This is a genomic window from Sandaracinaceae bacterium, from assembly GCA_016706685.1.
In the GTDB taxonomy this organism is placed as follows: domain Bacteria; phylum Myxococcota_A; class Polyangia; order Polyangiales; family Houyiibacteriaceae; genus JADJJE01.
On sequence record JADJJE010000051.1, the window covers coordinates 56,243 to 171,585 of the forward strand.

The 115,343-nt window shown below is 70.0% G+C and carries 88 protein-coding genes (2 of these 88 running past the window's edge); 57 read left to right on the plus strand and 31 right to left on the minus strand.

Features of this window, described 5'->3' with window-relative positions; translation table 11 throughout:
* A protein-coding gene (locus tag IPI43_30905) for an ABC transporter permease (protein MBK7778472.1) crosses the window boundary here: on the minus strand, window positions 1-60 show its 5' end (the start). 870 nt of this gene lie to the left of the window's left edge; only the first 60 of its 930 coding nucleotides appear in the window; the start codon lies at window positions 58-60; its stop codon lies off the left edge, out of view.
* Between the two features lie 114 nt (window positions 61-174).
* Between IPI43_30905 and IPI43_30910 the strand changes: the two genes are divergently transcribed.
* From IPI43_30910 to IPI43_30935, 6 genes are all read left to right on the plus strand, one after another.
* Entirely contained in the window at window positions 175-660 is a 486-nt protein-coding gene (locus IPI43_30910) for a hypothetical protein (protein ID MBK7778473.1), read from the plus strand.
* 53 nt (window positions 661-713) lie between these two features.
* Window positions 714-1,346, plus strand: a complete 633-nt coding sequence (locus tag IPI43_30915) for a hypothetical protein (GenBank protein MBK7778474.1) — start codon at window positions 714-716, stop codon at window positions 1,344-1,346.
* Window positions 1,339-1,935 carry a hypothetical protein gene (locus tag IPI43_30920; GenBank protein ID MBK7778475.1) on the plus strand — a complete coding sequence of 199 codons (597 nt, stop codon included), beginning with the start codon at window positions 1,339-1,341 and terminating at the stop codon, window positions 1,933-1,935. The genes IPI43_30915 and IPI43_30920 overlap by 8 nt, the downstream gene beginning before the upstream one ends.
* Before the next feature lie 41 nt (window positions 1,936-1,976).
* Window positions 1,977-2,345: a hypothetical protein gene (locus IPI43_30925; GenBank protein MBK7778476.1), complete on the plus strand. Its 369-nt coding sequence runs from the start codon at window positions 1,977-1,979 to the stop codon at window positions 2,343-2,345.
* A 37-nt stretch (window positions 2,346-2,382) separates the two neighbouring features.
* Complete coding sequence (locus IPI43_30930) at window positions 2,383-3,894, plus strand: AAA family ATPase (GenBank protein ID MBK7778477.1); 1,512 nt, start codon at window positions 2,383-2,385, stop codon at window positions 3,892-3,894.
* 252 nt (window positions 3,895-4,146) lie between these two features.
* Window positions 4,147-5,379 (plus strand): aminotransferase class I/II-fold pyridoxal phosphate-dependent enzyme, encoded by a 1,233-nt coding sequence (locus tag IPI43_30935; protein ID MBK7778478.1) that lies wholly within the window; start codon window positions 4,147-4,149, stop codon window positions 5,377-5,379.
* A 61-nt stretch (window positions 5,380-5,440) separates the two neighbouring features.
* Here IPI43_30935 and IPI43_30940 read toward each other — a convergent pair whose 3' ends face one another.
* The 3 genes from IPI43_30940 to IPI43_30950 form a co-directional block, all read right to left on the minus strand.
* Window positions 5,441-6,130, minus strand: a complete 690-nt coding sequence (locus tag IPI43_30940; protein MBK7778479.1) for a DUF4334 domain-containing protein — start codon at window positions 6,128-6,130, stop codon at window positions 5,441-5,443.
* A gap of 108 nt (window positions 6,131-6,238) precedes the next feature.
* Window positions 6,239-9,298: a BamA/TamA family outer membrane protein gene (locus IPI43_30945; protein ID MBK7778480.1), complete on the minus strand. Its 3,060-nt coding sequence runs from the start codon at window positions 9,296-9,298 to the stop codon at window positions 6,239-6,241.
* Complete coding sequence (locus IPI43_30950) at window positions 9,295-13,431, minus strand: translocation/assembly module TamB domain-containing protein (GenBank protein MBK7778481.1); 4,137 nt, start codon at window positions 13,429-13,431, stop codon at window positions 9,295-9,297. The genes IPI43_30945 and IPI43_30950 overlap by 4 nt, the downstream gene beginning before the upstream one ends.
* Before the next feature lie 585 nt (window positions 13,432-14,016).
* Between IPI43_30950 and IPI43_30955 the strand changes: the two genes are divergently transcribed.
* The 3 genes from IPI43_30955 to IPI43_30965 are packed head-to-tail and all read left to right on the plus strand — an operon-like array spanning window position 14,017 to window position 16,498.
* A complete protein-coding gene (locus tag IPI43_30955; GenBank protein ID MBK7778482.1) occupies window positions 14,017-15,324 on the plus strand; it encodes a hypothetical protein in 1,308 nt (435 codons plus the stop codon).
* Between the two features lie 49 nt (window positions 15,325-15,373).
* Complete coding sequence (locus IPI43_30960; GenBank protein MBK7778483.1) at window positions 15,374-15,874, plus strand: hypothetical protein; 501 nt, start codon at window positions 15,374-15,376, stop codon at window positions 15,872-15,874.
* Window positions 15,875-15,889: 15 nt separating this feature from the next.
* Complete coding sequence (locus IPI43_30965; GenBank protein ID MBK7778484.1) at window positions 15,890-16,498, plus strand: redoxin domain-containing protein; 609 nt, start codon at window positions 15,890-15,892, stop codon at window positions 16,496-16,498.
* A 23-nt stretch (window positions 16,499-16,521) separates the two neighbouring features.
* Here the strand turns inward: IPI43_30965 and IPI43_30970 are convergent, their stop codons facing one another.
* Window positions 16,522-17,631 (minus strand): hypothetical protein, encoded by a 1,110-nt coding sequence (locus IPI43_30970; GenBank protein MBK7778485.1) that lies wholly within the window; start codon window positions 17,629-17,631, stop codon window positions 16,522-16,524.
* Window positions 17,632-17,686: 55 nt separating this feature from the next.
* Between IPI43_30970 and IPI43_30975 the strand changes: the two genes are divergently transcribed.
* Window positions 17,687-18,616 (plus strand): alpha/beta hydrolase, encoded by a 930-nt coding sequence (locus tag IPI43_30975; GenBank protein MBK7778486.1) that lies wholly within the window; start codon window positions 17,687-17,689, stop codon window positions 18,614-18,616.
* On the opposite strand, the gene IPI43_30980 is transcribed toward IPI43_30975, so the two are convergent.
* From IPI43_30980 to IPI43_30995, 4 genes are read right to left on the minus strand one after another with little or no spacing between them, the layout of a single operon-like run.
* Window positions 18,595-19,239, minus strand: a complete 645-nt coding sequence (locus tag IPI43_30980) for a TetR/AcrR family transcriptional regulator (GenBank protein ID MBK7778487.1) — start codon at window positions 19,237-19,239, stop codon at window positions 18,595-18,597. The genes IPI43_30975 and IPI43_30980 overlap by 22 nt on opposite strands.
* Window positions 19,236-21,074, minus strand: coding sequence for an amidohydrolase family protein (locus IPI43_30985; GenBank protein MBK7778488.1), 1,839 nt, complete (start codon window positions 21,072-21,074; stop codon window positions 19,236-19,238). Before IPI43_30985 ends, IPI43_30980 begins: the two co-directional genes overlap by 4 nt.
* 56 nt (window positions 21,075-21,130) lie before the next feature.
* Window positions 21,131-21,433, minus strand: a complete 303-nt coding sequence (locus IPI43_30990; protein MBK7778489.1) for a type II toxin-antitoxin system RelE/ParE family toxin — start codon at window positions 21,431-21,433, stop codon at window positions 21,131-21,133.
* The gene (locus IPI43_30995; GenBank protein MBK7778490.1) at window positions 21,430-21,657 is read right to left on the minus strand and encodes an addiction module protein; all 228 of its coding nucleotides are present in this window, start codon (window positions 21,655-21,657) and stop codon (window positions 21,430-21,432) included. The genes IPI43_30990 and IPI43_30995 overlap by 4 nt, the downstream gene beginning before the upstream one ends.
* 153 nt (window positions 21,658-21,810) lie before the next feature.
* Here IPI43_30995 and IPI43_31000 point away from each other — a divergent pair, with 153 nt between their 5' ends.
* Window positions 21,811-22,263 carry a hypothetical protein gene (locus tag IPI43_31000; GenBank protein ID MBK7778491.1) on the plus strand — a complete coding sequence of 151 codons (453 nt, stop codon included), beginning with the start codon at window positions 21,811-21,813 and terminating at the stop codon, window positions 22,261-22,263.
* 9 nt (window positions 22,264-22,272) lie between these two features.
* On the opposite strand, the gene IPI43_31005 is transcribed toward IPI43_31000, so the two are convergent.
* Genes IPI43_31005 through IPI43_31015 form a run of 3 tightly spaced genes read right to left on the minus strand, consistent with a single transcriptional unit; the run spans window position 22,273 to window position 25,513 of the window.
* Window positions 22,273-23,028, minus strand: coding sequence for an ABC transporter ATP-binding protein (locus tag IPI43_31005; protein MBK7778492.1), 756 nt, complete (start codon window positions 23,026-23,028; stop codon window positions 22,273-22,275).
* On the minus strand, window positions 23,021-24,247 hold the full coding sequence (locus tag IPI43_31010; GenBank protein MBK7778493.1) for an ABC transporter permease: 1,227 nt from the start codon (window positions 24,245-24,247) through the stop codon (window positions 23,021-23,023). The genes IPI43_31005 and IPI43_31010 overlap by 8 nt, the downstream gene beginning before the upstream one ends.
* Window positions 24,248-25,513: an efflux RND transporter periplasmic adaptor subunit gene (locus IPI43_31015; GenBank protein ID MBK7778494.1), complete on the minus strand. Its 1,266-nt coding sequence runs from the start codon at window positions 25,511-25,513 to the stop codon at window positions 24,248-24,250.
* Window positions 25,514-25,624: 111 nt separating this feature from the next.
* On the opposite strand from IPI43_31015, the gene IPI43_31020 reads away from it, so the two are divergent.
* The 7 genes from IPI43_31020 (at window position 25,625) to IPI43_31050 (ending at window position 39,971) form a co-directional block, all read left to right on the plus strand.
* A complete protein-coding gene (locus IPI43_31020) occupies window positions 25,625-26,197 on the plus strand; it encodes a hypothetical protein (GenBank protein ID MBK7778495.1) in 573 nt (190 codons plus the stop codon).
* An 861-nt stretch (window positions 26,198-27,058) separates the two neighbouring features.
* Window positions 27,059-28,357 (plus strand): FAD-binding oxidoreductase, encoded by a 1,299-nt coding sequence (locus tag IPI43_31025; protein ID MBK7778496.1) that lies wholly within the window; start codon window positions 27,059-27,061, stop codon window positions 28,355-28,357.
* Entirely contained in the window at window positions 28,357-29,259 is a 903-nt protein-coding gene (locus IPI43_31030; protein ID MBK7778497.1) for an FAD-binding oxidoreductase, read from the plus strand. Before IPI43_31025 ends, IPI43_31030 begins: the two co-directional genes overlap by 1 nt.
* A 2-nt stretch (window positions 29,260-29,261) precedes the next feature.
* On the plus strand, window positions 29,262-33,590 hold the full coding sequence (locus IPI43_31035) for a hypothetical protein (GenBank protein ID MBK7778498.1): 4,329 nt from the start codon (window positions 29,262-29,264) through the stop codon (window positions 33,588-33,590).
* Between the two features lie 33 nt (window positions 33,591-33,623).
* Window positions 33,624-38,216, plus strand: coding sequence for a zinc-dependent metalloprotease (locus IPI43_31040; GenBank protein ID MBK7778499.1), 4,593 nt, complete (start codon window positions 33,624-33,626; stop codon window positions 38,214-38,216).
* The gene (locus IPI43_31045) at window positions 38,191-39,339 is read left to right on the plus strand and encodes a hypothetical protein (GenBank protein MBK7778500.1); all 1,149 of its coding nucleotides are present in this window, start codon (window positions 38,191-38,193) and stop codon (window positions 39,337-39,339) included. Before IPI43_31040 ends, IPI43_31045 begins: the two co-directional genes overlap by 26 nt.
* Window positions 39,336-39,971 (plus strand): hypothetical protein, encoded by a 636-nt coding sequence (locus IPI43_31050; GenBank protein ID MBK7778501.1) that lies wholly within the window; start codon window positions 39,336-39,338, stop codon window positions 39,969-39,971. Before IPI43_31045 ends, IPI43_31050 begins: the two co-directional genes overlap by 4 nt.
* 30 nt (window positions 39,972-40,001) lie before the next feature.
* On the opposite strand, the gene IPI43_31055 is transcribed toward IPI43_31050, so the two are convergent.
* Window positions 40,002-41,471 carry a hypothetical protein gene (locus IPI43_31055; protein ID MBK7778502.1) on the minus strand — a complete coding sequence of 490 codons (1,470 nt, stop codon included), beginning with the start codon at window positions 41,469-41,471 and terminating at the stop codon, window positions 40,002-40,004.
* A 31-nt stretch (window positions 41,472-41,502) separates the two neighbouring features.
* Window positions 41,503-41,853 (minus strand): hypothetical protein, encoded by a 351-nt coding sequence (locus IPI43_31060; GenBank protein ID MBK7778503.1) that lies wholly within the window; start codon window positions 41,851-41,853, stop codon window positions 41,503-41,505.
* A 54-nt stretch (window positions 41,854-41,907) separates the two neighbouring features.
* Here IPI43_31060 and IPI43_31065 point away from each other — a divergent pair, with 54 nt between their 5' ends.
* The 3 genes from IPI43_31065 to IPI43_31075 all read left to right on the plus strand — a co-directional run bounded on the left by IPI43_31065 (window position 41,908) and on the right by IPI43_31075 (window position 44,706).
* On the plus strand, window positions 41,908-42,876 hold the full coding sequence (locus IPI43_31065; protein MBK7778504.1) for a hypothetical protein: 969 nt from the start codon (window positions 41,908-41,910) through the stop codon (window positions 42,874-42,876).
* Between the two features lie 51 nt (window positions 42,877-42,927).
* The gene (locus IPI43_31070; GenBank protein MBK7778505.1) at window positions 42,928-43,887 is read left to right on the plus strand and encodes a hypothetical protein; all 960 of its coding nucleotides are present in this window, start codon (window positions 42,928-42,930) and stop codon (window positions 43,885-43,887) included.
* Window positions 43,888-43,965: 78 nt separating this feature from the next.
* Complete coding sequence (locus tag IPI43_31075) at window positions 43,966-44,706, plus strand: hypothetical protein (GenBank protein MBK7778506.1); 741 nt, start codon at window positions 43,966-43,968, stop codon at window positions 44,704-44,706.
* Here IPI43_31075 and IPI43_31080 read toward each other — a convergent pair.
* Window positions 44,681-45,844 (minus strand): saccharopine dehydrogenase NADP-binding domain-containing protein, encoded by a 1,164-nt coding sequence (locus IPI43_31080; GenBank protein MBK7778507.1) that lies wholly within the window; start codon window positions 45,842-45,844, stop codon window positions 44,681-44,683. The genes IPI43_31075 and IPI43_31080 overlap by 26 nt on opposite strands.
* A gap of 46 nt (window positions 45,845-45,890) precedes the next feature.
* Window positions 45,891-46,868, minus strand: coding sequence for an Rpn family recombination-promoting nuclease/putative transposase (locus IPI43_31085; GenBank protein MBK7778508.1), 978 nt, complete (start codon window positions 46,866-46,868; stop codon window positions 45,891-45,893).
* A 118-nt stretch (window positions 46,869-46,986) separates the two neighbouring features.
* Between IPI43_31085 and IPI43_31090 the strand changes: the two genes are divergently transcribed.
* The 9 genes from IPI43_31090 to IPI43_31130 all read left to right on the plus strand — a co-directional run bounded on the left by IPI43_31090 (window position 46,987) and on the right by IPI43_31130 (window position 63,193).
* Window positions 46,987-50,430 (plus strand): PD-(D/E)XK nuclease family protein, encoded by a 3,444-nt coding sequence (locus IPI43_31090; protein ID MBK7778509.1) that lies wholly within the window; start codon window positions 46,987-46,989, stop codon window positions 50,428-50,430.
* Window positions 50,427-53,909: a UvrD-helicase domain-containing protein gene (locus IPI43_31095; GenBank protein ID MBK7778510.1), complete on the plus strand. Its 3,483-nt coding sequence runs from the start codon at window positions 50,427-50,429 to the stop codon at window positions 53,907-53,909. The genes IPI43_31090 and IPI43_31095 overlap by 4 nt, the downstream gene beginning before the upstream one ends.
* 33 nt (window positions 53,910-53,942) lie before the next feature.
* Window positions 53,943-54,956: a TIGR03617 family F420-dependent LLM class oxidoreductase gene (locus IPI43_31100; protein ID MBK7778511.1), complete on the plus strand. Its 1,014-nt coding sequence runs from the start codon at window positions 53,943-53,945 to the stop codon at window positions 54,954-54,956.
* An 8-nt stretch (window positions 54,957-54,964) separates the two neighbouring features.
* Entirely contained in the window at window positions 54,965-55,546 is a 582-nt protein-coding gene (locus IPI43_31105; protein ID MBK7778512.1) for a DUF2470 domain-containing protein, read from the plus strand.
* A gap of 52 nt (window positions 55,547-55,598) precedes the next feature.
* Window positions 55,599-58,730, plus strand: a complete 3,132-nt coding sequence (locus tag IPI43_31110) for a hypothetical protein (GenBank protein ID MBK7778513.1) — start codon at window positions 55,599-55,601, stop codon at window positions 58,728-58,730.
* Between the two features lie 49 nt (window positions 58,731-58,779).
* Window positions 58,780-59,997 (plus strand): threonine ammonia-lyase, encoded by a 1,218-nt coding sequence (locus tag IPI43_31115; GenBank protein ID MBK7778514.1) that lies wholly within the window; start codon window positions 58,780-58,782, stop codon window positions 59,995-59,997.
* Window positions 59,998-60,029: 32 nt separating this feature from the next.
* Window positions 60,030-60,944, plus strand: a complete 915-nt coding sequence (locus IPI43_31120; GenBank protein ID MBK7778515.1) for a DUF1295 domain-containing protein — start codon at window positions 60,030-60,032, stop codon at window positions 60,942-60,944.
* 5 nt (window positions 60,945-60,949) lie between these two features.
* Window positions 60,950-61,303: a glutaredoxin gene (locus tag IPI43_31125; protein MBK7778516.1), complete on the plus strand. Its 354-nt coding sequence runs from the start codon at window positions 60,950-60,952 to the stop codon at window positions 61,301-61,303.
* 75 nt (window positions 61,304-61,378) lie between these two features.
* Complete coding sequence (locus IPI43_31130) at window positions 61,379-63,193, plus strand: acetate/propionate family kinase (protein MBK7778517.1); 1,815 nt, start codon at window positions 61,379-61,381, stop codon at window positions 63,191-63,193.
* Between the two features lie 146 nt (window positions 63,194-63,339).
* Here IPI43_31130 and IPI43_31135 read toward each other — a convergent pair whose 3' ends face one another.
* Both IPI43_31135 and IPI43_31140 read right to left on the minus strand, forming a co-directional pair.
* Window positions 63,340-64,152, minus strand: a complete 813-nt coding sequence (locus IPI43_31135) for an FHA domain-containing protein (GenBank protein MBK7778518.1) — start codon at window positions 64,150-64,152, stop codon at window positions 63,340-63,342.
* A gap of 52 nt (window positions 64,153-64,204) precedes the next feature.
* Window positions 64,205-65,848, minus strand: coding sequence for a hypothetical protein (locus IPI43_31140; protein ID MBK7778519.1), 1,644 nt, complete (start codon window positions 65,846-65,848; stop codon window positions 64,205-64,207).
* A gap of 484 nt (window positions 65,849-66,332) precedes the next feature.
* On the opposite strand from IPI43_31140, the gene IPI43_31145 reads away from it, so the two are divergent.
* Both IPI43_31145 and ychF read left to right on the plus strand, forming a co-directional pair.
* Window positions 66,333-68,894: a DNA translocase FtsK 4TM domain-containing protein gene (locus IPI43_31145; protein MBK7778520.1), complete on the plus strand. Its 2,562-nt coding sequence runs from the start codon at window positions 66,333-66,335 to the stop codon at window positions 68,892-68,894.
* A 671-nt stretch (window positions 68,895-69,565) separates the two neighbouring features.
* Window positions 69,566-70,672, plus strand: a complete 1,107-nt coding sequence (ychF, locus tag IPI43_31150) for a redox-regulated ATPase YchF (protein ID MBK7778521.1) — start codon at window positions 69,566-69,568, stop codon at window positions 70,670-70,672.
* A gap of 5 nt (window positions 70,673-70,677) precedes the next feature.
* Here ychF and IPI43_31155 read toward each other — a convergent pair whose 3' ends face one another.
* Window positions 70,678-71,844: an acyl-CoA dehydrogenase family protein gene (locus tag IPI43_31155; protein MBK7778522.1), complete on the minus strand. Its 1,167-nt coding sequence runs from the start codon at window positions 71,842-71,844 to the stop codon at window positions 70,678-70,680.
* An 810-nt stretch (window positions 71,845-72,654) separates the two neighbouring features.
* Between IPI43_31155 and IPI43_31160 the strand changes: the two genes are divergently transcribed.
* Window positions 72,655-73,152: a hypothetical protein gene (locus IPI43_31160; protein ID MBK7778523.1), complete on the plus strand. Its 498-nt coding sequence runs from the start codon at window positions 72,655-72,657 to the stop codon at window positions 73,150-73,152.
* On the opposite strand, the gene IPI43_31165 is transcribed toward IPI43_31160, so the two are convergent.
* Both IPI43_31165 and IPI43_31170 read right to left on the minus strand, forming a co-directional pair.
* On the minus strand, window positions 73,153-74,712 hold the full coding sequence (locus IPI43_31165; protein MBK7778524.1) for a SpoVR family protein: 1,560 nt from the start codon (window positions 74,710-74,712) through the stop codon (window positions 73,153-73,155). It lies immediately after the preceding gene.
* Between the two features lie 4 nt (window positions 74,713-74,716).
* A complete protein-coding gene (locus IPI43_31170) occupies window positions 74,717-75,826 on the minus strand; it encodes a DUF444 family protein (GenBank protein ID MBK7778525.1) in 1,110 nt (369 codons plus the stop codon).
* A 123-nt stretch (window positions 75,827-75,949) separates the two neighbouring features.
* Between IPI43_31170 and IPI43_31175 the strand changes: the two genes are divergently transcribed.
* The 11 genes from IPI43_31175 to IPI43_31225 all read left to right on the plus strand — a co-directional run bounded on the left by IPI43_31175 (window position 75,950) and on the right by IPI43_31225 (window position 88,541).
* Window positions 75,950-77,035, plus strand: a complete 1,086-nt coding sequence (locus IPI43_31175; GenBank protein ID MBK7778526.1) for a DUF2279 domain-containing protein — start codon at window positions 75,950-75,952, stop codon at window positions 77,033-77,035.
* A 378-nt stretch (window positions 77,036-77,413) separates the two neighbouring features.
* Window positions 77,414-78,415 (plus strand): KpsF/GutQ family sugar-phosphate isomerase, encoded by a 1,002-nt coding sequence (locus IPI43_31180; GenBank protein ID MBK7778527.1) that lies wholly within the window; start codon window positions 77,414-77,416, stop codon window positions 78,413-78,415.
* Between the two features lie 5 nt (window positions 78,416-78,420).
* Entirely contained in the window at window positions 78,421-78,765 is a 345-nt protein-coding gene (locus tag IPI43_31185; GenBank protein ID MBK7778528.1) for a hypothetical protein, read from the plus strand.
* On the plus strand, window positions 78,762-79,547 hold the full coding sequence (locus IPI43_31190) for an ABC transporter permease (GenBank protein MBK7778529.1): 786 nt from the start codon (window positions 78,762-78,764) through the stop codon (window positions 79,545-79,547). Before IPI43_31185 ends, IPI43_31190 begins: the two co-directional genes overlap by 4 nt.
* Window positions 79,544-80,191, plus strand: a complete 648-nt coding sequence (locus tag IPI43_31195) for an ABC transporter ATP-binding protein (protein MBK7778530.1) — start codon at window positions 79,544-79,546, stop codon at window positions 80,189-80,191. The genes IPI43_31190 and IPI43_31195 overlap by 4 nt, the downstream gene beginning before the upstream one ends.
* On the plus strand, window positions 80,191-81,330 hold the full coding sequence (locus IPI43_31200; GenBank protein MBK7778531.1) for a hypothetical protein: 1,140 nt from the start codon (window positions 80,191-80,193) through the stop codon (window positions 81,328-81,330). Before IPI43_31195 ends, IPI43_31200 begins: the two co-directional genes overlap by 1 nt.
* An 11-nt stretch (window positions 81,331-81,341) precedes the next feature.
* Window positions 81,342-82,994, plus strand: coding sequence for a polysaccharide biosynthesis/export family protein (locus IPI43_31205; GenBank protein ID MBK7778532.1), 1,653 nt, complete (start codon window positions 81,342-81,344; stop codon window positions 82,992-82,994).
* Window positions 82,995-82,997: 3 nt separating this feature from the next.
* Window positions 82,998-83,825, plus strand: a complete 828-nt coding sequence (gene kdsA / locus IPI43_31210; protein ID MBK7778533.1) for a 3-deoxy-8-phosphooctulonate synthase — start codon at window positions 82,998-83,000, stop codon at window positions 83,823-83,825.
* Window positions 83,826-83,827: 2 nt separating this feature from the next.
* Complete coding sequence (locus IPI43_31215; GenBank protein ID MBK7778534.1) at window positions 83,828-84,397, plus strand: phenylphosphate carboxylase subunit delta; 570 nt, start codon at window positions 83,828-83,830, stop codon at window positions 84,395-84,397.
* Window positions 84,394-85,164 carry a 3-deoxy-manno-octulosonate cytidylyltransferase gene (kdsB, locus tag IPI43_31220; protein MBK7778535.1) on the plus strand — a complete coding sequence of 257 codons (771 nt, stop codon included), beginning with the start codon at window positions 84,394-84,396 and terminating at the stop codon, window positions 85,162-85,164. The genes IPI43_31215 and kdsB overlap by 4 nt, the downstream gene beginning before the upstream one ends.
* Window positions 85,161-88,541, plus strand: coding sequence for a hypothetical protein (locus IPI43_31225; GenBank protein MBK7778536.1), 3,381 nt, complete (start codon window positions 85,161-85,163; stop codon window positions 88,539-88,541). The genes kdsB and IPI43_31225 overlap by 4 nt, the downstream gene beginning before the upstream one ends.
* Before the next feature lie 76 nt (window positions 88,542-88,617).
* On the opposite strand, the gene rfbC is transcribed toward IPI43_31225, so the two are convergent.
* The 8 genes from rfbC to IPI43_31265 all read right to left on the minus strand — a co-directional run bounded on the left by rfbC (window position 88,618) and on the right by IPI43_31265 (window position 96,681).
* Entirely contained in the window at window positions 88,618-89,208 is a 591-nt protein-coding gene (gene rfbC / locus IPI43_31230) for a dTDP-4-dehydrorhamnose 3,5-epimerase (GenBank protein ID MBK7778537.1), read from the minus strand.
* A complete protein-coding gene (gene rfbA / locus IPI43_31235) occupies window positions 89,208-90,089 on the minus strand; it encodes a glucose-1-phosphate thymidylyltransferase RfbA (GenBank protein MBK7778538.1) in 882 nt (293 codons plus the stop codon). Before rfbA ends, rfbC begins: the two co-directional genes overlap by 1 nt.
* A complete protein-coding gene (locus IPI43_31240; protein MBK7778539.1) occupies window positions 90,090-90,302 on the minus strand; it encodes a sugar nucleotide-binding protein in 213 nt (70 codons plus the stop codon).
* Window positions 90,299-91,354, minus strand: a complete 1,056-nt coding sequence (rfbB, locus tag IPI43_31245) for a dTDP-glucose 4,6-dehydratase (protein ID MBK7778540.1) — start codon at window positions 91,352-91,354, stop codon at window positions 90,299-90,301. Before rfbB ends, IPI43_31240 begins: the two co-directional genes overlap by 4 nt.
* A gap of 417 nt (window positions 91,355-91,771) precedes the next feature.
* Window positions 91,772-93,019, minus strand: coding sequence for a sulfatase (locus IPI43_31250; GenBank protein ID MBK7778541.1), 1,248 nt, complete (start codon window positions 93,017-93,019; stop codon window positions 91,772-91,774).
* A 199-nt stretch (window positions 93,020-93,218) separates the two neighbouring features.
* A complete protein-coding gene (locus IPI43_31255) occupies window positions 93,219-94,073 on the minus strand; it encodes a sulfotransferase (GenBank protein ID MBK7778542.1) in 855 nt (284 codons plus the stop codon).
* Window positions 94,074-94,147: 74 nt separating this feature from the next.
* Window positions 94,148-95,362: a glycosyltransferase family 4 protein gene (locus IPI43_31260; protein ID MBK7778543.1), complete on the minus strand. Its 1,215-nt coding sequence runs from the start codon at window positions 95,360-95,362 to the stop codon at window positions 94,148-94,150.
* On the minus strand, window positions 95,359-96,681 hold the full coding sequence (locus tag IPI43_31265) for a glycosyltransferase (protein MBK7778544.1): 1,323 nt from the start codon (window positions 96,679-96,681) through the stop codon (window positions 95,359-95,361). Before IPI43_31265 ends, IPI43_31260 begins: the two co-directional genes overlap by 4 nt.
* 306 nt (window positions 96,682-96,987) lie before the next feature.
* On the opposite strand from IPI43_31265, the gene IPI43_31270 reads away from it, so the two are divergent.
* The 3 genes from IPI43_31270 to IPI43_31280 all read left to right on the plus strand — a co-directional run bounded on the left by IPI43_31270 (window position 96,988) and on the right by IPI43_31280 (window position 101,840).
* The gene (locus IPI43_31270; GenBank protein ID MBK7778545.1) at window positions 96,988-99,339 is read left to right on the plus strand and encodes a glycosyltransferase family 2 protein; all 2,352 of its coding nucleotides are present in this window, start codon (window positions 96,988-96,990) and stop codon (window positions 99,337-99,339) included.
* Window positions 99,308-100,468, plus strand: coding sequence for a glycosyltransferase (locus tag IPI43_31275; GenBank protein ID MBK7778546.1), 1,161 nt, complete (start codon window positions 99,308-99,310; stop codon window positions 100,466-100,468). Before IPI43_31270 ends, IPI43_31275 begins: the two co-directional genes overlap by 32 nt.
* 133 nt (window positions 100,469-100,601) lie before the next feature.
* On the plus strand, window positions 100,602-101,840 hold the full coding sequence (locus IPI43_31280) for a trypsin-like peptidase domain-containing protein (GenBank protein ID MBK7778547.1): 1,239 nt from the start codon (window positions 100,602-100,604) through the stop codon (window positions 101,838-101,840).
* On the opposite strand, the gene IPI43_31285 is transcribed toward IPI43_31280, so the two are convergent.
* Window positions 101,798-103,849, minus strand: coding sequence for a serine protein kinase (locus tag IPI43_31285; protein MBK7778548.1), 2,052 nt, complete (start codon window positions 103,847-103,849; stop codon window positions 101,798-101,800). The genes IPI43_31280 and IPI43_31285 overlap by 43 nt on opposite strands.
* 319 nt (window positions 103,850-104,168) lie before the next feature.
* Between IPI43_31285 and IPI43_31290 the strand changes: the two genes are divergently transcribed.
* The 4 genes from IPI43_31290 (at window position 104,169) to IPI43_31305 (ending at window position 107,010) form a co-directional block, all read left to right on the plus strand.
* Window positions 104,169-104,831, plus strand: coding sequence for a hypothetical protein (locus IPI43_31290; protein MBK7778549.1), 663 nt, complete (start codon window positions 104,169-104,171; stop codon window positions 104,829-104,831).
* A 144-nt stretch (window positions 104,832-104,975) separates the two neighbouring features.
* Entirely contained in the window at window positions 104,976-105,185 is a 210-nt protein-coding gene (locus IPI43_31295; protein MBK7778550.1) for a hypothetical protein, read from the plus strand.
* Between the two features lie 34 nt (window positions 105,186-105,219).
* Window positions 105,220-106,137, plus strand: coding sequence for a hypothetical protein (locus tag IPI43_31300; GenBank protein MBK7778551.1), 918 nt, complete (start codon window positions 105,220-105,222; stop codon window positions 106,135-106,137).
* 27 nt (window positions 106,138-106,164) lie between these two features.
* Window positions 106,165-107,010 carry a hypothetical protein gene (locus IPI43_31305; protein ID MBK7778552.1) on the plus strand — a complete coding sequence of 282 codons (846 nt, stop codon included), beginning with the start codon at window positions 106,165-106,167 and terminating at the stop codon, window positions 107,008-107,010.
* Window positions 107,011-107,037: 27 nt separating this feature from the next.
* Here the strand turns inward: IPI43_31305 and IPI43_31310 are convergent, their stop codons facing one another.
* Window positions 107,038-107,328: a hypothetical protein gene (locus IPI43_31310; protein ID MBK7778553.1), complete on the minus strand. Its 291-nt coding sequence runs from the start codon at window positions 107,326-107,328 to the stop codon at window positions 107,038-107,040.
* Between the two features lie 104 nt (window positions 107,329-107,432).
* Between IPI43_31310 and IPI43_31315 the strand changes: the two genes are divergently transcribed.
* The 6 genes from IPI43_31315 to IPI43_31340 all read left to right on the plus strand — a co-directional run.
* Complete coding sequence (locus tag IPI43_31315; GenBank protein MBK7778554.1) at window positions 107,433-108,440, plus strand: metallophosphoesterase; 1,008 nt, start codon at window positions 107,433-107,435, stop codon at window positions 108,438-108,440.
* A gap of 50 nt (window positions 108,441-108,490) precedes the next feature.
* Complete coding sequence (locus IPI43_31320; GenBank protein MBK7778555.1) at window positions 108,491-109,747, plus strand: sulfotransferase; 1,257 nt, start codon at window positions 108,491-108,493, stop codon at window positions 109,745-109,747.
* 18 nt (window positions 109,748-109,765) lie between these two features.
* The gene (locus IPI43_31325; GenBank protein ID MBK7778556.1) at window positions 109,766-110,680 is read left to right on the plus strand and encodes a hypothetical protein; all 915 of its coding nucleotides are present in this window, start codon (window positions 109,766-109,768) and stop codon (window positions 110,678-110,680) included.
* 102 nt (window positions 110,681-110,782) lie between these two features.
* Window positions 110,783-112,642 (plus strand): hypothetical protein, encoded by a 1,860-nt coding sequence (locus tag IPI43_31330; protein ID MBK7778557.1) that lies wholly within the window; start codon window positions 110,783-110,785, stop codon window positions 112,640-112,642.
* Between the two features lie 83 nt (window positions 112,643-112,725).
* Window positions 112,726-113,748: a VWA domain-containing protein gene (locus IPI43_31335; protein MBK7778558.1), complete on the plus strand. Its 1,023-nt coding sequence runs from the start codon at window positions 112,726-112,728 to the stop codon at window positions 113,746-113,748.
* Window positions 113,749-113,757: 9 nt separating this feature from the next.
* Window positions 113,758-115,343 carry the 5' portion of a sigma 54-interacting transcriptional regulator gene (locus IPI43_31340; protein ID MBK7778559.1) on the plus strand. It continues 208 nt past the right edge of the window, so the window shows 1,586 of its 1,794 coding nt (coding positions 1-1,586); its start codon is at window positions 113,758-113,760; its stop codon lies off the right edge, out of view.

The following is a 115,343-nucleotide window of genomic DNA, read 5'->3' on the forward strand; positions in this document are numbered from 1 at the left end:
CACCACGCCCACGACCGTCGCCGCCGCGCGCAGGGACCTCTGTGCCAGATAGCGCCACACGCGCGCACGCTACGCGGCACGGGCGGATGTGTCGATCCCCCGGTGGCACACCGCAAGTGTCGATGCACGCGCACGCGACGCAACTCGCGCGGGGTCGGGCCGAGAAGCCGGGCCATGAGCAAGCATCACCCGAGGTTCCAGATCCCGAGCATCCACCGACTACCCACGCGCCACGCGTCTCTCGAAGAGCTGCGTCGGCGCGCGGCGCCCTTACGCACGGCCATCGCGCACGAACGGGACCTGGCGCGCGTGGTGCACCGCTTCTTCGACGCCTTCTCAGAAGAAGAGCGCCTCTTCGAGACCTCCGTGCGCAGTGACGAGCCGAGGCTGCACGCCGTCCTCGGGAGTGTCCGCGCGCGCTTCCCGGGCGAGGCGTTCGAGACGAACCTCTTCTTCTCGGAGGCGCTGGGGCTCTACCACGGCGGCCTCTGCTCGGCGCGGCGCGTGGGCTGCGTGTTCCAGTTCGCAGAGGACAATCAGGGGGTGATCGCCCTCTCACCGATCTTCCCTGGCCCCAACTCGGACTTCTTCCGCTACACGATGGTGCTCGCCGAGCGCCCGCTCGCCACCACGGTGCGCTGCCGCGGCGGGAGCGCGTGATGCGCCGGAGGCACACGAGCACATGCGCGCCGGGGATGTGATACGCCTATGGGGTGCCGGACAGGGACACGGAAATCGATGGGGAGTCTGAATCGGGTCCCACGGGCGCGGCGACCCGACTCAAAGCGGCCGGCAGCTCTGTGCTGGTCGCGGCTGGATGCCTGCTCGCGTTGTCGGGGTGTCGGCTGCGCTACGAGGTGGTGGCTCCACCCCATCCCCCGGTCTTTCGATGGGTCTTCGAGAGCGACGAGGCCGAAGTCATCGCCTGCCTAGACCGCGTCCACCGGGTAGGGCCATGGAATGAAGTGATCGCTCGCACGTCGCCGCTGCCTGGTCAGGGAGTGCCTCAGGGCGACTACCTCTTCGAAGCCCAGTGGAGGTATCACTCGCCGATCTATAGGTCCGGAAGTTGCCCCTTGAAGCTCTACGGAAAGTGGATCGTCCACGCCGAGCGGGTCGATGGCGGAGTGGAAGTCGGAGTCTGGCCGTTCGGCGAAACGTCCCTCCACAACTATCGCTGCGGACGATTCCGCGCCCACCCGTGGGGCTGCGCCACGCCCGTGGACTCGACGAACCTGGAGGCCCACATGCTGCTCGCCTCCGTGGGTGACTGTCTCGGCGAGACCGTGCCGCCGCCCCCGATTCCAGACACCACGGGTCTCGACCCCCAGACGTGCCGTGAGTGACCGTGAACCCAACAGCGGAGACACTCCGAGCCGCCGTGCCGTGGCCTTCCACGTCGGGTGGATCGTGAGCACCGGTCTGCTGCTGGTCTCGACGGCGTGCGTGCCGGTCGAGTCACGAGTGGCGCCGCCAGCATCCATCTCGACTTGGACGTTTGATGCACCGTTCGCCGAGGTCTTTGCCTGCGTTGGTGCGGGGCGCTTTCTTGCGCTGCCCTGGAACGGCCGCATTCGCGTCGCGGAGATGCCACGGTCCATGGGTCAGACCGCGCACTTCGAGCTGGAGACGTCTCGCTACTGGACCCCCTTCTACTACCGGAACGTGTGTCCGAAGCTCCTCTTCGCCACCTGGACCGTGGACATGGAGCAGACCCCCGCAGGGACTCGGGTCTCCGTGCTCCCCGTCCGCTACGAGGTTCAGGGGCCGCCCACGCGTCCCCGTCATCAGTGGGGCGCGGCCATCGCGGTCCACCCGAACTTCTTCGAGTCACACCTGGTGCTCCTCGGGATTGGCGAGTGCCTTGGCGAAGAGAGCGTGCCTCCGGTGGACATGCCCGACACTCACGCCGCGCCAGCGTCGTGCTTCGAGTAGGCTCGACGTAGCCCGGGTACGTACGACAAGCTGAACGACCCATGACCACAGAGTTGAGAATCTTGAATGTGTCATCACCGGATGTTGAATGCGGTATCCGTCACATTGAGCATGCCCCTGAAGTGTGTTTCCTGCTCGACCTGGCGATTGGGATGAGGGGCGACGAGCGATCGGATCTGTTTGGCGTGGTCGTTTGCACGCCGCTGGGAGTCAGGCTGCTCCCATCCTCGGAGAACGGGACCGTTTCTCTGCGTGGTCTGTTCGTCTTCGCGAATTTCAGTTGGAACCTCCTGTGGAAGACGCTCGATGGGGTGCTCTTGGAATGTAGCGCTGAAAATTGGGTGACATCTGTCGAGCTGCTTCAGCGGTACTTTCGATGGGAGTATGAGGCGATGGCTCAGCAGCGTTGACGCGCCACCGCGCCGTGCCTGATCCTGCCAGGCACACATGAGCGACTGGGTAGCCCCGACGGTTGGACAGCTGCGCGATCTCGAGGTGCTCGTGAACGCGCACCACCCGCTGTGGGTGGTGGAGACCGTGGAGGAAGACCGCGTGCGCGTGATGCTGGCGCACCTGGCGGACCGCGTGGGGCTGCCGTTGTTCGTGTGGCACCCGGTCACGGGGCTGGCGCGGGTGGATGCTGCGCCGGGGCCCGGGGCCAGCGGCACGGACACCGCAAAGGGCTGCCTCGCGTTCATCGAGCAGGCCAACATGGAGGCGCTGTTCTTCCTGCCCAGCTTCCCGCTCGACGCCGAGGACGCGGCGCAGGGCGCGCGCATCAAGGAGATCTACCGGCGCTACTTCAAGCACCGCGGCGCGCTGGTGCTCACCACGCCGCAGCTGGAGCTGCCGAAGGGGCTCGACCCGCTGTTCACGCACGTGGAGCTGCACACGCCCACGGCCGAGACGTACCACCGCTTCATCACACAGGTGATCCGCGACATCAGCGCGCGCCGCGCCGTGAAGGTGGACATGACCCCCGAGGACGTGAGCGAGCTGCTGGGCGCGCTGCACGGGCTCACGTTCTTCGAGGTGCAAAAGATCATCACGCAGGCCGTGGTGGAGGACGGCATGCTCACGCGCGAGGACCTCGGCCGCGTGATGGACGCGAAGCGCCGCATCGTGGAGCGCTCGGGCGTGCTCGAGTACTTCCCGCACGACCACAACCTGAGCGAGGTGGCGGGCCTCGGAAACCTCAAGCGCTGGCTGCGCAAGCGGCGCGCCGCGTTCACCGAGCCGGCGCGCGCGAAGGAGTTCGGCCTGACGGCGCCGCGCGGGCTGCTGCTGCTGGGCGTGCAGGGCTGCGGCAAGAGCCTGTGCGCCAAGGCGGTGGCCAGCGAGTGGGGCCTGCCGCTGCTGCGCCTCGACCCTTCGAACCTCTACACCAAGTACTTCGGTGAGTCCGAGCGCAACCTGAAGCGCGCCATCCAGACGGCCGAGTCCATGGCGCCGGTGGTGCTGTGGCTCGACGAGATCGAGAAGGCCCTCGGCCAGGGCGACCAAGACGGCGGCACCAGCCAGCGCGTGTTCGGGACGTTCCTCGCGTGGATGCAGGAGAAGAAGGAGAGCGTCTTCGTCATCGCCACTGCGAACGACATCTCGAAGCTGCCCCCCGAGCTGCTGCGCAAGGGTCGCTTCGACGAGATCTTCTTCGTGGACCTGCCCGACGCGGCCACGCGCGCCGAGATCCTGGCGGTGCACCTGAAGAAGCGCGGCCGCGATCCGGAGCGCTTCGACCTCGTGGCGCTCGGCGAGCAGGCGGAGGGCTTCAGCGGCGCGGAGCTCGAGCAGGTGGTGGTGTCCGGGCTGTTCACCGCGTTCGCCGAGGGCGTGGACGTGAGCGACGACGTGCTGGAGGCCGAGATCGACGGGACGCGGCCGCTGTCGGTGACCATGTCGGAGAAGATCACGGCGCTGCGCGAGTGGGCGCGCGAGCGGGCGGTGCGGGCGGACGACTGAGGGACGGGCGGGCAGGTGCAGGTCTCTTGGTGACCGTTCGGACCTCAAAAACAAGGACAATTGGCACCCCGGGTTGAAACCCGGGGTGCCAATGTGTCTTGAATCAAGAGCAAGCGTGGCTCTCCGAGAGTCGACCAAGCACCGACCGAGAGTCGACCGAGCATCGGCGAGAAGGCGACTTGCCCACCGTCCCAGGCGACCCGCAGCTCACTTGACGGCCCCGCCCCGGCCTCCAATGATCCGCCTCCCGCCATGAACGCCCCCGAGCTCAAAGCCTCCCGCCACCTGGCCGACGTCAAGTACGAGATCCGCGGAGCGCTGGCCCGGCGAGCTGACGAGCTCGAGCGCGACGGCTACGACATCGTGAAGCTGAACATCGGTAACCCGGGGGCCTTTGGCTTCCGCATGCCGGACACCATGCGCGTGGCCATGGTGCAGAACCTGCACCAGGCGGACCCGTACTCGCACCAGAAGGGCATCTTTCCGGCGCGCGAGGCGGTGGTGATGCAGCAGCAGGACCGCGGGGTGCCCGACGCGTCGGCCGACGACGTGTTCATCGGCAACGGCGTGTCCGAGCTGATCATGATGACCATGCGGGCGCTGCTCAACCCCGAGGACGAGGTGCTGGTCCCGAGCCCGGACTATCCGCTCTGGACCGCGTCCATCGTGATCCACGGCGCGAAGGCGGTGCACTACCCCTGCCGCCCCGAGAACGGCTTCGTGCCGGACCCGGCCGAGCTGGCGAAGTTGGTCACGCCGCGCACACGCGCCATCGTGGTGATCAACCCCAACAACCCCACCGGCGCGGTGTATCCCCGCAAGGTGCTCGAGGGCATCGCGGCCATCGCCGAGAAGCACCACCTGGTGCTCTTCGCGGACGAGATCTACGACACCATGCTCTACGACGGGGCGGAGTACGTGCCCGTCGCCACGCTCACGGACAAGACGCTGGTGGCCACCTTCGGGGGCCTCAGCAAGATCTACCGCGCGTGCGGTCTGCGGGTGGGCTGGGTGTCGTTCTCGGGCGAGAAGGGGCGCGCGCGCGAGTACCTGCGCGGCCTCGAGCTGCTGGCCAGCCTGCGCCTGTGCGCCAACGTGCCCGGGCAGTTCGCGGTGCAGACGGCGCTCGGCGGGCGGCAGTCCATCGAAGACCTGGTGCGTCCTGGCGGGCGCCTCTACGAGACGCGCCGCGCCATCATCGAGTCCGTGGCGAAGAGCCGCTTCATGGAGGTGGTGGCCCCCTCTGGCGCGCTCTACGCCTTCATCCGCGTGAAGAGCGAGGCGTTCGCTTCGGGCTTCGACGACGAGGCGTTCGCGCTCACACTGCTCGAGGAGAAGCACATCCTCATCGCGCCGGGCACGAGCTTCAACGTGCCCTACAAGAACCACTTCCGCGTCACGCTGCTGCCGCAGCCGGACCAGATGCGCGCGGTGATGGGGCAGATCGACGAGCTGCTCGGGGACCTGGCCGAGGCCAGCGCGTAGCCTGCGCGGCCCCGCAGCGCCAGCCCATGCGGGGCCGTGGCTCCTCCCGCGCCTCGACGCTCTAGGCGCCCGGCTCCGTGGGCACATCGGGTGCGAGCGTCAGGGTGAACCAGCCACCCGCGATGTGCTTGTGCGTCCAGACGCCGAGCAGCACGCGCTCGCCATCCGCGTCGGAGAGGAGCTTGAAGTAGTCCTTCCAGGGCTGGTGGTCGTAGTTCATCGTTGCGGTCGGGACGCCGCGCCAGCGGATGTCGGTCATGCCGACGTTCCCCCAAATGGGAACGGGCGCGTAGACGCTGTCGCGAAACCGGAACAGCAGCGGGTCTCCCTTGTGGATGTTCCTGTAGCGCTTGCCCCACTTGACCCCGAGGAGCTCGAGGGGTCGGATGATGAACCACTCCGCCAGGTCGAGGACCGAGGCGTTCGTCCGCAGGATGCGACCGTTCCAGGAGTGCCCCACCAGGTCTTCGGTGGCACTCACGGGGGGCAGGGAGTCGTAGAGACGCACGAGGTCACCTTCGTCGTAGGCGACGTCACGTCCGGCCAGGATGTCGCTCGCGATGGACTCGAGCGCTCTGCCCGTTCCAGGCACTGGCTTCGAGGCGAAGTCCGCCTCCCCCCACACGGACTTCTTGGGCTGCAGGTGGCAGGCCGCCCCAATCGCGTAATTCAGCGGGAACATCACAGATTGCATGAAATCATAGACGAAAGACGGGTAGTAGAGGACCGTCGGACGGTTCTTGGCGGGCATGGGTGGCCTCCTGTCGAGATGGGAATGATACGTCATTCCGCGACACACCCTGCCTGTTGACCCCCATCGCGTCAAGCCAGATGGCGCCGGTGGCGCGGCCTGCGCGGGTTAGAACAGCCCGATGCTGAAGTGGAACGACCCGATGCGCTCGCCGAGCTCGCGGCGGCGCGCGAGCAAGAAGCCGTAGTCGAAGGCCACCGGGCCCACGGGTGTGGCGAAGCGCAGACCGAGGCCGGCGGTGGGGCGCAGCTCGAGGGGGTTCAGGTTGCCGGCGCGGGCCCACAGGTTGCCGAAGTCGGTGAAGGCGCCGCCGTAGACCATGCCGCGGATGGGGAAGCGCAGCTCGGCGCGGGCCACCATGAACACGTCGCCGCCCTGGCTGATCTGCGAAGACGAGAGGCCCTCGTCGGCGAGGTCTTGTGGCACCAGCGAGTCCTGCAGGTAGCCGCGCACGGTGTCCACGCCGCCCAGGAAGAACTGCCGGTTGGGGTAGGTCTTCGAGCGGTCCTCGAGGTGGAACACGCGCCCCACGCGGCCCTGCAGCGCGAGCGTGAAGGGGCCGAGCGGCACATAGCCGCTGACCGTGAGCTCGGCGCGTACGTGGTGGCTGAAGAAGCGCTCGGCCATGCCGGCCACCTCCACCAACTCGGCCGCCAGGGTGCGCGCCCACTCGGCTTTGACCGAGGCGTAGAAGCCCTGCGTCGGCGTGAAGGGGTTGTCGCGCAGGTCGAGCGTGGCGCCCACCTCACCGCTCACCAGCGTGGAGCGCCCTTGGGGAACGCGCAGCAGCGCGCGCAGCCCGGGGGGCGCGTCCATCAGCAGCTGTTGGTAGGTCCGATCGTCCACCAGCAGGTCGACATCGTTGTTCTCGAGGCCACCCGAGATGGTCAGGAAGAACTGGCGCGCCGGCCGCACCGTGAACGTGAGGTCGATGTTGTTGGAGTCCAGGCCGAACGCGCGCTGGTTGTCGCGCAGGTGCGAGACGCTCAGCGACACGCGCGTGTTGGGCAGGCGCGGCAGGTAGGGCAGGAGCACGCCCAGCGTGATGCGCCGCTCCAAGCGGTCCGCCAGCGACAGCGCGCTGATGCGATCGGCCAGCACGTTGTCGAAGAACAAGAACTGGTTGGCCAGCTGTACGCGCAGGGTGAGCCCGATGCCCTTGCCGAACAGGTTGCGGTAGCCGTACTCGAAGCCACCGCGGATGCCCTCGGCGGTGGACACGCCGGCACGGAAGTCCAGCATCTGCGAGCGCCGCTCGCTCACCGAGATGAGCACCGGCTTCACGCGCGCCGGCAGGTCGGGCTCGGCCGGCCCCGCGGTCACGCTCGAGAAGATGCCCAGCTCCATCAGGCGGTCTTGGGTGCGCCGCACCTGGCTCGGACGGAAGCGCTCGCCGGAACGCAGCGCCACCAAGCCGCGGATCACGGCGTGCTCGGTGCGGTCGGCGCCCATGATGATGACCTCGCCCACGCTCACCGGGTAGACCTCGGTGATGGTCAGCGAGACCACCGCGCGCGTGCGGTCGCCGCTGAAGCGCACGCTCGGCTCCACCCGCGCGTAGAGGTAGCCCTCCTCCTGGTAGAGCAGCTCCACGCGCTGGCGCGCCTCGTCCAAGAGCGCGTGGCTGAAGGGCTGCCCGCGCTCGAAGGCCAGGGCGTCCAGCACCTCGCGGTCCGACAGGTCGTGGTTGCCCGTCAGCGTGAGCTCGTAGAGGTACGAGCGTGGCCCCTCCTCGATGGGGATGCGCACCTCCACGTGGTCGTCCGGGCCCTGGGCGAAGGTCTGGTGCGTGATCGGACCCACCACCACGCTCAGGAAGCCCTCGCGTTCGTAGAGGTGCTGGATGTGCTCGATGGCCTCGTCGTACGCCGGCTCGTAGAAGATCTCGGCGGGCATCATGGGGCGCGGCACGCTGCGCCGCTCACCCGCTCGCGACGTCCGGTCGCTGCTCACCAAGAGCTCCGCCGTGCGCGTGTCCACCGGGTCGGCCAGGCCGCCGAGGTCCACCGCGTCGATCACGAAACCGCTCAGCTGCTCCCGCAGATGGTCCTGGGTGAAGTGCTGCGCGCCCGGGAAGCGCACTTGCGTGACGCGCTGCGGGCGACCAGCGGTCACGTGCACCACCAGCCGGGCCTCACCCGCAAAGCGGCCCGGGACGCGCCGCACCTCCACCTCGGTGGCCGGGTAGCCGCGCCGCGCATAGAGGTCCTCCACGCGCTGCTCGAGCGCCTCGGCGGCCCCGCGCGAGAGCCGCTCGCTGGTGAGCTCGAGCGCGTCCGCCACGGTCTCGCGGCTGAGCGGATGCGGGTCGCGGATGAGCAGCTCGTAGCGCGGCCCGATCACGCTCTCGATCACCAGCACCACGTCCTGGTCTTCCCGCGTGACACGCGCGAGGCCGAGCTGTGCGCCGTACCAGCGCCGCTCGCGCAGCGTCTGCGTGGCTTCGCGCAGGGCCTCGTCCACCTCGCGCCGGTCGAAGATGTCGCCTTCGTCGAGGCCCAGCGCGCGCGCTATGCCGGCCTCCTCCGGCGGCTGCTCGCCCTCGAACACGATGCGCGCGATGCGCGTGGGCGTGCCCTCGTAGATGCGCACCACCAGCGCCTTGCGCGACGGGTCGTCGGTGTCGCGCAGCTCGAACCCGGCGCTCACGCGCTCGTAGCCTCGCTCGCGGTAGATGCGCCCGAGGCGCCCCCGCAAGAGCGCGAGGCCCGCGTCGGTCTGCGTGAGCGCGCGGTCCATCTCTTCGCCCTCGTGCAGGTCGAGCGCGCGCAGGATCTCGGTGTCGTCCAGCACGTCGTTGCCGGTCACGGTGACGCGCGCCAACAGGAAGCGGGCCGCCAGCTCCACGTAGAGCACCACGCCGCCCTGCTCGACGGCCACGTCCAGCTGCACGTCGGCCCACCGTCCGGTGGCCAAGAGCCGCTCCACCGTGGCTCTCAGGTAGGCGCGCTCCAGCGTGGCTCCCGGCTCGAGCCCCAGCTCGGCCGGCAGCACCAGCCCGGCGGCCTCGCCACGCACCTCGATGCGCACGATGCGCCGCCCCAGCAGCTCTTGCGGCACCCACGCGCTGACCGGCGACGCGAGCCCCAGCCCGAGCCCGGCCGCGAGCGCGAAGCCCAGCAGCCCACGCCAAAGCGAGACCGCCCGTGCTGGGTGCGCGCGCGTCACTCGAACTCGATGCGCCAGTGGAAGTCGACGCCCACGTTGCCGAACGACTGGGTCTCGCGGTTCACGTTGTCGTAGCCGGCCTGGATGCTGGTCTGGTCACCGAGCTGCCACTCCACGCCGGCGCGGATCTCGCGGGTGTCGCCCGTGAGGCTCGTCGACGCGGTGAGCCGTACTCGCTCGGCGATGCGCTTTCCGATGGTCACTTGCGGCTCCGGCCGGTTGGTGCGCGTACTGTACATGGTGGTGATCGCGAAGTCGTCAATCACCTGCAGGGCCTCGCTGACCTCGTCGTTCACGCCCGACAGGCTGGACACGGCCTCGAGCGCCGCGCCCCCGAGATCGGCCGCCTGGAGCGACTGCGCCTGCGCCGTGGTCAGCCCGATGGTGAGCAGCAGCAGGATGTCCTGCTCGCTGGCCGACGGGTCCGAGCGCGCCTCGAGCCGGAAGGCGTCCATGTTGCCGTAGGCGTGCAGCGAGATGCGCCAGTCGTTGCGGTCGAGGTCGCGCGTGCGGATGTCGGTCTCGGCCGTCACGTCGAAGGACGGGTTGATGCGCGTGGCGTCGTCGAAGCGGATGTCGCCGTTGCGCATCTCCAGCACGGCGTTGCGGAAGCGCACGCTGCCCCGCTGCACGGCCAGCTGTCCCAGCACGCCGAGGCGCTGGTCGGTGCCCACGATCTGGAAGGGGCGGTCGTGGTCGGCGATGGCGATGTCCACCGTGAGGAGGTTGTTGCGCACGCGGATGGGGCGGCCCGTGATGGTCAGCTCCACGTCCAGGTTGTCGTTGGCCGGGTCGTACTCGCCCAGGCCCTCGAGCTCGGGGCGGTTGAGCTCGCCCAGCGTGGGCGAGAGGCTGGTGGTGCGCGAGTAGACCAGGCGCTCCAGCTGGACCTGCCCGCGGAGCATGGGCAGCCGCATGCTGGGCTCCCAGTACAGGCGGGCCTGTGCGTCGAAGCCGAGGTCCACGCCGGCCATGGGTCGCAGCGCCGCGTCGCGCACGCCCACGTCGAAGGTGTAGTCGCGCAGGCCGCCGTCGGCGATGGTGGCGACGCCGGCCACGTCCACCCAGCCGCTGCCGAGGCGCGCGTGGATGTCCTCGAAGATGAGCCGGTGCGAGCTGAAGGTGACGTGCCCGTTGAGCTCCTCGAGGGGCACCGGGAAGCCCGCGAAGCGGAACGCGCCGTCGACCACGCGCGCCTCACCGAAGACCGACGGGTCGGAGGCGTCGCCCGAGATGCGCACGCCCAGCTCGAGGCGCCCGCGCGCGTCGGTCACGGTGGGGCTGGTGGTGGCCAAGAGCCCGAGGTCCACCACGCCGTCCACGCGCGTGCGGAGGCCCGTGCGCAGCGAGGCTCGCCCGCTGACGCTGAGCTGCGTGCCGGGGCCCACCAGGGCCATGCGCTGCACGCGCCCTTCGCCGCGCACGAAGCGCACGTCGATGGGGCCGTCGTTGCGGATGGGGATGCCCGCCACCTCCACCTCGAGCGTGTCCAGGTGCAGGTCGCCGCCGTAGGTGTCGTTGCTGAGCGCGCCGTCGTCGAAGCGCATCTCGCCGTTCAGCACGCCGGTCGCCTCGGCGCCGGGCAGCGCGCCGGCCAGCAGCGGCGCGAGGTCCATGCGGTTGAAGCGCACGCGGCCACGCATGGGCAGGTCCGACGTCCAGCCGAGCGCCATGTCCACCAGCACCTGTCCCTCGAGCGCCTCGCCACACAGCAAGAACGCCATGGGACGGTCGAGGCTCTGCACCGGGCCGCTGGGTGTCTGCAGCGGTGGGTCGGCTGGCCAGCGCCCGTGCGCCAGGCCCGCGCGCGCGTTGTAGCAGGGCTCGTCCTCGGGCAGCGCGGCCGGGTCCCAGCTGGCGGCCTCGGCCACCCACGGGTCCGTGCGGTCGGTCAGGCGCACGTAGAGGCGGCCGTCGCCCAGCGGCTCACCCGCCCACGCCAGCTGGTGCATGCCCAGGTCCGCGTGCAGGTGCGGCACGCTGCTGGTGCCGTCGATCTGCCCCAGCAGCGACCACGTGCCGCCCAGCTCCGGCATCTCCTCGAAGCCCTCGGTGGCGGAGAAGGGAATGTTGTCGGCCGAGACGCTGAGCTGCAGCACGCCGCCGAGGCCCATGGTGCCCGCGATGGCCACCGTGCCGCCGGCCTTGTGCAGCGCCAGGTGGGTGACGTCCAGCTCGGCGCCATCCACGCCGCGCGCGTAGTCGATCCAGCGCCACTCGGCCTCGAGCGCCCCCGCGTCGAAGGCGAAGCCCGCAAAGTGCGCGCTGGAAAAGCCGATGTCCACCGTGGCGCGCAGCGTGCCGGCCGGCAGGTCGTCCGGGAAGCCCGTGCTGTAGCGCACGCGCGTGGTGCCGTGGGCCACGCCCTGGAACGGCGTGAAGCGCTCATCCGTCTCGAGCCGGAACACGTGATAGAGGTCGGCCAGCACCATGCGCTGCGCGTGCACCAGCGCGGTGACCTCGAAGCGGTTGTCGCGGAAGTCCACCAGCAGGTCTTCCACCGTGTAGCGGCTCTCGTTCTTCACGGCCGTGATCAGCGGGAAGCGCACCGACATGCTCTCGTTCTCGAGCACGAAGTCCGACTCGATGTTGCCCGCGCGGAACGTGTCGAACTCGAACCCGTTCATCTGCACGTGGCCTTCCACGGCGGGCGACCCATAGGGGCCGCGCACGCTCGCGCGCCAGCTGCCGCGCCCACCCAAGTGCAGCGTGGTGAGCGGCGTCACGTCGGCCAGGTCCATCTGCGTGCTGTGGCCCGTGACCTCGATGTAATCCTCGAAGCCCAGCAGCAGGTCCACGTGCGCGGTGGAGTTGGGCATGGTCACGTCCAGATCGCGAAACCCGAGGCCCTCGGGCGTGACCGTCACGCGCCCCTCCACGCGCCCGCGCGGGATGCCCATGATGCGGGTGGCCGGGCGCTGATGCCACGCGTCGGCGGTGACCAGGAAGTCTTGCGTGCGCAGCCGCACGGGACCGCCCAGGTCGAGCGGACTCAGCGTGCCGGCGAGGTCGATGCGGCCGGCCAGCGTCCACTGCGCGATGGCGTCGGGCGTGACGTCCAGCTGCTTCAAGAGCTTGGCCAGCTGGAGCGCGTCGATGTCGAGCGTGGCGGTGAGCGGCAGGTCGGCCGTGAAGCCCACCTCGGCGTGGCCCGTCACCACGCCGCCGCCCTCGATGACCTGGAAGCGCATCTCGGTGACACGTGCGCGCGTGGCGTCGAAGTCGAAGTCCAGCTCCACGGTCTCGCCCAGGCCGTAGATGTCGATGGCGCCGTCACGCAGGCGCACTTGTCCGTGGCCCTCGGGGCTGCCGTCACGCATGCCGATGGTGGCGTCCACCTCGGCCATGCCGCGCAAGGGTGGCAGCTCGAGCCCCAGCGGGAGGTCCGCGAGGTGCGCGAGGTCGGCGCGCACCTGCACGTTGCCTTGGAAGCGCGACTCGAAGGGCAGCGGGATGTGCGCGTCGCTGGCCCCCACCGAGAAGTGCTCGCTTCCGATGGCCAGCTCCGAGATGTCCACGCCGGTGTCCGGGTCGAGGCTGACCGCGGCGCGCAGCGACTGGATGTCCAGGCGCTGGTCGCCGTGACGCACGTGGCCCTCACCCCCCGTGACGCGCAGGTGCAGGATGGTGCCGCCTTCGACGCGCAGGTCCACCTCGAGGCCAGCCAGCTGCAGCGCGCCGTCGGGGCTGGCGTCCACGTGCACCGTGGCGTCGGTCAGCGTCAGGCGCGAGAACGGCAGGCGCGTGGGGCTGTTGGGGTCCGGCTCCGCGCGCGGCCGCGGCAGGTTGCGCACCTCGCCCTCGCGCACGATCAGGTTGACCACGGCGCCGTCGATCAGGATCTCGTCGAGGTCCAGCTCACCCCGCAGCAGCGCGCCCACGCTGGGCGAGATGACCAGCCGGCGGGCCTTCACCAGCCGGCCATAGACGGGGTCCACCAGGGCGATCTCGCTGGCCACCACCTCGATACGCGGCGGCAGGAGGCCGAGATCCACACGCAGCTCACCGAAGCTGGCGTCGAGGCCCAGCTCGTCGCGGATGACGGTGACGGTCAGCTCGCGGATGCGCGCGCGCCCCCAGCTGGTCTGCGTGAGCCCGATGGCCAGCGAAAGCGTGGCCAGGATCGCGAGCACGACGTTTCGTGCCCAGCGCAACCAGCCGGCTTTGCGTGGGGGTTCATCGGACACGGCAGCTCTCGGGATCCATAGCACGCGACCCCTTCGGACCGCCTGCTTTCAGCGGGCCGTGTGGGGCCTGGTAGGTGTACGCGCAGGGCTCGGGAATCTGCTCTCCGTCGGTCCGCCTGTTCGAACGCGGGCGTGGTGGCGAGGAGGGCGACGGGCACCCTGCTCTGCGGGGGCGGGCGCGCTGGCGCGCCCTCTGGTTGACCTCCCCCATTTCGGCGCGTCCGGAGGACGCTTGAAATAGGGCCCCCCCAAGCCCCGCTGCCGCAGGGCGCCCGTCGCCCTCCATGGTGGCGTCTCGGGTGCGCGGGGTGGTCCCGCCGGAGAGCCGATGAACGGGGGTGCGCGTGAGCTTGCGGGGCGCGACTGGGCTCGTGGGGTCGCGGGGCGGTCCTCATGCGCGTGTGGGGGGCGCGCCGAGTCGGACGTGGGCTCGGATGAGCGCGGATGGGTCGGGAGTGACGCGCGCACGCTCTCGGCCGGCGTTCTGCGGGTGACGGAGGGGGCGTGTTACGTTCTGTGGATGGAGGTCCGATGCTGACTCGCCGGATGCTGGGTGCGCTGTGCTGGGCCGTTGCCGTTGGAGGATGCGGGACTCCCGAGCTGCCTCCCGTGGTGGCTTCGGCGCCGGGGATCACCATTCGGTCCAGCGTCCCGATGGATGAGTGCACGGCCTCGCTCTCGATTGGCTACTACCGCACGTTGAGCGATCTGTTGGGGGTCGATCAGGCGATCGAGGTCGTGAGGGTGGACGACCTCGATGCGTGGTGCCGGGACGGCGTCGATGGCTGCGAGTATGGGAGCAGGGCCTACACGGTGCTCGACTTTCATCCGCACGAGATCACCCATGCCGTGTTCGCGAGCGCGGGGCGCTCCCTGCCGTTCCTCGAGGAGGGGGTCGCGGAGCTCGGCGAGTGCGCGCTGGGGATGCCGGCGTACGTGACGCCGACGAGCCTGCCGCTGACCGAGTCACTCGTGTTCCGGGACTCGTTCTCCGGGGTGGTGGGGGACGAGCGGACGACCGCGACGCAGTTCGTGTCCTACGCTGTTTCGGAGCTCGGCTGGCGGGGCTTCTTGGCGCTGTACGACAGCGTGTCTCTCCAGCAGGGCGACGATCAGAACGCCCAGCGGATCGCGGCGGCGATGGGGAGACCTTGGAGTCAGGTGCTCTCGGACTTCGAAGCAGTGGGGCGGCTGAGTATGAGCGAGGTGTGCGCGGCACACGCGCAGAGTCTCGGCGTCGGCATGCTCGCTGACGGGGAAGTTCGATGCCTGCCGCTGTTCACGGGCGACATCGTCTTCGGGGTACGTGGGGCGAGTGAGAGCGCGTCGCCACGCTTGGTTCGTGCCGAGATGTCGAGCCCCGCCCGGCTGTACACGCGGTTCGTCCAGATGGCAGCGCCCTTTGATCAGACCATCTGGGACTTGGGAGTGGGGGGGCGAACGCTGGCCTTGGCCACGCTCGGCGCGGGTGCGATCGAGAGCGAGATCTGGACCGAGACCGAAGCGTCGGGTGAGGGCGTGTGGGTGTCGGTGGAGGCGGTGCCCACTTGCCCGAGCGCAGCAGAAGACCTCGCGGACTTCGATCGCATCGGGCTGGCGGTCATCGGCGACGTAGATGCCGCGTCCGTCGTGGTGCACAGCGCGGCGGGTGCCCGCTTGGTGCCGTCGGGTGGGGAGAACGCCGAACTCGCGATCTGCACCGATTGCGACTTCTCAGAGGGCTGCCTCTCAGCGGTGGGTGGCTACCAGCTCGTGGCGGGGGTGACGTACCACGTGGAGCTGCGCCGCGCGGAGCCCATGCTCCCGTCTGCGACCACGACCTTGGGCGTGCTTCGCTAGGTTTCGCCCCGCGGCGGCGTTCGTGGCGTGGGCGCGCTAGGGTTTGGGGATGGACCTCGACAATCTGCTCACGGGTGATGCTCCTCAAGGTAGGACGCGGGAGACGGACATTCGCAGGGATGCGGGGCGGCGGTGGTGGAAGGGGGAGGAGCGGATCGATCATCCGAACTTGGTGCGGAGCTTCGATGGGTGGATCGACCGGGCGGAGGATGGTCGGTTTTGTCTGCGCAACGACATCAACTGGGCGTACATCGGGCTCGAGGGGCCGGCGTATTTCGTGGAGAGTGTGCGGGTGCATGCGGCGGGGGTGACGCTGATGTTGAGTGGGGCGCGGGAGGAGGAGCTGGTGGCGGGGACGCTGCGGCAGGACGAGCACGGGGCGCTTTGGTGTGACGTGCGGGAGGGGCGCTGTCCGGCGCGGTTCGAGAACCACGCGTCGAGCGCGCTGGCGGCGCTGTTGGACGAGGACGAGGCGGGCGTGCTGCTGCGGGTGGGGGGGCGGGTGTGCCGGCCGCCGCTGGTCGCGGATGGCGCCGCGCCGCTTCCGTGATAGTGGACTGCCGCTATGAAGAGGCGTGAGCAGCTCGCAGCGTTGATGGCGTTCTTGGTCGGTGCGCCGCTGGTGGCGGTGTTCGCCAGCGCGTTCATGGATGGCGAGACCCGGCGTGGCGAGACGGTGTTCCGCTCCGTGCTGGGCAACGACCGCTTCGAGGCGCTGATGGCCGGCGAGGGTGGCTTCCCCCACTACCTGGGCAGCAACCGCCTCGCGCCGGACTTCGAGCTCACCGACCGGCACGGGCAGCCGTGGCGGCTCGCGGACCACCGCGGCAAGGTGGTGGTGCTGAACTTCTGGAGCATCACCTGCCCGCCGTGCCTCGAAGAGCTGCCCAGCCTCGAGCACCTGGGGCACCTGGCGCAGCAGTGGGGTGATGTGGAGGTCGTGGCGGTCAGCGCCGATGAAGGCTGGTCGGCCGTCACCAGCGTGGTGCCCGAGGACACGCGCCTCACGCACGTCTTCGACCCCACGCGCGAGGTCATCTCCGGGCAGTTCGGCACGCGCCTGTTCCCGGAGACGTGGATCATCGACCGCGAGGGCCGCGTGCGCTTCCGCTACGACGGGGCGCTCGACTGGGGCAACCCCATCGTGGTGGAGCTGGTCGAAGCGTACCGCTGAGCGGGCTCGGGCCCGGAGGGCCCTCAGGGAGCGGGCGCGACCGCCGGGCCCACCGCGGGCTGGGGGTGGTAGGTCGAGCCGTCGTCCAGCGCCGTGTAGCTGTCGCGGCGCGCGGCGTGCTGCTCGAAGATGGTGCTGCACGCCTCGATGAAGCGGCGGGACTCCTCGTCGGCGGGGGACCAACGCAGCACCGCGTCCGTGCTCTCGACCGTGAACGCCAGCGCCTGGGCGGCTTCGCCGATGGCGGCGGCCTCGCGCATCAGCTCGGGGACGAGCTGCACTCGCGTGCTCTCGGACAGGTCACGAACCTCGGCCGCGGCGGCTTCCGTGATGGTGTGCACGCGGCCCACAATTTCGAGCCCCGCGCTGCCCTGCGTGACGCTCAGCGCGGCCCAGCGAAGGTCGCCGTGGATGGCGCGCATCTCGCGCTCGCGCTGCAGCTCGCGGCGGAGCTCACCCTGCGGCACGCCCAGCATGGCGAAGTACGAGTGGTAGGCGCCCACGGAGTGGACCGCGTTCAGCAGCGGCTGCGTCTGCGGCGCGGGGTCTTCGAGTCCGTCGATGCGATCCAGCACCGCCTCCACGGAGTCGCGCTCGGCGAGGATCAGGTAGCGACCGCTTGCCACCACGCCCACGTTCTCGCCACGCCGATGGATGACGTGCTGGCGACGCGTCCCCTGAATTTCGGCGCGCACCACCCCGAGGTCGCGGTCCGTGAAGCTCCCTTGGGCCACCATCACGAAGCCGCCGCTGCCGCTGACACCGATGGCCACCACCTGCGTGCGGGCCACGGCCTCGAGCACCTCCTCGACATGCTCACGCGGGAACTCGGCGCGCATGAAGAAGCCGAACGCGCGCTCCACCAAGGGGCCAAACGTGCTCTGACGAATGGCGGCCAGGTCGGCGCGCATCAGGAACACGACGTCTCCACCGACGAGGGTCAGCGGGTCGCCGGCCAACCCTGCCGGGCCGCTCTCGCCGCTACCGCGACAGCCCGTGCTGGGCGTGACGCTCACCGCGTCGGCGGGGGTGGGACACGTGCCGGCGCAGGCAGGCGTCACGAGGGCGACGGCGAGCGCGAGCACGAGGCTCGGGGCGAGGCGGCCGAGAGGGCGTGGGGTGAGCGCTGGCATCCCTCCGGTATACCGCAAGCGCGCCTCCGGGTGTTCGGCGTGGTACAGAGGCGCCATGGCCCTCTCGCTCCAACACCGCATCTTGCTGGCCGGGCTCCGGACCGTGTTCTTGCCTCTCGCCGACCGCCTGCACTCGGTGGCCTCCCAGAGGAAGATGGTCGACCGCATCGCGCGTGTCGTCCGCATGCCCAGGGGCTTTGCGCTCAGCGAAGCCACCTTGGGTGGCCGCCCGGCGCGGCACATCAAGCCCGAGGTGGGCCACGCCGACGGACACGTGCTGTACCTGCACGGCGGCGCCTATGTGGCGGGAGGGCTCACCAGCCACACACCCATCGCCGCGCTGGTGGCGCAGGCCGCAGGCACCGAGGCGTGGCTGCTGGATTACCGCTTGGCGCCCGAGCACCCCTACCCGGCCGCGCGCGAAGACGCTCTCACGGCCTACAAGGAAATGCTGGACTGGGGCATCGAGCCCTCGCAGATCATCATTGCGGGGGACTCGGCGGGCGGCGGGCTCACGCTGTCCACGGCGCTCGGCATCCGCGACGCGGGCTGGCCCATGCCGGCCGCGCTGGTGCTGCTGTCGCCCTGGACGGACATGTCGCTGTCGTCGCCCAGCTTTCAGCACAACAAGAAGCGCGAGGCCATGCTGACCAAGGGCTTCCTGTCGCGCGCGGCGGGGCACTACTGCAACGAGACCAACCGCGGGCGGCCCGTGCGGCGGCAGGACTCGGGGGTCTCGCCCATCTTCGCGGACCTGGCGGGCCTGCCACCCATCCTGGCGCACGTGGGCGGCGACGAGATCCTGCTGGACGACGCTCGCCTCGTGGTGGAGCGCGCCGACGCGGCCGGCGGTGAGGCCACGCTGCACGTGTTCGACGAGCTGTGGCACGTCTTTCAAGCCAGCTCCGGAATGATCCCCGAGGCCGACGAGTCGCTGCGCGAGATTGGCGCCTTCTGCCGCGCTCAGCTGGCGCGGCGGTCGTAGAGCTCGCGCAGCACGCGTGTGGCCCACGTGATGCGGGCCGCCTCGATCTCGGGGTTGGGCTTCACCGTGACGGTGAGCGCCTCGGAGTCGAACATGTGCATGATGGACAGCACGATGGTGACGGTCTCGAGCGTCTGCTCGCGCGTGCCCGGGAGCCCCAGCTCCACCATGCGGATGATGGCGGCCTCGAAGCGCCCCACGGCGGCACCCACGGCCTCGGCCAAGTCGGGGTGGATGCGCGCGGCGGCCACCACCTCGCGCCATGCGGCGTGCGTGGCGGAGCGGCTCACGTCGCGCAGCACGCGCACGAAGTCGTCCAGGCGGTCCAGGGTCCACGCGGCCTCGGTGATGCCGGCGGCGCGGATGAAGGACTCGATGTTGCGCGTGCCGATGGCGTCCACCACGTGCACCAAGAGCTCGAGGCGCGTCTCGAAGTGGCGGAAGAGCGCGCCCTGCGACACGCCCGCGCGGTCGCAGATGGCCTTCACCGAAGCGCCCGCGTACCCGGACTCGGCCAGCACCGCGATGCTGGCGTCCACCAGGCGCTCGATGGTGGCGGCGCGGCGCTCGGCCTGGGTGCGCCGGCTCTGGGCGGGCTCTTCTTGCGGGGTGGCGCCGCTCATGACGCGGCGCGCGCCTCGGCCGGCGTGGTGACCAGCTCGCCGCTCTCGCGCGCGTTCATGCCCTCGGTGCCGTGCTCGCGCGCGCTCACCCGCTCGCCGCGGCGCAGGAAGCGGCCGAAGCCGCGCGCCGTGCCGAAGCCCTCGGTGAAGCCCGCCGCCGTGTAAGCCAGTTGGCCGCCGATGACGGTGGCGCTGACCGCCTCGTCGTTGCGGCGCACCATGCGCTGCACGCCCCCGAACACCTCGATGGGCGCCTCGTGGTATGCCGCCACGTCGTCATTGAGGCCGGCCGGGTTCACCACCACCACGTCGGCGCGGTCACCCACGCGCAGGTGTCCGGCGTCCACGCCCAGCCAGTCGGCGATCTCGCCGGTCACGCGATGCACCGCGCGCTCGAGGCTCATGATGGGCTTCCCCGCCTCGGCCGCGCGCTTCACGCTGCGCAGGAAGTAGAGCGGGAAGTTGTAGAACGCCATGTTGCGGATGTGCGCGCCCGAGTCGGCGAAGCCCACTTGCACGGTGGGGTGCGCCACGATCTGGTCGAGCGTCTCGTCGCGGTGGTTGGCGATGGTGGTGCGCCAGCGCAGCGCCGTGCCGTGCGCCATGACGAGGTCCAAGAACGTGTCCACCGGGTGCTCGCCGCGCTCGTCGGCCACCTCGCCGAAGCTGCGGCCCGCCAGGCTCGCGTCCGGCGCCGACACGATGTGCGCGTCGTGCAGGTCGCGGTGCCACACGCGCGGACCGAAGCGCTTGTCGTACTCCTTGCGGAAGCGGCGCCGGTAGGCCGGGTCGGCGAAGAGCTGGTTGCGCTGCACCTGCTCGGTGAGGTGCAGGGCCTCTTCGCCCGCGCCGAATTCCTCGAACACCACCAGGTCGATGCCGTCGGCGTAGACCTCGAAGGGCATGGGCACGCTCTGCCAGCGCACGTCGGCGTTCAGGAAGCGGTTGAACGCGCTGGTGCCCGCCATGACGGCCGACGCCAGCATGGGGTTCGACTTGGTGTCGGCCACGGTGATGAGCGTGGTCTTGAGCGGCGCGCGCGCCCCGAAGCCAGCGCTGTCCCAGAGATAGAGCAGCGCGTTGTACTTGGTGGTGATGTTGGGCGCGGACTGCAAGATGGCGCCACGCTCACGCAGGATGCGGTGGAAGCGGCGGTACTCGGCCCACGACGCGAAGGTGGACGGCAGCGGACGCGAGCGCACCCGGTCGCCGCCGATCTTGTCCCACGGGTTGGTCATGCACGAGAGCCCCAGGAAGCCCCGGTCGATGGCGTCGTTGAGCGCGGCCTCCATGCGCGCCTGCTCGTCCTTGGTGGGCTTGCGCTTGCTGTCCGTGGCGGCCTCGAGCCCCATCACGGACACGCGCAGGTCCGAGTGCCCGATGAACGACATGACGTTGGGACCGAGCGGCAGCGCGTCCACATGCTGCTGGTAGCCCTTCGCGTCGCTCCAGGTCTTGTGCGTCTCGAGTGCATCCAGCACGTACTCGCGTGGCAGCGCCTCCACGCGCGAGAAGATGTCCGCGCAGTCTTCGGGGGTGGCGTAGATGGTGCTCAGCGAGCACGAGCCGATGCACACCGTGGTCACGCCGTGGCGCACCGACTCGGGCAGGCCCGGCGCCAGCAGCAGCTCGGCGTCGTAGTGCGTGTGCGCGTCCAGGAAGCCGGGCATCACCCACTGGCCTGTGGCGTCCACGACGTGGTCGGCGAGCGCCGGGTCGATGGTGGCCTCGATGGCGGCGATCTGACCATTGCGGATGCCCACGTCGGCGATCTTCCCGGGGGCGCCCGTGCCGTCGAAGACCGTGCCGGACTGGATGAGGATGTCGTAGCGCATGGAAGATAGATAGCGTTCACTCTCTATCTTTGTCAAGCACGTCTCCGCAAGGCCCACTACGACGGCCGACGGGCCATCCAATAACCAGGACGCCGCTTGGCGTGAGCGACCGCCCAGACGACCACCCGATCGACCTCGATCTCGAAGAAAACCACGTAGGGGAAGCGCTGGAGCAGCGCCCGTCGCCAAGGCTGTTTCCACACGGAGTACAGCTCTGGGTTGTCTCCGATATCGAGGAGCACACGACCGACGGCGGCGACGTACTCCAGGCCGAGTCCAGGACGTTGCTCCTCGTACCAGAGCGCCGCTTCCTCGACCTCGATGTCCGCGTCGTCGTGGATGACGACGGGCAGACTCACGTCTTGCTCAGCCTCAACAAGATGCGCGTCCGCACTTCGCTCCACGGCTTGGTGTTCTCGGCGCCACCAGTCCGGCGACGGTCGAGTTCCTCCAGCCAAGCCCGCTCCCACTCGGGGTCGCTGTGTCCTTCCACGCTGTTGATCAACTCGGTAGCGAGCGCGAGCCGGTCCTCCTCGGGAAGGTCGAGGGCACGGGCGACGAGGTCACGGGCGGTCCGGCTCATGCCTTCATCCTAACTGGTAGACGGCTTCGAGTCAGCAGTAGCTCCCCTTCGAACACGCGGGTTGAACCGTGACCTCCCCTCGGTCGAGTCATGGAACCGCACGACCGCAGGGTTGAGTGCGCGTTGCCTCCGCCGTTCGTCTACCCTGCTCCCATGCGCACCGGCTTTCGGATCCTGCTGTGTTCCACGTTGCTCGGGTGCGGTGCCGGGGCGTCGCCCTCTGCCGAGGCCGCGCCAGCTGCCGAAGGTGCGGAGCAGGCCGTTCCCCCGGAGGCCGACGAGACGCTCGCTGCTACGGAGGCGCCGCCCGAGCCTGAGCCTGCGCAGGGAACCAGCACGCCAACCCCGGCGCCTCGGCGGCTGGTGGCCATCCGCGGCCGAGCGCGCGTGGAGCTCGAAGAAGGCGGCGGCATCCTGGTCGACTCGAACGCGCCGCCGCCTCCGCCGGGTTCGACCCCGCCGCGTCACCCCACGCTGCACGGCAGCTGTGGTGGCGACCCGCTGGCCTGCTCGGAGGCGGGCACCGTGGTGCGCCGTGCGACGACGCTCGACGAGGTGCGCGCGGGGCTCGAGCCCCTGGGCTTCACGGTGACCATCGCTCCCTGAGCGCCGCGGCTACGTCGCCCGCAGCTGCTCGCTCGCGTACGCGAGGAACGCGTCACCCGCCGCGCCGTCGTAGCTCACGCGGCCGTCCACCAGCTGCACCACGCGGTCGCAGCGCGCGGCCAGCGCCAGGTCGTGGGTGACGATGATGAACGCCGTCTTCGCCTCGGCGTGGTGCTGGCGCATGACCTCGAACACGCGCGCCGCGTTCACCGTGTCGAGGTTGCCAGTGGGCTCGTCGGCCAGCACCACGGCGGGCTTCTGCGCGAGCGCGCGCGCCAGGGCCACGCGCTGCTGCTGGCCGCCGCTCAGCTCACCGGCGGGCGCGTCGATCTTGTCGCCGAGGTCCACCTGGCGCAGCAACACCTCGGCGCGCGCGCGCATGCTGGCCTTCATGCGTCCCTGCACGGCAGCCATGGGCAGCGCCACGTTCTCCCAGGCGCGCAGCGTGGGCAGCAGGTGGTGGAACTGGAACACGAAGCCCAGCGCCGAGCCGCGCAGCGCCGTGCGGCGGCCGTCGTCGAGGGCGGTGGTGGGCACGCCCTGCACCCACAGCTCACCGGCGGTGGGCACGTCCAGCAGCCCGAGGATGTTGAGCAGCGTGCTCTTCCCCGAGCCACTCGGGCCCACCAGCGCCACGAACTCACCGGCCGCTACGCTCAAGTCGATGCCGTGCAGCACGCGCACGCTGGGATCGGTGCCGAACTCCTTGATGAGCCCCGTGCAGCGCAGCACGGGCGGCGTGTCTGTCGGCACGGGCTCAGCCATGGCGAATGGCCACCGCGGGGTCGAGGCGCGCGGCGCGCAAGGCGGGCATGGCCGCGGCCAGCACGCCGGTCAGGATGGCCAGCCCGGCGGCGCCGCCGAACACCCACAGCTCATAGCGGATACGGAACGTGGGGCCGGCCGGAACGCGGCTCATGGCCTCTTGGAACGCGGCCAACAGCAGCACTCCCAGGCCCGAGCCGAGCAGCGCGCCCAGCACGCCGAGCAGCGCGCCCTGCAGCAGGAAGATGCGCAGAATGGCGGAGCGCGAGGTGCCGATGGCCCGCAGGATGCCGATCTGCCCCTGCTTCTGCACCACCGACACCACCAGCACCGACGCGATGCCCATGGCCACGGCGATGAGCACGAACACGCGAATGAGCGTGGTGCTCATGGACTGCGAGCGCAGCGCCGACAGCAGCTGCGCGTTCTTGGCCATCCAGCTCTCGGCGGTGAGCCCCGTGCGGCGGTGCAGGCGCGTGGCCACCTCCTCGGCCGCGAACACGTCGTCCACCTTCACGTCCAGGTGCGTGACGCCACCGGGGATCAGGAAGAGCGTCTGTGCGCTGCGCAGGGCCACCAAGATCCACTGCGAGTCCGAGGCGGGCCCGCCCAGGCTGAACATGCCGCGCACGATGAAGCGCGCCTCGCTGCCGTCGCCCGCCGTCACGCGCACGGTGTCGCCCAGGCTCACGCCCAGCTCGGCCGCCAGGTCGTCTCCCAAGATGGCGTCCTGCCCGCCCACGCGGTACTCGCCCGCCACCATGTTCTCGGCGATGGGCACCACGCGCGCGTACTCCTCGGGGCGCACGCCCTGCACCAGCACCGTGGCTGTCACGCTGCCGCGCCGCGCCAGCGCAGGGCCCGCCGCGCGCGGTGACACCACGGTCACGCCGCGCAGCTCACGGGCCCGCTCGGCCGTGGCCGGCCACTCGTCGATGGAGCGCAGCCGCTGGCTGGGCCGCTGGATGTCACGCCCCAGGAACACCCCTGCCGCAGGGTCACCGTGCTGCAGGGGGCGGGCCACCTCTTCGGGCGGCTCGAGCGTCACGTGGGCCAGGCTGCCCAGCGTCTTGTCGATCAGGTCTTCCTGCAGGCCGGCGATGAGCGCCGTGATGAACACCTGCACGGCCACGCCCACCGCTACGCCCACCACGATGAGCGCGGTCTGCGAACGCCCGTCGCGAAAGAAGCGCAGCGCCAGGAACCAGGTAAACGGCACTCAGCGCGCTCCCGACGCGGCGGCGTCTTCGGCGTCGGTCACCTTCACGCGGGTGCCGTCTTCGAGGGCAGGCAGGGCCACGCCCGTGGCCGCCAGCACCACGCGGTCACCGGGCTCGAGGCCGCGGGTCACCTCGTAGAGCTCACCGGCGCGCAGCCCCACGGTGATGGCCCTGCGGGTCACGCGCCCGTCGGCCACCACCAGCACGCTGGGGGCCGCGCCGCTCGCGTCCTCGATGGCCTCGGCGGGGCAGATGACCACGTCGGGCAGGCGCGCGAGCTCGATCTCCACCGAGGCGGTCATGCCCGGCAGCAAGAACTCGGGCACTGGCGCGCTGATGCTCAGCTCCACCTTCACGGTGCCGCGCGCGGCGTCCACCGCGGGCGCGATGCGCAGCACGGTGGCGGGGAAGGTCAGCTCGGGCCGCGCCTCCACCGAAGCGAGGGCCGGCTGCCCCACGCGGATGAACGCCAGGTGGCTCTCGTCGGGGTGCACCTCGAGGCGCGGCGCGCCGTCGGCCACGAACTCGAAGAGCGACTGTCCGGCCTGCACCACCTCGCCCTGCTCCACGGTGCGGCGCAGCACGCTGCCGGCCGCGGGCGCGCGCAGCGTGGTCTGCTCGAGGCGCCGCTCGGCGCTGCGCAGGGCGGCCTGGGTGCGCCGCAGGGCTGCCACCGTGAGGCGCACGTCCCCGCCACCCGCGCTGGCGCTCTCGGCCTCGGCCTCGGCCAGCCGCAGCTGCGCGGCCGACGTGTCGCGCGCGCGCCGGGCGTCATCCAGCTGCTCCGACGGAAGCACGCCGCGGGTCACCAGCCCCTCGGTGCGCGCGAAGCGCAGCTCGGCCTGCTCGGCGTCAGCCTGGGCGCGCGCCTCCGTGGCCAGCGCCACGCGCACGCCGGTGTTGCGCAACCGCGAGAGGCGCACTTGGGCCTCCGCCACGGCCGCCTGCGCCTCGTCCATGGCGGCGCGTGCGTTCGCGTCGTCCAGCTGCAGCAGCACCTCGCCTTCCGCCACGTGCTGCCCTTCCTCCACGCTCACGCTCACCACGCGCCCGCCCACCTCGGGCCCCAGCGTGGTGCGCCGCGGCGCCTCCACCTGACCCGACGTGACCACGGTGCGCACCAGCGTGCCGCGCTGCACCTCGGCGGTCTCCACGGGCGTGGCGCGCCCGAACTTCCACCACGCGAAGACGCCGCCACCGGACAAGAGCACGACCAAGGTGATCACCAGCGCGGGCGAGAGCCGGCGCGCAGAAGGGGGAGGCATGCCTGCACCGTACCCCCGCTGGCGCGCGAGACAACGCGCGAGGTCTCGACAGCGTACGGCGATCATGATCTACGCTCTGTGTGGAGCCGTTCATCGATGTACTCTTCTGAAGTGACCACCCATGCCTCCCGCAGCCATCTCGCCGCGGCCCTCGCGCTCACCTGCCTGAGCGCCCTCACGGCGCAGCCCGCGCGGGCCGACCGCGTCATCGGGCCCGGACAAGAGGACCATGTCCTCTCTCTGTTCGCGCCTGCGGGCCTCGGGGACGAAGTGGTGACGGGCTATCGCCTGATGGACGTCTCGATTCGCTCGCGCGAGATCCTCCTGCGCCTCGATCCCACGAGCGTGCCCGGTGCCGCCCCGCGTCCGCTGCAGGTGCGGCTCGTAGCCCTCGATGAACCCCTCGACGGGGCCGTCGCCTTCGCCGACTCGGAGAGCTTCGCCCTGGTGACCGACGCGCAGCCCAGCGATTCGGAGCGCGCCGCGCTCGAGCAGCTGGTCACGCGCGTGCGCGAGAACGACGATGGGAGCTTCTGGGTCGAGGTCGCCACGGAGAACGGTGCGTCCGAGGGCATGGGCAGCGCAGCCCTGCCGTACCTCGCGGCGCTCGCGGCCGTCGTGGCCGTGGTGGTGGTCACGGTCGTCGTGCGCCGCAAGCGCAAGCGCTCCAGCGCCGTCGAGTGAGACCATGGCGGACGCGCAGGCCGCGGCGTGACGCTGCGACCCACGTGCTAGGCCTGCGCGCAAAGGAGAGCTGCATGCGCGGATTTGCACTGGGTCCGGATGGCCGGATTGCTCGTGCGTTCGTCGCGTCGTCTGTTCTGGCAGCCCAACCCGTTCTCCAAGCGACCCAGAACGCCAGTCTGATGAATGCGTTCGAGTTCCCCCTCTGCGAGTACGTCCAGTAGAGCGGCCCACGTTAGCGCCACGTCGCCTGACTTCCTGTGCCATCCGCGTCCCAGGAGCAGGAGCACTCTGGCGAGCCCAGCTGAGCCCATCAGGGGCCCCCTTCAGATCCCAGGCGCGTTCCCCCGCCGCGTCCCCCGCGTGCTCTCTCGAGACGCCACCGTGGAGGGGGACGGGCGCCCTGGGCAGCGGGGCTTGGGGGGGCCCTATTTCAAGCGTCCGCAGGACGCGCCGAAATGGGGGAGGTCAACCAGAGGGAGCGCCTGCGCGACCGCCCCCGCAGACCAGGGTGCCCGTCGCACTCCCATCGATCACGCCCCCAGAGACGCCCGCCACCCGCGTGTGGTAAGCAACTCCTGTGATCCCCGCCCCGCCCGGTACCGACTCGATTCGGAACGACCTCGCCCGCCTCGTCGCCGGCGGCAAAGCGTCTAGCTCGGACCCCGACCGCGTGGCCTACGCCCGCGACCTCTGGCCGCGCCACCAGATCGCCACCCGCGCCGGCAACCCTGCCGTGGCGCCCCCGCGGTCATTGTCTGGCCCAGCAACACCGAAGAGCTCTCGTCCGTCATCGCCTACGCAGCGGCCCGCAGCATCCCGGTGGTCCCCTATGGCGCCGGCAGCGGTGTATGCGGCGGCGTGCTGCCCACCACCGACACCGTGCTCATCGACATGAAGATGATGCGCTCCCTAAAGACCATCGACCGCGCGCGCCTCACCTGCGACGCGGACGCGGGCATGATCGGCCAGCACCTCGAGGACGACCTCGGCGCGGCCGGCTTCACACTCGGGCACTTCCCCAGCAGCATCTACTGCTCCACGCTGGGCGGCTGGGTGGCGGGACGCTCCGCCGGGCAGTGCTCGGGGCGCTACGGCAAGATCGAGGACATGGTGCTGGGCCTCACCGTGGTGGACGGCACCGGCCGCGTGCTGCGCGCCGAGCGCGGCGGCGACAACAGCGCGCTCCTGCCGCTGTTCATCGGCAGCGAGGGCATCCTGGGCGTGGTCACCGAGGCGCGTCTGCGCATCGCCCCGGCGCCTCCCTGCCGGCGCTTCGCGAGCTACCTCTTCCCCAGCACCGAGACCGGCCTCGATGCCATCCGGCGCATCTACCAGGCGGGCCTGCGACCGGCCGTGGCGCGCTTGTACGACCCGTTCGACTCCATGATTGCCCGGCGCGGTGGCCTGCGCACCGAGCACGAAGCCGAGCCCAAGCCCAAGCGCACGGAGGCCAAGCCGGGCCTCGGCCTGCGCGCGCTGGTGCAGGCGCTGCGGGCGCCCGGCATGCTGAACGAGCTCATCGACCGCGTGCCCGACAAGACCATGGGCGGCGCCAAGCTCATCTTGGTGTGGGAGGCCGACCCGCTCATCGCCGACGCGGAGCTGCGCGAGGCGCGCGCCATCTGCAGCCGGTACGACGCGCAGGACACGGGCGAGGGGCCCGCCAAGCACTGGCTCGGGCACCGCCACAGCGTGAGCTACCGCCAGTCGCCCCTGTTCACGGCCGGCGCCTTCATTGACACCATGGAGGTGGCCGCCACCTGGTCGCGCTTGCTGCCCATGTACCACGCGGTGCGCTCCGCCCTCTCACCGCACGTGTTCGTCATGGCGCACTTCAGCCACGCGTACCCGGATGGCGCCTCCATCTACTTCACCTTCGCTGGCGCGGCGCGTGACGACCACGCCTGCGAGCTGGCCTACGACCGCGCTTGGAAGGCTGCGCTGAAGGCGGTGGTCGCGGCGGGCGGCACGCTCAGCCACCACCACGGCGTGGGCCGCAGCAAGGCGCCCGCCATGCGCAGCGAGCAGGGCAACGCCATCGACGTGGTGCGCGAGCTCAAGCGCGTGATGGACCCGAAGGGCATCTTCAACCGCGGGGCGTTGATCCCCGACCTGGACGAGCACACCCCGCTCGGTCCCGTGGCGGAGGCCGAGTGATGAGCACCGACCTGCGAGCCGACTTCCTGCGCGCCGTGCGGCGTGACCTCCCGGGCGCGCTGCAAGAAGCCGATGGCGGCGCCGTGATCCTGCCGGGCAGCCGCGACCAAGTGGCCCTCGCTCTCCAGCTGGCGCACCAGTACCGCCAGCCGCTGCGCACGCCCGGGCAGCCGGCGCGCGCGGGGGCCATCGTGGTGGACCTGCTGCGCATGATGGACGTCATCAAGTTCGACGAGCCCAGCCGCATCGCGCACGTGCAGGCCGGCATGCGCGTGCACGCGCTCGAAGACGAGCTGCGGCGGCGCGGGCTCTCGCTGGGCGCGCACTCGTCGGCGCGCGACTACGGCGTGGGCGAGTGGCTGGCCATCGGTGCCCCGGGCGCGCGCGACAACGCGGACGACCCGGTGGACCAGATCGTGGCGGGCCTCGAGGTGGTGCTGCCCGACGGCCGCGAGGTACAGATTCGCCCGGCGCCGCGGCGCGCGGTGGGTCCCGACCTGGTGGCGGCCTTCATCGGTGCGCGCGGGCGGTTGGGCGTCATCGTGGGCGCCCACGTGGTGGCGCGGCTGCGCGTGGAGAGCACCGCGGTGGGCTACCTGTTCCCCACGCGGCAGGGCGCCGAGCAGGCGCTGGCGTGGATCCGCGGCAAGGGCGTGCGGCCCATCCGGGCCTACGTGCAAGACGTGGCCGAGGGCTCGGCGCTGCGCCTCAAGCTGGCCACCGGTGATGGCGTGGCGGCCGCCTGCCGCGAGGTGGCGCGCGTCACGGCCCAAGAGCTGGGCGGCGTGCTGATCGACGAGAAGATGGAGCTGCCCAAGGCGCGTGCTCCGCTGGGCGTGCCCCCGTCGGCCATCGTCGCCGAGCTGGCGGCGCGCCTCGACCCGCGCGGGGTCCTGGGCTGACCATGCGGAGGTCCTCTGCGCTGCCCCGGCTGCTGCTCGTGTTGCTGAGCGCGCTGGGCACGGCGAACCTGCAGGCGTGCGCCGAGACGCCGCCCATCAACCGCGTGGGCACCAACGTGGTGGACAAGGGCGTGTTCGAGGGCAGCTGGTACTTCTCCCGCACCGTGGTGGGCGTGGACTACGAGGGCGGCGGGCTCGGCACGTTCCCGGGCGACAGCGCCATCGACTACGCGGGCAGCGACCTGGCGGCCATGCCGCGCATCCGCTGGGTGATCGACGAGAGTCTGCTGGTGGCCTACCGCGACTACGAGCTGCTCGAGGGCGGCAACCCCGTGGGCGGCCCCAGCGCGGAGGCCGACTTCGGGCAGCCCGTGGCGGCGTATCGGATCGAGAAGCACTTCGACATCCGGCGGGCCTACAACCCGTCCACGGGCGAAGAGCAGAACGTCATCGAAGAGAACGACACCGACCGTCCGTGGTCCGAGCGCCAGTACATGCGCGTGGACTGGTCCAAGAACCTGCTCACGGGGTACTACGCGCAGAGCGCCAGCCTGGCCGAGCTGCTGGGCCTCTTCGAGCGGCAGTCGGCCGACCTCTTCGTGCAGGCGGGGAGCCGCTTCCCGGACGCGTTCCTGCCGCGTTTCTCGGTCATGGCGTGTGACGGCCGCGACGACGACGACCCGGCCTGCACCGCCGAGCACCGCCCGCACGCGGACGACTACCCGCGCGACCAGCTCTACCACTTCTCGTTCGTCACGCAGGACTTGATGTCGCCGGGGGACGTGGAGGACCTGTTCACCGATGCGACGGTCAACTGGTGTACCTCGGCCTACGTGGACGCGCCCACATGCACCACCACCGCGGTCTACGTGCGCAACGCCTTCCTGCGCGTGAGCGACACGCGCCAGTACGAGCCGCAGCAGTGGTCGGACCGGCGCTTCGAGCGGGCCGGCTTCTTTCGGCTCGAGCGCCCCACGCTGGACCGCAGCACCGCGCCCGACGACCCCGCGCTGGGTGAGTCGGACTTCCGCAACCACAACATCAACCGCCTGAACCTGTGGCGTCGGACACGCGACGCCGACGGCCGGCTGCTGCCCTATGCGCAGCGCGAGGTCCGCCCGGTGGTCTATCACACCAGCCCCGAGCTGCCGGCGCACCTGGTGGAGCCCAGCTTCGAGCTGGTGGGCCGCTGGAACGAGAGCTTCATGGGCATGGTGCGGCACCTGCGCGAGGAGCCCGAGGCGCTGTACCCCGAGGTGTCTTGCCAGCGGCTGGACCCCGACGTGTACTGCTACTGCGTGACCGACCCGGAGGACGCCACGCTGCTCAACCCCACCTGCCCGGGGCGCTACGACCCGTTCGAGACGCCGGCCCAGGCACGCGCGCGCGGCGCGGTGAACCCCTACGACTGCCACGTGGAGCTCCCGCCGCGGGTGCAGCCCAACCTGGACGACCCGTCGCTCGGCAACGCCGACTTCTTCGGCTGGTTCGGCGCGCGCCAGGTGGGCAGCGAGTGCGTGCTGCAGCTCGAGGTCAACACCTGCAACGAGCGCAGCATCGCGGAGAACGGCGGCACCACCGAGGGCCTCGCCTGCCAGGAGCGCGGCGACATGCGCTACCGCTTCCTGAGCTACGTGGACCAGCCCGGCACGCCCTTCCTGGGCATCGCCACGCTGCGCGGCGACCCGGTCACGGGCGAGCTCTTGGTGGGCGACGCCAACGTGGGCGGCCCGGCGCTGGACCTCTACCGCACCACGGCGCTCCAGACGGTGGACCTGGTCACGGGCAACATCACCGACGCGCGCTTCACACAGGGCGAGGACGTGCGCCAGTACCTCGAGAACCTGGGCAACGTGGAGCTTCCGGCGCGCCCGCGCGTCGACTTCAGCGTGGCGGCGGCCGCGGGGACTGCGGCGCCGGCCGACCTCGCCGCAGTGGACAACGTGATGGCACGCTTCGCCGACCGCGCCGCGCAGCTGGCCGGGCCCGGAGGGCGCAGCCAGACGTTCGTGGACCGCCGGGCGGACCTCGTGGGCGGCGAGTCCGAGGCCCTGCTCACGCGCAACCTCGAGGTGCTCATGATGAGCGGCGCGGACGTGCTGCCGCCGGGCGTCACCCCCGAAGACCTGAGCGAGGCGCAGCTGGACCGCGTGTCGCCGCTGCGCTCGACCGCGCACGAGCAGCTCCGGCGGCACCGCGAACTCGAGAACGCGGCGTCGAGCCACAACGTGATGCTGCCCAACAGCTACGTGGACACGTCGGTCACGGAGTTTGCGTTGCGCCACCGCAACTGGCCGCGCGCGCGCCTCGAGATCGCGGTGAACCGGCTGCTTTACTACCAGACCATGTTGCACGAGCTGGGGCACTGCCTGGGGCTGCGGCACGACTTCGGGGCCAGCGCCGACACGGGCAACTACGACGACGCCTACTACCAGATCGCGGCGCGCACCCCGCTGCCCTCGCCCGAGGCGTTCGACCTCGACGGCACGCTGGGCCTCGCGCCGAACGAGCAGCTGGCGTTCGAGAACGCGCTCGACCTGGTGATGTCGCGGCGCGAGCTGGCCGGCATCGACCGCTTCATGGACTCGTCGGTCATGGAGTACACGGCGCAGTGGTACGAGCGCACCGACACCACCATCGGTCGCTACGACCACGCGGCGCTGCACCTGGGCTACGGCGACCTGGTGGAGATCTACGCCAACGACGCCGGGCGCCCGGTGACCAGCCTGACCCCCGTGAACACCGCGCGGGTGTGGGCGCAGTGGTACGAGGGCGGCGAGCCCTGCGAGAGCGACGCGGACTGCCCCTACTCCACCACGGGGGAGTCGGCGGCGCTGCTGCGCGACGTGAACCGCGCGAGCGGCGCCACCCAGCGCTGCGTGGCGCACCCCAACGGCGAGGCCGCCTTCGGGCGCATCTGCAGCGCGTTCGAGGACGACCTGCTGGACGCCACCCTCGCGGCGGGGCCCACGGCGCCCTTCGCCCCCGTGGACTACCGCTTCTGCTCCGACGAGCGCGTGGGCACGCTGGGCTGGTGTCACCGCTTCGACGAAGGCGACAGCTACCGCGCCGTGGTGCGCAACGTGGCCGAGCAGTACGAGCGCGAGTACCTCTTCACCAACTTCCGCCGCTACCGCGCCGACTTCCGCGTGGGCAGCTACGTCTTCGATCGCCTGGTGGGCCGGCACTTCACCATCCTCCAGGACGTCTTCCAGAACCTGCTGTACCGCTACACCAGCGAGCCCGAGTTCCGCAGCGAGCAGGGCGCCTTCGGCTTCTACGACCAGTTCATGGCCACGGCCGACTCGCTCAACTTCTATGCGCGCGTGCTGTCCCAGCCCGACATCGGCAGCTACGAGTTCGAGGACACCACGTTGAGCTACCGGCGCGTGAGCGCGAACCCCAACGTTGCGGGCGCCGACCTGCGGGTGGACCTGGGCCTCGGCCGCCACCTGAGCTCCAGCTACCAGCGGGGCCTCACGGGCATCACGCGGCTCGAGCGCATCGGGAGCTTCTACGACAAGTGGTACGCGATGCAGATGCTCACGCAGCGCGGCTGGACCGCGGGCTACGGCACCGACGTGCCCTTCTGGACCAACTGGTACGACTTGTTCCCGCTGGAGATGCAGCAGATCCTGCAAGGGCTCATCCAGGACCAGCCGGGCACGCTGGCCCCGCGCCTGGCCTGCACCAGCCAGAACGGGCGCCAGTGCAACGGCCCACGCATGCTGTACATGGACCTCTACCGCGGGGACTGCAGCAGCGCCGCCACCTGCCGGCCCGACCCGGTGAGCGAGACCTACGACGGCTTCGCCTACGTGAACGGCGGCAGCTCGATCACGCTGCAATTCCTGGCGGCGGTCTTCGCGCTCACCGACCTGCCGGTGTTCTTCGACACCAGCTTCCTCAGCCAGATGTTCCTGTGCGTGGAGGGCCAGGGCGACTGCACCACGCCGAGCCCCGCGGCCGTCGAGGGCACCGACTACGCGCGCTACACCTCGCTACGGCTCAACAAGTCGTTCCTCGCGTTCCAGGTGTCGCCCGGCAGCACGGTCATCAACCAGACCAGCATCGCGTTCTCCATGGTGTCCGAGGCGCGCGACGCCAGCATCGTGCTCGAGCTGCTGAACAAGCTCGCGGACGGGGACACACTCACCATCGCCGAGCTGCAGCTGCTGGCCGACCTCGAGTACCTGCCGCCCACCACGGTGGCGGCGCTCAACACCGAGATCGCGCGCTTCGAGGGGCGCCTGGCCGACCTCGAGTCCTTCTTCTTCCAGCTGATCCAGCTCGAGCGCGAGCTGGGCGTCAGCAGCTACCCGGGGTTCTGAGTGGACCGTCGCCGCTTCGCACACACCGCGCTCGTGTTGGCCGCTCTGCTGAGTGCGCTGGCCCTCGTGGGCTGCGGCCGCCCTGACACGGTGAACCGCGTGCAGCCCAACTTCGTGGACAAGGGCCTGTTCGAGGGCGAGTGGTGGATGACCCAGACCGCCATCGACGTGGGCGCCGACGTGGGTGGCGTGACGTGGTCGGGGGACTCGGGCTTCGCGGACCTGGGGCTCGACGCGGGTGAGTCTCCGTCGCTCGCGCGCATCCGCTGGGTCATCGACGAGGACACGCTCTTCGCGTTCCGCGCCTACGAGCTGGTGCGCGGCAGCAACACGGGCGGCGACGCCGACGACTACCGCGGGCAGCCCATCGCGGCCTACCGCATCGAGTCGCACTTCGACATCCGGCGCGAGTACAACTCCGTCACGGGGGAGCCGCTCAACGTGATCGTGGAGAACACGGACGACCAGCGCTGGTTCGACCAGCCGTACATGCGCGTGGACTGGTCGCGGAACCTGATCCGCTCGTTCTACTTCGCGAGCGAGCAGCCCGCCTTCGGCACGCACACGCTCGAGAGCGCCGGCATCGACGTGCAGGACGGCAGCGAGGGCTTCCCGCGCAGCTATGCACCGCAGTTCGTGACGGTGGGCAGCGACCCGGGCTACCGCTTCGCGCACGAGTGGCCCGCCGGGAGCGAGGACGTCACGCACTACTTCAGCTTCGTGACGGTCATGAACCTGACGCCCGGGAGCGCCTGCCTCGACAGCAACAACGTGCCCTGCAGCGTGCTGCGCGTGCCCTACCGCACCGCGTTCCTGCGCGTGCCGCCGCAACACGAGTACGCCGTGGCGGCGCAGGCCCACCCCGAGTTCGACCGCTTCGGGACCTTCCGCTCCATGCAGCGCACGTATGCGCGCGGCAGCCTCCCGCGCGAGACGCTGGGTGACTTCTGCGCCAGCAACGCGGACTGCGGCGCCGGGGGCTTCTGCGACACGGAGGCGCAGGTGTGCACCGGCGGCATCACCCCGGCCTACGGCGAGACCGACTTCCTCACGTTCTACCGCCCACGCCACAACTTCTACCGCGACCCGCTGGGCGACCAGGAGTGCGTGGCCGACTGGCAGTGCGACGGCCGCTACCCGAGCGCCCCCGGCGTGCCCGGCAGCGTGTGTGACCGCGCCGCGCGGCGCTGCTCGCGGCCCGTGGTGGAGCGCGAGACCCAGCAGGTGACCTACCACCTGAACGCGGGCTTCCCGAAGCACCTGGTGGGCGCGGCCTTCGAGGTGGTGGGCAACTGGAACGAAGCGCTGATGCGCGGGCAGCGCACTGCCGTGAGCGCGGCCTTGCCCGACTACGCCGCCGTGGACGAGGCCTGTCAGGAGAGCGACCCCACGCGCTACTGCTTCTGCGGGTCGGCCGAGGAGCGCGACGGAACGTGCCCGGGGCGCTACGACCCGTTCGTGAGCCCCGACGCCTACGCGGCGCGCGGCGTGAGCGACCCGTACCGCTGCCACGTGGAGAACGCGGAGTGGACCGAGCCGAGCGCGCCCACGAGCTACGACGCGTACCCGCTGCCCGAGGCCTACCGCTTCCGCTTCGTGGGCGACGAGTGCCTCTTGGTGCTGGCCACCAACGGCTGCGACTGGGAGCGCACCGACGCGCGCGTGGCTTGTGAAGACGTGCTGGACGCGGAGGGCGAGCCCGTGCCGTGGCAGCCCCTCGGCGACCTGCGCTACCAGTTCTTCAACTACGTGGACCAGGTGAACACGCCATTTGGCGGCGTGGCGGCGCCGCTCGCAGACCCCACCACGGGCGAGCTGATCAGCGCCAACGCGAGCTTCTCGGCCGCGGGGGTGGAGGCGGCCGCCACCACCGCCATCGAGCTGTTCCCGGCGCTGCGCTGCGCCGCGCCCGCGGGCTGCGAGCCGGGCGAAGAGGGCGCCGAGGAGCGCTACCTCACCGGCGAGAACCTGCGCGGCTACTTCGCGCGCCTGGGCCGCATCCGTCATCCCGTGAGCGTGGCCTCGTCGGCGGGCGACGGCTTCACGGTGGACGACCCGTCACGCCCCGCGCTGCCGTGGGCGGGCCTCCCGGTGGACGCGCTGGCCGCCGTGCAGGGCGCCGTCGCGCGCGTGGAGCAGCGCGTGGACCGCCTGCGCGGCACCGATGGACGCACGCAGGTGCGCAGCGACCGCCTGCGCTCGCTGGCCGGCACGCGCTTCGAGAGCGGCATCCTCGGGGCTCTCGGCAGCAGCGGCGTGGACGCGCTCCAGCGCGCCTTCGACCTGGGCACGCTGTCGCCCACGGGCACCACGGGCCCCACCGACGCCACGCCAGCCGACGTGCTGGACCCCGCCGTGCTGAACGCGCTGAGCCCGTTCCGGGGCCACGGGCCCGATGTCTTCGCGCCCGAAGAGGCCTATCTGCGGCAGCTGGAGCGGCACCACATGTGCCCCGTGAACGCCGCGCTCTTGCGCTCGCGCTACTGGGAGTACTGGGCCGAGGCCTTCCGGGGGCGCAGCACCGCCGAGGCGTCCATCCGCATGCAGCAGCTCTACGCGCGCATGGTGCAGCACCACGAGCTGGGCCACAGCCTGGGCCTGCGGCACAACTTCGCGGCCAGCCTCGACCGCGACCACTACGGCGACGGCTGGTTCCGGGTGGCCTTCGGCGACGACGCCACCAGCGGCGACGAGCTCTTGCTGCCGCGCTACGCGGACTTCGACGCCACCGGCAACGGCGGCGACGGAGACGGCTTCGTAGGCCCGGGCGAAGTGGAGCGCTACCTCGCCGAGCTGCGCCGCGTGCGCAACGAGCGAGCGGCACGCGGGGCCCACAACCACAGCAGCAGCTCCACCATGGACTACAGCGGCGACACGGGTGACGCGCAGGGCCTCGGGCGCTACGACGTGGCGGCCGTGGTGTGGAACTACTTCGACATGGTGGAGGGCTTCGTGGGCGACGCCGAGGTGTCGGCGAACGACTCGTCCGACCGCTTGCGGCGCAGCGACGTGACCCCGCGCGTGTGGTTCCGCAGCTACGCCGGCGGCGACGCCTGCCGCGTGGACGGAGACTGCCCCGCGTCGGCCGAGAGCAGCGCGCTGGGCGACCAGCCCATCACGCAGCGCTGCGTGCGCAACACCCGCGAGGTGCCGCTGCAGCTGCCGTGCGCCGGCGCCACGGCCTGCGTGTGCTCGAGCTTCGACGCCGACTTCCAGGACTACGTGGACGGTGCAGCGTACGACTCGGACGAAGACGGAGACGGCGAGCCCGACTTCACGCCGGTGCGCTACCTGTTCTGCGCCGACGAGCGCACCGACGACATCAGCTGGTGCACGCGCTACGACGCGGGCGAGTCGTTCCAGGAGAGCATCGACCACGCGCGGCGCAGCTGGCTCGAGAGCTACGGGCCCACCTACTACCGTCGCTTCCGGCGCGGGGGAGCGCGCTCCGGAGGCGCCACCGGCGCCATCATCGACGCCGCCAAGATCTACCAGCACCTCTTCTTCCGCCTCAACTTCGAGCCGGGCTTCCGCAGCAACAGCGGACCGCTGGGCCTCGAGGACCAGTTCTACGCGTCGGTGGACGCCATGAACTGGTTCACCGAGCTGGTGAACTTGCCGGACGTGGGCAGCTACGCGCTCGACCCGGACACACAGACCTACGCGCGCATCGCGAGCGAGCCGGACGCGCCGGGCGCCGACTTCAGCCTGCTGCCCGGCCAGGGCTTCGGCGTCTACACCGAGTTCCAAGAAGGCTACTTCGGCTTCTTCCGGCCGGAGCGCGCCGGGGTGCTGGTGGACAAGTTCGTGGCGCTCGAGGCGCTGGCGCAGCGCGACTGGGGCCTGAGCTTCGACCCCGACGAGCGCTACTTCATCAACTTCTTCGACCTGTTCCCGGTGGAGATGACCGAGCTCTTCGGCGGCCTGGTCATCGACGACCCGCGCTGGTTCGCGCCGCGCGTGAGCTTCGACGCCGGCGAGCCCGTGATCGAGAACCTGAGCTGGTACCGCGGGACGGTGCTGGGGGACTGCAGCCCGTCCACGGGCACCGCGTTGCTGTGCCGAGCCAGCCAAGAGGTCACCTACCCCACGCCGCCGCTCGAGGGCACCAGCAACCTCTTGCTGCGCAGCTGGGCGGCCATCCTCGCGCTCTCGCAGTTCCCGGTGTTCTTCGACACCACCTTCGAGCAGCGCCTGCAGATCTTCCGCGTGGGCAGCGGCGTGGGCTTCACCATCCCGAACGTGCAGCAGGACAGCAGCACCACCTGCGCGCTGGGTGCCGCCGTGCCGGGCTCCGCCCACGTGGTGGTGGACGCCGTGCCCATGGACGGCTGCGACACGCCCGAGGACGCCGACTACGTCATCTTCGACTCGCGCCGGCTGCGTGTGCGCTACGTGGCGGTCAAGGTCCGTCCGCTCACGTCCTACAACCTCGAGGAGGAGCAGCTGGGCTTCCAGTTGCTGCTGCGCGCCATCGAAGCCCAGGAGCGGGTCATCGCGCTCGAGGCCATGGGTCCCAGCACGGAGCTCACGCGGGCGCGCCAGGCGCTCGAGGCCGAGGAGAGCTTCCTCCAGTATCTGATCGACCTGCAGGGGCGCTATGGCATCAGCAACACCTTCTTCTGACGCGCGCTACGACGTGTGGCTGCTGCGGGTCGACGACCCGGCCGGCGCGATGGACGCGCTCAGCGTGGCGCTGGCAGACCGGGTGCGCGCGCGCGAGGCGGTGATGTCCACACCCGCCATGCTGGTGCATGGCGCCACCGCCTCCGAGGTGGAGGCGCTGCGCGCGCAGCTCGCGCCGCACGGGGTCATGCTGGACGGGCGGCCTTCGCGGCGGGCGGCGGTGGCGGCCAACGTTCCCAGCAGCTCCGCGTCGCTAGCCTCCGGGGCTACCGCCTTGCCGTTCGCCACCGCCGGTGCAGCCCTCGCGAGCGACGCCGAGCTCGGCGTGGCCAAGGTGTCCTACCACGCGGCGCTCGTGGCCGCGCCCGCCTACGTGCTGCAGCCCACGGCGCTCTTGGCCATCGCGGTGCTCACGGTGCTCACGGTGGCGTCGTCGTTCGGCGCGCTGACCGGGTCCATCATGGTGGCGCTCGGCGCGCCGCTCGCGGTCTCCGGCCTGCGCTTCAGCGTGTTCGCGCTGATCGTGCGGCGCAGCCGAGCCGGGCAGACCGACCTGCGCCTCGGGGACGACGAGCAAGACCCCTTCGGGCTGCTGTTCGCGGGCGTGCGCTTCGTCTTCGTGACGCTCGCGGCGTTCGCGCCCTTCCTGCTGGTCAGCTGGTCGGCCATGCCCCAGGTGGTGGGCTACCTGCTGCCCTACGAGACGGGCGTGACCACCGCCGACTTCGTGCTGTCGGCGCTGCTGCTGTCGCTCACGTTCCTCTTCCCGCTGGTGGCGCTGCCCGGCGCCTACGCCGCCACGGCGCTCGGCACGGGTTGCTCGGGCGTGAACCCCATCGTCGGCTTGATCGTGGCGCGGCGCATCCCCGGGCCCTACTTCCTGACGCTGGGCTACCTGACGGCCTTCTGGTTCGCGAGCGCCGCGCTCATGAGCGGCGGCATGCTGGCCGTCTTCTCGAGCGCCGCCGCCTCGGCCGCGGGCAAGGACGGGGTCGCCGGCGCGCTCGTGTCGCTGGTGCTGGTCACGGGGGTCATGACGGTGATGGACGTGACCTCCACGCTCATCTCGGCGCGCGTGCTGGGCCTCTTGACGTTCCACTACCGCGAGGAGCTCGGGCTGTGAGCGATCCCTTCGACTACCGGGACCCAGCCGGGCTCGAGCTGGAGCTGGATCTCCCGGCCACACCCAGCCCGCGAGCCGCCGCCCGCCCTGCGCCACGGCCAGATGAGCTCCCCGGGTTGCCCGACGAATTCATGGAGCTGCCGGACGAGCTCACCGCGCCCTTTCCGGAGCCTGCCCCGGGACCGGTGGCCACCGAGGCGTGGTCGCTCGAGCTCGAGGACATCGCCCCGCCCCCCGCGACGCCCTCCATCGCCACTTCGCCCCGCGCTGCACCCGCGGCTCGCGCGGCGGCCACGCTGGCCCTGCCGCAGCCCCCGCGGCCACTCGAACCGCCGCCCGCGCGCACGCTCGAGCTGCGCATCGCCCAGTCGGTGGACCGCATGTCTCCCTTCGCGCGCGGGGGCCTGCTGGCGTTCACCATCGCCGCGATGCTGCTGCTCGCCACCACGGTGCTGATGGCCGGGGTGCGCAGCGCGCTCAGCACCATGGAGGAGCTGCGCCAGGCGGGCGCGGCCGCGGCCCCGGTCCCCGCTCCGGCTGCTGCGGGCGAGCGCCGCGACCCCTACGAGGCCTACCGCGTGGACGACGTGCTGGAGGTGGACGACGACGGGCGACACGTGCCGCCGCGCTGATCGAGCCGAGCGGCAGGCCCAGCCCGCGGCTCAGTACCACATGCCCGCGCCGATGCTGTAGCTCACGTAGTTGCGGGCGCCGTCGAACGTGAACGACAAGCGGAAGTCGAACGGGTCCATCAGCCCGAAGGCGTCCCAGCGAAAGAGCCGCACGTCGCACCCGAACGTGGCGTGCAGGCGCGGCGCGAGCTCGTCGCTGCGGGCGGGCTCGAGATACAAGCCGCCGCGCACCTTGAGGCGGTTGGGCCACGGCTCGAGCTCGGTGCCCAGGCGGAACATGAACGACGCCGACTGCCGGCGGGTGCGGTGCTCTTGGTCGAAGAACGCGTCGAGCCCGATGGAGTCCGGCTTCGCTCTGCCGAGGAAGATGACGCTGGCCGTGAGCAGGTAGCGCTCGCGCGGCTCGTGGTCGGCCAGCCCGTGCAGGTGCCGCTCGAACGCGTCCTCGAGCTCGTCGATGCGGTCTTCGGCGGCGTCCAGCTCGGCCTCGCGGCGCTCGCGCTCGGCGGCACGGAATTCGGGGTCGCGCGCGCGCACGCGGAGACGCGGGCAGGAGAGGCCGCGCTCGGGCTCGGGCTGTTCGGCCGCGGCCAGCTCGCGGCGCACCTGCTCGAGCTCTCGCTCGCACTGCATCATCCGCAGCTCGCGCAGGATGGGGCCCTCCACGTCCTTCACTTCGAAGTTGCGCGCGTTCAGCCGGCGGGGCCCGAACTGATAGGCCGCCCCCAGGCGCAGCTCGAAGGGGTTGTGGAACCCACTCGGGCGAGGCACCTGCGGCTGCGTGCCGCCCATGGACGATGCGTCGGCGTCCACCCGCGAGTGCACCGGGGTGGCGATGGCCGCGCCCACGCGATACGGCCGGTCGGCGGGCATGTAGATGGCGCCCACCTCCACGCCGAAGCCCACGAACGAGAAGAGGTCCAGCGTCAGCGTGTCGCCCATCTCCGTGGACGCGGAGAGCGTGGCCTGCAGCGTTCGGAGGCCTGCGCCCACCACCAGCTCTCCGTTCCTGAGCGACCACCCGCCGCCCACGTGCGAGCGCGTGGCCAACACCGAGACCGAACGCCCGTCGATCTGGGCGTTGTACGTCTCGAGGTGGATGTAGCCGCCGATGCCCACCGGGCCGAACTGCAAGCGCAGGCCCACGTCGAGCGACAGCTGGCTGCTGACGGCCAGGCCCCCCTGGCCGCTGTTGAAGACGTCGTTGTCGCTGGTGCCGAACGAGATGCTGGGCGACAGCTCCCACTCGAAGAAGTGGTGCTCGCGCGCGTTGCGCACCGCGTACGCCGCGGGGTTGAAGGGCACGCCGTCGATGCCCTCGGCGAGAGCCACGAAGGCGCCGCCCATGCTGACCACGCGGCCCGAGCCGAGCACCGGGATCTCCACGAGGTCCAGCGAGTAGCCCTCGTCCACCAGCTGCGCGCGCGCCGCGGGCGGTGCCACGAGCGCGCCGAAGAGGCACAGGCCGGCGATCAGTCGCGTCGTCTTCTGCAACGGCATGGAACGGGGGCCAGGCTACCCGAAGTTGCGCTCAGTGCAGCTCACATTGGTGACCCGGCACCACCTCACGCGCGGGCGAGCCGATGCGCGTGACCACGCTTCCGGTCTCCCCGGCAGGCACCACCAGGCGATGCCGCGGCGTGGGGTCGGCCGTGGTCCACACCTCGCAGCGCGCCTCGCGCCGGCAGCCGTTCACGACGATCACCGCGTGGGCATAGCCATAGGCCTGCATGCGCGCCTCGCCGCGGACCGTCAGGCAGTCGGCACCCTCGGGGGCCTCGGCCACGGCGCGCTGGCTGCCGCCTAGGGAGGCCCCCGCGATGAGCCCCGCGACCGCCAGGATGCCAGCGCCGATGGTGCGGCCGTGCCTCGAGTTGTGCATGGGGACAGCATGTCCTGAATGGACACCCGCAGCCAGCCTGGTAGCGTAGCCGCCATGTCACGCCCGCTGCGCATCCTCTCGGTCCTCTCCCTGTCGCTCCTGCTCACCGGACTCGCCTCGTGCGGTGGCGGTGGCGGTGGAAGCACCGTGGGGGCCGAGGGCTCGGTGCCGGTCCTGCAGCTGGTGCATCCCAACACGCCCATGGCGTTGCACGTGAACATGGATGGGCTGCGGCGCTCGCCCTACTACCAGGAGCTGCGGGACATGGACAGCGCGCTGTCCGAGCGCGAGCGACAGAACGTGGGCAAGCTGTTCCAGCTGCTGGACCGCTCGGACCACTTCGTGGTGGGCTTCGATCCCTTCGGCTCCGGTCCGGATGACACGCTCATCGCGCTGCGGGGGGCTTTCGAGTCGAGCCACCTCGATGTGCTCGACGAGTTCGACGAGCTGGCAACGCACCGCGAGCACGCGCTCCGCGGCCGCGGCAGCGAATGGACCGTGATCCCCAACGCGGACACGCTCCTGTTCGGGCAGCTGGAGCAGGTGCACGACGGGCTCGACCGGCTGGACGGCATCTATCCCGCGTCGGGCCCCACCCGCCCCGGCTTTGCCGAAGCGGCCGCGCTCTGCGAGCTGGGCCAGCACGACGTCGGTGCCGTGTGGGTCTTTACCGACGAGATGCGGGCAGGTCTCGGCGAGGGTCACGTGGAGCACGTGCTGCATGAGAACGGCGTGAGCGCGGGCATGTCGGTCGACCTGCGAGACGGCGTGCACTTCCGGGGCTTCGTGACCACCAACGACACAGCCGCCGTCCCCGTGCTCGCGCACGCCCTGCAAGAGGCCCTGGGCGAGCTGCCGAGCGAGCCGGTGATGGTGGCGCTGGGCCTGACCGCCATCCTGGAACAGGTGCAGATCACCGAGGAAGGCACCACTCTCCGCGTGGAGCTGCGCGCCACGGACGACCAGGTGCGAGGGGTGATCTCCAATTTCCAGCAGTTCCTGCAGTCCAGCCCCCAGAACTGAAGGGCCAACTCCCCCATGCAGGGGCCGGGTGGGGCTGATATCTTCCCGGCCATGTCACCTCGCCTTCGAACGCTCGCGCTGCTCTCGCTCTCCCTCCTGGTCGCCTCGGTCGCCTCTTGCGGCGGCGGCGGAGGGGGTGGCCAAGCCGAGGCCGGCCCCGTCTCCCTGGTCCACCTGCTGGACGCCGACACGCCCATCGTGGCGCACGTGGACATGGACGGGCTGCGCCAGTCGCCCTACTACGCGCTGGTTCGCGACGCGATCATGGCCACGCTGGGTGAGAGCGACCGGGCCGAGCTCACCAACGTGCTCCAGCTGCTGGACCGCACGGACCACATCGTGGTGGGCGCCAACCCCACCCAGGAGCAGGGCGTCATCCTGCTCCGCGGCGCGTTCGAGCCCAGCCACATCGAGCTGGTGCAGCCGCCCGATGGTCACTTCACGCACCGTCAGCACGCGCTGCGCGGCAACGCGGACTCGCGCGGCGTGGTCACGGCGGACACCATGATCCTGGGGGCCACCGAGCCCGTTCTCCGCGCCCTCGACCGCTTGGACGGTCTGCTCCCCGCGACCGGCCCCACGCTCGCGGGGTTCCCGGAAGCGGCGGGGCGTGCCCACCTGGGCGAGCGCGACGTGAGCGTGGTGGTGCTGCTGACCGAGGAAATCCGCCGCGGCTTCGGCCAGGGCGACGTGGAGCAGCAGCTCCAGCAGAGCGGCCTCAGCGCGGGTGCCTCGCTGGACGCGCGCAACGGCATCCGCCTGAGCGGCTTCTTCACGGCCAGCACCGAGGGCGCCGTGCAGGTGCTCGCGGGCCAGCTGCGCGAGGCGCTCAGCGAGGCGCAGGGCGACATGACGCTGGCCATGCTGGGCCTGAGCGTCCTGCTCCAGCAGATCGAGATCACCGAGCGCGGGACCGACCTGCTGGTGGAGTTCCGCCTGGACGACCAGCAGGTGCGCGACGTGCTCGAGCGTTTCGGGCCGCTGCTGCAGGCGTTCCTGACCGCGCTCTGAGCTCGGCCGAGGCGAGGCCAGCGGCGTGATCGTCACGAGCGCTGGCCCGCGCCGCTCGCGCGCGCCATATACCCGCCGATGGCCACCCGAAAGTCCCCCCCCAGCAAGGCCGCGCCCGTCGTTCGACGGTCGAGAGACGACCGCAAGCGGCTGCCCGCCGACCTCGAGGCGTTCGCGCGTGGCGATGAGGGGCGCTACCGGCCGGAGCGGCCCGACCGCCCTCGCCTGCAGGACCCTCGCCCCAGCGCCACCATCGCGGGCGTGCGCAACCTGGACGCACGCGACTTCCACGACCGGCGCGTGGAGACCATGGAGGCGCTGCTGCCCTCGCTCTCGGACGAGAGCGCCTCGGCGGCCGACGACCGTGACCACCTCGGCCGCTTGTTGGCCGAGGCCATCCTGACCGGGCAACACCGGGGGCGCAGCTTCGTGAGCTTCGATGCCTTCGTGGACGTGGCGCTCGGCATCGCGCCCGCCCGTGCCCGTGAGCTGGCCAAGCGCGGGGTGGTGCAGCTGGGTCTCGGCGTGGATCAGCTCCGCCAGCTCTCCGACGAGACCGTGGCGGTGTTCGTGCGCTGCGAGACGGCGCTCACCGACAAGGAGCTGCCTGGCAAGGTCAGCATCGTCATCGACGGCAACGGCACCGAGCGCATCCGCGTGGAGGTGGACAGTAACCGCGCGGCGCAGGTGCTCTACGCCGTGGGCGGGCGCCTCAGCCAGCTGGCCGCCGACCAGGACAACAAGGGCGGCGGCCCGCCCAAGGACTACAAGGACAAGGGCGGCGCGCCCAGCCCTAGCCCTCGATCACGTCGAACGTGATGCCCTGCGCCCGAAGGCGCTCGATCAGCGCGTTGCCCATGGCCATGGCTGGGGTGACCACGCCCACGTGCGGCGGCAGGCGATCGCGGTCGAGCGCCAGGCACAGGGCCGACTCGGCCACCATCTTGCTGGTCTCGTCGTAGCCCGGGTCGCCGCCCGCTACCTCCGTGACCACACGCTTGCCGCCACCTTCGGCGATGAAGCGCACGTTGAACCAGCTCTGCGCGCGGGCTTGCTCGCTGGGGCCGTCGCCACGCGAGCGTGCCTTCAGCAAGAGCGCCTTGGCGGGCGGCAGCTGGGCCAGCAGCGCGAGGGCGCCCACACCGGCCACGCCGGCCAGCGCCAGGGGCAGCTCGTTCACGCGCACGTAGTGCCCATAGGTGAAGTCCGGACCGAACGCCGGCATGGCGGCGGCGCTGCGGCGCACCATGACCGGATCGATGGTGGGCAGCGGGATGGCCCACGCGCCGATGGAGGCCTCGTGGAAGATGTGCAGCTTCTCGGCCCGTACGCGGCGCCCCGTGGGCCGCGAGGGACGCGCGCGTTTGGCCCGGCGAGCGGCGTCGCGACGTGCGTTCGAGAACGCCTCGATCGCGCTGTGCCAGGTGCCGCCGGAGGCCTGCCCCGCCGCGCGCACGAAGCCGCGGCAGAGGATGGGCACGGGCTCGGTGAAGCGCTGCACCGTGAAGAACGCGCCGAGGTCGTGCGGGATGCTGTCGAAGCCGCAGCACGACACGATGCGCAGGCCCTTCGCGGCGGCGGCGGCGTGGTGCTTCTCCTGGATCTGCTCCACGAACTCGGGCTCGCCGGTGATGTCCACGTAGTCGGTGCCGGCCTCCACACACGCGTTCACCAGGGGCTCGCCGTACTCGGCGTAGGGGCCCACCGTGGTGAGCACCACACGCGTGGATTGCGCCATGCTCAGGAGCGAAGCCGGGTCGCTCACGTCCACGCGCAGCATGGGCACGTCCACGCCGGCGTCCTTGGCCACCTGCGCCAGCTTGTCGAGGCTGCGCCCCGCGATGGCCCAGCGGACCCCGGCCGGAGCGGCATGGGCCAGGTGACGCACCACCAGCTGACCAGTGAAGCCAGTGGCTCCGAAGACGACGATGTCGTGAGGGCGAACTGCGGAAGACATGGGCCGCGAACGTAGCACGCGGCGGGGCAACGCCGCAGTGTCAGCGTCAGTGTGTGGCGAAGACGTCGGCGAGTTCGGTGGCGAGCATCACGCGCTGCGCCAGCCGCTGCAGCTCCCGCACCTCGGCGGCCTCGATGCGCGCGTGGTACGAGGCATCGAGCTCCCCGAAGCGCTGCGCGAGCAAGACGCGCAGCGTGTCGCGCAGCGCGCCGAGGCCTTCTTGACGGCCTTGCTGTAGACCTTGCTGTAGGCCTTCTTGCCGGAGTTGATCTGCGATGGTTGCCAAAGGAGCCTCCGCGGCGGGGATGTGTTCGAGGATGGCCTGGCGGACCGCTTCGTATGAGTGTGGGCCCACCGTGAGGAGAATGTAGCGCACAAAGACGCGTGCTTCATCGGGGAAGTCCACGAGCACGCGCGCGAAGACGGCGCGCCACGCAACGATGCGGGCCAGCAGGGCAGTGAGGTCTCGGCCGTCCCGCAGCAGCCACAACGCCACCTGCGGTACCGGGGCGAGCGGCCGCGCGAACAGGTCCTGGTCCGACACGAAGACCAGGTCCTCGATGCGAAGCTCGAGGTTGGGAACGAACGGGCGCAGCTCGGGGAACTGGTCGAGGCCCTCGACCATCTCGTGGAGGCTGCGGGGTGCGGTCCAGCCGGACGGCCCGTGGTGCACGACCAGGGTCATCACGGGTGGAAGGGTCTTTCGGTCGGGCTGCTCGCGGAGGATCGAGGCCCACACGAGCTGTGTGTACTCGAGCACGCGCAGGGGCATGAGCGGGTGCGGCCAGCTCTGGTGCTCGATGATGATGTGCAGGTAGATCAGCTTGTCGCCGAGCGGTACCCGGAAGAGCAGGTCGCTGTGGCGGTGCGCCATGCTGGGGCTGACGAAGCTGCCAGGAATGAGCTCGAGCCGGGTCAGGTCGAGCGCCGCCACCAGGGCCGCCGGCAGGACGCTGCGGAGCATGTCGGCGGCGTGTGTGGGCACCCCGAAGATGCGCTTGAAGAGGCCGTCGTGGTCACCCATGGGGACGCTCGCGGGGGTCGGTGGTGTGGAGGGGGTGGTGTGGCATCGGGGCTCCGTTCGGCAGCCGTTGTCGGACGGGTGCACCACGGGTTGCTTCGATGTGCGATAGTCGCCGCGCATGGTGTGGCACCACCCGTCGGCCTCGGCGCGTCGCAGTGAGGCGATCCGCTGGGTGCAGCAGCTCCCCCCCGGGTCGGAGGGCATCGTCGTGACCAGCTCGCTGCACGCGGCCAACGCGCTGCTGCGCGACGCGCTGGGTGACCGTGAGGCGGCCTTCGGCTGGCATCGGCTCACGCTGGGGCAGCTGGCCGCGCAGCTGGGGCTGCCGCAGTTGGCGCTTCTGGGCCGCACGCCGGCGTCGCCGTTGGCCATGGAGGCGCTGGCGGCGCGCGTGGTGTTCGAGCTGGGGCAGGCGGGGCAGTTGGGGCGCTTCCAGCCGGTGGCCCATCGGCCGGGGCTGCCACGTGCGCTGGTGCGCACGCTGCGCGAGCTCTCGCTCGCCGAGGTGTCTCTGGACTCGTTGCCCGACACCGACGCGGCGCGTGACCTGCGGCGGGTGGGCCACGCGCTCGCGAGCGCCTGTGCGGCGTACGGTGTCGCGACACGCGCAGAGCTGCTGGTGGCTGCTGCGAGTGCCGCTACACAGGCCACACACCCGCTGATCGGGCTCCCGCTGCTGAGTCTGGACGTGCCGCTGCGCTCGCCGCTCGAGGCGCGCTTGCTCGCCGTGCTGCTGCGGGGGCACACCGCGTCCGCTGTGCTGGTGCCCAGCGGTGACGAGAGTGCGCGGCGCTGGCTGCAGCACGCGGGGTTGCCGGAGGCGCGTGAGCTTGCTGCTGCGAAGGCATCCCCTGCCAAGCCGCCTACCGCGCTGACTCGGCTGCAGGCACAGCTCTTTGCGCCCGACTCGGCGTCCGTGGATGAGGCGGTGTCCGCTCCCCGCGGCGACACCAGCGTGCAGCTCATGAGCGCCCCCGGTGAGAGCCGCGAGTGCGTGGAGCTCGCGCGGCGCGTGCTGGCCCATGCCCAGGAAGGCGTGCCCTTCGAGCGCATGGCGGTGCTCTTGCGCAGCCCCGAGGCGTACCATGCGCACCTGCGCGAGGCGCTCGGGCGGGCCAGCATCCCGGCGCACTTCACGCACGGCGCCAAGCGCCCCGAGCCGGGCGGGCGCGCGCTGCTGGCGCTGCTCGACTGCGTCATCGAGGGGCTGTCGGCGCGAGCGCTGGGCGAGTACCTCTCGCTGGGCGTGCTGCCGCGCAGCGAGGACGGCGCGCCACCGCCGGCCGTGTCGAGCGCCGACGCGTTCGTGCCACCCGACGAGGAATACCTGCCTGGTGCCGTGTCCCGCGCGCTCGATGAAGGCGCGGATGTGGCTGCTGGGGGGATGGACGACCCCGACGAACTCGACGAGCTCGCCGCGAGCGACACCGCGACGGCCAGCGCCGGCGGGAGCGGCGGGACGGGTGAGGTGCACCTCGCGACGCGCCGGCTGCGCGCCCCCCGCACCTGGGAGGCGCTGCTCATCGAGAGCCGCGCTGTGGGAGGGCGGGAGCGCTGGACCGCGCGCTTGGCTGGACTGCGCGCCGAGCTCGAGCTGCGCGCCAGCGAGGTGGCCGCCGAGGCGCCAGACTCCCCGCGCGCCCGCGCGCTCGCCCACCGGCTGGCCAGCCTGGACGAGCTGCAGGCGTTTCTCCTCCCGTTGCTGGACGAGCTCACCGCCCTGCCCAGCAGCACCAGCTGGGGTCGCTGGGTGCAGGCCCTCACGCGCGTGGCCACGCGCGCGCTGCGCGAGCCTGCGCCGGTGCTGCGCGCGCTGGCCGAGCTGGCCCCCATGGGCGAGGTGGGCCCGGTTTCGCTGACCGAGGTGCGCCTGGTGCTGGCCGAGCGCCTGGGGGAGCTGCGCGACCCGCCCAGCACGCAGCTGGCCGGCAAGCTCTTCGTGGGCTCCCCGGACGAGGCTCGGGGCCACAGCTTCGCGGTGGTCTTCGTTCCCGGCTTGGCGGAGAAGCTCTTCCCGAAGAAGGTGCTGGAAGACCCCATCCTGCTGGATGCCGCGCGCACCGCCATCTCGCCGGCGCTCGCCACCCTGACCGAGCGCGTGGCGGAAGAGCGCCTCTTGCTGCGCCTCGCGGTCGGCGCGGCCGAGCGCGCGGTGGTGCTGAGCTGGCCGCGCGTGGACACCGAGCGCGGGCGCCCGCGTGTGCCTTCGTTCTACGGCCTCGAGGTGGTGCGCGCCGCGGAGGGCACGCTGCCCGACTTCCACGCGCTCGAAGCGCGGGCGCTGCACGGCGCCGCGAGCCGGCTGGGCTGGCCGGCCCCCGAGGTGCCCACGGACGCCATCGACGAGGCCGAGTACGACCTCGCGACCCTGGCGCAGGCGCTCGGCAACGGCGCGGGGAGCGCTGCGGTCACGGGAGCCGCGCGCTACCTCTTGGACGCCAACCCCCACCTCGGCCGAGCGCTACGGGCGCGCGCGCGTCGCCACGGGGTGGCCCGCTTCCTGCCGGAAGATGGGCTGGTGCTGCCCAGCCAGCGCGCCGCCGAAGCCCTCGCGAAGCACCGTCTCTCGGCTCGGCCCTACAGCGCCACCGCGCTCGAGCGCTATGCCCGCTGCCCGTATCAGTTCTACCTGCACTCCATTGCCCGCCTCGCCCCGCGCGAGGTGCCCGAGCGCGTGGAGGGCCTCGACCCGCTCACGCGTGGCAGCTTCATCCACGAGGCGCAGTTCCGAATCCTGCGGGCGCTGCGCGACCAAGGTGCGCTTCCGCTCTCGGGCGACGCGAGCCTCACGCTGGCCCGGGCCGAGGTGAACCGGGCCTTCGCCGACGTGGAGCGCGAGTACCGCGAGCGGCTGGCGCCGGCCATCGAGGACGTCTTCCGCAGCCACGTCGAAGCCATCCATGCCGACTTGCTCGAGTGGGTGGCGCGCCTCGCCGAGCCCGAGGCCCCGGGGGCCGCGTTCGTGCCCACGCACTTCGAGCTGGCGTTCGGGCTGCCCACGCGCGAGGGACACGACGAGGCCTCGCGGCGGGAACCCCTGCCGCTCGCGGCCGGTGTCACCCTGCGCGGCTCCATCGACCTGGTGGAGCGCCGTGGCCGAGGCCTGCGGGCCACCGACTACAAGACGGGCCGCAACGTGACGCCTCCGCGCCTGCGCCTGGGCGGAGGCCAGACCCTGCAGCCGGCGCTCTACGCCATGGCGCTCGAGGCGCTGTTCCCGGACGCCGAGGTGAGCGGCGGGCGGCTCTACTTCTGCACTACCCGCGGTGACTGGAGCGCGCGCGAGGTGCCGCTCGACGACATCACGCGGGGCGGCGTGGCGGACGTGCTGTCCGCCATCGACGGCGCGTTGACCGATGGCTTCCTCCCGCCCGTGCCGCTCGAGGATCGCACGCGCAGCGAGTGCACGCGCTGTGACTACGTGGGGGTCTGCGGGCACGGAGAGGGACGCCGCGTGTCCAGCAAGGTCTCGCGCGCCACGACCAAGTCGCGCGGCACCGGCGACGAGGCCGACCACGGAAAGCGCTTGATCCAACTCGACTTGCTGCGGAGGCGCGAGTGACCGCACCCCTCGGTGACTCTGCGGCGCGCGATGCCATCCGCTCCGACCTCGACACCACCCTGGTGGTGGAGGCCGCGGCCGGCACCGGCAAGACCACCGAGCTGGTGCACCGCATCGTCGCGCTGGTGGCGCGCGGCGAGCGCCTGGGCCGCATGGCGGCCGTGACGTTCACGGACAAAGCCGCAGGCGAGATGAAGCTGCGGCTGCGGCGCGCGCTCGAGGAAGCACGGCAACACGCGCTCGCGGCTCGCATGGCGGGTGAGGCTGGAGCCCAACCGCGCGCGCTGCACCTGGAACAAGCGCTGGCCGAGCTCGAGGTGGCGCGCATCGGGACCATCCACGCGTTCTGCGCGGATCTCCTGCGCGAGCGCCCCATCGAGGCCAACGTGGACCCGTCGTTCGAGATGGCCAGCGAAGACCAAGTGGCCGCGCTGCTCGAGCGCGCCTTCGACGACTGGTTCACGCGTATCCTCGTTGCTCCGCCGGCCGCGCTCACGCGGCTCCTGCGGCGCGGCGGCTTCGACAGCGACCAGGGTGCGAGTGGCCTGCTGCGCTCGGCAGCGATGGCGCTCGTGGACGACCGCGACTTCGACGCGCCCTGGCCGCCGCCGCCCAGCTTCGACCGCGAGCGCGCCATCGACGAGCTGGTGGACGCGCTGCTCACGCTCGACGCGCTGGCCAGCGCAGGCAGCCCGAGCAGCAAGCTGGTCGGGTCGTTGCACCTTCTCGCCACCCCTGCCGTCGAGGCTGCGGCACGCGAGCGTCGCGTGGGCCTCGGTCGCGACTACGACGGCCTCGAGGCGCAGCTCTGCGCGCTGCCCACCAAGTGGGACGCGTGGCGGTACGACGGCTACCCACGCGAATTCCCCGCGGGGATGCGAGACGAAGTGCTGCAGCGCCGCGCCCGCTTCAAGGAGGACCTCACGCGCTTCGCCGAGCACGTGGAGGCCGAGCTGGCCTCGGCGCTGCGCGAGCTGCTGCGCGACGTGGTGCACGACTACGAGGCGCTCAAGGCGCGCGCCGGCTGGCTGGACTTCACGGACCTGCTCGTGCGCACGCGCGAGCTGCTGGTGCGCGACGCGACCGTGCGCACGGCCTGGCAGCGCAGCTTCAGCCACCTCTTCGTGGACGAGTTCCAGGACACCGACCCGCTCCAGGCGGACATCCTGCTGCTGCTGGCCAGCGACCCCGACGCCTCGCTGCCCGGGCTCGCCCAGCAACGCGAGGCCTGGCGCCTTTCGCGCGTGGTCCCCGGCAAGCTCTTCGTGGTGGGCGACCCGAAGCAGAGCATCTACCGCTTCCGGCGCGCCGACGTGCGCATCTACGAAGGCGTGAAGCGGCACCTCGCGGCGGGCGGTGCCGCGGTGCTCTACCTGAGCACCAGCTTTCGCTCGCTGCCGGGCATCCAGGCGCTGGTGAACGCAGCCTTCGCGCCCACCATGCTGCCCACCGAAGACGGCACGCAGGCGCGCTACGTCCCGCTCGAGCCCTTCCGCGCGGCGGGCAGCACACAGCCAGCCGTGATCGCGCTGCCGGCCCCGCGCGCGCGCCTGTGGCGCGAGGGTCCCGTGAAGGGCTCCGTGGAAGAGTCGCTGCCCGACGCGGTGGGCGCCTTCATCGCCTGGCTGGTGAGCGCCTCCGGTTGGACCGTGGAAGAAGCGGGCAAGCGCGTCCCCGTGGCCCCACGCCACGTGTGCCTGCTCTTCAAGAGCCTGCACTCCACCTTCAAAGAAGACCCGGTGCGCGGCTACGTGGACGCGCTCGAGCGCCGGCAGGTGCCGCATGTGCTCATGGGCGGGCGCACCTTCCACGACCGTGAGGAGGTGGGTGCGCTGCGCCAGGCGCTGGCCGCGCTCGAGTGGCCCGACGACGAGCTGGCGGTCTACGCCACGCTGCACGGGCCGTTCTTCGCGCTCAACGACGACGCGCTGCTGGCCTACAAGGACACGCTCGGGCACCTCTCGCCGGTGCGCCGGGTGGAGCCCGAGGCGCTGCTGGGAGACGAGCAGCTCGAGGCCGTGCAGGCGGCGCTCGACGTGCTGCGGCGCCTGCACGCACGCCGCAATCGGCGGGCCATCGCCGAGACGCTGGGTGACCTGCTCGCGGAGACGCGCGCGCACGCCTCGCTCGCGTTCTGGCCCTCGGGCGAGCAGGCCCTCGCCAACATCTTGCGCGTGGTGGACCACGGCCGGCGCTTCGACGCGCGCGGCACCACCTCGTTTCGCGCCTTCGTGACGTGGCTCGAGGGCGCGGCGGACACCGAACGCGGCGGCGGCAACGCGCCCATCGTGGAAGAGGGCGCCGAGGGCGTGCGCGTCATGACGGTGCACAAGGCCAAGGGCCTCGAGTTCCCCGTGGTCGTCCTGTGCTCGCCCACCGAGAACGCTGCGTGGAGCCGGCCCTCGCGATTCGTGGATCCAGAGCAGGGCCTCGCGGTGCGTTCGCTGGCGGGCTGCCTCCCCATCACCTTGCGCGAGCGCGCCGAAGAAGTGCTGGCGGCCGACCGCGCCGAGGCGCTGCGCCTGCTCTACGTGGCCAGCACGCGCGCGCAGGACCTCTTGGTGGTGCCCACCACGGGCTTTGGCGAAGGCGCGAGCTGGTGGCTGACGCCGCTGTCTGCCGCGCTCCACCCGCCCGCCACGCTGAAGCGCGCGAGCACGGCTGCGCCCCTCTGCCCGCCCTTCGGCGAGAGCAGCGTGCTCGACGCCGAGCGCCCCGACGAGACCGTTCGTCCTGGCCTGCACGAGGAGCTTGCTGGAGGTGTGAGCGTGGTCTGGTGGGACCCTGAGCGCCTCTCGCCCGTGGATGACCCCGGTGGCAGCCGCAACGCCGCGCTGCTGGTGGAAGACGCAGCCGGCCAGGCCGTGGCTGGCGCCGCGGTGTATCGCGCCTGGCGTGACGCGCGCGCTGCGCTGCGCGAGACCGCGGCGGAGCGACAGCACCGCGCGCAGCCCGTCACGGCGGCCTCGAAGGACCCGGAGACGCCGCGCTGGGTGCGCGGTGGCCAGCACGTGGAGTTCGAGCGCACCAGCGCTTCGGGCAGTGAGCGGCCGCGCGGTCCGCGCTTCGGCACGCTGGTTCACGCGCTGCTGGCCGAGCTGCCGCTCGACACCGACACACGCGCCTGTGAAGACCTGGCCCACGCGCACGGCCGCCTGCTGGGCGCTACGGAAGACGAGGTGCAGGCCGCTCAGGTGGCCGCGCTGGCCGCCTTCGCCCACCCGCTCATGCAGCGCGCCCGCGCCGCCGATGCCCTGCGCCGCGAGACGCCCATGCTGTTGCGCACGCCGGACGGCGGCCTGATCGAGGGCATCGTGGACCTCGCCTTCCGCGAGGGCGAGCGCTGGACCGTGGTCGACTTCAAGACCGACCTCGGCGACGCTCCGCTGCCGCACTACCTCGTGCAGGTGCGCCTCTACGCCGACGCCATCACGCGCGCCACGGGCCAGCCCGCCCAGGCGCTTCTCTTCGGCGTGTGACACCGGCATCCTCTCGGCCCAGGAACCCATCCCATGACCACCTTCAAGCTCGACGCTCCGCTGCTGGCCCCGAACCTCGCCTCCGTGCCACAGCGCGCGCGTGACATCGCCGAGCGCGGCTTCGACGGAACCTTCACCTTCGAGGGGCCGCACGAGCCCTTCATGCCGCTGTTGCTGGCGGCCGAACACACCTCGCTCGAGATCGCCACGGGCGTGGCCATCGCCTTCGCGCGCACCCCCATGACCGCGGCCAACCTGGCGTGGGACCTCCAGCACTTCAGCCAGGGGCGCTTCACGCTGGGCCTCGGCTCGCAGATCCGCCCGCACGTGGAGGCGCGCTACAGCATGCCCTGGGGCAAGCCCGTGTCGCGCATGCGGGAGTTCGTGCAGGCCTACCACGCCATCTTCGACTGCTGGATGAACGGCACCAAGCTCGCGTTCCGCGGCGAGTACTACACGCACACGCTCATGCCCCCCATGTTCCACCCGGGCAAGCTCGGGGCCGTGCGCCCCAAGATCACGCTCGGCGGCGTGGGCAACAACATGGTGGAGTGCGCGGGCGAGGTGGCGGACGGACACCTGGTGCACCCCTTCCACACGCTCACCACGCTGCGCGACACCACGCTCCCGGCCCTCGAGCGCGGCCTCGCGCGCAGCGGGCGCACGCGCAGCCAGCTCGAGCTGTCGGCGCAGGTGCTGGTGGTCAGTGGCCGCGACGACAAGGAGCTGAAGGGCGTGCGCGAGGCCGCCCGCGCACAGATCGCCTTCTATGGCTCCACGCCAGCCTACCGCCACGTGCTCGAGGCCGAGGGCTACCCCGAGCTCCATGGCGAGCTCCACGCGCTCTCGAAGCAAGGCAAGTGGATGGACATGGCGGCGCGCATCGACGACGGCCTGCTGGCCAAGGTGGCCTGCGTGGGCACCCCCGACGAGGTCGCCCGGGAGCTGACGGCCCGCTACGAGGGCGTCGCCCAGCGCGTGGCCATCGCTACGCCGGTGGCCCTGAGCGCCGAGTGCGAGACGGCCCTGGTGCGAGCGCTGCGGTAGGCTGCGGCATGTCCGAGCCCGAGCACGTCGAGTCCCTGCTGACGACCCCGGCCTTTCGCCTCGAGCGCATCGTCTCGCGCGGGCACGCGTCTCCGCCGGGCTTCTGGTACGACCAGGACGAGCACGAGTGGGTGTGCCTCGTGTCGGGGGCGGCCACGCTCGAGATCGAGGGCAGCGACACCGTGGCGCTACGTGCGGGGAGCACGCACCTGCTCCCTGCGCGGACGCGCCACCGCGTGGCCTGGACGAGCCCCACCGAGACCACCGTCTGGCTCGCGCTCTTCTTCCGCGACGCTCCGCTCCCCATGCTGGCCGCGGAGCACATCGCCCGCATCGTGGGCCACATGAACGACGACCACGGCGACTCGCTGCTGGACTACGCACGCCACCTGGCAGGCGTCCCTGGCGCCACGTCCGCGCGCATGACGCAGGTGGACGCCGCAGGGTTCGGGCTCGCCGCCGAGACTCCGGAAGGACCCCGTCAGCTGCGGCTGCCGTTCGACGCCCCGATCCGCGACACGGGCGAGGCGCGCAGCGCCCTCGTGGCCATGGCCAAGCGCGCCCGGCAGGCCGATCACCCCCAGGAGTGATCTCCGCACGCGACCTGTGTTAGCCTCATCGCTCACAGTCACGACGGGGGTCATGATGGTGGGCGCAGTGTGGAACAGGGTGGTGGTCATCGGCGGGCTCGCGCTCGCGCTCGCTAGCGTGGGCTGTGGCTCGGGGACCGTCGTGGACGACGACGACCTCTTGCCAGACCAATGCACGTCGAGCGCCATGTGCGACGACGGCAACTTCTGCAATGGCGAGGAGACGTGCGATCCGGCGAGCTCCTTCGCCAGCACGCGTGGCTGCGTGCCGGGCCTGGCCCCCTGCGGCGCGGACACGTTTTGCGACAACGATGCGGGGGTGTGCACCGTGCTCTGCGGCGACGGCGATGGCGACGGACACGACGGGGTGCCGTGTGGGGGCGACGACTGCGACGACACCAACCCCGGCCGCTTCCCCGGTAACCCGGAGGTCTGCGATACGTTCGACGTGGACGAGGACTGCAACCCGCTGACCTTCGGCACGCTCGACGAAGACGACGACGGCCACGTGGACCTGGCTTGCTGCAACGAGGACACGGCCGGCATGCGCTACTGCGGTGACGACTGCGCCGACCAGCGGCGCGACACGCGTCCGGGCATGCCCGAGGTGTGCGACGGCATCGACAACGACTGCGACACGATGCTGGACGAGGGCGTCACGGTGACGGGGCGGCCCGACATGGACTTCGACCTGCACGGCGACGAGGGCGCGCAGGCGATCATGCGCTGCGCCGACACCCAGGGCTTCTCGGTGTTGAGCGACGACTGCGACGACGGTCGCGTGACGGCGCACAGCGCGCAGCTCGAGATCTGCGACGGCCTCGACAACGACTGCGACGACCTGCTGGACGAGAACGCGGTGGCCGTGGCCTGGTACCCCGACGACGACGTGGACGGGTTCGGCGATGCGGATGCGACGCCCGTGATCTCTTGTGCCGTGGTCAGCGGCCACGCCGTGCGCACCGGCGACTGCGATGACAGCGACCAGAGCCTGAGCCCGTCCGCCGCCGAGCGCTGTGACGGGCGCGACAACAACTGCGACGGCGTCGCCAACTTCCTCATCAACTTCGGCGACACCGAGGACGACGACGAAGACGGCTTCCCCGACATGCGCTGCGGTGGTAACGACTGCAACGACGGCAACCCCAGCGTCTATCCGGGCGCCATGGAGCTGTGCGACGGCGTGGACAACGACTGCGACGGCGTGGTGGACGCCGACTCCGCCGACGCCCTCTGGTACCTGGACCTCGACGGCGACGGCTTCGGCGACGCCACGGGCGGCACCATGCTGTCTTGCACCCCCATCGCCAACCGCATCGCGCGCGGCGGCGACTGCGACGACGGGGACGCGGGCATTCGCCCGGCCGCCAACGACGCCTGCAACGGCATCGACGACGACTGCGACGGCACCACGGACGAGAGCGGCCTGCGCTTCCCGTTCTATCCGGATGACGACGACGACGGCGTGGGCGACGCGAGCGGTGGCGTGATCTTCGCCTGTCCCGGTCGCGAGCCCACGGGTGTGTCCCAGGCCCAGGGCGACTGCGACGACGACGACGACACGGTCTACGCGGGGGCCCCCGAGCTGTGCGACGGAGACGACAACGACTGCGACGGAGTGACCGACGAGGATGCCCCGCAAGCGTGGTTCCCCGACGGCGACTCGGACGGACGCGGCGTCCCGGCGGGCGGCATGACCACCTGCAACCCGCCCGCGGGCTACGTGCTGTTCAGCGACGACTGCAACGACCTCGACGCCAACAACTTCCCCACCAACGCGGAGAGCTGTGATGGCGTCGACAACGACTGCGACTCACAGGCCGACGATGGCGCAGACGCCGCCTGCATGCTCTCCACTGGGATGGGGGTGTGTTCCATGGGTGCCTGCCTCATCGCCGATTGCGCGGCGGGCCGCGACGACTGCGACACCACCTTCGGCACAGGTTGCGAGGTCGACACGAACCGGAATCCGTCGCACTGCGGAGCGTGTCTCGCGCGCTGCAGCCTGGGTGACTCGTGCGGTGCCACGGGTCCGCTCGGCATCTGCGACGACGCCCCCTTCGTGCAGCTCGCATCGAGCTGGGACCAGATGTACATGCTGCGGAGCACGGGCGGCACCGTGGTGTGGGGCGCCAACACGGTGGGTGAGCTGGGCGACGGAGGCAGCGTGGTCCGGACCGCCCCGGTCGAGGGCTCACGCGGCTGGGTCGAGATCGATGGTGGCGAGGGCTTCGGGTGCGCGCGCAACGCCGCCGGGCGTGTCTTCTGCTTCGGGACGACGACCAGCGGCAAGCTCGGCAACGGCATCTCGGACGGGAGCATTCGCGCCACACCCGTGCCCGTGGTGGGCTTGGTGGACGCCACCGTCATCTCGGCCGGCTTCGACCACGCCTGCGCCATCCGACAGGGCGGCCAGGTGGTCTGCTGGGGCAACAACTTGCGCGGTCAGCTGGGCACGGGCGCAACCGGCGGCATCTTCGCCACGCCCACCCCGTCGCTGGTGACCGACGCCATCGACATCTACGCGGGCTTCGAATTCACCTGCGCGCTGCGACCGAGCACCAGCGGAGGGAACCGCGTGACCTGCTGGGGCGAGAACGACGAGGGCGAGCTCGGCCGAGGCTTCACGTCGACCTCAGAGGTCTCGACCGAAGTGGACGTCGTGGGAGTGCCGAGCGACGTCATCCAGCTGGGCCAGAGCGCGGCCGGCGCCTTCACGTGCGTACGCAGCTCGGGGGGCGCGGTCTACTGCTGGGGCTTCTCGTCGCTCAACGCGGTGGGCCAGGGCTCGAACTCCACGGTCGCCATCCGCATCTCTGACGGGAGCGGTCCCATCGCGGACGCCGTCAAGGTCATTCCCGGCGTCGACAGCGCTTGCGTCTTGCGCCCCGGGGATGGTCCGGGCCGCTTCGCGGTGTGGTGCTGGGGAGGCGGACGCATCCAAGGACAGGTCGCGTTCGGCACGGACTCGCCGGTGGCGGAGCACGTCCGTGACGCCACGGGGCCCATCACGGACGCGCTCGACGTCGCGGTGGGTCAGCAGTGGGCTTGCGTCACACGCAGCGACGGCGGGGTGTGGTGCTGGGGACGCGACACCAATGGGGTGCAGGGCAACGGCTCGTCCGTCACGGCGGATCAGCCCCTCGCGCAGCGGGTGATGACGCTCTTCCCCGCCGACCCGTGAACACGGAGCCGCGCGCTAGCCGCACCGCTCCTGCTACGCTCGGCTCACCATGACGACTCCCGCGCCAACGCCACCCACCCTCGCCGACGTGGTGGCCGCGCGCGAGCGCATCCGCGACGCGCTCACCCTCACGCCGCTCACGTTCTCGCAGACGCTCTCCGAGATCACCGGCGCACGCGTGTTCCTCAAGTTCGAGAACCTGCAGTTCACCGGCTCGTTCAAGGGGCGCGGCGCGCGCAACCGGCTGCTGAACGTGCAGAAGGGGCGCGGCGTCATCGCCATGTCCGCTGGCAACCACGCGCAGGGTGTGGCGCACCACGCGGCGCTGCTGGGGCTCTCCAGCACCATCGTCATGCCCGAGAACACGCCCTTCACCAAGGTGGCCCGCACGCGCGCGCTGGGTGCCACGGTGGAGCTGGCGGGCCGCGATGTCATGGAGTCCGCCGTGCGTGCCCGCGAGCTGGCCATCGAGCGCGACCTCGAGTTCATCCACCCCTTCGACGACCCGGCCGTGGTCGCAGGGCAGGGCACCATCGGGCTCGAGATGCTGGAGCAGCGCCCGTCGCTCGACATGATCGTGGCGTCGGTGGGCGGCGGCGGCATGCTCTCGGGCATCGCGCTGGCGGCTAGCGGCCACGACCGCCCCGTGCAGCTGGTGGGCGTGCAGAGCGAGCGCTACCCGTTCATGGCGGACTTCCTGCACGGCTGCGCGTCCAGCGTGGTGGCAGGCTCCACCGTGGCCGACGGCATCGCGGTGTCGCAGCCCGGGACCATCGGGCGGGCCGTGCTCACCCAGCAGCACGCCGAGGTGCTCATCGTGCGCGAGGCCACCATCGAGCGCGCCATCGCCATGCTGCTCGAGATCGAGAAGACGGTGGTGGAGGGCGCTGGCGCCGCGCCGCTGGCTGCCTGCCTCGAGCACCCGGAGTTCTTCGCCGGCCGCGAGGTGGGGCTGGTGCTCTCCGGCGGCAACATCGACCCGCGCACGCTCGCGGTGGTCACGCTACGTGGCCTCGCCAACCAGGGGCGCCTCAACCGCGTGCGTGTGGAGCTGGACGACCTGCCCGGGCGCCTGGCGCTGGTCTCCAAGGTCATCGCGGAGGCGGCGGCCAACGTGGTGCAAGTGGACCACGACGGCCTCGGCTCCACCGGCGCGCGCAGCACCGTGCTCGACCTGCGCATCGACACGCTGGACGCGGCCCACGCCCAAGAGGTCATCGACCGACTGCACCAGGCGGGCATCCGCGCCGAGCTTCTGCCCTGGTAGCGGTTCTGTGTACACGGTATACTAGCCGCCGCATGAGTGCCCACCCCCCCAAGCACAGTCGTGCGGCGTCGTTTGGCTACATCGTCCTCGCCTACGTCGTCGCCATTGCCGCTGCCTATGGCACGGTCCTCTACTTCCCCCTCGAGTCGCCGCTCTACACGGCCTTCCTCGCGGACTTCGTCGCCACCTGCGCCGTCTTCGCGTTCAGCGTGGCGTTCAGCAACTCGAGCTTCTACGACGCCTACTGGAGCGTCATCCCGCCGCTGATTGGCGTGTACTTCTGGACGCACGCGGCCCCCGACGCCGAGCTCACCCGGCAGGCGCTGTGCCTGGGCCTCTGCACCCTCTGGGCGGTGCGCCTGACCTACAACTGGGCGGTCGGCTGGACCGGCCTGCACCACGAGGACTGGCGCTACGTGGACATCAAGGCGAAGACCGGCGCGCTCTACTGGCCGGCCAGCTTCGCGGGCATCCACATGTTCCCCACGGTGGAGGTCTTCTTCGCGTGCCTGCCCATGTGGCCGGCCCTCACCTCGAACGCACCCCTCTCCTGGATCGACGGCGTGGCCACCGTGGTCACGCTCGGGGCCATCGTGATCGAGACCGTGGCCGACGAGCAGCTGCGCGCGTTCGGCAAGACCAAAAAGCCGGGCGAGCTCATCCAGACGGGCCTCTGGCGCTACTCACGGCACCCCAACTACTTCGGCGAGCTCACCTTCTGGTGGGGCCTCTTCCTCTTCGGCTTCGCCGCCTCGCCCGCCGACTGGTCCTGGACCATCATCGGAACGGCGTGCATCACCGTGATGTTCTTCTTCATCAGCGTGCCCATGATGGAAAAGCGCCAGCTCGAGAAGAAGCCCCACTTCGCCAAGGTCGTCGCGAGCACGTCGATGATCATCCCCTGGTTTCATCGCGGCAGCGCCGCGTCCACCTCTCCCTCGGAGTAATGCCCATGGCTCGCAAAGTCCTCTCGGAAGACAAGATCCACCCCGCCGCCCGCGAGAAGATCGCCAGCAACCACGCCGACATCGTGGCCGAGGTGGAGGCCGCCATCGCCAAGCACGACGTGGTGGTGGTGGGCATGGCCCAGAACCCGCACCCGAAGCGCGTGCGCAAGGCCCTCAAGGCGAAGGGCGTGGCGCACGAGTACCTCGAGTACGGCAGCTACACCAGCGAGTGGCGGCGGCGCACGGCGCTCAAGATGTGGACCGGCTGGCCCACGTTCCCCATGTGCTTCCACAAGGGGGTGCTGGTGGGTGGTGCCAACGAGCTGATCGCGCTCTTGGACAGCGGCGAGCTGCGCTGAGGCCCGACGCCATGGCGGCCGAGACGGCGGCGCAGGGTTGCAATCCCCTGCGCTTCCGTTGGATTCTCGCCCGTCATGAACGTCCTCGTCGTCAATTGCGGTAGCTCCAGCATCAAGCTCGACCTGCTCGACCCGTCCACCGGCGCCCGCGTCGCCACCGGCAGCGTGGAGCGCGTGGGCAGCGAAGGCTGCTCGTTCGCCATCGACAAGGGCACGCCCGAGGTGCTGCCCGGGGCGGACCACCTCACGGCGCTCCAGGCGGTGCTGCCCAAGCTCACCGCCGGTGCGGCCGTCGGCGCCGTGGGTCACCGCGTGGTGCATGGTGGCGAGCGCTTCAACGCGCCCGTGCGCATCGACGACACCGTGGAGGCGGCGATCGAGGCGCTCATCCCGCTGGCCCCGCTGCACAACCCTGGGAACCTCGCTGGCGTGCGCGCCGCCCGGGCACTCTTGCCGGACGTACCGCACGTGGCGGTCTTCGATACGGCCTTCCACGCCACGCTACCCACCCGCGCCAGGGTGTACGCGCTGCCCACCGCGCTGGCCGACAAGCACGGCGTGCGGCGCTACGGCTTCCACGGGCCCAGCCACCAGTACGTGGCTCAGCGCGCGGCCGAGGCACTGCGCGAGGACATCCGCCACCTGCGCATCATCACCTGCCACTTGGGCAACGGCGCCAGCATCGCGGCCATCGAGAACGGGCGCTCGGTGGAGACCAGCATGGGGCTCACGCCGCTCGAGGGCCTGGTCATGGGCACGCGCGCGGGCGACGTGGACCCGGGCGCCATCCTCACGCTCATGCGCGCCGAGAAGCTGGACGTGGACGCCCTCGACCGCATGCTCAACAAGGAGTCGGGCCTCGCGGGGCTCAGCGGCGTGGGCAACGACCTGCGCGACATCGAGGCGCGCGCGGCCGAGGGCGACGAGCGCTGCCGGCTGGCCATCGAGGTCTTCTGCCACCGCCTGCGCAAGTACATCGGCTCCTACGCGGCGGTGCTGGGCGGCGTGGACGTCATCGTCTTCACGGCGGGCATCGGCGAGAACAGCGCCTCCATTCGCCACCGCGTGCTCCAGCGCCTCGACTTCCTGGGCGCGCGCCTCGACGAAGACAAGAACCGCAGCGCGCGCGTCTCGCGCGAGTCGCCCACCGCGATCATCTCGGAGGACCACTCGCGCACGCGCCTGATGGTGGTGGCCACCGACGAAGCCCAGGCCATCGCCAGCGAGACGGCCAAGCTGGCCAGCGCCGCCGACAAGGTGGAGGGCGCCGCGCGCATCCCCATCGCCATCAGCGCGCGGCACGTGCACCTCAACCGTCAGACGCTGGCGCTGCTCTTCGGCCCGGAGGCCAAGCTCACCGAGCACAAGCCGCTCAGCCAGCCCGGGCAGTTCTCGTGTCACGAGAAGGTCAACCTGGTGGGCCCCAAGGGGCGCATCGACGGCGTGCGCATCCTCGGCCCGCTGCGCAGCCAGAACCAAGTGGAGATCGCCCGCACCGACGAGTTCAAGCTGGGCGTGGACGCACCCGTGCGCGACAGCGGCGACGTGAAGGCGAGCGCGCCCATCACGCTCGAGGGGCCCGCGGGCTCCGTGCAGCTGACCGAGGGGCTCATCTGCGCGCGGCGTCACATCCACATGCACACGGACGACGCTATGCGCTTCGGCGTCTCGGACAACGACGTGGTGGAGGTGGCCGTGGACACCGAAGGGCGCGACCTCATCTTCGGCGACGTGCTCATCCGCGTGAGCGACAAGTACGCGCTCGAGATGCACCTCGACACCGACGAGGCCAACGCGGCCGAGATCACCCCCGACGTGGCCGGCGAGCTGGCACCCACCCACGGCAGCGTGCGCCTGCTCAGGAAGCGCACCGAGTTCGTGCAGGGCTGAGATCCCTGAGACGAGACGTGCGAGGGGTCGATAAATCGCCCTAGCGCGAGCGCGCCCGCAGTGGACGGGCGAAGGAATACTTCTGTATTTCGAGCTCGGCCACGAGGACGTAAGCCGCGATCGGGCGATTTACCGACCCCTCGCCCTCACTGATACGTGAAGCGCAGGTCGTAGTCGCAGATCTGGTAGACGTCGCCCTCCTGGATGGCGCGGCTGTCGATCTTCCCACCCTGGAAGTCGATGCCGTTCGTGCTGCCCAGGTCCTTCATGTAGTAGATGCCGCCGTGGTAGACGACGGCGGCGTGACGGCGCGAAATGTTGCCGTCCTTGATGGCCAGGTCGGCGGACTTGCTGCTGCGGCCGAGCACGAACTCGTCCTTGTTCACCGGGAATTTCTGGCCGTTGAAGATGATGAAGAGCGCGGGCTTCGACGGCGCGGGCGGCGGCACGCTGGGAAGGCGCGGCGGCGCGGCGGGCAGCGGCGGCACGGACGGCTTGGCCATCAGCGGCGCGGCGGGCAGCGGCGGCACGAAGGGCGCGGCCACCGGCGGAGCGACCGGCGCGATGGGCATGACCGGGATGGGGGCCGGCGCGACAGGGGCTGCGACCGGCATCACGGGGGCGGGTGCAAACGCGGCCTGCTGGGGGAGCGCGGGCACGACGGGGGACACCGAGGGGCCGGGCAGCGTGGGCTGCGTGGGCAGCATGGGCGGCAGGGGCGGGGCGGCCGGCGGCGGCGCGGCGGCCGGGGCGCCCATGGGCGGGATGCTGGGCCGCTGCACCGAAGCCGAGGGGCTGCGCACCCCATAGTTGCGCGAGCGCGCGTACTGGCGCATCGACTCGTTGATCAGGTAGTCCACCGAGCACTCCAGCTCACCGCTCATCTGCTCGAAGATCTCGTAGAGGTAGTCGCGGCACTGGAAGCTGCGCAGGGTCTTCTTGTTCTGGTCGGTGGCCATTCGGATTGCCTAGGGTGAGAAAGGAGGGCGGTCGCGAGCGGGAGAGTTGCCCTCAGGGGGCGGCGGGGGCGGCGGGGGCGGCGGGAGCCGGCGCAGCAGGAGCAGCAGGTGCCGCGCCCGCGGGTGCCGCGGCCGCCTCGGGGCCGGCGAGTCGCTCGCGCAGGCCGCGCAATGCCGCCTCGGCCACCTTGCCCACGGTGTCTGCGGCGGGGCGGAGATCGGTCCAGTGGTCGCCCGCGAGCGGCGTGCGGTCGCTGACGCGCGCCTCGAGGAGCGCGGCGTCTGCGGCGGCCCCGCGACGCTCGATGAAGCGCATGGCGATGATGCGGTTCCACCACTGCGTCGCACCGAGCTGGCGGGTGAGCACCTCGGTGGGCGGCTCGGACATCTGGCTCATGCGCTGGGCGTAGCCCTCGAGCTCCTCCGGCTCGTACTCGATGTCGGCCGGCGCGGACGGGAGACGGGTGAGGAACTCGGCCACCACGGCGCTGCCGCCAATGGAGAGGATGAGCTCACCGGCGCGCCAGCGCAGGCGCTTCGCGGTGTCGTCGTTGTCCACCGTGGCGAGCAGCGGCCAGAGGCGTGGGATGGCGGCCACGCTGCGGATGTCACCCACCCGGTCGAAGGCGTCGTCACGCACGCCGAGCGCGTTGGTGGGGCTGGGGTTGAGCGCGATGTCCAGCAGCGCGGCCAGGTTGGCCTCGCTCACGTTCCCCTCGAGCGCCTGGAGCGCCTTGCGACGGCGCGCGTTCAGCGCTTCCACGAAGGCAGGCGGCGTCTCGACGGCAGGCACGGCGGCGCCGATCTCGAGCAGGCGCGTCTTGATGCTGGCCTCGGTGGCGAGGTGCTTCATGGCGGGCAGGATGCCCTCGGTGATCCAGTTCTCGCGGTTGATGTGCACGGCTGCGTCGAGGCGCACGGGATCCAACGTGGAGCCGTCGGCCGTCATCTGACGCTGCAGCTCACCCTTGAGCCAGTTGAAGAACGCCTCGCCTTCGATCTCGCGCTCGATGGCGACCAAGCGCTCGGCGCCCGCCGTCTTGGTGGCGGCGTCGCCCAGCTGCGCCACGAGCTCCGCGATCTTCACCATGGCCTGCTGCGGCATGCGCGAGCTGAGCGCGTTCACCAGGCGGCTGGCGGCGGGCGCACCCACCGAGCGGACGATCTGCTCCACGCTGTAGTTGCCTGCCAGGCTGCGGCCCACGAAGTCCCGCACGTACCAGTCCACGACGCCGTTCACGAGCGTGGTGTGTGTCTCGCCCTCGGCGTGGGTCAGCAGCAAGTATGCGGCGTCCTTCGCGCGCACCTGCATGGGCGGCGGGCCCTGCTCCTCGTTGTGGCCGGGTGGCGTCTCGTTCATGAGCTCCACCAAGCGCGGCGCCATGCCGGCCACGATGCGCGGAGGCAGCGTGGGATCCTGGCGCTGCAGCTCTTCGAGCGCGCGCTGCAGGAGCGCGAGGCCCTCCACGTCATTGCGCTCCATCTCGACCAGCGCCGTCGCGGCGCGCGTGCGCAGCTCGAGCGAGTAGTGGTCGCTGAGGAGCACGGCCACGATCTTGCGCGGGCCCTTCACTGTGCGGCGCCAGTACTCGATGTCGTCCGAGTTGACCTTGCACCCCAACAGCGCGCTCAGCGCCATGATGGTCAGCAGCGAGCGTGCGACGAAGCCGAGCTGCCGCGCCCGGCCCTGAATCATGGAGCCACGGTCAGAGGGACGGGAGGAGGCGAGGTGTGTGCTGCGAAGGGTCATGAAGTGCCCAATCGGGTCACGACGGCCAGGGGCGCCGAGGGAGCCGGAGGAGAGCCATTGGAGAGCCGACAGATGATCGAGAGTCGAGCCGGAGCCCGTGGAGCCGGGGCAATTCCGGCGAGGCGGCGCAGGTCTTGGCGGACCAGCGTCCCCCGGAACAGAGGGCCTCTGCGGAGCGCAGAACCCGACGTGATAGTAGAGGATTCGCCCGTACGATCAAGAGTCTCGTGAGGACGGCCGGGGGTGCACGGGGGCCCCCGCCTTGGGGCCACCCCGATTTCTTGACCCGAGCCCACCGGACCAGCTAGCCTGGATGTGCGAAGGTACACACTTGGCCTCACAAACAACTACATCCGCGCACACGAAGTCGCGACCCCGTCCCCCTGCGGTCAGCGAGCCCGTTCCGTCCGCTACTGGCCGGCGGCACGAGGTGCTCGGCATCTTCGCCGCCACCTGGGCCCTGCTGATGGGCCTCTCGCTGTGGTCGTACGACGCGGCGGGCGGCGACAACCTCGTGGGCCCTGTCGGGACCGGCCTCGCCAGCGCGCTCGCCACCGCGTTCGGTGTCGCGGCGTGGCTGCTCCCCATCGAGCTGGGCCTCGCGGCACGGCGCCTCTTCAGTGGGCGTCGCGGCCTGCTGGGCGCCGCCACCATCGCGTCCACGCTCGTCATCGTGTTCATCGGCTGCGCGCTCTTGCACCTGGCCATGCCCAGCGAGCAGGTCTTCGGCGGTCACCTGCCGGGGGGTCGCATCGGCGAGGTGCTGGGCGAGGTGCTGCGCTCGCTCTTCGGCTTCGCGGGTGCGGTGGTGCTGGGCGTCGCCATCCTGCTGGTCACGCTGGTGCTGCGTACCCCCGTCTCGGTGGTGGATGCGGCGCGCATGCTGACTTCCGCCTTGCGTGAGGGCTACGGCCGCGTGAGCGACGCCATCCGAGCCGTGGCCGAGGCCTGGCGCGAGGCGAAAGCGCTCGAGGCCGAGGAGCACGCTGCACAGCGCGCGCTGTTGGAGCCCAAGGTGATCACCGCCGGCGCACCGGCGACCGCCGAGCCCGCAGCGGGGCCGGACACGCGCGATGAGGGCCTCTCCTCGGTGTGGGACGACGAAGACCTCGAAGAGGCGCGCGTGAGTGGTGCCGCGCTCGGTGCCCGCCCCTCCGGCGCGGCCCACGTGGTATACGACGACGAAGAGGAACACGACGAGGTCTTCGACGAGGACGAGGACGAGGACGCCGACTCACTCGAGCTGGCCGCCGACGCCGACGTGGAAGATGACGACAGCGCAGTCGAGGACGACGACGAGGCTGGGATGACCGTGGTCAGCCCGCTCATCCCCGCCGCCGTCACGCCCAAGCGCTCTCTCGCGCAGGTCGCGAGCGTCCCCAAGATCGTGGTGCCGGAGCACATGCGCCGCGAGGTCATCGAGCGCGAGCGAGTGCCCACGGTGCGTGCCGCGCGCGGTGAGTTCGAGCTGCCCGGGACCGACCTCCTGGACGAGCCCTCCACCGAGGAAGTGCAGCAGGATCCTGCAGACCTGAAGCGGCTGGCCGAGCTGCTGGTGAGGACGCTCGACGCGTACAAGATCAAGGGACGTGTGGACGAGATCCACCCGGGTCCCGTGGTGACCATGTACGAGTTCGAGCCCGAGAGCGGCACCAAGGTCAGCAAGATCCGGGGCTTGGCCGACGACCTCGCCATGGCGCTCGCGGTCGAGAAGGTGCGCATCGTGGCGCCCATCCCGGGCAAGGCGCGCGTGGGCTTCGAGCTGCCCAACACCATCCGCCAGACTGTGTCGCTGCGCGAGATCCTCGAGCTGCGCGAGTGGCAGGACCACAAGGGCCACCTGCCCGTGGCGTTCGGCAAGGACATCGCGGGCAAGCCCGTGTACGGCGACCTCAGCAAGATGCCGCACCTCTTGGTGGCCGGCGCCACGGGCGCGGGCAAGAGCGTGGGCCTCAACGTCATGCTGGTGTCGCTGCTGGCGAAGAAGACGCCCGAAGAGGTCCGGATGCTGATGATCGACCCGAAGGTGGTCGAGCTCGCGGTCTTCGACGGCATCCCGCACATGCTGCTGCCGGTGGTCACCGACATGAGCAAGGCCGCACTGGCGCTGAAGTGGGCCGTGGACGAGATGGAGCGGCGCTACCAGCTCTTCGCGGACGTCGGCTCCAAGAACATCATCACGTTCAACCGCAAGGTGGAGCGCGTGATCGCGGGCGAGCTGCCGCCGGACAAGTTCCAGCCGCGGCGCGTGGGCAAGGTCACCGCGCAGGGCATCAACGGCGAAGAAGTGCTCATGGACCCGGACGACGACGAGGTGCCGGACGCGCTCGACGCCATGCCCGAGAAGCTGCCGTACATCGTGGTGGTGGTGGACGAGTTCGCCGACCTCATGATGGTGGCCGCCAAGGACGTGGAGACGTGCATCGCGCGCCTCGCCCAGAAGGCACGCGCCGCGGGCATCCACGTCATCCTCGCCACGCAGCGCCCCAGCGTCGACGTCATCACGGGCATGATCAAGGCCAACTTCCCGTGCCGCATCGCCTTCAAGGTGTCGAGCCAGCCGGACAGCAAGACCATCCTCAACCGCCAGGGCGCCGAGCACCTGCTGGGCCGCGGCGACATGCTGATGATCCCGCCCGGCTCGAGCGACCTCCAGCGTGTGCACTCGGCCTTCATCGACGAGCACGAGGTGGAGAAGATCTGCGACCACCTGCGCGAGCAGGGCAAGCCCACCTACGACGAGAACATCCTCAAGCCGCGCGACGACGAGGAGGGCATGCCCGCCTCCGAGAGCGACGATCCGCTCTACGACAAGGCCGTCGCCGTGGTCGCCGAAGAGGGCACCTGCTCCATCAGCCGCCTCCAGCGCAAGCTCAAGGTGGGCTACAACAAGGCCGCCAGCCTCGTGGAGATGATGGAACAACACGGCATCGTCGGGCCCCCGAACGGGAAGGCCGGCGGACGTCGCGAAGTGCTGATCCAGGCGCACTGAGGCCTGGGCGGAGGCCGGAGGTCCGAGGCGGAGACCGAGACCGAGGCGGAGACCGAGACCGAGGCGGAGACCGAGACCGAGACCGAGGCGGAGACCGAGACCGAGGCGGAGACCGAGACCGAGGCGGAGACCGAGACCGAGGCGGAGACCGAGACCGAGGCGGAGACCGAGGCCGTGGCCGACGTCCGCGCCCCATGCCCGAACACGAGTTCCTCACTGCGGCTCGCCGTGCTCGAAGCGAGAGATTCGCAGCCGGGTGTGACGACGCCACCGAGCCTGCCCAATCAAGGGTGTCTGTGGCGCTGCTGCGGCGCGATGGGTCGCTGGCGGCGGTGGGTCGTCCGCAGGAGATGTCGGAACGTGCCTCAGAGTAGCGGGAGCGTTGCGCGGCGTCGGCACCACCGCGATCACTGCCGCTCCGCCTTCGGCGGGCTCAGGCGCAGTCGCCCGCCACGGACTCGGCCACGGCCACGGACTCGGCCTCGGCCTCGGCCTCGGCCTCGGTCTCGGTCTCGGTCTCGGACTCGACTCGGTCTCGGACTCGGACTCGGACTCGGACTCGGTCTCGGACTCGGACTCGGTCTCCGACTCGGCCTCGGCCCCGGCCTCGGCCCCGGCCTCCGGCCTCGGCCTCGTTGCTCCGGTGCTGCGTGCGCGCTATCCACCGCGCCGTGGCTCTTTCAGTAGGAATCGTCGGGCTGCCGAACGTCGGCAAGTCCACCCTCTTCAACGCTCTGTCCGAGAAGCAGCAGGCCGAGGCTGCGAACTATCCGTTCTGCACCATCGACCCGAACGTGGGCGTGGTGGACGTGCCGGACCCGCGGATGGTCACGCTGACGCAGTACTTCAAGCCGCAGAAGATCATCCCGGCCACGGTCGAGTTCGTGGACATCGCGGGCCTGGTGAAGGGCGCCAGCAAGGGCGAGGGGCGCGGCAACGCATTCCTCACCAACATCCGGGACTGCGACGCCATCGCGCACGTGGTGCGCTGCTTCGAGGACCCGAACGTGGTGCACGTGGACGGGCGCGTGAACCCGCTCGCGGACATCGAGACCATCGAGACCGAGCTCATCCTCAAGGACCTCGAGAGCGTCACCAAGCGCCTGGACAAGGCCCGCAAGGCGTCGCGCGGCGGTGACGCCAACGAGAAGCGCATGGTGACGGTGTGCGAGGCGCTCGAGGCCGCGCTCGACAAGGGGCAGCCCGCCAACACCGTGCCGTTCGACTCCGTGGACGACGTGCGCGCCTGCAAGGAGCTCGGGCTGATCACGCGCAAGCCCATGTTCTTCGTGTGCAACGTGAAGGAAGAGCAGCTCAGCAAGATGGACACCGACCCGCTGGTGGCCCAGGTGCGCGCGTTGGGTGAGAAGCGTGGCGTGCCCGTGGTGGTCATCAGCGCCGCCATCGAGGCCGAGATCATGCAGCTCCCCGAGGAGGACCGCGCGGACTTCCTGGCCAGCCTCGAGCTGCCCGAGCCGGGCCTGCACACGCTCATCCGCACCGGTTACTCCATGCTGGACATGATCACGTACTTCACCTGCGGCGAGAAGGAAGTGCGCGCCTGGACCATCAGCCGCGGCACCAAGGCGCCCGGCGCGGCCGGCAAGATCCACACCGACTTCGAGCGCGGCTTCATCCGCGCCGAGGTCATGGCCTACGAGGCCATCGAGGAGCACAAGTCCGAGGCGGCCGTGAAGGCAGCTGGCAAGCTGCGCCTCGAGGGCAAGGAGTACGTCGTCGTCGACGGCGACGTGATGCACTTCCGGTTCAACGTCTGAGCGCCTCAGCCGCGGCGAGCCACCTCGCCGAGCACGGCGCGCGCGATCATCATGCGCTGGATCTCGCTGGTGCCCTCCACGATGCGCAGCACGCGCAGCGAGCGGTAGAAGCCCTCGGTGCGGGTCTCCTTCATCCAGCCCATGCCGCCGTGGATCTGCAGCACGCGGTCGCACACCTGGTTGACCATCTCCGTGGCGAACAGCTTGCACATGCTCATCTCCTTGGCGGCGTCCTTGCCTTGGTCGATGAGCCACGCGCAGTGGTAGATCATGTTGCGCGCCGCGTAGATCTCGGTGGCTGAGTCCGCCAACATCCACTGGATGCCCTGATACGAGGCGATGGGCTTGCCGAACGACTGGCGCTGCCCCGCGTAGTCGGCGCCCATGTTCAGGAGGAACTGCGCCACGCCCACGGCCCCCGCCGCGATGTGCAGGCGCCCCGCGCCCAGGAAGCGCATGGCCTCCGCGAAGCCGTAGCCCTCGCGGCCCACCACGTTCTCCGGACTCACCTCCACGTCTTCCAGCACCACCTCGGCCTGGCCCTCGAAGCCGGCCATGCCCTCGTGGATGCGCCCCACCTTCCACTGATCACGCTCGATGATGAACGCGCTGATGCCGCCTCGCGCGCGCTTGTCGGCGTCGTTGAGCGCGAACACCACGCCCCAGTCGGCCTTGTGCCCGTTGGAGATGAAGTGCTTAACCCCGTTCAGCACCCACTTGTCACCGCGCTTCTCGGCTTTGGTGGAGATGTTCTGCGCGTCCGAGCCCGCGCCCGGCTCGCTGAGCATGAAGCAGCAGGTGGTCTCCGCCGCGATCAGGGGCTTCAAGTACTTCTCACGCTGTGCCGCGTTGAACACCAGGTGCATGGGCGACGGCCCCTCGGGCCCCGCCAGCGCCAGCGCCGCCAGCACCGATCCGGTCGCGCCGCAGGCCTCGCGCAAGATGATGCCGTCCACCTCGCTCATGCCGCCACCGCCCACCTCTTCGGGCATGTGGTGCGCCCAGAAACCCAGCTCCGCCGACTCGCGCCGCACGCGCTTCACGATGTCTTCCGGGATCGGCTGGTCCAGCGTGATGCGGTGCTTCTCCTCGAGAGGCTTGAGCTCGCGCTCCACCCACTGCACGAAGGAGTCTCGAAAAAGGCGCGTCTCTTCACTGAGGTTGAAGTCCATCCCGGCAGGTCTACGTCGCGCCCGAGAATTCCGCCACTACGGACGCCACAACGCCTCGTTGTCGCCGTCGTTGTCGTGGTCGTGGTCGTATCCGTACTCGTGCTCGTAGACGTGCTCGTGCTCGTGCTCGTGCTCGTTGTCGGCTATCGACTCATCACAAGTTCGTCGGGGCAGTCCGAGGCCGAGTGGATTCTGCAGGTTCCGTTCTGGGCCTTATTTCAAGGCACTTTTGGCGCCCCGGCTTGAAAAGCCGGGGCAGCGGGTCCTGGGCCTCGCTCCGGGGACAAGTCCTCCCTCCGAGGGAGGACTCAGCTTGGGTGGACTAGAGGAGCTTGAGGTGGCTGGCTGTGGAGGGTTTGGGGCCCGTCGAGGCCTCGAAGGCCTCATGGTTGGTCGTGACTTGCCAAACCCACCCGCCTTGGAACGACTAATCGATGAGTAAGCAGCTCGGATCTCGCCCAGCGGATGATCTCGAGGCTCAACACTTTACCCGCTTCCGAGGCTGAGTCCTCCCTTGGAGGGAGGACTTGTCCCCGAAGCCAGGCGAAGGTCCCGCTGCCCCGGCTTTCAAGCCGGGGCGCCCAAGTGCCTTGATACAAGCCGCTTCCGGCCCAGCGAGAGTCGGCCAGGGTCCTTGGGCCGGCTCCGGTGACCATGGGCCGAACTTGTGATGAGTCGTTAGTCGTTGTCGGCGACGGCGACGGCGACGCCCCCCGTTCCCGCCTCCCCACCCCTGTCGAAAATTGGACACCGCGCCCCCGCCTCTGACATAGCCCGCTCATGCGCGCGCGCTCCACGACCGGACTGCTCATGAGGCTCCTCACCCTCGTGGTGTGGCTGCTCTTGCTCGCACCGTTCGCGCTGTCGGGCTGCACCAGCGAACCTCCCGACCCGCGCTTCGCCGAGCCCGAGGCCACGGTCCGCACGCTCTTCACCGTCTACGACATCGCCGACGTGGGTGAGGCCGAGGTGCAAGGCCTGCTGCGCGACCGCGTCCAGTTCCAGGTGCGCGACCGCGCGGCCTACGAGGCCTGCTTCGCCGACTGGCGCGACCCACACGACGAGGGCCTGGCCGGCTTCGTGTTCGGACGACTGGCCGCCCTCAAGGACCACCTGCGCTACGAGCGCTCGGCCGACGGCGACACCATGCGCGTCATCCCCATGCGCGACGGCGACGCGGGCCACCCCATCGTGCTGCGCCGCACCGACGCCGGCTGGAAGATCGCCCTGCGCGAGAGCGTCCCGGACGAGCTCCGCCAGCGCCTGTATCGCGTGTACGAAGAGGCCCGTCAGCGCGAGCGCGGCTGATCAGACCGCCTTGCCCAGCGCCCGCTGCACGTAGGCCGTGCCGTCCCAGCGCAGCGCGCTCGGCTTCTTCTCCACCACGGTGTGCAGCTCCACGGGCCTCCGCCACACGCGGTGCAGCGCCTTCATGACCTCGCGCACCCACTCGAGCTTCAGGTCCACGCCGTGGTGGTCGTGCTGCAGCAGCAGCTCGCCGCGGTTGTCGTGGTTGCTGTCCAGCACGCTGATGATGGGGTTGCCCGCGTTGGTCAGCTGCGCCAGCAGCTGCGACTTCACGGTCTCGAACTCGCGCGTCTGCACCTCGTAGCGGTCGTTGCGCCGGTTCCACCCGAAGGTGAAGAGCTGCTGGTCGGCCACGAAGTCCTCGGTGAGGAACTCGTCCACGAAGGTGACGTCGTTGTACAGCGAGCGCACCTCGAAGATCTTCTTCTGCCCTTGCCCCACGCGGCGGTCCCAGTGCCGCCGCTCGTCGTAGTCGTCGCACTCGTCCCACTCTTTGCCGAACTGCCCGCGGTCCCAGCGCGACACGATGTTGCGGTACAGCTCGATGCCCAGCTTGTAGGGGTTGATGTTGCCCTTCGAGGTGGCCAGCACCGACGCGGTGCGCTCCGCGTAGTCCACGATCTCGTTCCCGTCGGCCACGCGCTCCGTCATGAGCCGGCTGTGCCAGTAGGTGGCCCAGCCCTCGTTCATGATCTTGGTCTGCATCTGCGGCAGGAAGTAGTAGGCCTCGCGCCGCACCACGCTCAGCACGTCGCGCTCCCACGGCTGCAGCGGCGCGTGCTCGAGCAAGAAGCCCAGCACGTCGCGCTCGGGCGACTCGGGCGTCTTGCGCTTCTGGTCGCGCTCCGCCGTGAGCTTGTCGCGCTGAGCCTGCACGAACTCCTCGGGGTTGATGAAGCCCTTCATGTAGTCGCGATGCACCGGCAGCAGGTGCGGCTCCATGAGCGCGGCGTCGTCGGCCTCGGCCCCGCCGAGGTCGCTGGGCGCCACGTGCGTGGCCGTGGGCAGGAAGGGCCGCTGCGGGTCGATCAGGTTCTCGAGGCTCAGGCACGCGTCGATGAACGACTCCACCGTCTCGGCGCCCAGGCGCCGCGTCCACTTGCGCACGATGGCGCCGTGGTTGGCCAGCGTGTCCACCCACTTGCGCACGTCGGCGCCGTCCTTCGGGTCGCGACCCTGGTTGGTGACCGCGAAGGCGAAGTTGTTCTTGAAGAAGTCCACGTGCCCGTACACGTGCGCCATCACCAGCTTCTGATCCACGAGGGTGTTGCCCTCGAGCAGGTAGGCCACGGCCGGCGTGTTGTTGATGACCATCTCGTAGATCTTCGACAGACCGTACTCGTGGCTCTTGCTGAGGCGCTCGTACTCCATGCCGAAGCGCCAGTGCGGGTAGCGCGTGGGGAAGCCGCCGTACGCCGCGATCTCGTTCATGCGGTCGTAGGGCAGCACCTCGAACAGCGTGGGGTAGAAGTCGAGCCCGAAGTCGGCGGCGTGCTTGGCGATGCTCTGTTGGTGCTCGCGCAGGTCGCGCGGCAGCTCCGTCTGGAAGACGTAACTCATCGCCTCACTTGCCCTTCCCGAGGAAGTCGCGGATGGACTCCACGATGCGGTCGCGGTTGGCGATCTCGCTGACGATCACACCGTCGTTCCCGCCGAAGTGCTGCCGCAGGTCCTTGATGAACTGGCCCGAGCCGTAGGGGCTGTCCACCTGCCCGTAGCAGAACACGTTGCTGGCTGGGATGATGCGGTTCTTGAGGATCTCCACGCAGCCCAGCGTGTCCTCGGCGCTCCAGTTGTCGCCGTCCGAGAAGTGGAACGGATAGATGTTCCACTCGCTGGTGGGGTAGTCGTTCTCGATGATGCTGGCGCACAGCTTGTACGCGCTCGAGATCATGGTGCCGCCCGACTCCCGCGTGCGGAAGAACGTGTCGCGGTCCACCTCGCGCGCCGCGGCGTCGTGGATGATGAAGCGCGTCTCGATGCCCTTGTACTGACGGCGCAGCCACGTGTCGATCCAGAAGGACTCGATGCGCACGATCTCCTTCTGCTCGTCGCCCATGGAGCCCGACACGTCCATCATGTAGATGAGCACCGCGTTGGTGACCGGCTGGTTGTCGGTCTTCCAGGAGCGGTAGCGCATGTCGTCGCGCGTGGGGATGATGACCGGCCGCGCGGGGTCGTAGCTGCCGAGGGCGATCTGCCGGCTGAGGGCGCTGCGGAACGTGCGCTTGAAGTGCCGCAGCGAGTTGGGCCCCACGCGGCGGATGCCCACGTAGCGCTCCTTCTGGTCCACGATGGCGCTCTTGCCCTTGGGCTCGATGCGCGGGAGCGCGAGCTCTTCGCCCAGCAAGTCGGCCAGCTCTTCGAGCGTGAGCTCCACCTCGATGGCGTGCTGCCCCGGGTCGCTGCCAGCCTTGCCCTTCCCGTCGCCTTCGCCGGGCTCGCCGCCGATGGGGTCGCCCGCGTCGCCTTCGCCCTGCCCGACACCGCCTTGCTGCTTCCCACCGAAGCGAAAGCGCGGGATGTCGATGTGCGGGACGGGGATGGACACGACGTCCTTCCCCTGCTTGCCCAGCATCTCGCCCTTCGAGATGTACTGGCGCAGGTTCTCGCGAATCTTCCCGCGGACGATCTTCCGAAACCGAGTGTGGTCCTGATCGATCTTGAGGGACACGCCTGAGCCTACCAGCACAGGTGGGGCTGGTGCACGCGGGATGCATTGGCGCTGGCCAGAGAATGCCGCGTCCAACGGTGGACGAGAGCCCAGTTCTGGCCCAATAACTGCTCGGTCACGCCCATGACTCGCTTGTTGCTGCTCCGCTTGGTCCCCTGCCTTGCCCTAACGTTGATGGTGGGCGGCCCCGCGCGTGCCCAAGACGCCGCGCGAAGCGACCCGGCGGAACATGCCCCGCCCCAAGTGGGCGAGCGGGAGCTCAGCCCGGAGCAGGTGGCCGAGGCCGAGGTCACCCCCCGCGTGGACCTGCCCGTTCCTGCCGACGAGAGCCGCCGCGCCCAGCGCCGCCGCCTGGATGCCGAGCGCTACGACGTGACCCCGCGGCAACTGCGTCGCGGGCGTGCGCTGGCCGCCACCTCGGTGGCCCTGCTGTACGGCGGGCTCTGGACGTACAACTACTTCGCCTGGTGGCATGGCACCCCCACCACGCCGTTCCAGACCGAGTGGGATGGCTTCTTCGGGGTGGACACCTACGGTGGAGGGGCCGACAAACTGGGTCACCTCTACATGAACCTGATGCTCTCGCGGGCCACCACGGGGATGCTGCGCTACGGTCGCTTCGACCCCATCCCCGCCAGCATCGCGGGCGCCACGCTGTCGTGGCTGTCGTACCTGCTGGTGGAGCTGCGCGACGGCTCGCACGAGTTCGAGTTCAGCTGGGGAGACATTCTGGCCAACAGCATCGGCACCGCGCTCGGGCTGGTGCTGACCCACGCGCCCGAGGTCGACCGCTTCTTCAGCTTCCGCATGATGTACTGGCCGTCGGACGAGTTCCTGGACAGCCCCTCGCTGAACTTCAACGAGGACTACAGCGGCCAGACGTTCCTGCTGGCCTTCCACATGGCGGGCTTCGGCGACCAGGTGGGGTTCTTCCGGTACATGGACTTCGTGGTGGGCTTCAACGCCGACCACTACCTGCCCGACCCGCGGCGGGACGACCGGCCGGAGCGGCAGCACCTCTACTTCGGGTTCGCGCTGAACCTCCAAGAGGTCCTGAACCGGGGCCTGTTCGACCGCCCGCGCGAGCGGGACAACCGCGCCCAAGAGGCCGCGCGCGGGTTCTTCGCGGACTGGGCGGCGGAGCACATTCAGGTGCCCTACACGGCCGTGCCGCTGATCGAGATGCAGCGCACCAACCCTGACGACTGAACGTCTGACCGGTATCCAGCGCGCCCACCCCTGACACGGATGTCACGGCTGCGGGTCGGCGGGGACGCGCGTGTCATGCCGCAGGTCGCCGTCGAGCCCGGCCATACGTCTGGCAAGCCTGCAATTCAACGAACAAATTGGGGGGAACTAGGAGAAGACACCCAGGTGCGTGGTGTTCACGGAGACCGTGCGGCGGCTTTGGCGCGCAACATGCAGGCGCCCCCGTGTCATCCGAGTGAATTCATTGAAGTCGCTGTCACGCATTTGACAGCCACCTTCACGCCCCTACACTCCGCACGCCTGACCCACCGAGGGGTGAGCGCGGCCCACGGGGGACGACGCGCCGGGCTTCAGGCCGGCCCTTCCGACTTATCGACTATGCAACTCCATCTGGTTCGTGAGCAAGACGCCGCCCGCAGCAAGGAAATCGCTCCTTCGCTCGAGCCGCTCATCCTCGAGGCCCGCGAGACGTTCGAGCAGCAGGCGGCCGCCGTGGCCGCGCTCGCCCGTCGGGTAGACCGGACCTACGGCTTGGCCGCCCACCTGCTGCGCTCCACCGAGGGCCATGTGGTGGTCTGTGGCATCGGCAAGAGCGGCCTGATCGGCCAGAAGCTCGCCGCCACGTTCGCTTCCACGGGCACCCCGTCGTTCTTCGTGCACGCGGCCGAGGCCTTTCACGGTGACCTCGGCATGATCACCGAGCGGGACACCGTGCTGCTCATCTCCTACAGCGGCGAGACCGAAGAGATCGTCCGCCTGCTGCCACACTTCCGGGCACGCAACATCGCCACCATCGCGCTGGTGGGTGAGCTCGGCTCCACCCTGGCCAAGGGCGTGGACATCGCGCTCGACGTGTCGGTGCGCGGCGAGGTGTGCCCCAACAACCTGGCGCCCACCAACTCCACCCTGGCCGCCATGGCCATGGGCGACGCGCTGGCCGTGTCGCTGATGCGCCTGCGCGACTTCCGCCCCCAGGACTTTGCGGTGCTACACCCGGGAGGTGCCCTCGGCCGCCGGCTGCGCACGCGGGTGCGTGACGCCATGCGCTCGGAGGACCTGCCCATCCTCAAGCCCACCGACACACTGGGTCAGTGCTTGCTGGCCGCCGCGCGCGGTCGCCTCGGGATGGTCTTGGCGGTGGAAGACGGTGAGCTGATGGGGGTGGTGTGCGACGCCGCGCTCCACCTGGCCATGGACCGCTACTCGGCGGACCTCAGCATCCCCATCTCCGAGATCATGCGCCTCGACCCCCCCACGGTCGCGCCCTCCACGCTCCTGGCGGAGGCCGAGCGCGTCATGGCCGAAGAGCGCCACGCCTACCTGGTCGTGGTCGAGAGTGGTCGCGGAGTTGTAGGGGTGCTCGAGCGCGTGCGAGACTAGGCCCCGTGAAACGGCTCCATGTTCTCGGCGCTTGCCTTCTGGCCAGCGCGCTCCCCTCTCTGCTGGCCGCTTGCGCCAGTGCTCCGCCTGCGGCGGCGTGGAGCCCCGAGCTCGCACCTTCCACGCTCGAGACCACCTCACCCGCGGAGGCTGCGGTCTTGGCGCGGGCGGCCGAGCTGCCCGTGGACGAGCCTGTGGACGTGAGTGGCCTGCGCGTGGTGGCCGCCGCGCCCTACAGCGCCGCGAGTGGCCGGCTGTGCCGCGAGCTGCAGCTGGACGAGCAGCTGCGCCTAGCGTGCAGCGGCGAAGAGGGCTGGGTGTTCGTGCCGGTGCTCCTCGAAGGGCCGTGAGCATGCGCCTGTTGGCCGGCCTCTATGCGCAGCTGTGGGTCATCCAGACCCTTGCGCTCCGAGAGACGCGCACCCGCTTCGGCAACCATCGCCTTGGCTACGTCTGGGCGCTGCTGGAGCCGCTGGTCTGGATCGGCACGTTCTGGGGCATGTTCCACATCGCCCAGAAGGCGCCACCCACTGGCATGGACATGCTCACGTTCTTGGCCACGGGCGTCATTCCGTACGACATCTTCTCGAAGTCGGCGGACCGCTGCGCCGCCTCCATCGACGCCAACCGTGGCCTGCTGTTCTACCCCCAGGTGCACCCGCTCGACATCGTCTTCGCGCGCGCCGCGCTCGAGTTCGCCACGTACGTGATGGTCTTCACTGTGATCATCGGCGCCCACGCGCTGCTCATCGGCGGCTTCGCGGTGGCCAACCCGCTCATGCTGCTGCAGGGGCTGGTGCTAGCCAGTCTGCTCGGCACCTCACTTGGCCTCGTCTTCGCGGCGCTCTCCGTGGAGAGCAACCTGGTGGAGCGTGTGCGCGGGCCCCTCATGAGGCCGCTCTTCTGGACGTCGGGGATCTTCTTCACGCTCAACAGCCTCCCGCTGGTGGCGCGCGAGGTCATGCTCTGGAACCCCGTGATCCACTGCGTCGAGTTCGTGCGCAGCGGCTTCTTCGAGAGCTACGAGGGCGAGCACATGTCCGCCAGCTACGTGCTGCTGTGGATCCTCGGCCTGGCGTTTGTGGGTCTCACTGTGGAGCGCGCCGTCCGCCACAAAGTGGAGGTCACGTGATCCAGCTCACCGAGGTCACCAAGGGGTACATGACCCCCGCCGGGATGCACGTGGTGCTGGACCGCATCACGGCTACGTTTCCCAGTCAGCAGAGCATCGGCATCCTGGGCCGCAACGGCGCGGGCAAGTCCACGCTGCTGCGCGTGTTGGGGGGAGCCGAGCTGCCCGACCAGGGCTACATCAAGCGACAGGGGCGCGTGTCCTGGCCCATCGGCTTCGCCGGCGGCTTCAGCGGGTCGCTCACGGGGCGTGAGAACTGCCGCTTCGTGGCGCGCCTCTACCAAGCCAACCTGGACGAGGTCTGCAACTTCGCGCAGGAGTTCGCGGACATCGGCGACTACTTCCACATGCCCGTGCGCACCTACAGCTCGGGCATGCGCGCGCGTCTCGCCTTCGGTCTGAGCATGGCCATCGACTTCGACACCTACCTGGTGGACGAGGTCACCGCCGTGGGCGACGCCAAGTTTCAGAAGAAGTGCCGGGAGGCCTTCGCCGAGCGTCAAGAACGAAGCTCGGTCATCATCGTCTCGCACCAAATGAGCACCATCAAACAGTACTGCAAGCGCTGCGCCGTGCTGCACCACGGGCAGCTCGCGTTCTACGACGACCTCGACGAGGCCACCAAGCTCTACGAGGCCGCCTGATGAGTGTCGCGAACGTCGGTGAGAGAGCGGCAACCGCGCGGGACCTACGCAAGGCACGCCAGCAGCGCACGGTGCTGCGCCTGGGGATCGGCGTGGTGTTGCCCACGCTGCTGGCCGCGCTCTACTACGGCGCCCTGGCGGCCCCGGAGTACGAGTCGGTCTCGGCGTTCACCGTGCGCTCCGCCGATGGCGGGGGTGGCATGGGGCTCGAGTTCTTCATCGCCTCGGTGCCCGGCTCGAGCGCTGGCGCGGACGCCATGCTGGTGCAGGAGTACATCATCTCGCGGGACATGCTGGCCAAGCTCGAAGCCGAGCACGACTTCGTTTCGCATTACCGCGACCACGGCGACTTCTGGTCGCGGTTGGCCGCTGACGCCGACGCCGAGGAGCGCTTCGAGTACTACGCGGACCACGTGCTGGTGGAGCACGACAGCACGTCGGGCGTGATCACGCTGGCCGTCCGGGCCTACTCCGCCGCGAAGGCCGCCGAGCTGAACCAGGCCATGCTCCGCGCGGGAGAGGAGCTGGTCAACCAGCTGAACACGCGGTCGCGTGAGGACCGCCTCGCGCTGGCGCAGCGTGAGCTGCAGGCGGGCGAGGCACGGCTCACGGCGGCGCGCGCGGCGCTCGTGGCGTTCCAGGCGCAGCACGACGAGATCAACCCCATGGAGTCGGCCGCGGCGGTGCTCACCGTCCGCAGTCAGCTCGAAGGAGAGCTGGCGTCGGCGCGCGCCGAGCTCAGCGCGCTGCGACGAACGCTGCAGCCCGACGCCCCCGAGGTGGCCGCGCTGCGCAGCCGCATCGGCGCGCTCCAGAACCAGATCGACACCCAGACGGCGCGCCTCAGCAACGGCGACACGGGTTTCGCGGCCACCATCGCCGCCTTCGAGCCCCTGCTGGTGGAGAAGGAATTCGCGCAGCAGGCCTATCAGTCTGCGCTCACCGCCCTCGAGATGGCGCGCATCGAGGCCGACCGCCAGAACCGCTACGTGGTCAGCGTGTCGCGCCCCTCCGAGCCCGACGCGGCCACTCATCCCGACGGCGTGCGGGGTGTGCTCACCGTCACCGTCATCTGCTTCATGCTGCTGGGCGTGGGGTCTCTCCTGCTCGCCTCCGTGCGCGAACACGCCAACCTCTGAGGAGCTCCATCATGCGACGCCCGCTCCACGCCACCCCCCTCGCAGCCCTATCCCTCGTCTTGTCCCTCGGGCTGGGCCACGTCCCTGCCCACGCGCAGCCCGCTCCGGCAGGTGCGCCCGCTGGCCCTGCGGCGGCCGGAGCGTCGCCCGCGCCTTCGGCGGCGGTGGACTCGGCCGGCGTCACGCCATTCGGCGCGTCGTTGTTCACCGGCAACTTCGCCGGCCAGCGCGACGACGGCCTGAACGAAGACTACCAGGTGCTCCCCGGCGACCGGGTCATGGTCAACGTGTGGGGCAGCGCCACGGTGAACGACGTGTTCGTGGTGGATGCCCAGGGGAACATCTTCTTGCCCGGCGTGGGCCCCGTGCGGCTCTCGGGGGTGCGCGCGCGCGACCTCACGGGCGTGGTCCGTGGTGAGATCGCGCGGCGCTACCGCGGCAGCTTCGAGGTCTACACCAACCTGCTCACGGCCAGCCCCGTGGCGGTGTTCGTGACGGGCGCCGTGCCCCGCCCCGGGCGCTATGCGGGCATCCCTTCGGATTCGGTGCTGGTGTTCCTGGACCAGGCGGGCGGCGTCGACGCGCGCACGGGCAGCTACCGCAGCGTGCAAGTGCTGCGCGCGGGGCAGCCCGTGGCCGAGCTCGACCTCTACGACTTCCTGCTGCGCGGCACCATGCCCACGCCGCAGCTGCAAGACGGCGACACGCTCCTGGTGGGGCGGCGCGGCACGAGCGTGGAGGTGCAGCTGCCCACCGGTGAGCGCATCGGTGTGGAGCTGAAGAGCGGCGAGCCCGCGGCCGAGCTGGTGCGCCAGGTGGTGCGGCCCAGCGCGCGCGTCAACGAGCTGAGCGTGCGCGGCGTGCGTGGTGGCGCGCACATCGCCCGCACGCTGCGCGTGACCGAGCTCGACGGCTTCGAGCTGATGGACGGTGACGTGCTCACCTTCCGCGAGGAGGGCCAGGCGCCCCACGTCATGATCCGCCTCGAGGGCGAATTCATGGGCCCGGCCACGCTCAGCATCCCGCGCGGCTCACGGCTGCTGGACGTGCTCAACCACGTGCCGGTGAACCCGGCGGTGGCCAACGTGGACGGCGTGCACCTGCGCCGCGCCAGCATCGCGCGCGAGCAGCACCGCACCATCCAGGAGAGCCTCGACCGGCTTCAGCGCAGCTCCATGCTGGCGCTCAGCGAGAGCGCGGGAGAGTCCGAGATCCGCGTACGCGAGGCCGAGATGATGAACGCCTTCATCGAGCGGGCGCGCGGCATCCAGCCGCTGGGTCGCGTGGTCACGCGCAGCCTCGAGACGCAGCTCAACGTCATGCTGGAAGAGGGCGACGTGGTGGTCATCCCCACGCGCACCAACGTCATCCGCGTGGGCGGCGAGGTGCAGTTCTCGCAGGCGCTCATGTTTCGCCCGGGGCTGCGCGTGCGCGACTACGTGCGCATGGCGGGCGGCTTCAGCAACCGCGCCGAGACCCGCACGGTCATCGTGCTGCGCCCCAGCGCCGAGGTGCTGATCGCTGACGACGACACGCGCATCCAGCCCGGTGACGAGATCCTGGTGCCGCCGCGCATCGACCGGAAGGTCTTCCAGCACGCCATCGAGATCTCGCAGATCATGTACCAGATCGCGATCGCAGCCTCGGTGCTGCTGAGGGTGTAGGCCATGAAGCTGCACACGTACACGGTTGGCGAGCGCGAGCCGCTGTTCCTCATCGCGGGGCCCTGCGTGGTGGAGAGCGAGGCCATCGTCATGGGCATCGCGGAGCAGATGAAGGCCATCACCGCGCGGCTGGGCATCCCCTACATCTTCAAGGCCAGCTTCGACAAGGCCAACCGCACGTCGTCGTCGTCGTACCGCGGCCCGGGTATCGAAGAGGGTCTGCGCGTGCTGGAGAAGGTCAAGCGCGAGCTCGAGCTGCCCGTGCTCACCGACGTGCACGAGGACACGCCCATCGACGAGGTGGCCAGCGTGGTGGACGTGCTGCAGACACCAGCGTTCCTGGTGCGCCAGACCAACTTCATGACGCGCGTGGCGCGCGCGGGGCTGCCCATGAACATCAAGAAGGGCCAGTTCCAGGCCCCGTGGGACATGACCCACGTGGTGCAGAAGTGCCGCGATGCCGGCAACGAGCACGTCATGGTCTGCGAGCGCGGCGCCAGCTTCGGCTACAACACGCTCATCTCGGACATGCGAGGCCTCGCCATCATGCGCGAGACGGGCTGCCCGGTGGTGTTCGACGCCACGCACTCCGTGCAGCAGCCCGGAGGGCAGGGCGCTTCGTCCGGTGGCCAGTCGGCGCTGGTGCCGGTGCTGGCACGCGCTGCCGTGGCCGCGGGCATCTCGGGCATCTTCATGGAGACGCACCCGGACCCGTCGCAGGCGCTCAGCGACGGCCCCAACATGTGGCCCCTTGGTCGCATGGCCGCGCTGCTCGAGACGTTGGTGGCCCTCGATCAGGTGGTGAAGTCCACGCCCTATCTGGAGTCGTGAGCATGGAGCCCCAGCTGCCTGCCGAGCTGGCGACGCGCGCAGCGGGCGTTCGCCTGCTGGTGCTGGACGCGGACGGGGTGCTCACCGACGGGCGCCTCTTCTACAGCGAGGCCGGGGAAGTGCTGAAGGCCTTCCACGCCCGCGACGGGCTCGGCCTGCGGCTGCTGCGCAACGAGGGCGTGCAGCTGGCCGTCATTTCCGGGCGGGCGGCCCCAGCGCTCGCGCGCAGGCTCTCGGACCTGCGCATCCACCACGTGCTGCTCGGGCGTGACGACAAGCGCGCCGCGCTCAGCGAGTGCTTGGCGGCCGCTGGCGTGAGCGCCGAGGAGACGGCGTTCGTGGGCGACGACGTGCTGGATCTCGTGGGCATGCGCGCGGTAGGCCTCCCCATCGCGGTGGCCGACGCCCACTGGCTGGTGCGCCGCGAGGCCGCCTGGGTCACTCAGCTGCCGGGGGGCGAGGGCGCCGTGCGCGAGGTGGCCGACGCGCTGCTCTCCGCGCGCGGACGCTTGGACGCGGCCGTGGAGGAGCTGCTGCGCGACCACGTGGGTCGCGGGGAGAGCCTGCAGTGAGCGCGCCAGACTTTCGCGTGGTGATTCCGTCGCGCCTCTCGTCCACGCGGCTGCCGAACAAGCCGCTGCTGGACGTGGCCGGGAAGCCGCTGGTGCTGCGCTGCCTGGACGTGGCGCTGCGCGCGGGGGCGCGTGAGGTGCTGGTGGCCACCGATGACGAGCGCATCGCGGCGGTGGTGCGCGCGGCTGGCGGCGACGTGCAGCTGACGCGCGCCGACCACCCCTCCGGGACCGACCGGCTCGCCGAGGTGGCGCACGCACGCGGCTGGGCCAGCGACGAGATCGTGGTGAACCTGCAGGGCGACGAGCCGCTGGTGCCGCCCGAGCTGCTGGTGCGCCTGGCCGCGCAGCTGGCGGAGCACCCGAGCGCCGGCATCGCCACCATGGCCACGCCCATCCACACGCTGGCAGAGCTGCGCTCACCCAACGCCGTGAAGGTGGTGCTGCGTGACGACGGCCTCGCGCACTACTTTAGCCGCGCACCCATCCCCTTTGCGCGGGACGCCGACCCGAGCGCCACCGAGCCGCCGGCGGGGGTGTCGTACCTGCGGCACCTGGGGCTCTACGCCTACCGGGTCTCCACGCTGCACCGCTTCGTGGCGCTGGGGCCGCACCCGCACGAGCGCGCCGAGCAGCTGGAGCAGCTGCGACCGCTGGCGGCGGGCATCGGCATCCACGTGAGCGTGCTGGCGGAGGCGCCGCCGCCGGGCGTGGACACACACGAGGATCTCGATCGGGCCGTCTTGGCGTTCCGGGGGACGGAATGATCCCCCCGCTCCCGTCGCTGCAGCGCGTGGCCACCACGTCGCCCGGCATCGCTCGCATACCGCAGATATCGACGCTGCTGGGCGCCGAGGTGCTGCTCCGGCCGCGCGCCGCCGTAGACGCCGTGGTGGGCTGGGGCCGCAAGCCCAACACCCACGGCGCGCGTGCGCTCGCCGAGAAGCGCGGCGTGCCCTTCCTGGCGCTCGAGGACGGCTTCGTGCGCAGCATCGGGCTGGGTGTCTCGGGCGCGCCGCCCTGGTCCATCGTGGTGGACGACGTGGGCATCTACTACGACGCCACGCAGCCCTCGCGCCTCGAGCTCATGCTGCAGGAGTCTGCCGAGCTCGACGACCCTGCCCTGCTGGAGCGCGCGCAACGCTGCATCGGGGTCATGCGCGAGGCGCGCATCTCGAAGTACAACGCCGCGCCCGTGCTCGACCTGGGCCCCAAGCTGCGCCGGCGCATCCTGGTGGTGGACCAGACCGCGGGAGACCTCTCGCTGCGCCTCGGGCTCGCCCCGGAGCGAGGCGTGGTGGAGCTGGTGGAGGCCGCGCTGCGTGAGCATCCGGACGCGGAGGTCATCGTGAAGACGCACCCCGACGTGGCGTCGGGACGGAAGGCGGGAGGGCCCGAGCAGGTGCTCGAGCACGCACGCGTGCGGCTCGTGACCGCGGCGGCCAACCCCATCGCCATGCTGGAACAGGTGGACGAGGTCTACGTCATGACCTCGCTGTTGGGCTTCGAAGCGCTGCTGATGGGCCTGCCGGTAACCTGCTTCGGGGCACCCTTCTACGCAGGCTGGGGCGCCACCACGGACCATGTGCCCGTTCTGCGACGTACCCGGCGGCGCAGCGCGGAGCAGATCTTCGCAGCGGCCTACCTGCGCTATGCGCGCTATGTTGACCCCGTGACGGGAGCCACCGCAGAGCTCGAGCGCGTGATCGAGCACATCGCCACCGAGCGGCGCAACGCCGCAGCCGAGGGCGCGGTCATCGCGGTGGGCTTCTCCCGGTGGAAGCGCGGCTTCTTGGACGCTTTCTTGAGCGGCGTCGGTGGGCACGTGACGTATGCGCGCGACGCCGAAGACGCCGAGCGCCGAGGTGTGCCACGTGACGCCACGCTCGTGGTCTGGGGCGCGCGCGAGGACCCGGCGGTCGAAGCCCTCGCAGCGCGCTACGGCGGCCGGGTGGCGCGCATGGAGGACGGCTTCCTGCGCAGCGTGGGCCTCGGCTCGGACCTGTATGCGCCCGCGTCGCTCGTCATCGACACGCGCGGCATCTACTACGACCCATCGCGCCCGAGCGACCTCGAGCACCTGCTGGCCACGCGCAGCTTCACGGACGCCGAGCAGCAGAGGGCCGCCGCGCTGCGCACCCGCATCGTCCACTCCGGCGTGAGCAAGTACAACGCCGACGCGACCCGCACACTGCGCGCTGCCGAGGCCGCACGGCAAGGCCGCCGTGTGGTGCTGGTGGTCGGTCAGGTGGAGGACGACGCATCCATTCGCCTCGGCTGCCTAGGCGTGAGCACCAACGCGCAGCTGCTGCGTGAGGCACGCCTGGCGTGCCCAGACGCCTTCTTGGTGTGGAAGCCGCACCCCGACGTGACGAGCGGCAACCGGCGCGGGGCCGTCGAGGCGGCGCTGGTGGCCTCCCTGGCCGACGAGCTCGCCACCGACGTCGCCATCTCCGCATGTCTGGACGTGGCCCACGAGGTGCACACCATGACCTCTCTGGTGGGCTTCGAGGCGCTGCTGCGCGAGAAGACCGTGGTGGTCTATGGGCAGCCCTTTTACGCCGGCTGGGGCCTGACGCGCGACCGTCACCCGCACCCGCGTCGCACGCGTCGCCTCACGCTGGACGAGCTCGTGCACGCGACGCTGATCGACTACCCCACCTACGTGGACCCCACCAGCGAGGCGCGCACTACCCCCGAGGCGACCGTCACCCACCTCGAGGCGGCACGGCACAAGCAGGGCTCGGCGCGCGCCACAGGGCGGACCGACAACTGGCCCGGTCGCCAAACGCTCAAGCTCGGCAACCTGGCGCGCTATGCCCTGCGAAGCGACCCACGGGCAGCACGCCTGCTGCGCAGCGTGCAGCTCCCACGCAGCACGCGGGCAGCGCCTCCCCCGACCATCGCGACACCCTCGCTCCCCGACTTCGGTGTCTCGCGGGCGCTCATGCTGCAAGGGCCCGCGGGCCCGTTCTTCCATCGTCTCGGGCAAGAGCTGCGCGACCACGGCGTGGCCGTCACCAAGGTGAACCTGTACGCCGGAGACGTCTTCTACTACCCGGGTCCGGACACCGTGGACTACCGCGGCCGGCTCGCGGACTTCTCCCCGTGGGTCGCGCGGCAGCTGCGCGAGCACGCCATCGACGGCGTGTTCCTGTTCGGCGACTGCCGCGCCTACCACAAGGCGGCCATCGAGGCCGCGCGCGCCGCAGGCGTCCCCGTGTGGGTCTTCGAGGAGGGCTACCTGCGGCCCGACTGGATCACCTACGAGCGCGACGGTGTGAACGGACACAGTCGCATGTCGCGTGACCCGGCGGTCTTCCTGGCTGCCTACCGGGCGGCGGGCTCACCCCCCGAGCCACCCGCGCTCCCGGTCGGCGACACCTTCGGGCAAGGGGCTTGGTACTCCACGGTCAGCGCCATCGCCTACACGTTCGCGAACCAGGGGTTCCCGCACTATGAGCACCATCGGAACTTGAACGCGTTCTATCACGCGTGGAGCTGGGTGGTCGGAGCCGCGCGCAAGCAGTACTTCGCCCAGCGCGAGGAGGGCGTGCTCGAGGACCTCGTGCAGCGCTTCGACGGGCGCTACTTCTTCGTGCCGCTGCAGGTGCACTGCGACTTCCAGATCCAGCACTCGCCCTACGCCGACGTGACCGACTTCATCCACGAGGTGGTCGCGTCGTTCGCGCAGCTCGCCCCGCGCGATCACGCGCTGGTGCTCAAGCACCACCCCATGGACCGCCCGTTCCGGGACTACAGCACGCTGTTCGACAGCCTGCGCCGCGAGCACGGCCTCGAAGGGCGCCTCTTCTACGTCCACGACCTGCACCTGCCCACGTTGCTCAAGCACGCGCGCGGGACGGTGACCATCAACAGCACGGTGGGCCTCTCGTCCGTCCACCACCGCACGCCCACCAAGGTAATGGGCAACGCCATCTACGACATGCCAGGCCTCACGCACCAGGGCAGCCTCGCGAGCATGTGGCACGCGCCCCAGCCCGTGGACGTGGAGACCTATCACGCCTTCCGCTGGTGGCTGCTGCAGCACAACCAGGCGAACGGCAACATCATGCGGCGTCTGCCTGGAGTGGGCACCCCCACGGGGGTAGCGTGGCACGCGGCCTCAGCCGGAAAACGCTAGCACCGTTCGAGAGCGCAGGTTCCATGACACTAACCCGTGCAGCAACGAAGCGCGATGCTGAGTCCAGCGTAACCGTTCACGCCCCCCGTTGCGGGGCTACCGACCTAGCGTCATCGCTGCGCAGGTGTTCGTCTAAGTCCGCAAACGCCATGCCAGAGCGGTCCTTCTCCGACAGCGTCGGCTCGCGGCCGCCGATTGGCCACGCAACGCCAACGTGCGGGTCGTTCCACGCCAAGCAGCGCTCCAACTCCGGCGCGTAGTAGTCCGTTGTCTTGTAGAGCACTTCAGCGGTCTCGGAGAGAACGAGGAAGCCGTGGGCGAAGCCAGGAGGCACCCACAGCTGCCGATGGTTCTCGGCGGAGAGCTCCACGCCTTCCCACTTTCCGTGGGTGGGTGACCCGACCCGCAGATCCACAGCGACGTCGAACACGCTGCCACTGACGACGCGCACCAGCTTGCCCTGCGGGCGCTGCAGCTGAAGGTGCAGGCCGCGAAGGACGCCGCCCGTCGAACGGGAATGGTTGTCCTGAACGAAGGGAAGCGTGACCCCCGTCACCTGCGCGAACGCCCGCGCGTTCCAGCTCTCGAAGAAGAAGCCGCGCGCGTCACCGAACACCTTCGGCTCGAGGATGAGGAGGTCCGGAATGGCCGTGTGGACGACGTTCATCAGAAGACCCGGTCTTCTAGGAGCCGGCGCAAGTACGCGCCGTACTCGTTCTTCGCCAGAGGCTCCGCCAGCTTCGCGAGGTCACCGTCGGTCAGCCAACCGCTGCGCCAGGCAATCTCCTCGGGACACGCAATCTTGAGGCCCTGCCGCTTCTCGATGGTCTGAATGAAGAGGCTGGCTTCGAGCAGGCTCTCATGGGTCCCCGTGTCCAACCATGCGTGGCCTCGGCCCAGGACCTGTACGTCCAGCGCACCGAGCTCGAGGTACTTGCGGTTGAGGTCCGTGATCTCGAGTTCGCCACGCGGGCTAGGCTTCAGTGCTTTCGCGATCTCGACGACGCGTCGGTCGTAGAAGTACAGACCGGTGACTGCGTACCGACTCTTGGGTTTGGCTGGCTTCTCCTCGAGACTGATCGCCCGCCCTTGCGCGTCGAACTCCACGACGCCGTAGCGCTCGGGGTCGTGGACCGCATAGGCGAAGACCGTGGCGCGCGTCTCGACGCTGCCAGCGGCCTTTAGACCTGCCGAGAAGTCGTGGCCGTAGAAGAGGTTGTCGCCGAGGACGAGCGCCGAGGTGTCGTCCCCGATGAACGCTTCGCCCAAGATGAACGCCTGGGCGAGCCCGTCTGGACTGGGCTGCACCTTGTAGTCGAGACGAATGCCCCAGCGGCTTCCGTCGCCCAGCAGTTGCTGGAAGCGGGGGGTGTCCTGCGGGGTCGAGATGACCAGGATCTCACGGATTCCCGCCAGCATCAGGGTGCTGAGCGGGTAGTAGATCATGGGCTTGTCGTACACCGGCAGCAGCTGCTTGGAGACCGCCAGGGTCGCTGGGTACAGCCGAGTGTTGGAGCCACCGGCTAGGATGATGCCCTTGCGTGCCATTCAGTTTGGTCCTTCGTCTATCATGCGCGCGGCGCCCTCGCACCAGCGCGGGATCGTCAGGTGGAATGCCTCGGTGAACTTGCCCGTCGCCAGCCGCGAGTTCAACGGCCGCGTCGCGGGAGTGGCGTAGTCCGCCGTCTGGATGGGCACGGCGAGCGAACGTTGCAGCTCCCAGCCCACCTGGCCGTTCTTGCCCAACAGCAGGATCTTCATGCGACGTACTGCTTCTCGAGCCACTCGCGGTATGCGCCGCTCTGCACGTTGGCCACCCACTCTGGGTTGTTCAGGTACCACTGCACGGTCTTGCGCAGGCCGGTCTCGAAGGTCTCGGAGGGCTTCCAGCCGAGCTCCCGCTCGAGCTTGCGCGCGTCGATGGCGTAGCGTCGGTCGTGTCCGGGGCGGTCCTTCACGTAGGTGATGAGCCGGGCGTAGTCGCCCTCCGGGCTGGGCCGCAGCTCTCCGAGCAGCCGGCAGACCGCGTTCACGATCTGGATGTTGGGCATCTCGTTCCAGCCACCCACGTTGTACGTCTCCCCCAGACGTCCGCCGGCGAGCACGGCGCGAATCGCGCTGCAGTGGTCCGTGACGTACAGCCAGTCGCGCACCTGCATGCCGTCGCCGTAGACGGGCAGCGGCTTCCCGGCCAGGGCGTTCACGATCATCAGCGGGATGAGCTTCTCGGGGAAGTGGTAGGGGCCGTAGTTGTTCGAGCAGTTGGTGGTGACCACCGGTAGGCCGTAGGTGTGGTGCCACGCACGCACCAGGTGGTCCGACGCGGCCTTGCTGGCCGAGTAGGGGCTGTTCGGCGCATAGGGGTGGTCCTCCGCGAAGGGGGCGTCACTCGGTCCCAGCGACCCATAGACCTCGTCCGTGCTCACGTGGAGGAAGCGGAAGGCTTCCTTGCTGGCGCCCTCGAGCGCGGCCCAGTACCCCCGAGTTGCCTCTAGCAGCGTGAACGTGCCCTCCACGTTGGTACGGACGAACTCGCCGGGCCCGTGGATGGAGCGGTCCACGTGGCTCTCGGCGGCGAAGTGCACGATCGCAGACGGGCGATGCTCGGCCAACAAGCGGTCCAGCAGCGCGCGGTCGCAGATGTCACCCTGCACGAAGACGTGGCGCGCGTCGCCGCGAAGCGAGCGCAGATTCTCGGGGTTGCCCGCATACGTGAGTTTGTCGAGGTTCACGACGGGCTCACCCGTCGCTGCCACCCAATCGAGCACGAAATTGCTGCCGATGAACCCGGCTCCGCCAGTTACGAGGATCACGCGTAGGACTCCTTGGGCCGCCAAGCACGTGGCTTGGTGCGGCCGCTAGTGTGAGTCCAACTGCGACATTGTCCATCGCATCGTGCGGGGGAGGGGGGGGAAAAAGGCGGGGGGGCGCGGCGGCCGGAGGGGACACAAGGCACTCCGACGATCGACGCATCCGAAACGGCAAGGTGTCTACGGCGACACAGTCAGGTTTTCATCGCCGACCGCCCCGCCAGGTATCGACATCTACCCCTGCGGCTTCGCGACCGCTGTCGGTCAGCGCCTCCGTTGGCGGTGTCGGAATCTTCGATGGGCATCCTGAGCCGGCGATGATAGCGCGGGCCGGCACGCCACGCACAAGTTGGCGCTGGCTCGCCTCCGTTTGCACAACGCGCCCTGTTGGAGCGCAGTATCCGACTGTGGTGCCGCCTATCACGCGCGGGGCGGCGGCATGTACGCGTCGAGCTCGGCCATCAGGGCCTCGTACTCCGCGAGGCCGGCGAGGTTGTAGTGCTCGTCCGGGTCGTTGACCTCGTTGTAGAGTTCGCGCTCCCCGTTCCAGTAGCGGATGTAACGCCACTCGGGCGTTCGGATCGCGTGGTTGTGTTGGTCCTTGGTGGTGAGGACGCGGTCCTCCCATGCGACGTCCGTCCCGTGGAGGAGCGGCACCAGCGACCGTCCATCCATGGCGTACGCTGGGTCCACTCCGCAATAGTCGAGGACGGTCGGTGCGAGGTCGCAGAGGCTGACGATGTTGTCCACCCGGCGCTCTCGGGCTTGGCCGGGCTCACGGATGAGGACGGGGACCCGTGTGGATCGCTCCCAGAGTGCGAGCTTCTGCCAGTGGAACTTCTCACCGAGGTGAAAGCCGTGGTCGCTCCACAGCACCACGAGCGTATCCTCGGCGTGGCGGCTCTGGTCGAGGTGCTGGACCAGTCGGGCAACCTGCGTGTCGATCCACGAGATCGACGCGAGGTATGCTTGCACGGCCTCTGCCCATAGGCCCTGGCCCGTGATGCAGGCGTGGTGCTCCTGTTGGTGCGCGATCGCGCGGCCCGCTACGCCGAGGTCGTCGAGGTCGTCCGCCGGCGGCGTCGGTATGACGAGCGTGTCCAGCGGATAGAGGTCGTAGAAGCGTTTCGGCGCCCACCACCCCACGTGCGGGAGCACGAACCCCACCGAGAGAAAGAAGGGCTCGTCCCCAGTGTGACCGTCGAGGAAGTCGATGCCGCCCTGCGCGTAGCGATAGTCCGGCATCTGGTCGTCGGGCGCGTCCACGGCCAGCCAGTCGAATGCGCCGTCGCTACCTGGCTCAGGGCAGTCGAGGTTGTTGAATGGAGGCCGACCCGGGAGCGGCGCCGGGTAGAGCTCGCCGATGTGGTCGACCTTGCCGACGCGCGCTGTGCGGTAGCCGGCGGCGCGGAACATGTCGTCTACCAGTGGCTTGTCCCCGTTGACGCTGGCGAAGGTCTGCGAGAGGAAGAACACACCGGTGTTCTGCGGCGTGAGGCCGGAGAGCGTCGAGGCGCGCGAGGGTGAGCACACGGGCGCCGCGCAGTAAGCGCGGTTGAAGACCGTGGACCGAGCGGCGAGCGCGTCGAGCCCGGGCGTCACCACCTGAGGGTGACCCGCCAGGAAGCCGACCCAGTCGTTGAGGTCGTCGACCGAGATGAAAAGCACATTCTTCCGCCGCTCGATCGGACCCGGCCCCGGCCCCGAGCAGCCCGCGAGAGCCATCCCCAGCGACATCGCTCCAACACCCGTGGTGCGGATGAACGTTCTTCTGCCAATGTCTCTCACGGTCACACCCAGCTCCCACTTCTCGCCAACGGTTTCGGGCACCTGTCTTGCGCGAACGGCCGGCCATCGCCAACGCGTGTCATAGACGGACCGAGCGACTGAATTCCGACTCGATGAACGATTGCTCGGCCCGATAGCGCTCGGTCAGGTTCTCCACCAGCTTCGGGTCGAACTCGAACTTGCTGGAGAGAGCGTTGTGCACCGTGGCCACGCCGCCCTGGAACGCTTCTTCGTCGATGTCGACCCCGATCACCCCCGCGATCTTCGCGGCCGCCATCTTGGGCTCCGTGACGAGGTCGTCGTAGCTTACCGCGACGACGCGACGGAACACGCTCGTGTACCGCTCCATGGCGCCCCGATAGTCGTTGTATCGGTCCTGCGCGGTCATCCACCCCGTCTCGTCCGCGATCGTCTTGGCGAGCCACTCGTTCATCTGGTCGTTGGTCATGTTGAGCCCATGGTAGTCGCTGACGAGCTTTGCCGCCGAGAGCAGGCGCCTAACGGGGTTCCGGCACACGAGAATGAACGACGCGTCCTCTCCGACGATCACCTTCATCTTCCTCAGCTGTTCGACGGAGAAGAGCATGTACTCGGGCGTGCTCTCTCCGACCACGGGGTTCTCCATCAGGCATGGGCGGAAGAGGTTGAGGTAGTCCACGTTCTCGACGGGGGTGGACGCGAGGATCCTGTTCGTGCGGAGCAGGCACTTGTACGACTTGTCGATGAAGCCGTACTGCGTGGCGGCGATGATCTCGTCGAGCTGACGGTCGAGCTGACGACGGGAGAACGCGACAAGCGCCTGCGGCGCCCGGACGTGGAACAGCGAGTCGAAGTAGTGGAGTTCCTTCAGCGGGTGCATGAAGATCGACGTGGACTCGTCGAGCAGGTTGTGGAGCAGAGTGGAACCCGCCCGCTGGGACCCGATCCCGATCACGAACCGATGCTGATTTTGAGTCGTTTGTTCGGTCATTTCCTACACCCGGAGAGCGCCGCGCCTCAGGCCACCAATCACAGGAGCGCCTCGAGGATCCCGTGCAGCTCGTCGGCCTGCTCGTCCACCGTACGAATCTCGTCGCGCAGAGGGTTGCGATAAGATGCCCAATCTGTGCGAGCGAGGCACTCGCGAATCGCGGTCTCGAGCCCGTGGCTCGATCCGTCCATAGGGATCACGGTCGCGTTCGTGCCATGAACGCAGTCCTCGACGACCCCGCCGGCGTCGGTCGCGATCACCCACACATCTCGCGCGAAGGCCTCGCGCACGGTCAGGCCGAAGCTCTCCTTCCACTGCGACGGGAAGAGCAGCACGTCGAGCCCGCCGAAGAACTCGTCCATTGTGTGCCGCGTGTATGGCGGGGCCACGGTTATCTTTCCAGGGATCACCCAGTCGTGAAACGTCCACGTGCCGCCGCTGTTCTTGGCGGCGTCGACGACCTTGAGTTCGTAGTTCGTCGCCTCGATGGCGTTGAACGCCTGGACGATCTGACGCCCGCCCTTGATCGGGCCAGGACCGCCGACGAAGCCGAAGCGGACGCGCCCCATGGGATCTGGCTTCTTCGAGAACCCGGGGTTCGGCGGCACGATGCCGTTGCGGTTGAGGACGCAGCGCTCGGCGCCGAGCCCGTTGGCTAGGTGGAGCTGCCGGTGGAACTCGCTCGGGAAGAGGAGCGTGTCCGGGAGGTCGAGGCGCGCGCGCAGATGGGCGTTGCGCGCACGCGTCACCCCCGCATCCACGACACAATAGGCGCAGATTGCCGGGTCGATCTTCCACTGATTGCAGTAGGTCCCGGTCGGCATGATCATGAACTGCTGCTCACAGATCCACCAGCAGTCGTGAATGGTTAGCGCGGTCGGGACCTTCTGCTCGTGGAGCACGTCGAGGACGCCGGCGCCGAGGTTCTGCAGGCAGTGCACGTGCGCGACGTCTGGGCGAAATCGCGAGACGATGTCGTTGAAGATCCGGATGACGTTCCGGTTGTCGTACTGCTCGGTCGTGGAGAGCTGTCTTGGCATGGTGATGCCGATCACATCGACGCCACGGCTGCGGGTGCGGGTGACGGTGTACGGCACGGCGGTTGGATCGAACACCGCGGAGACCGCGAGGACCTGCCAGTCGTGGACCTGAGCGAGCCGTTCGGCCAGGTTCTCGGCTAAGACGGTCGCACCACCGAAAGACTGCGGTGCGTAGTGGACGTTGACCACCAGTAGCTTCTTCGCCACAGTCATCTCCGGAAATCGAGCGCGCGGCGGACACCCGTGTCGAACGACTCGAACGTCTCGGAACTGACGCGTACGGCTTCTGCGTGGCGTTTCGCGCCGTCGGCGATCTCACGGCGCTTTGCTCCGTCACCGATGAGCAACTCGATCGCCTGAAGCCACTCGGCTTCGTTTGCGGCGAGGAGGCCGTTCTTTCCATGTACGACGACGTTCTTGAAGTCTCCGGTGGCCGCAGCGATGACGGGCACCCGCACCGCCGCGGCGTCCAGGAAGCGCACAGCGCTCTTGCACTCGTTGAACTCGTCAATCACGAGCGGCACGAGCGCGATGTCACAGCGCGCGAGGAGCCCGAGGTAGGCCGGGTAGGTGGCGACCGGCTCGGTCGCGATGCGGCTGGCGTAGGGCTTGAACGTCTCCGGTAGGTCCGCGTAGCCGATGACCTGGATGCGGACGTTCGGGTGCGCCTGAAGCACCTGGAGCAACACGCTCTCGATGGTGCGGAAATCTGCTTCGTGGGCACGCGAGCCCGACGCGTAGCCAATCGTGATGGTGCCGGGCGACGCCGGGGCCGCGCGTTTGTCCGTGGCCAGGCTGGCGGCGTGCACGGACTCGGAGTCCACCGCGTTCCGCCAGAGGTACACAGGGCCGCGGAAGCTGCGCTGAATGCACTCCTTCATGTAGGGCGTGCTGGTAATCACGAAGTCCGCCATGCGGAGCGCCGCGAGGTACTCAGAGGTCTGCGAGAGCAGCGCGTTCTTCTCGCGCTTCGTGATGAAGTCGAGGTTCGGGTTCTCGCTGTAGATCGCCAGGTCGAAGATCGGGTCGTCGATGTCGTAGCCGATCGTGAGGCCGAGGCGCACCGCCTCGGCGACGAGCTCGCAGAACGACGCGGTCGCGTGTGTCCGGTAGAAGATGACACACGAGGCGTTCTGGAGCAGGCTCGTCGCGCGCGGCAGGTCCATCCAGTGGGAGTATCCGCACTTGATGCCGGCCTTCTCCAGGATCTCGAGCTTCTGGAGGACGCGGTACTTCTTGCACTGCGGGAGCCCGAGGTCACCGATCACCGCGACGAACGGCTCGTGAAACAGATCCCGTGCGCTCGTCGGGCGCCGCGGGGCGCCTGACCGATACTGCGAGCGGCGCAGCTCGTGTAGGTGGGAGTGGACCCCGTCCCGTCCTTTGGTCACACGGTCGCGCGCGTGGACCGCGAGGCCTCCGAGGTGACGTACGACCGGGTTGTCGGAGTCCTCGAAGAAGGACTTGGGGTCGCGCGTCAGCTTCCGGTACTTTCGGATGAACTGCGATTTCGAGTTGGGGTTCTTAGCCATTTACGAGAATCTCAAGCGGTCCGCCATCCGCGCGAACCGAAGAAGAATCCACCAAAGGGGGGGGGGGAAATGGGGGGGGCGGGGGCGGGTGCGGGGGGGTTTCCCCTACGATAGGAACTCGAAGGACGACCGCTTAGCATGCCGGGGGGGGAGGGACAATAGAAAGCAGGGACCGCGGGCGTGGCGGAGGGCAGCCTGGGTGCGCCTTGCGGGGACTCGCCGTGGAGCTATGTTCCGCCGCTGAGGCTTGGTGAAGGTTCCGAGTTGGCAATTCGAGACGGCGACGATGTGTTGAGTGGGCGAAGCGTGGCGAGGGCGATTGGCGATGCGGTCGCGCGGAGCGCCCTCGGGGTCGTCGAGTCGCACCGGAAGACGCTAGACCAAGCCCTCCCTGGAAACCTGAGGGGAGCCGCGCGGGTCGAGACCGCGCTCCGCGACCTCGCGGACGGGCGCTTCGAGTCGCTTTCCTCCGCCCCCGTATTGGCGTTCGCGCGCCCGGTGCTCAAGCCCGGCTTCTACTTCGTCTCGGCGCACGTGGAGACCGCCGCCACCCGCGGGCGAGTGACCTTCGAGTTCAGCGGCCTCGGCGAGGACGCCCCGGCCTACCGGTTCGGGCTCGCGACGCGCTCTCAGCACCCCGTCTTCCGGATCGTCCGAGTTCCCCCGGTCGAGACCGACGCGGGCTCCAGCGGATCCCGCTACTCGCTGCGTCTCTCGCCCACGGACGCCCCGGGCCCTTTCACGCTCCACTCGGTCCGTGTGGTGCCGGTGCCGGAGCGCTTCGCGGTCGCCCGAATGCGCCGCCGGATCGTCTCAGCCGGTGCCGCTCAGGGACGCTCGCTCAGCACGCTCCGGGCGGAGAGCGCGTCGCTAACAGGCGACGCGCTCTGGGCTCGCTATGACCGCACCTTCCCGCGCGGCGAGCGGCAGACCAGCTACGCCGGCTGGATCGCCGCGGTCGAGTCGCCCTTGATGGACGCCTACCTCAAAGAGGCCGACGTGACCCTCGCGCGCCTCGCGGCGGGGACCCCGTCGAAGCAGCGCCCTCGCGTCAGCGTCCTCGTCCCGGTCTGTGATCCGCGTCCCGAGGACCTCCGCGCGTGCCTCCGCTCCGCGCTGGACCAAGTCTACCCAGAGGTGGAGGTGTGTGTCGCGGACGACGCCTCCACGGATCCGGCCGTCCATGCCGTGCTGGATGAGCTCTCGGCGTTGGATGCCCGCCTCCGCGTGGTGCGACGGGCGACGCGTGGCCACCTCAGTGCAGCCACCAACGAGGCGCTCGCCATCGCGCGCGGCGAGCTGATCGCGCTCTTGGAGCATGACGACACGCTGGCGCCCGACGCCCTCCTCCACATGGTGGACGCGCTAGCCGAGGCGCCCGAGGCGATCTTCGCCTACAGCGACGAGGACGCGCTCGACGAGCGTGGCGAACGTTGCGACCCGCACTTCAAGCCGCAGTGGAACCCCGAGTACCTGCTGAGCGGGAACTACGTCGGGCACCTCGTCGTCGCGCGCACGGACGCGGTGCGCGCGCAGGGGGGGCTGCGGGTGGGATACGAAGGAAGCCAGAGCCACGATCTCTTGCTCCGGCTGACGGACGAAGCGCGGTCCGGTCAGGTGGTTCACGTCCCGCACGTGCTCTACCACGGGCGCCGAAGCGCGGCGTTCACCGCCGCAGGGACCGACACCAAGCCCAACGCAGCCGGGGCGGGCCTGCGGGCCGTAGCGGATGCCGCCGTCCGGCGCGGGATCGCTGCGGAGGTGCGCCACGTCGATGGGGTAGCGTTCGGCTATCGCCTCGTGCGTGCGCTCCCGGTGCCGCCTCCAAAGGTCAGCATCATAATGCCGACGCGTGACGGTGGCTCCGTGCTGGCCCGCGCGGTGGACGGCGTGCTCGCGGGAACGGACTACGCAAACCTCGAGCTGCTGCTCATCGACAACGGGAGCACGTGTGAGCAGACACTCGGTGTGCTCGCGCGTGCAGCGGAAGACCCTCGCGTCCAGGTGCTGCGAGACGACTCTCCCTTCAATTTCTCCGCGCTCAACAACCGCGCGGCGGCGAAGGCGCGGGGAGACGTGTTCGTCCTCTTGAACGACGACGTGGAGGTGCTGCCCGACCAAGCGGATTGGCTGCGCGAGCTCGCTTCGTACGCGCTGGTGCCCGAGATTGGCTGCGTCGGCGCCAAGCTCCTCTATCCGGACGGGACGGTACAGCACGGGGGCGTGATCCTTGGCATCGGCGGCGTGGCGAGACACGCGCACAAGCGCTTTCCCGCGGCTCACTGTGGGTACTTTGGGCGGCTCCAGCTCACGCACGCCCTGAGCGCCGTCACGGCCGCCTGTCTGGCTGTGCGCCGCGACGTCTGGGAAGCTATGGGCGGTCTCGACGAAGGTCTCGCCGTCGCCTTCAACGACGTGGATTTCTGTCTCCGGGTCCGGGAGGCTGGGTACCGAAACGTCTTCACCCCCCACGCGGTGCTGGTCCATCATGAGTCCGTTTCGCGCGGCTCCGACCACACACCTGCGCGTCGTGAGCGCTTCACGCGTGAGGTTCGCTTCATGGCCGAGCGCTGGGGGGACGCGCTCTTGCGCGACCCCTACTACTCTCGCCACCTGACCTTGGACCATGAAGATTTCGCGATCGCCCAGAGTGACTGACCGCCGCGGTGTCGCCCGCTCCGACGCGACCGGGCTGAATCGCGAGGGAGCGCTCGACGCCGTCTCCGACGGGACGGGCGAGGGGGTGCTGTTTTGGTACGGTGCGCCGCACGTCGCCGTCGCGCTGAACTCGCGCCGCTATCGCATCGACAACCGCCTCGAGCGCCTCCCCATGGCGCGCTCCTTCACCGGCCGCACGCTCCCGGACGAGGTGCTTGAGGGTATCCACACTGTCGTGTCGGTGCGTGCGTACGTGGATCGAAAAGCAGCGCGCCAGCTCGCCCAGCTGCGGGCTCGTGGCCTTCACCTCATAGCGGACTACGACGACCTGCTCTTCGCGTGCCCGCCGAGGGACTTCCCCGGCTACCACCAGACGCTGTTGAAGCGTCGCGTCGTCAAGAAGCTCGACACCTACCGGTGCGGCCTCACGCACTTTGACGCTTTCACCGCGTCCACCACCCCCATCGCGGAGGCGCTGCGCGCTGCGCGGCCTGACGCGCCCGTCGCGACGATCCCGAACCGACCCTCACCCGCGTGGTTCGCGCGCGGCTGGAGCCGCTTCGGCGACGACCGCTGGCAGCACGGAGGCCCCCTCGTGCTGCGCTACCTCCCTGGTTCCCCGAGCCATGATCACGACTTCGCGGTCATCGCCGACCCCATGGCGGAGTTCCTGCGGCGGCACGATGACGTGAACTTCGAGGTCGTCGGATACCTCCGCTTCGATTCCACACATTTCCCGAAAGGCCGGGTCCGGCATCTTGCGAAGGTGGACTACGAGGCCTTCGCCGGCGTTCTGGTCTCGACGTGGATCAACCTCGTCCCGCTCGCCCCCACCGTCTACAGTCAGGCTCGCTCCGCGCTCAAGATCCTCGAGGCGGCCGGGTTCGGTGTGCCGAGCATCGCCTCGCCCAGCGTCGACAACGCAAGCGTCGGCGGGCCATCGAGTCTCGTCACCTTCGCGCGGACGCCCACCGAGTGGTTGGACGCGCTCGAGGCCGCCTACGACGAGACGAGGAGCGCATCTGCTCCGGTGCGAGCGCCATTTCAGGCGCCCCCCTCGTGGGACGTCGTCGAACGGCGGGGCGACACCCCCCGGTGGGAGACTTCAAACAGTCCCTGGCGGGGGTGAGCACGGCGGCTGGAGGTACACAGTGCGTGCCATTCTGCATGCGAGAAACTGATCCGCTTGGGCTGTACGGTTGCGAGACCACCCGGCCCGCAACGACGGCGCCTCTCCCGGCGGCTATAGTGCTGCGGCCAAGATGTCCGACTCCCTTCGACGCCCCTTACCAGCCGCTCTCTCCTTGTTCGTGCTGGCGGCGTCGCTGTCCGCCTCGACCGACACCCGCGCGCAGGTTGGCAGCACCACCGCGCCACTGATCCAGGGCACCGCCTCGCTGGTGGAGGCCTACGACCCCGTGGCCCCGTCCGCGCTCGCCGCCGTGGTCATCGAGACCCAGGCAGCGCTGATGCTCACCAGCGCGCTCACCCTCACCGAGACCACGGCCGCGCTGAACCCCTCGCCCACGCTCAGCGAGCTGTGGCAGCTGTGCCCGGGGGAGCCCTTCGAGGAGCAGCCCACCGCCGCGTTCTGCTCGGGCACGCTGATTGCGCCGGACCTCTTGCTCACCGCCGAGCACTGCGTGCCCAACGAGCGCAGCTGCGACGCGCTCTCGGTGGTCTTCGACTACCGCTACACCAGCGCCGGCGTGCTGGCGCCGCTCGAGCGCGACGATGTGTACGCGTGCGACCGTATCCTGGCCTCGGACGGCGACGGCGACTACGCGCTCATTCGGCTGGACCGCCCCGTGGTGGGCCGAACCCCGGCGCAGCCGCGCTTCACGGACCCCAAGAGCTGCCTTGGAGTGGCCCCGGAAGATCGCGTGTGGGCGGCCGGGTTTCCCTCCGGCGTGCCGCTGAAGCTCGACCTCGGCGACGTCACGGCCGACCGGCCCGTGGGCGTGTGGGTGGACGACGCGAGCGTCACCAGCCGCCAGTTCTTCCGCGGCCGCTTCGATTTGTTCGCCGGCATGGATGGCGGCGGCGTGTTCAACTACGAGCTCGACGCCGCAGATGCTGGGGTAGTTGGCACCGTCGAGCTGGTGGGCTTCCTCTCGGCCGGGCGCGCGGACTACGCCCGCACCGACGACGGCTGCTTCGCGAACGTGCGCGTGAGCGACGACGGCAGCGAGCTGGCGGGGCACGTCATCCAGCCGCTGGTCGCGCTGTGCAACCGGCGCTCCGACTACCCCACGCTCTGCCCGGCCACGGTCAGCCGCTGCCCGCCGGGGGGGGACCTGGTCGTGGGCACGGATGCTGGCATGCGCGCCTTCCCGCCCTCCACCGGCTGCGGCTGCCGTGTGCCGGGCACAGCGGCCACCACCCACGGCGAGGATGGCAGGGGCCTGCTCCTCACGCTGGGGGCGCTGATGTTGGTGCTGCTGCGGGCCCGGCGGCGCTACTCGCGCACGTCGCCGCGCGCGAAGATACTGGCCACGTAGGCCAGCACGTCGGTCGCGCTCGCCTCGTTGTAGCCGTAGTACTTGATCAGACGGTTCTTGATGACGTCGATCTTGTCCTGCGTCTCCTTGTCGATGACGTTGGACACGAAGCTGCTGAGCTTGATGCTGTCCTTCTGGTCCTCGAACAGCTTCATCTCGAGCGCGCGCCGCAGACGGTCGTTGGTGTCGTACGTGAACTTCTTGCCCTCGAGCGCCAGGTGCCCGATGAAGTTCATGATCTCGCGCCGGAAGTCGTCTTTGCGCGCCTCGTTGATGTCGATCTTGCTCTCCACGGAGCGCATCAGGCGCTCGTCCGGTTCCTCGTCCTTGCCGGTGTACTTGTTCTTCACCTTCTGCTTCATCAAGTACGCGCGGATGTTGTCGATGTAGTTGGCGCAAAGCCGCGCGATGGCCTCTTCGTCGGCGCTGATGGCGCGCTGCACCTCGTTCTTCACGATCTCGTCGTACTCGGCCTTCACCACGCCAATCAGCTCGGCGTAGCCCTTGCGGGCGTCGTCGTTCACGATGAGCGACGCGCGCAGGCCCTTCTCGAGCTCGTTCAGGATCATGAACGGGTTGATGTAGCCCTCGCTGCCGTCGCGCACGAGCGCGTTGCTGATCTTGTCCTGCACGAAGCGCGGGCTCATGCCGTCGAGGCCCTCGCGCGTGGTCTCCTTGCGCAGCTCCTTCACGTTGTCCTGCGTATAGCCGGGCAGGATCTTCCCGTCGTAGAGCTTGGCCTTGGCCAGCAGCCCCAGCTCGTGCTTCTTGGGCTCCTCGAGGCGCGTGAGCACGGCCCACATGGCGGCCACTTCCAGCGTGTGCGGCGCCACGTGCTTGCCGCGCAGGCGCTCGGAGCTGAAGTCCTTCTGATAGATGCGGATCTCCTCGCTCATCTTGGTGATGTACGGGATGTCGATCTTGATGGTGCGGTCGCGCAGCGCCTCCATGAACTCGTTGTTCAGGAGCTTCTTGTACTCGGCCTCGTTGGTGTGGCCGATGATCACCTCGTCGATGTGCGTCTGCGCGAACTTCTTGGGCTTGATCATGTGCTCTTGGGTGGCCCCCAAGAGGTCGTACAGGAAGGCGACGTCCAGCTTCAGCACCTCCACGAACTCGATGATGCCGCGGTTGGCGACGTTGAACTCGCCGTCGAAGTTGAAGGCGCGCGGGTCCGAGTCCGAGCCGTACTCCGCGATCTTGCGGTAGTTGATGTCGCCCGTGAGCTCCGTGCTGTCCTGGTTCTTCTCGTCCTTGGGCTGGAACGTGCCGATGCCCACGCGGTCCTGCTCGCTGAGCAACAGGCGCTTCACGCGCACGTGCTGCTTGACCATGGCACCCCAGTCGCCCTTGTGACGGTCCAGCAGGTGCTTGAAGATGAAGCGCGACGCGGGGTTGAGGTCCCCCTTGATGTTGCGGTCGATGCGCGTGCGGTCGTCGCCCAGGTTCAGCTCGCGCGCGGCGTCGGCGCGCCACTCGGGCGGGATCAGGCGCAGCGGCTCCTCGTGCATGGGGCACGGGAACACGTCCTCGTCGCCGGCGATGCCCGTCTCCTTCAGGTTGATCCACTCGTAGGTGTAGAGCGCGCCCGCGGGCGTGCGCGAGTAGTGCTCGATGCCCTTCTTCAGCAGGCGCGCGATGGTGCTCTTGGACGAGCCCACCGGCCCATGCAGCAGGATGACGCGCCGCTCGGGGCCGTAGCCCTGGGCCGCGGCGCGCAGCACGTGCACCAGCCGCATGAGCGGGATGTCCAGCCCGAAGATGGCGTCCTTGCCCTTGTCGATGGGGTCCTGGAAGAACGGGTAGCGCACCAGGCGCTTCTTGTTGTCGAGGTACTCCTCCTCGCCGTACGACAGGATCATGTCGTAGGCGCGCTGGAACGCAGTGCGGGTGACCTCCGGCCGCTCGCGCACGATGCTCAGGTAGTCCTCGAAGGAGCCCTCCCAGTGAAGGTCCCTGTACCGGTCGTAGTCCTGAAGCGCGGCGATCCGCGAAACCATGTCGCTCATGAGCTCTGGCCTCCTGGGTTTTCCCCACACTACCAGCGCACGAAGGGAAGCGCACCGCTGTGTGTTCATCGTCGACGCCTCCCTACCGGCGACGCGCGACGGCCGGCGACGGACCTCAGCGCCCGCTCCTGCTGGCGCCCCGACCGGAAGCTCACAAATGCCGAGCCGCGCAACCCTCAACCGTCGTCCTGTTTGCATCCCTCGGCACGCCTCGCAACGTACTGGGGCAGCGCGCCGGCATCCCTGCGTGCCCCGAAGCTCGACCCGCCCCCTTCCAGCGCGCCCGCTCGGGAGTCTCGCGCCTCGCCGTCCAGGCCCCATGCCGCGCAGCTCACCTCGTTCTCCGGCGTCGACCTGGCGCATCGACTTCCCAGCGCGCGCGGGGTTCGCCCCAGGCAACCCCGGCCGCTTCGAGCGCTGCGCCGTGGCCTCCCGTCTCTCGGAGGATGAGCTGAGGCCGGTCCAGGTGGTGGTGGACGTCGGCGGGCCCCGCACCGTGGCGGTGACCTACGCAGAGCCGAGCGCGCTCCCTGGGGCCGCGTCCCTCGTGCGTTGCCTCCAGGCGGAGGTGTCGCGGGCGCTTCTGAGCTATCGCCGGTCCCCCCACCCTGTCAGGACGGGCGCGTTCACCGTGCAGCCCTTCGCCGCGCTGGACCTTCCTATGGAGCCCACGCCGTTGGCGGCCGCACGAGCCCTCACCCCAGGCGAAGTGGACGCACTCCTCGCCGAGCTGCGCGCGGCCCCGGATGACGCCACCCGGTTGGCGCGGATTGCCCAGCTGGAGCAGGCGCGCGTGGCCCTCCCGGCCACCACGGCGCGCGCGGTGCTGGCCACGTTCAGTCAGCCCGACGCGCTCACGGGGGGTCTGGTGTGCCGCGTCCTGACCGGCCGCGGCGCCTGCGCGCGGTCCAGGGCGCGCTGCCCGCCTATGAGCGCGCGCGGCTGCGAGGTCTCACCCGCGGGGCCTGCGGGGTGGACGTGATGCCGGCGGCGCAGGCCGATCCCACTCCGTATCCAGCCCGGCGACCCGTTGGGCCAGAACCCGGGGAACCCCAGCCACCCGGGCGACCCCCGGATTGGGCAGCCAACCCCAGCGCAGGCCGAGTGCACCACCCACGCGGACTGCGTGTTGGCCTGCCCCGTGCCCCCGGACTGCTGCCCCGCCACCTGCGGTTGCAGTCATGCGGTCCCCCGCAGCGAGGCCGCCGGCATCGCCGCCGCTTGCCAGGGGGTGCGCAACCGCGAGTGCCCGGCCATGGGCTGTGCGCGCCAGGAGTTCCACGCCATCTGCCGTGCTGGGCAGTGCCGCGCCGAGCGTGGCATGGGAATGTTCTGAGCCACCGCGCGAGCGGCATGGTAGGTTGCCGTTCATGGTGGAAGCGGAATTGCGGTTGAGGCCCCGGCGCCCCGAGCAGCAACGACACACAGCGGTGCGCGCCGCCCTGCGCTGGGGAGTGCTGGCTGCGCTCGTCGGCCTCACACTGGGTCTCCCAGCTGGGGCCAGCGCGTTCATCGCGGAGGAAGAGCAAGAGGCGCCCGACACGCAGCCGTCCGCGCCGCCCCTCGCCACCACGCCGGCCCCCGCCCCCGCGCCAGCACCAGCCCCCACTCCGCCGCCGCCCCAGCCGCGCACCACTCCGCCGCCCAGCACCACGGCCAGTCCGTCCACGGCGCAGCAGTCCACGGCGGGGCCCACGGAGAGCGCCCTCGACGAGGACGAGACCACCGACGATGGGGTCGGCCGCCACAACCGGCGGCGCTTCTTCTACCTCGAGGCCTCGGCCGGTTACTCCTGGGTCAAGCTCGGCCTCATCCGGGAAAACAACCTGGTCCCGGATGTCGAGCGCTTGAACGACACGGGCTACGCCATCGAGGGCGGCGCCGGCTTCTTCGTCTCGTTCATCACCCTCGGCATCCAGGCGGAGGTCGCCATGCACAGCAACTTCAACCTGGGCACGGTGCTGTTGGACCTGGGCATTCGCCTCCCCACCAAGCACCTCGAGCCCTACTTCCGCTTCGGCATCGGCTACGCCTGGCTCTTCAACAGCAACCTGATCCCCGGTGTGAACGAGACCATCCGCGGCGTGGCTGCCAACCTGGGTATTGGCTTCGACTATATGGTCTCTCCGCTCTTCGCCATCGGCGTGGGCGGTGATGCCACGCTCTTCAACGTGCGTCGCTCCGGTGTGAATGGCGTACCCGCCATCACCGACATCGACATTTCGGAGGAGGGCGACGCCATCGGTCTCCAGATCAGCGCGCTGGTGCAGCTCAGCCTGCACTTCTGAGGCTTCGTGTCAGGTTTCTCGAATCGTGTGATCTCGCCGCTGATGCGCGCAGGCGCAGGCGCAGCGGCGTGCCTCGGGCTCGCGGTCGGCACCCACGGTTGCGGCCTGCTGCAGGACACGGACACCCTGAACGGTGAGCCGCCCGTCATTCTCGAGGCTGGGCACCTGCCCGAGCTGCTGCGCTTCGCGGAGCTCTCGTCCACCACGCCCGAGCGCGTGCAGGCCGAGTTCCGCGCCCATCACCTCTACGTGGTGAGCACCGTGGGGCAGGAGCGGCAGGTGACCGAGCTGGGCGCGAACACCGGCCGGCCGTACGCGAGCGTGAGCGTCACCCGGCGCGAGAGCGGAGGCGTGCCCGTGGGGCCGCTGGGCGACGAGCTCAGCCTCACCTTCGAGTTCACCAGCTTCGACGAGGACGGAGACGGGCCGCTGCGGCTGTTCGCCGTGCGCGTGACACAGCCCCTTCGCGCCCCGAGCGTCTGCCAGGCCGCGAGCGAGCTGGCCGTGCGTGAGGGCCTCGACGGCTGCCACGCCGACAGCATCTACACCGCAGCCGCGCCAGACGCCGAGGGCTACTTCCACGCCTGCGTCTACGACGAGGACGACCTGCCCGTGGAGGTGCGCTGCGCCCCCAGCCCGGCGGGCGACATGCGCGTGCTCACCGTGACTGCCACGCTGGGCCGCATGGGCGAGGTGGGTGAGATCACGGGCAGAGCGGTCGAGCCCACGCGCGTGACGGAGGTGCCCGCGAGCACGGAGGTGGGACCATCGAGTCCGGTGGTGGAACCCGTGAGCCCGGAGGTGGAGCCCGCGAGTCCTGCCGAGCCTGCGGGTCCCATCGAGCCCCAGAGTCTACCCGTGGAGCCGCAGTAGTCCCCGCTTTCACGGGCGGAGGGAGCTTCAGTCCTGCAGCATCATGCGCACGTGCACCGGCACGGCCGTGTCCGGCAGCTTCAGCTCGCGCACGATGTTGGCAATCAGCAGGCGTTCCTGCGTGGTGATCTTTCCGTCGGCCATCGCCTCGGCGAACTTGGCCTCGAGGAAGCGGGTGAACACCTGCTGCACGTCGGCCTCGGACAGCACGCTGTGCTCCCGGTACGCCTTCAACGACTTGTGCTCGGCCACCTCTACGATGCCGTCGGCAAAGATGGACGCGAGCAGCTTGGCGAGCTCCGCCTTGGGTTCCGTCATGCTGCCGTCATACCACCATGACGGGGTCGCTCGCAGCACCGAAATGCATCTCGGCGCGGTGCCCCGTGTGGCACGCCGCACGCGTGGCAGGCAGACTGCCGGCGATGAGAACGCTCATGCTGGCGTTGGTGCTCGGCCTGCTCGCCGGGTGCGACGATGAGGGGGTCGACGACGGCTACGTGCGGCTGGTGCTGCTGCCCGACACGCAGTGCTACACGCGCTTCGCGCCCGAGGTGATGGAGGCGCAGGCGCGCTTCATCGAGCGCCAGCAGGAGCGCATGAACATCGTGCACGTGGCGCACCTGGGCGACATCACGGACCTCGGCACCGAGGAGGAGTGGCAGCGCGCCCGCAGCGCCCTGCTGCCGCTGTTCGGGAGCGTGTCCATGACGCTGGTGAGCGGCAACCACGACCTCGGTGAGAACGGCAGCGCCAACACGCGGGCATCGCGCATGGACAGCACCTTCGCCCCAGCCGAGCTCATGGTGAGCGACACGTTCGATGGGGGTGTGCAGAACAGCTTCACGCTGGTGGAGGACAGGCTGCTGGTGCTGGGCCTCGAGTTCGCGCCGCGCGCCGCCGTGGTGGAGTGGGCCAGCGGCGTGCTCGCCGCCCACCCGGAGCGGGCCGCCATCGTGGTGACGCATGCCTATCTGGGTCCGGATGGTGAGCGCTACGACCACCTCGGGGACGCCCCGCAAGACTTCAGCCCCTACCAATATGGTGTGGCCAGCGGCGGCGACGTGCACGACGGCGAGGAGCTCTGGCAAGCGCTCATCAGCCAGCACGAGAACGTGGTCATGGTGGTCTCGGGCCACGTGCCGCAGGGCTTCGAAGTGCTGCTCAGCGAGGGCGCGGGCGGCCACGAGGTGGTGCAGCTGATGGCGGACTACCAGCGGGGCACGGCCTGTGACCCCAACGGCACCGATGGCCAAGGCTACTTGTTGCTGCTCGAGCTGCCCGAAGACGGCGTGGGCGACATCCGGGTGCGCTCGTACTCGCCGTTTCGAGAGCGCTGGCATCCGGACCACCACGCGATGTTCGCCGACTGGGGGCCCCGCTTCCAGCAAGTGGGATCACGCTTGATGGCGGACCTCGGACTGACCCCCTGAGCTAGCGACCTCTTGACCACCAGGCTAAAGGCTAATAGCCTGTAGCCGTCATGCGCGAGACCTCCACCGACTACCAGCACCCCTTCCGTCCGCCGCCTGTCGCCGCGCTCAACCGCTTGGCTGCCATGCTGGGCCGCGATGATGGACGCCTCGACGCCCACGCCATGGTGCGCGGCGCCGAGAAGGCCACCGGCCTGTCCGACTTCGGGCCCGAATTCGACATCAGGCCGCTCGAGAAGCTGTGTGAGAGCGTGGCGGCCGAGGCGCACCTCACGCCCGTGGGCTTGGCCATCACGCGCGGCCGGCTGACCGCCATCCTGCAGAACCGCCTGCGCGCCGAGGCGCTCTTCGCGCAGCACCCCGAGATCCTGCGGTACGAGCCGAAGGCGCCCATCATCATCGCGGGCTTGCAGCGCACCGGCACCACCATGCTTCATCGCCTGCTTTCAGCCGACCCGCACCTGCGCGCGCTGGCGGGCTACGAGGTGCTGGACCCGGTGCCGCCGTCAGAGCGCCGCACCAAGCTGCTGGGGCGAGACCCGCGCTTGCTGCAGGCCAAGCTGGCCGAGCGCGCGCTCGCGTATCTGGCGCCGGACTTCTTCGCCATCCACCCGGTGGAGGCCGAGTCGCCCGAAGAAGAGGTCATGCTGCTGGACTACACGTTCCTGAGCACCGTACCCGAGGCCACCCTGCGTGTGCCCAGCTTCTCGAGCTGGCTCGAGGACCAGGACCAGGGCCCCGCCTACCGCTACCTGCGCCGGCTGCTCAAGCTGTTGGCGTGGAAACAGGAGGGCCGCCGGTTCGTGCTGAAGACGCCGCACCACCTCGAGTGGTTCGACACGTTGCTGGAAGTGTTCCCGGACGCGAAGATCGTGCAGACGCACCGCGACCCGCTGCAGACCACCGCGTCGTTCTGCAGCATGGTCACGCACGGCCGCGGGGTGTTCAGCGACCAGGTGGACCCGCTCGAGGTGGGGCGCGACTGGACCAACAAGGTGGTGCGCATGATCACGCGCGCGACCGAGGCGCGTGAGCGCCACGACGCCTCGCACTTCCTGGACGTGTCCTACTACGACCTGATGAGGGATCCGCTGGTGCAGATGGAGCGCATCTACGCGTTCGCCGGCCAGCCCTTCGACGCGTCCACGCGTGCGGGCATCGAGGCCTCCCACGAGAGCAGCCCGCAGCATCGCTATGGCAAGCACGTGTACAAGCTCGAGAGCTTCGGGCTCGAGGCCGAGGCGCTGAACGCGCGCTTCGCGACGTACCGCGAACGCTTCCAGATCCCGCGCGAAGACCGGCGCTAGCGGCTACGCTCCCGAGCGATGTGCAGCGAGCCCCCGTGCCAGAACGGCTTCTTGGTTCCCCTCGGTGACTCCGTGCGCATGCCAGAGAACGCCCCGGGGCTCTGGTGGCGTGCCACCCGCGATGGGGATGCGGCCAACGGCGAGAGCGTGCTGGTGACACTGGTGGGCAGCCCCGGCGTGCCGGCCCGTGACCTGGACGTCTCGCGCAGCTGGGTGGCCCCGCGCATGGTCGAGGGCGAGGCCCAGCCGGGGGGGGTGCTGCTGGCGGTGCCGCTGGTGGCCGGGCAGCACCTGCACGTGGAGGCCAGCGACGCATGCGCCATTGGGGGGCGCGCGCCCTTCATCGCCAGCGTGGCCATCACGCCGAGCGTCCCCATTCCCACGCGTCTCGGGAGCCTGACCGCGACTGCGCCCGTTCAGGGTCCCCTCACCATTGCGAGCGACGGCGGTGGCTGCAGCCGCGAGGCCCAGGCGGTGCACGTGGACGTGGCGCTCACGCTGGACGCCGCGGCCCAGCCCTGGGCCGACCTGCTGCTCTACGAGACCCGCGTGGACGGGGTGCGCTACGTGGCCGCCGAGAGCGCCATCCATGGGCCACCACCCCACGTGAGCTGGGTGGGTCGCGGGCGCGACCGCATCTTTGCGCTGTGCGAAGGCACGTCAGCCACAGGGGATGAGTCCGCTGGGCTCTCGCCAGGGCTACACGAGGTGCGGCTCGTCGCGCGGCTCCCGGGCAGCGACGCTCGTATCGTTTCAGATAACCTCCGCGTGGAGTTGGTGTGCCCCAGTGTGCCAGGCGATGGCGACGCGGCCGATGAGCTCTACGACGCGGTCTCGTTCCAGACCGGCGCGGTGGTGGTGGCCGCGCAGCTGGCGCTGCTTCTGTACATCATGATGACACGCAGCCGCCGCCGCGGGCGCCCGCCGAAGTAGCCCATGTGACACCGCGTGCCTAAGGTGCCCCGCCGGAGTATCCCTGATACGGTGACCGTTCGCTCTTCGCGCCGCAGGACGCCGGCAGGACGGACACTCAGGATGACATGGAACAAGTTGCTGGCGGCTACGCTGGCTCTCGCGTGCTTTGGGACCACCCCGGTCTCGGCCCAGACCACCTTGGTCGGTGACCTCGGAGGCGCCGCGGGCTACGGCACCAACTGCATGTCGCCCAACGATGACGGCTCGTCCAACGCCATCAACATCAGCGACGCGTTCCCCGCGGGGCTGCAGTTCTTCACGCAGACGCACAGCCAGATCTTCGTGAACACCAACGGCAACATCACGTTCGGTGCGGCGCTCCCCCAGTACTCGCCCAACGCCTTCCCGGTGGCCGACCGCCCCATGATCGCGCCGTACTGGGCCGACGTGGACATCCGCACCATCCGCACGCCCTCGTGCACCAGCATCTCGTCTTCGACGTGCAACAGCAACAGCAACAGCGGACGCCGCTGCGAGCAGCCCTTCTTCACGGGCGCCCCCGGCAACGGCACATGTCTGAACCCCGTGGACAACGGCGTGTGGTGGCACACCGAGCCGGGCCGCATCGTGGTCACGTGGGACCAGGTCAACTACTTCTTCTGTCGCGATGATCACAAGATGAGCTTCCAGCTCATCCTCAGCGAGCCCGAGGGCTGCTCCACCGCCGGCGACTTCGACGTCGAGTTTCGCTTCGAGACCTGCGGCTGGAACACGGGCGTCGCCAGCGGGGGCGGTGCCGATGGTCTGCCGCGCCGCCGCTTGTGCAACGCCGGCGAAGCACCCAACAACAACCTGAGCTTCAGCTGCAGCGAGGCCACCACGGGCTGCTGCGCCCAGCCCGCGCAGGCGGGCTTCGACGCGGGCAACACGGTGGACTTCGTGGAGATCATGGGCTCGCGCACCGCCACCATCCACAACACCATGTGCCAGCAGTCCAACGTGGGCGAGGCCGGCGTGTGGCGCTTCCAGATCCGCGCTGGCGTGGTGCAGTGCCCGAACGCCGGCCAGCCCTGCGACACCGGCATGGAGGGCATCTGCTCCCAGGGCATCGTGTCGTGCGTGGGCGTGCAGGCCGAGGAGTGCAACCCCGTGCTCACCGCCTCGCCGGACCTGTGCGACGCGCTCGACAACGACTGCGACGGCTCCGTGGACGAGAACACCATGACGCAGCGCCCGTGCGAGCCCGGCCTGGTCTGTGACCGTGGCCAGTGCGTGGGTGACTGCGGCGAGTTCGGCTGTCCCGGCGCCCAGCTGTGCACGGACGACGGTCTGTGTGTGGACCCGGGCTGTCAGACGGTCATGTGCCCGGACGGCCAGCGCTGCGTGGGCGGCGGCTGCGTCAACGCTTGTACCGGGGTGGTCTGCCCCTTCGGTCAGTCGTGCTTCTCGGGCGTCTGCGTGGACGTCTGTGACACGGTGGTGTGCGACGCCGAGTGCCAGGTGTGCGACGCAGGGGCGTGCCAGACGCGCTGCGACCTCACACCCTGCGGCGCCGGCGAGACGTGCCTCGCGGACGGTCGCTGCGTGGTGGATGCGTGCGCCAGCGTCACGTGCAACACCGGCACCCACTGCGATGCTGGGGCGTGCGTGGACGACTGTCAGGGCGCGAGCTGCCCCGGCAGCCAGGTGTGCATGGCCGGCGAGTGCGTGCCGGACACCAGCGGCGGCGGTGACATGGGCACCGGTGGTGTCGACATGGGCACCAGCGGCGGCGACAGCGGCACCGGCACCGGCGACAGCGGCACCATCGCGGACGGCGGCAACGCGGATGGCGGTGGGCGCGTCCCGCCCAGCTCCTCGGGCTGTGGCTGCAGCGTCCCGGACCGCGCAGGGGAGCCCCACGCGGCGGGTGCGCTGATGCTACTCTTCGGTGTGCTCTGGCGCCGCGGTCGGCGTCGGGAAGCTCGTCGAAAGGGCTGAGTCTGCGCCACGTCCATTCCCCCGCTGCGGCTCTCGGGCTCGCGCTCGCCGTCCTCGTAACGGTGGCGACGGGGGCGGGGGCCATGACGGGTTGCGTGGTGGAGGCGCCGCCTCCTCCGGGCGCGGCGCCGGACCTCGGGACGGACAACGGCCTCGTCGTGGACCCGAACGCCTGCGAGGTGGTCTCGGTCGAGGCCACGCGCGAGGCGCCCTCGGTGCTGGTGCTGCTGGACCGCTCGGGCAGCATGTACGTGCCCCCGCTCGACCGCTGGACGCCCGCCGTGTCGGCCATCAATCAGGTGGTGAGCACGCACGAGGGCGGCATCGCCTTTGGGCTCGGCATCTTCGGTGAGGGCTATGGCTGCGGCAGCGGGCGCGTGCGCATACCCCCCGGGCCGGGCACGGCCGCGGACATCGCCAGCCAGCTGAGCGGCGACCCGGCCATGGTGACGGGGGGCGGGACCCCCACGGCCGCCATGCTGGAGCTCGCCGCGCGGTACTACGCCACCCGCGGCGGCGACGGCCCGCGTTACGTGGTGCTGGTCACGGACGGCGCCCCCAACTGCAACGCGCTCCAGTCCGGGCGCACGCGCTGCATCTGCACCCTCACGGACTGCGAGAGCACGCCCAGCCCCTGGCTGGGTTGCCTGGACGACCGCAACACCATCGACGCGGTGGGAGCCCTGGCCGCTGCGGGCATCCCCACCTGGGTCATCGGCTACGACACGCCCGAGCTGGCCAACACGCTCGATGCGATGGCGCTCGCCGGGGGCACCGGGCGGAGCACCTACATCCCCGTGGAAGATCAGGCCACGCTCTCGGCGGCCCTCGACGGCATCGCCGCCGAGCTGGTCAGCTGCGCGTTCACGCTGTCGGCGGCTCCTGGCGACCCATCCTACGTGCGCGTCCTGCTAGACGGCGCCGCGGTGCCGCATGGCTCGCAGATGCCGGCGAGCGGGAGCCTCGACCCCGCCATCACCGGCACGTTCGTCATCGAGGGTGGCAACCGCGTCCGCCTCGAGGGCGCCGCCTGCGAGCGCCTCCAAGACGGCCAGCCCCACGACCTCACCATCACGCGGGAGTGCGAGCCCGTCATCTTCGAGTAGGCTGCGACCATGCCGAGCCTCAAATGGATCGCCGACGCCGGCCGCCCCCGCAGCTTCCCGGTCTACAAGAAGATCACCACCATCGGGCGCGGGGTGGGCAACGACATCTGCGTGGACCACGCGTCCGTGTCCGACTTCCACGCGCAGATCGTGTTCGACGGGCGCGATTTCGGGGTGGCGACCATCCACGGGCCAGAGGTGGGCGTCAACGGCAAGGGCAAGCGCAAGTCCAAGATCTTCCACGGCGACCGCCTGCGCATCGGCGACCTCGAGTTCGTGTTCTCGCTGTACGACGAGGTGGCCGACGTGGCCGACGACGAGGACCGCGCGGCGGAGCTCGCCGGCATGCGCAAGCTCAGCGAGTTCAATCGCCTCTTGCTGGGCATTCGCTCCGTGTCCGAGCAGATGAAGGCCCTGCTGGACGCGGTCATCGACGTCACGCATGCGGACAAGGGCTTCGTGCTCCTGATCCGCGACGGCGCGGTGGAAGTGGCCGCGGCGCGCGACGTGCACAGCGACGACCTGCCCGAGGGCGTGCGGCACCTGTCGGACAGCATCCTGCAGCGCTGCATCGAGACGCGTCAGCCCGTCATCGTGAGCGACGCGCTGCACGACGAGTCGTTCAAGGCGAGCGAGAGCGTCATGAACCTGAAGCTCTGCTCGGTCATGGTGGCGCCGCTCATGGCCCAGGGGCAGATGCTGGGGCTCATCTACGTGGGCAACGACAACGTGGTGAACCTGTTCGAGGCGTCCAGCCTGGACGTCATGAGCATCTTCGCGGGCCAGGCCTCGCTCATCCTGCAGAACGCCATCCTGCTGGACGAGCTCACCACCGACAAGGCGCGCATGGAGGAGGCGCTCGGCGGCGGGCGCTTCGGCGACGTCATCGGCAGCTGCGCCAGCCTGCGCGAGGTCTACAAGCGCGTGGACAAGGTGGCGCGCACGGACATCAACGTGCTCATCACGGGCGAGACGGGCACCGGCAAGGAGCTGGTGGCGCGTGAGCTGCACCAGCGCTCGTCACGGGCCAACGGGCCCTTCGTGGTGGTCAACTGCGGGGCCATCCCCGAGAACCTCATGGAGTCCGAGTTCTTCGGGCACGTGCGCGGCGCGTTCACGGGCGCGGTCCAGACCCGCATCGGCAAGTTCCAGGCGGCGCAGGGGGGCACGCTGTTCCTCGACGAGATCGGCGAGATGCCGCTCGGGCTGCAGGTCAAGCTGCTGCGCGTGCTGCAAGAGCGCGTGGTCATGAAGGTGGGCGACACCAAGACCGAGCCGGTGGACATCCGCATCCTGGCGGCCACCAACCGCGACCTCGAGGCGGAGATCGCGGGCGGCACCTTCCGCGAGGACCTCTACTACCGCCTGAACGTGGTCAACCTGCACCTGCCGCCGCTGCGCGAGCGGGGCGACGACGTGATCACGCTCGCGAAGGTCATGCTGGACCGCTACGCCAAGGAGTTCGGCGCCAAGGTCACCGGGTTCACCCCTGGGGCTGTCGCCGCCATGCGCCGCTACGAGTGGCCCGGCAACGTGCGGCAGCTGGAGAACCGCCTCAAGAAGGCGCTGGTGCTGGCGGACACCACGCTGCTGGG

What these genes read in the sequence shown, in the direction of transcription:
- IPI43_31005 (MBK7778492.1), bottom strand. Translation starts at nt 23,028, where the DNA reads ATGGCTGAGCCCGTGCCGACAGACACGCCGCCCGTGCTGCGCTGCACG.
- IPI43_31330 (MBK7778557.1), top strand. Translation starts at nt 110,783, where the DNA reads ATGACATGGAACAAGTTGCTGGCGGCTACGCTGGCTCTCGCGTGCTTT.
- IPI43_31110 (MBK7778513.1), top strand. Translation starts at nt 55,599, where the DNA reads ATGATGGTGGGCGCAGTGTGGAACAGGGTGGTGGTCATCGGCGGGCTC.
- IPI43_30995 (MBK7778490.1), bottom strand. Translation starts at nt 21,657, where the DNA reads ATGAGCCGGACCGCCCGTGACCTCGTCGCCCGTGCCCTCGACCTTCCC.
- IPI43_31335 (MBK7778558.1), top strand. Translation starts at nt 112,726, where the DNA reads ATGACGGGTTGCGTGGTGGAGGCGCCGCCTCCTCCGGGCGCGGCGCCG.
- IPI43_31215 (MBK7778534.1), top strand. Translation starts at nt 83,828, where the DNA reads ATGGAGCCCCAGCTGCCTGCCGAGCTGGCGACGCGCGCAGCGGGCGTT.
- IPI43_31205 (MBK7778532.1), top strand. Translation starts at nt 81,342, where the DNA reads ATGCGACGCCCGCTCCACGCCACCCCCCTCGCAGCCCTATCCCTCGTC.
- IPI43_30925 (MBK7778476.1), top strand. Translation starts at nt 1,977, where the DNA reads ATGACCACAGAGTTGAGAATCTTGAATGTGTCATCACCGGATGTTGAA.
- IPI43_31085 (MBK7778508.1), bottom strand. Translation starts at nt 46,868, where the DNA reads ATGGGTGACCACGACGGCCTCTTCAAGCGCATCTTCGGGGTGCCCACA.
- IPI43_31030 (MBK7778497.1), top strand. Translation starts at nt 28,357, where the DNA reads ATGAGCACCGACCTGCGAGCCGACTTCCTGCGCGCCGTGCGGCGTGAC.
- IPI43_31290 (MBK7778549.1), top strand. Translation starts at nt 104,169, where the DNA reads ATGCCGCGCAGCTCACCTCGTTCTCCGGCGTCGACCTGGCGCATCGAC.
- IPI43_30910 (MBK7778473.1), top strand. Translation starts at nt 175, where the DNA reads ATGAGCAAGCATCACCCGAGGTTCCAGATCCCGAGCATCCACCGACTA.
- IPI43_31015 (MBK7778494.1), bottom strand. Translation starts at nt 25,513, where the DNA reads ATGCCTCCCCCTTCTGCGCGCCGGCTCTCGCCCGCGCTGGTGATCACC.
- IPI43_30975 (MBK7778486.1), top strand. Translation starts at nt 17,687, where the DNA reads ATGGCCCTCTCGCTCCAACACCGCATCTTGCTGGCCGGGCTCCGGACC.
- IPI43_31200 (MBK7778531.1), top strand. Translation starts at nt 80,191, where the DNA reads ATGAGTGTCGCGAACGTCGGTGAGAGAGCGGCAACCGCGCGGGACCTA.
- IPI43_31140 (MBK7778519.1), bottom strand. Translation starts at nt 65,848, where the DNA reads ATGATTCAGGGCCGGGCGCGGCAGCTCGGCTTCGTCGCACGCTCGCTG.
- IPI43_31125 (MBK7778516.1), top strand. Translation starts at nt 60,950, where the DNA reads ATGGCTCGCAAAGTCCTCTCGGAAGACAAGATCCACCCCGCCGCCCGC.
- IPI43_31120 (MBK7778515.1), top strand. Translation starts at nt 60,030, where the DNA reads ATGAGTGCCCACCCCCCCAAGCACAGTCGTGCGGCGTCGTTTGGCTAC.
- IPI43_31080 (MBK7778507.1), bottom strand. Translation starts at nt 45,844, where the DNA reads ATGTCTTCCGCAGTTCGCCCTCACGACATCGTCGTCTTCGGAGCCACT.
- IPI43_30970 (MBK7778485.1), bottom strand. Translation starts at nt 17,631, where the DNA reads ATGCCAGCGCTCACCCCACGCCCTCTCGGCCGCCTCGCCCCGAGCCTC.
- rfbC (MBK7778537.1), bottom strand. Translation starts at nt 89,208, where the DNA reads ATGAACGTCGTCCACACGGCCATTCCGGACCTCCTCATCCTCGAGCCG.
- IPI43_31055 (MBK7778502.1), bottom strand. Translation starts at nt 41,471, where the DNA reads ATGCCGTTGCAGAAGACGACGCGACTGATCGCCGGCCTGTGCCTCTTC.
- IPI43_31175 (MBK7778526.1), top strand. Translation starts at nt 75,950, where the DNA reads ATGACTCGCTTGTTGCTGCTCCGCTTGGTCCCCTGCCTTGCCCTAACG.
- IPI43_31130 (MBK7778517.1), top strand. Translation starts at nt 61,379, where the DNA reads ATGAACGTCCTCGTCGTCAATTGCGGTAGCTCCAGCATCAAGCTCGAC.
- IPI43_31045 (MBK7778500.1), top strand. Translation starts at nt 38,191, where the DNA reads ATGGCATCAGCAACACCTTCTTCTGACGCGCGCTACGACGTGTGGCTG.
- IPI43_31240 (MBK7778539.1), bottom strand. Translation starts at nt 90,302, where the DNA reads ATGAAGATCCTGCTGTTGGGCAAGAACGGCCAGGTGGGCTGGGAGCTG.
- IPI43_31100 (MBK7778511.1), top strand. Translation starts at nt 53,943, where the DNA reads ATGACCACCTTCAAGCTCGACGCTCCGCTGCTGGCCCCGAACCTCGCC.
- IPI43_31075 (MBK7778506.1), top strand. Translation starts at nt 43,966, where the DNA reads ATGGCCACCCGAAAGTCCCCCCCCAGCAAGGCCGCGCCCGTCGTTCGA.
- IPI43_31310 (MBK7778553.1), bottom strand. Translation starts at nt 107,328, where the DNA reads ATGACGGAACCCAAGGCGGAGCTCGCCAAGCTGCTCGCGTCCATCTTT.
- IPI43_30965 (MBK7778484.1), top strand. Translation starts at nt 15,890, where the DNA reads ATGAAGAGGCGTGAGCAGCTCGCAGCGTTGATGGCGTTCTTGGTCGGT.
- IPI43_30935 (MBK7778478.1), top strand. Translation starts at nt 4,147, where the DNA reads ATGAACGCCCCCGAGCTCAAAGCCTCCCGCCACCTGGCCGACGTCAAG.
- IPI43_31225 (MBK7778536.1), top strand. Translation starts at nt 85,161, where the DNA reads ATGATCCCCCCGCTCCCGTCGCTGCAGCGCGTGGCCACCACGTCGCCC.
- rfbA (MBK7778538.1), bottom strand. Translation starts at nt 90,089, where the DNA reads ATGGCACGCAAGGGCATCATCCTAGCCGGTGGCTCCAACACTCGGCTG.
- IPI43_31115 (MBK7778514.1), top strand. Translation starts at nt 58,780, where the DNA reads ATGACGACTCCCGCGCCAACGCCACCCACCCTCGCCGACGTGGTGGCC.
- IPI43_31035 (MBK7778498.1), top strand. Translation starts at nt 29,262, where the DNA reads ATGCGGAGGTCCTCTGCGCTGCCCCGGCTGCTGCTCGTGTTGCTGAGC.
- IPI43_31300 (MBK7778551.1), top strand. Translation starts at nt 105,220, where the DNA reads ATGGTGGAAGCGGAATTGCGGTTGAGGCCCCGGCGCCCCGAGCAGCAA.
- IPI43_31180 (MBK7778527.1), top strand. Translation starts at nt 77,414, where the DNA reads ATGCAACTCCATCTGGTTCGTGAGCAAGACGCCGCCCGCAGCAAGGAA.
- IPI43_31265 (MBK7778544.1), bottom strand. Translation starts at nt 96,681, where the DNA reads ATGGCTAAGAACCCCAACTCGAAATCGCAGTTCATCCGAAAGTACCGG.
- IPI43_31285 (MBK7778548.1), bottom strand. Translation starts at nt 103,849, where the DNA reads ATGAGCGACATGGTTTCGCGGATCGCCGCGCTTCAGGACTACGACCGG.
- IPI43_31325 (MBK7778556.1), top strand. Translation starts at nt 109,766, where the DNA reads ATGTGCAGCGAGCCCCCGTGCCAGAACGGCTTCTTGGTTCCCCTCGGT.
- IPI43_30940 (MBK7778479.1), bottom strand. Translation starts at nt 6,130, where the DNA reads ATGCCCGCCAAGAACCGTCCGACGGTCCTCTACTACCCGTCTTTCGTC.
- IPI43_31060 (MBK7778503.1), bottom strand. Translation starts at nt 41,853, where the DNA reads ATGCACAACTCGAGGCACGGCCGCACCATCGGCGCTGGCATCCTGGCG.
- IPI43_31260 (MBK7778543.1), bottom strand. Translation starts at nt 95,362, where the DNA reads ATGACTGTGGCGAAGAAGCTACTGGTGGTCAACGTCCACTACGCACCG.
- IPI43_30955 (MBK7778482.1), top strand. Translation starts at nt 14,017, where the DNA reads ATGCTGACTCGCCGGATGCTGGGTGCGCTGTGCTGGGCCGTTGCCGTT.
- IPI43_31155 (MBK7778522.1), bottom strand. Translation starts at nt 71,844, where the DNA reads ATGGACTTCAACCTCAGTGAAGAGACGCGCCTTTTTCGAGACTCCTTC.
- IPI43_31280 (MBK7778547.1), top strand. Translation starts at nt 100,602, where the DNA reads ATGTCCGACTCCCTTCGACGCCCCTTACCAGCCGCTCTCTCCTTGTTC.
- IPI43_31070 (MBK7778505.1), top strand. Translation starts at nt 42,928, where the DNA reads ATGTCACCTCGCCTTCGAACGCTCGCGCTGCTCTCGCTCTCCCTCCTG.
- IPI43_31315 (MBK7778554.1), top strand. Translation starts at nt 107,433, where the DNA reads ATGAGAACGCTCATGCTGGCGTTGGTGCTCGGCCTGCTCGCCGGGTGC.
- IPI43_31090 (MBK7778509.1), top strand. Translation starts at nt 46,987, where the DNA reads ATGGTGTGGCACCACCCGTCGGCCTCGGCGCGTCGCAGTGAGGCGATC.
- IPI43_31000 (MBK7778491.1), top strand. Translation starts at nt 21,811, where the DNA reads ATGCGCACCGGCTTTCGGATCCTGCTGTGTTCCACGTTGCTCGGGTGC.
- IPI43_30980 (MBK7778487.1), bottom strand. Translation starts at nt 19,239, where the DNA reads ATGAGCGGCGCCACCCCGCAAGAAGAGCCCGCCCAGAGCCGGCGCACC.
- IPI43_31135 (MBK7778518.1), bottom strand. Translation starts at nt 64,152, where the DNA reads ATGGCCACCGACCAGAACAAGAAGACCCTGCGCAGCTTCCAGTGCCGC.
- IPI43_31160 (MBK7778523.1), top strand. Translation starts at nt 72,655, where the DNA reads ATGAGGCTCCTCACCCTCGTGGTGTGGCTGCTCTTGCTCGCACCGTTC.
- IPI43_31105 (MBK7778512.1), top strand. Translation starts at nt 54,965, where the DNA reads ATGTCCGAGCCCGAGCACGTCGAGTCCCTGCTGACGACCCCGGCCTTT.
- IPI43_31320 (MBK7778555.1), top strand. Translation starts at nt 108,491, where the DNA reads ATGCGCGAGACCTCCACCGACTACCAGCACCCCTTCCGTCCGCCGCCT.
- IPI43_30930 (MBK7778477.1), top strand. Translation starts at nt 2,383, where the DNA reads ATGAGCGACTGGGTAGCCCCGACGGTTGGACAGCTGCGCGATCTCGAG.
- IPI43_30985 (MBK7778488.1), bottom strand. Translation starts at nt 21,074, where the DNA reads ATGCGCTACGACATCCTCATCCAGTCCGGCACGGTCTTCGACGGCACG.
- IPI43_31275 (MBK7778546.1), top strand. Translation starts at nt 99,308, where the DNA reads ATGAAGATTTCGCGATCGCCCAGAGTGACTGACCGCCGCGGTGTCGCC.
- IPI43_31165 (MBK7778524.1), bottom strand. Translation starts at nt 74,712, where the DNA reads ATGAGTTACGTCTTCCAGACGGAGCTGCCGCGCGACCTGCGCGAGCAC.
- IPI43_31065 (MBK7778504.1), top strand. Translation starts at nt 41,908, where the DNA reads ATGTCACGCCCGCTGCGCATCCTCTCGGTCCTCTCCCTGTCGCTCCTG.
- kdsA (MBK7778533.1), top strand. Translation starts at nt 82,998, where the DNA reads ATGAAGCTGCACACGTACACGGTTGGCGAGCGCGAGCCGCTGTTCCTC.
- IPI43_30960 (MBK7778483.1), top strand. Translation starts at nt 15,374, where the DNA reads ATGGACCTCGACAATCTGCTCACGGGTGATGCTCCTCAAGGTAGGACG.